Genomic DNA, 115,343 nt, shown 5'->3' with positions numbered 1-115,343 from the left:
GATAATCAAAGACATACTTAAAGGTGGTCGCGGCGTAGACCAGATAGCCGCCGGTGGTGTGCAGCACGCCTTTCGGCTTGCCGGTGGAGCCGGAGGTATAAAGGATAAACAGCGGATCTTCGGCATTCATCGCTTCAGGCTGGTGTTCAGGGCTGGCTTTTTCAATCAGATCGCGCCACCACAGGTCGCGGTCTTCTTGCCAGTCAATGTTGCCGCCGGTGCGCTTCAGGACGATCACATGCTCAACGCTAGTGACATTCGGGTTTTTCAGCGCGTCATCGACATTCTTTTTCAGCGGGATACTGCGTCCGGCGCGTACACCTTCGTCAGCGGTGATCACCAGTCGCGAGCTGGAGTCGATAATGCGTCCGGCGACGGCTTCTGGCGAGAACCCCCCGAAGATCACCGAATGCACCGCGCCGATGCGGGCGCAGGCCAACATTGCCACCGCCGCTTCCGGCACCATCGGCATATAAATCGCCACCACATCGCCTTTTTTAATGCCCAGATCCAGCAGCGTATTCGCGAAACGGCAGACATCGCGATGCAGTTCGCGATAAGAGATATGTTTACTCTGCGACGCGTCATCGCCTTCCCAGATAATGGCGGTGCGATCGCCATTTTCCTGCAAATGGCGGTCAAGACAGTTCGCCGCCAGATTCAGCGTGCCGTCCTCGTACCATTTAATCGACACATTGCCTGGCGCAAAGGAGGTGTTTTTCACTTTTTGGTACGGGGTGATCCAGTCGAGAATTTTTCCCTGTTCGCCCCAAAACGTATTGGGGTCGTTAATAGACTGTTTATATTTAGTCTCATACTGCTCTGGATTTATCAGGCAACGATCCGCAACATTGGCGGGAATGGCGTGTTTATGTGTTTGGCTCATGCTGTTGTTCTCCTTGTAAGATGTTAATAATATGTCGCATAAACGTTAAATGTAGGGTCTTAATAAGTTTTGTTTAGTATTTGGGCGACAGATCACGCAAAAAGGGAACTGTGCAAATAAGCAGCAATGTTTTTTTTGATTGTGTCCCGCAAAATTAGATAAATTTTCGGGATAACATGACGTTATATGAAATTTTTTTTAAAAAGTGATCCGTGTCCGGAAATCACAAAAGAGAGGGAGTTTTGTCCAGGCTACTAACTCTAAAGTGGTATTTTACATACACTTACAATTGATTAAAGACAACATTTTAAGTGTGGTTATTTGTTACACATAGAGGGGAGCAATGTAATAACAGTATTTGTGCGGTTGCTGTTATGGAAAACGATAAAAAATCGCCATTAAAGATAATGGCGCAATCTGGATGAGACCTCTATGGCAAGGAAAACACTACGCGCACGCCGTTTCTTCAGCCTTATATTTCCTTTTTTCTTCATTACCTCTGTTTACGCTGAGCAAACGCCTGTATCTGCAAAAACCGTTACTGTTGAAGCGAAAAATGAAACGTTCGCGCCTCAACACCCCGACCAATATCAGTCATGGAAAGCGACGTCAGAACAGTCTGCCCGTGAAGATGCGCTGGCGGAAGACCCTCGTCTGGTGATCTTGTGGGCGGGATATCCCTTCTCCCGTGATTACAACAAACCACGCGGCCACGCGTATGCGGTAACTGACGTGCGCGAAACGCTGCGTACCGGCGCGCCAAAAACGGCGGAAGACGGCCCGCTGCCAATGGCCTGCTGGAGCTGTAAAAGCCCTGATGTCGCGCGCCTTATCCAGCAAGAGGGCGAAGACGGCTACTTTCATGGCAAATGGGCGCGCGGTGGCCCGGAAATTGTCAACGATTTGGGCTGTGCCGACTGCCATAACACCGCTTCGGACGATTTCGCCCAGGGGAAACCCGCGTTAACGTTGTCACGTCCCTATGCCGAACGGGCGATGGAGGCTATCGGCAAACCGTTTGATAAAGCGGGACGGTTTGATCAGCAATCGATGGTCTGTGGACAGTGCCATGTTGAGTACTACTTTGAGGGTAAAAATAAAGCCGTTAAATTCCCGTGGGACGAAGGCATGAAGGTCGAAAATATGGAGAAATATTACGACGCCATCGCTTTCTCCGACTGGACAAACTCGTTGTCGAAAACGCCAATGCTCAAAGCGCAGCACCCGGAATATGAAACCTGGAGCGCGGGCATTCACGGTAAGAATAACGTGACCTGTATCGACTACCACATGCCGAAAGTACAGAACGCCGAAGGCAAGCTCTACACCGACCATAAAATCGGCAACCCGTTCGACAATTTCGCCCAAACCTGCGCCAACTGCCATACCCAGGATAAAGCCACGCTGCAAAACGTGGTGGCCGAACGCAAGCAGGCGATTCACGATCTGAAAATCAAAGTAGAAGATCAGCTGGTTCATGCCCACTTCGAAGCGAAAGCCGCATGGGATGCGGGGGCGACAGACGCGGAAATGAAACCGATTCTGAACGATATTCGCCACGCGCAGTGGCGTTGGGATCTGGCGATTGCGTCACACGGTATTCATATGCATGCTCCGGAAGAAGGTCTACGGATGTTAGGCAGCGCGATGGATAAAGCCGCGGATGCCCGCACTAAACTGGCGCGACTGCTGGCAACCAAAGGCATTACCCATGAAATCCCGCTGCCGGATATTTCGACGAAAGAGAAGGCGCAGAAAGCGATTGGTTTGAATATGCAACAAATCAACGCCGAGAAGCAGGACTTCCTGAAAACGGTTGTACCGCAGTGGGAAGATCAGGCGCGTAAAAACGGTCTGTTAAGCCAATAACCCCTCTCCGCCTCGCAAGGGGCGGATAACGTAATGGAGTGAATATGAGCGTATTACGTTCGTTATTAACTGCCGGGGTGCTGGCGTCAGGCCTGTTCTGGAGCCTGAATGGGATAACTGCCGCCCCCGCCACCGCCCAGCAACCTGAACAACGCTGGACGGTCACCCAGCAGCGTAATCCGGATGCTGCCTGTCTGGACTGTCACAAACCGGAGACCGAAGGTATGCACGGTAAACATACGGGCGTTATCAACCCGAACAACAAATTGCCGGTAACCTGTACCAACTGCCACGGTCAGCCGTCGCTTCACCACCGTGAAGGGGTGAAAGATGTAATGCGTTTTAACGACCCGATGTATACGGTGGAGCAACAGAACAGCGTCTGTATGTCCTGCCATCTGCCTGAACAACTGCAAAAAGCGTTCTGGCCGCACGATGTTCATGTCACTAAAGTGGCCTGCGCCAGTTGCCACTCCCTGCATCCGCAGCAAGATACGATGCAGACGCTAAGTGAGAAAGGGCGGATCAAAATATGCGTGGATTGCCACAGCGATCAGCGTACTAATCCGCACTTTAATCCGGCGTCCGTTCCGTTGCTTAAGGAGCAGCCATGAGTTGCACCCGACGTCAATTTATTACCCGCGTCGGCGCGCTGGCGGCGGTCAGCGGGATGGCAGGACGCGTTGTAGCGAACACGTTGAATATTAACGGCGTGCGTTATGGCATGGTGCATGACGAATCGCTATGCATCGGCTGTACCGCCTGTATGGATGCCTGTCGGGAAGTGAATCAAGTACCGGAGGGCGTATCGCGACTGACCATTATCCGCAGCGAGCCGCTGGGAACGTTTCCGGAGGTGAAGTACCGTTTCTTTCGTCACTCATGCCAGCACTGCGACCATGCGCCCTGCGTTGACGTCTGCCCGACCGGCGCATCATTCCGCGATGCCGCCAGCGGTATTGTCGATGTGAACCCGGACCTTTGCGTCGGCTGCCAGTATTGTATCGCCGCGTGTCCCTACCGCGTGCGCTTTATCCATCCGGTCAGTAAGACGGCGGATAAGTGCGATTTTTGCCGGAAAACCCGGCTAAAAGAGGGCCGGTTGCCTGCCTGCGTCGAATCCTGTCCAACTAAAGCCCTGACCTTCGGCAATCTGGACGATCCTGATAGTGAGATCTCCCGTCTGCTGCGCGAGAAACCGACTTATCGCTACAAGCTGGCGCTGGGGACGAAACCGAAGGTTTATCGCGTTCCCTTTAACTATGGGGAGGTGAGCCAATGACAAACGCGTCTGCATTTCATTTTGACTCGCTGGTCTGGGACTGGCCCATTGCCATCTATTTGTTTCTGATTGGTATTTCCGCCGGGCTGGTCACGCTGGCTATTCTACTGCGCCGCTTCCATCCACAAGCCGGCGGGGCAGACAGTACCTTATTGCGCACTACACTGGTCGTCGGACCCGGGGCGATTATTCTTGGCCTGCTGATTCTGGTCTTCCACCTGACGCGCCCGTGGACCTTCTGGAAACTGATGTTTCACTACAGCTTTACCTCGGTGATGTCGATGGGCGTGATGCTGTTCCAGCTCTATATGGTGGTACTGATACTGTGGTTGGCGAAAATCTTTGAAAAAGAGGTTATTGCCCTCCAACAGCGCTGGCTACCGCGGCTGGGCCTGGTGCAAAGCGTGTTAACCCTGCTGACGCCGCTCCATCGCGCCCTTGAGACCGTGATGCTGGTACTGGCGGTACTGCTCGGCGCGTATACCGGCTTTCTGCTGTCGGCGCTGAAATCCTATCCGTTCCTCAATAACCCGATCCTGCCGGCGTTGTTTCTGTTCTCCGGCATATCCTCCGGCGCGGCGGTAGCGCTGATCGCGATGGCGTTACGCCATAACAGCAATCCGCACAGCACCGAGGCGCGCTTTGTACACCGCATGGAAACCCCGGTGGTGTGGCTGGAAATCTTCCTGTTGGCGGCCTTTTTTATTGGGCTGGCGCTGGGTGATGACGGCAAAATGCGGGCGCTGGCAGCCGCGTTGGGCGGCGGATTCTGGAGCTGGTGGTTCTGGCTTGGCGTCGTAGGACTGGGATTGATTATCCCGATGCTGCTGAAACCGTGGGCAAACCGTAGCGTAACGTTTCACGGCGTGTTGGCCGTTTGCGGTGCCAGTTTGACCGGTGTGCTGCTGCTGCGCTTTTTCATTCTTTATGCGGGACAGCTAACGGTTGCATAATCTGGACATCTTCCTTCCTGAAGCCGGATTTCTGGCGCTGTTGTTGAGTCTCGGGGTCAACGTGTTGACCCCGCTGGCGACGTGGTATGGGATTGGTCAGCATTGGTGTGGCGTCATGCGCCTGACGACCTGCGGCGCGTGGACGGCATTCACGCTGCTGCTACTGGCGTTTGCGATTCTGGTTAGCTGTTTTCTGACCAGCGACTTTTCGGTCGTTTATGTTGCGCAGCATAGCCATAGTCAGTTGTCATGGGGACTTAAACTGGCGGCGGTATGGGGCGGCCATGAAGGCTCGCTCCTGCTGTGGGCGCTGCTTCTTTCGGGGTGGACGGCGCTATTCGCCTGGCGCACCCGGCATGAATTTGACGCGCTTTTTCCACTGACCCTGAGCATCTTGTCCCTCATTATGGCCTCGTTGCTGCTGTTTATCATGCTGTGGTCCGATCCGTTTCTGCGTATTTTTCCTCCCGCCATTGAAGGGCGAGACCTTAATCCCATGCTGCAACATCTGGGGCTGATCTTACATCCGCCGCTGCTCTATCTGGGTTATGGCGGACTGATGACCGCGGCGAGCGTAGCACTGGCCTCGCTACTGTATGGCGGCTTTAACGCGGCAACCGCCTGGGTTTGCTGGCGCTGGGCGTTACCCGGCTGGTGCGCTCTGACGCTGGGTATCATTCTCGGATCGTGGTGGGCGTATTGCGAACTGGTCTGGGGCGGCTGGTGGTTCTGGGACCCGGTGGAAAATGCCTCTTTGCTGCCGTGGCTTGCCGCCAGCGCGTTGCTGCACAGCCTGTATGTCAGCCGCCAGCGCGGGAGCTTCCGTCACTGGTCGTTGCTGCTGGCGATACTGACGTTGATCCTCTCGCTGCTGGGAACGCTGATTGTGCGTTCCGGCATTCTGATTTCCGTCCATGCTTTTGCGTTAGATAACGTGCGCGCGGTGCCGCTGTTTACCCTTTTTGCCGCGTTAAGTCTGGCATCGCTTGGTCTGTACGGCTGGCGGGCGCGGGAGCAGTATCCGGCGACACGTTTGGGCGGCGGATCGCGCGAAACGTTCATTCTGGCGACGCTGCTGCTCTTTAGCGCCGTCTTGTTGATCGTACTGGTCGGGACGCTCTACCCCATGATTTATGGTTTGATGGGCTGGGGAAGGCTTTCGGTGGGCGCGCCCTATTTTAATCGCGTCACGCTGCCGTTTGGCCTGCTGATGCTGGTGGTTATCGTGCTTGCGACGGTAAGCCGCCGGACACGTTCTCTGCATCGTCAGCTTCCGGCGTTGCTGGCGCATACGGGCGTATTTATCTTCGCCGCCGGGATTATGGTTTCCAGCGTCAGTCGACATGAGATCAGCCTTAACCTCAGCCCCGGTCAGCAGGTGGTACTGGCGGGCTATACCTTTCGTTTCGAGCGTCTGGATCTGGCTGCTCACGGAAATTACACCACCGAGAAAGCGCTGATTACCCTTTCGAAAGATGACCAGGTGATTGGTCGCCTTGTGCCGGAACGGCGCTTTTATGTCGCGCGGCGCCAGCAAATGATGGAGCCGGGGATTCACTGGAACCTGCTACATGACTGGTATGCGGTGATGGGCGAGAAAACGGGAGAGGAGCGGTATGCTATGCGTTTTTATGTGCAGACTGGCGTCCGTTGGGTCTGGGGCGGCGGGCTGATGATGATCGTCGGGGCATTGCTGAGCGGCTGGCGAGGGAGGAGACGTGATGTGTAAGTTAATCACAGCGTTGCCGGATGGCGTCGCGGATGCCTTATCCGGCAAAACGCGTTTACTTTTCATCTGTGTCTTGTTTTTCTTCGCTTTCACTGCCCATGCTCAGGTGGTGGACACCTGGCGCTTCGAAAACACGCAACAGCAGGAAAAAGCCCTGCGCGTTGCCAGCCAGCTACGCTGCCCGCAGTGTCAGAATCAAAATTTACTGGAATCCAATGCGCCGGTCGCGGTCAGTATGCGCCATCAGGTCTATACCATGGTGGCGGAAGGTAAAGATGAAGCGGAGATTACCGCCTGGATGACCCGGCGTTACGGCGATTTTGTTCGCTACGATCCGCCGCTGACCGCGCAAACGCTTCTGCTATGGGCGCTGCCGTGTCTACTGTTGTTGCTGTGGGTATTATTCTCTGGCGAGTCGGCATTTGTCAGCGTACAGAGAAGGAGGAAACATGAGTTTGCCAGCGAACGTCACGACGCCATTACGCCCGCTACCCGTAAAGCGTCTGGCGGCTGCGGCGGTGTTGATGGTGGCGGCCTGTATCGGCGGCTATATGTTGACGCCGAAATGGCAGGCTGTGCGTAGCGAGCAACAGCGTCTGGCCGATCCGCTACGTGACTTTACAAACCCGCAAACGCCAGAGGCGCAGCTTTCCAGGCTGCAAGAAAAAATCCGCGCCAATCCGCAGGATAGCGAGCAATGGGCGCGACTGGGCGAGTATTATCTCTATCGCAATGCGTATGACAATGCGCTGCTGGCATATCGTCAGGCGTTGCGTCTGCGAGGAGATAACGCGCAGCTTTTCGCCGCGCTGGCAACGGTGCTGTATTACCAGTCCGGGCAACATATGACGCCTGCGACTCGTGAAATGATTAACAAAGCGTTAGCGCTGGATGCGACAGAAGTGACCGCGCAGATGCTGCTGGCGGCGGATGCGTTTATGCAGGCGGATTATGCGCGAGCCGTGTCGCTGTGGCAGACCTTACTGGATGCAAACTCGCCGCGAGTGAACCGCGCGCAACTGGTAGAGGCCATTAATTTGGCAAAATTGTTACAAAACCGGCCGAAATAATTTTTTCTTTTTTGTGATTTGCGTCGTGTGCGCTGTTTAAAAAAACGGCGAATGAGTCACGGATAAAAATTAATTACCTCAGTGTATTATTCGTTTTTGTCGAAATAAAAAACTTTCCATAACAAATAGTTATTCATCATTAACGCCATAAACTCGCGTTATTATGCATAAAAGTAGCCAAAAGCCCTGTTATGAAAGGGTTGCGCAAGACGCTATGCAAATGATACTGATTATGCGCGTTAAAAAACTCTACAAACCAACGCAACACAAATCATACCCTTTCAGTATGTATTGCTCTCATGCTTTCGGCGGAGAGCAACGCTTCATCGAGGAAGTCTGTTGTTATGAAAAATTTGAAAGTCAGCCTGGCCTGGCAAATTTTGCTGGCTATGGTGCTGGGCATTCTGCTGGGCAGCTATCTGCATTATCACAGTGACAGCCGTGAATGGCTGATTGCCAATCTGTTGTCGCCTGCCGGTGATATCTTTATCCATCTGATTAAAATGATCGTCGTGCCGATCGTGATCTCGACTCTGATTGTCGGCATCGCTGGCGTTGGCGATGCGAAACAGCTAGGCCGTATCGGCGCAAAAACCATTCTCTATTTTGAACTGATCACCACGGTGGCGATTATCCTCGGCATTACGCTGGCGAATGTCTTTCAGCCAGGCTCAGGCATTGATATGTCGCAACTGGCGACCGTCGATATTTCGAAATACCAGAACACCACGGCGGAAGTACAAAGCCATGCGCATGGGCTGATGGGGACGATACTGTCGCTGGTGCCGACTAATATCATCGCATCGATGGCCAAAGGGGATATGCTGCCGATTATCTTTTTCTCGGTCCTGTTTGGGCTGGGGTTATCGTCCCTGCCGGCAACGCATCGCGAACCGCTGGTGACGGTATTTCGTTCCATCTCTGAGACCATGTTTAAAGTCACTCATATGGTGATGCGCTATGCGCCAGTGGGCGTTTTTGCGCTGATCGCCGTCACGGTAGCGAATTTTGGTTTCGCGTCGCTGTGGCCGCTGGCGAAACTGGTGCTGCTGGTACACTTTGCCATTATCTTCTTTGCGCTGGTGGTGCTGGGCATCGTGGCGCGCCTGTGTGGGTTAAGTATCTGGATTCTGATTCGCATTCTGAAAGATGAATTGATTCTGGCGTACTCGACCGCCAGCTCCGAGAGCGTGCTGCCGCGCATTATCGAGAAGATGGAGGCTTACGGCGCGCCAGCCTCTATCACCAGCTTCGTGGTGCCGACCGGTTACTCATTTAACCTCGACGGCTCCACGTTATACCAGAGCATCGCCGCCATTTTTATCGCGCAGCTATACGGTATCGACCTGTCGCTGTGGCAGGAAATTGTACTGGTGCTGACGCTGATGGTGACGTCGAAAGGGATTGCCGGCGTGCCGGGCGTTTCCTTCGTGGTGTTACTGGCGACGCTGGGCAGCGTGGGCATTCCGCTGGAAGGGCTGGCGTTTATCGCCGGTGTTGACCGTATCCTCGACATGGCGCGTACTGCGCTAAATGTGGTGGGCAATGCGCTGGCGGTGCTGGTGATTGCCAAGTGGGAACACAAGTTTGACCGCAAAAAAGCGCTGGCCTACGAGCGCGATGTGCTGGGGAAATTTGATAAGACCGCCCAGTAATGGGTGGTAGAGCGTCGGATGGCAGTCCGCCATCCGGCAGTAAACATCAACCATTCGTTAGCGTTTCGAACTCTTCGCAACCGGTATCAAACCCTTCCAGACAGCTTTGATTCAACCAGTGCAGCGCCTTCTGCTTGTTCTTTTCAATAAAGCCCGGTTCACCGTTTAAAAACATCATTCCCGCCCAGTATTCTGAATAGCCGGTACGGGAAATGGCGGAACTGCGTTTGAAATACCAGGCGGCTTTTTCATCATCGGCGGCAATGCCCACGCCGTTGGCGTAAATCAGGCCAAGCAACATTTGCGCATCCACCGCGGAGTCGTTATCCAGATCTTCAGAGGCGTTTTGCAGCAGCGAGATGGCTTTTGGGTAGTCCGGGCGTCCTGCCTGAGTGTTGACCAGGATCCGCGCCAGCGTAATTTCCCCCGTTTTACTGCCCGCATTTACCGCCTTTTCAGCCAGCTTTTTCGCGTCGGGATAATCCAGGCTTACCGGATTAGTGATTTTGATTTGCGCCAGTAATGCGCAGGCGTCAGCATCGCCATTGTCGGCGGCTTTTTGCGCCCAGTATTCGGCTTTGTTCAAATCGCCATAGCTCAACCAACTGTCGGCCAGAAAATATTGTGCGCGTCTGTCACCTGCCTCTGCTGCCTGCAAATACTGGCTACCTGGCTCAGGATCTGCGGCATGGGCAAAGAATGTCATAAACAACATCAATGCAAGAAGTGGTTTCATTTTGAATTTTATTTAGGGTACGGAAAAGACAGTATAAAGAGATCGTATGGATAAAAAAACAGCCTCTTGGAATGGACTGTCCAACTTTATGGGGTCAGTCCAGAACGAGGCTGTTTTCAATGTTAATGCCAGATGCCACCTATCCGACCTACAGTGAGATGTTCGTCGGTAAGCCTGATAAGGCGTAGCGCCATCAGGCAATTCTCATCACCCCATTGCGCTTTCGCGCAGGCGGGTTTTCAGCTTGTTGTACTCATCAATCACATACTGCTCGGCGGCTCGCTGATCGGCGATCGGCTCAACGCGTACGGCGCAGTATTTGTACTCCGGCGTTTTCGTAATCGGGCTTAGGTTTTCAGTCACCAGCTCGTTACAGGCGCCAATCCACCACTGGTAGGTCATGTAAATCGCCCCTTTGTTCGGGCGATCGCTGACCTGCGCGCGGGTGATGATTTTGCCTTTGCGCGAATGAACCCACACCAGCGCTTCATCTTCAATGCCCAGACGCGCGGCGTCGGCGGTATTGATTTGCGCATAGCCCGGTTCGTCCGCCAGCGCGGCCAGCGCTGCACAGTTACCGGTCATCGAACGGCAGGAGTAGTGGCCGACTTCGCGCACCGTCGACAGTACCATCGGGTACTCTTCGGTGAGTTTATCGATAGGTGCTACCCAGTCGCAGGTGAAGAACTGCGCCAGACCGTTGGGGGTATCGAACTTCTCTTTAAAGAGGTACGAGGTTCCCTGATCGGCATCCGAGGTGTCACGGCATGGCCACTGGATATAGCCCAGTTCACCCATTTTCTCGTAAGTGGCCCCGTAGAAATCCGGGCACAGATGACGCAACTCATCCCAGATCTCCTGGGTGTTGTTGTAGTGCATCGGATAGCCCATCCGGGTGGCGATCTCACTGATAATCTGCCAGTCGGTTTTCAGATCCCACTTAGGCTCAACGGCTTTAAAGAAGCGCTGGAAACCACGGTCAGCCGCCGAGAAGACGCCTTCATGCTCGCCCCACGAGGTAGACGGTAAAATCACATCCGCCGCCGACGCGGTTTTGGTCATGAAGATGTCCTGCACGATGACCAGTTCCAGATCTTCAAACGCTTTACGTACCGCAGAGAGCTCCGCATCGGTTTGCAGCGGATCTTCACCCATAATGTACGCCGCGCGTACTTCGCCATGCGCCGCACGGTGCGGCAGCTCGCTGATGCGATAGCCGGTATGCGCAGGCAGACTTTCTACGCCCCAGGCTTTAGCGAATTTCTCACGATTTTCCGGGAACTTAACGTACTGGTAGCCCGGATACGTATCCGGCAACGCGCCCATATCGCACGCGCCCTGAACGTTGTTCTGGCCGCGAACCGGGTTAACGCCCGCGCTTGGTTTGCCGAGGTTGCCGGTCAGCATCGCGAGGCTGGTCAGTGAACGCACGGTTTCCACACCCTGATAGAACTGGGTGACGCCCATACCCCACAAGATCGCCGCGCTTTTCGCGCTGGCATACATCCGCGCCGCCTGACGAATTTCCTGTGCGCTCACGCCAGTAATCTCTTCGACGGACTCCGGCGTATAGCCTTCGACAATCTTACGGTACTCTTCAAAACCTTCGGTACGGCTGGCGACAAACGCTTTGTCGTACAGGTTTTCTTCAATAATGACATGACCCATGGCGTTGAGCAGCGCGATATTCGAGCCGTTTTTCAACGCGATATGCATGTCAGCGATGCGCGCGGTTTCAATTTTTCGCGGATCGCAGACGATAATTTTCGCCCCGTTGCGTTTAGCGTTAATCACGTGATTCGCCACGATAGGGTGGGAATCCGCCGGGTTATACCCGAAGACGAACACTAAATCGGTGTTATCAATTTCGTTAATCGCATTACTCATTGCGCCGTTACCGACCGATTGGTGCAGACCTGCAACCGATGGGCCGTGTCAGACGCGAGCGCAGCAGTCAACGTTATTGGTACCAATAACGGCGCGCGCGAATTTTTGCATTACATAGTTGGTTTCATTTCCGGTACCGCGAGAGGAGCCGGTCGTCTGGATTGCATCCGGACCGTACTTCGCTTTGATGGCGCTCAAACGTTCAGCGACGTAATTGAGCGCTTCATCCCAGGAAACAGATTCCAGTTTGCCGCCACGCTGGCGACGGATCATTGGGGTTTTCAGGCGCGGGGTCAGGATCTGGGTATCATTAATAAAATCCCAGCCGTAGTAGCCCTTCAGACACAGGGTACCCTGGTTGGTTTTCCCCTGCGCCGCCTCAGCCCGGACGATTTTGCCGTTATCGACCACCAGGTTGATTTTGCAACCTGATGCGCAATACGGGCAAACCGTGACGACTTTTTTCATCGGTTTCGCTCCAGTTAATCAAATCGCGCATACGCGCTGTCGCCCTCAGTATGCATGTTTTATGCCACTTTTTTAGTGTGGACTTACCCTGATATTACGGGCGAATTTTGCTCAAAACCCTGACGAAAAACAGGCTGTCGTCAGTTTTGACGTGTCGAAAGAAAATGCCGCATGACATTTATCAGTCCTGCTCGGTTTTTGCGGCCTGATAGCCGCCGCCCAGTGATTTGATAAGCTGGATACTCTGAATAATGCGCTGGGTATCCAACATCAACAGCGAAACTTGTTCGCTCAACACGGGAAGTCTGGCTTCGGTGGCCTGTAATCGACTTCCCAGCCCCTGTTTTAACGCCGCCTCGGCGGAGGCCTGGGTATAACGCGTGGCGTCTACCCGCTGTGCCTGCATGTCGCGCTCCTCATTAAGCGTTTGCAGACGGGTGCCATTGATCGCCACATCACGCACGGCGTTGAGTACGGACTGGTTATACCGTTCAATCAATATATTGCTGGCGGCCCTGGTGCTTGCCAGGTTGGCATTAAGACGTCCGCCGTCAAAAAGCGGCAGGCGTAAGCCCGGAATAAAGTTGATCTGTTTACTGGTGTTTTTAAACAAATTATCCAGATGGATGGAATCGAGGCCAAAGAAGGCTTTGATATCAAAGCTGGGGTAGAACAAGGCGCGGGCGGCGTCCACCTGGTTCAGCGACGCCTGAACATACCAGCGCATTGCTTGCAGGTCCGGACGTCTGGCGAGCAGCTCATAAGAGAGCGTGGAAGGTATACCGGTGTTGACCTGCGGCAGCGAAGTGGGTTTGATGTCCGGCATCGCTTCCGTGCCCATCAGCGCGCGCAGCGACTCGCGCGTTTCTTTGATTTGCCCTTTTACTGCGGCGATCTGTTTATCGACCGCCAACATCTGCGCTCTTGCGCCGTGGTAGGGCACTTTCGCTTCCAGTCCGTGCGCCACTTTGCTCTGATGCGCTTGTATCGCGTAGTCAACGACATCACGAGTTTGCTGTAACAGATCGAGCATCTGATAGCTGGCCTGCATACTGTAGTAAAGCTGCGCAACGCCGGTGGTAAGCGACAACTCCACGGCGGCGGTTTCGGCAAGCGCGGCGTTTTGCGCGCCGAGAGCCGCCGCGACGGCGGAACGATGTACGCCCCAAAAATCGAGATCAATTCCGGCGAACAGACCAATAGTCGCTTCCGTATAATACGGGCCATCCATGCCCAGCCTCGGCGCGTTCAGCGCATAGGGGCCGAGAAAGCCATTCGCCGATGCCCGTTGGCGGTTAAGCATCCCCAGCGCGGCGACCTGTAGCTGTGAACCCGCCTCCAGCAGTTCCGCCTGCGACTGCGCTTTCTTTTCGCGCAGCTTTGCTTCAGCAAGCGTATGGGAGCCCGCCAACGTTTGTTGGATAATCGCATCCAATTGCGGGTCGTTGAATTGTCGCCACCACTGCGCCTGCGGCCAGCCGGAACTGGCCAGATGAATATCATCGGCCAGTTTGATCTGCTCCGGCTGAAGCTGCTGATGCGGCGCAGAATCGCTGCGAATTAACGCGCAGCCAGAAAGCGCCGTGGTGCCGCCAAGCAGGCAGCAAAGGAATAGGCGTGAAGAGGTTCGAATCATAATGGGGGAGTTCCTTGCTGCGGATTTTCGGCTGGCGTGTGTTCCGGGGTCGTCCAGTCTGGTAAGCAAGATATGAGGTGCACGATACCTTGTTCTTGTTCAGGTAATGTGGGCGACACCGTCAAAGCGAGCGCAGGCGAGCGGCTGGTACGGCTCGCAAGGCCGGCGGCATAATGTTCTAATACTTGCGCAATGCGCTCAGCGTACGTTTGCTGCACGTCGTGATCTGAAGGGGAGGCGCTATTCCAGGTTATATCCCAGCGATAGAGCATTTCACGCCCCAGATCGATGACGGCCTGGCTGTCGGCGAGCAGACGCGCGCGCTCTTTGGCGCTAAGTTGGTATTCCAGCGCGACGCGTTCGCGCATCTCTTCGCAGGCATTAAATGCCGCATGGCAACCGATACGTAGCTGAAGGTATGTCCGTTGCGACGTAGGGTCAGGCTGGCGCGGGATACGCAATAGTTTGCCCAGGATGCCTAACGCGCCAGCCAGTTTTTGCGGCAGAGCGTCCGCTTCGCTTTCCGGCCAGATAAACGTATAAATGACGGCGGAAACCGCAGTGCCGATTAAAATCCCCATCGCGCGATCGCGAATTTCTACCAGATCGTAAACCGGGCCAAAAACGTTTTCGAGCGTCGCCAGGGCAAAGGTGACAATCATTTGCGTGCCGATATAGGACGATCGTTCCGATCCTGTGGCTATCCAGGCGCCGAGCAGGAAGACAGGCGCTAACAGGCACAGCAGTTCGGCAATGTTATCCAGCCTGGGCATGGCGAAAATGGCGACCAGCAGCGCCAGTAGCGCGCCGCAAAGCGCGCCGCCAAAGCGTAGCGACATTTTCTGATATGACGAGCCGATACTTGGATTGGCCACGATAATACATGTCAGCATACAGGTGTGAATGCCTTCCCAGTCGACGCCGGAATAGAAGACGTAGCAAATCATGCAGGCCAGCAGCGTTTTCAGCGCGTAGCGTATGTAGACCGGGTTACTGAAGGCATCCGGCGCCATGGCGGGTGGTTTGGCGACAGGCGCAGGCGGCGTGTCGGGCGACATCTGTCCAAGCTGGCGCAGTTGGTCGCAGATAGTTTCCAGCCCGCACGCCCGAGCGGCGACGCGCTCTTGCGCGCTGAGCGACCATGTACTCTGCCAGGGTTCGCCCTGGGCGACCGCCTGTTGCAGCGACGCGATCTCATTTCGTATCTTTTGCACCAGCGCCGGATATTGCGACGCGGCGTCGGCAGAATAACGGTTGAGCGTAGTGTACAGATAAGTGACGGTGGAAACGCAGTTTTGCCACCACGCGCTACGCGCCTGCCAGTCGGCATCATCGGCCAGGCAGAATACATTCAGCTTTTGCAGCGCCAGCACGTCCCGCTCAACGTATTTTTCTGCCTGCGGCGCAATGTCGGTCAGCAAATGGCTAACGGCATCGTCGAGACGGGCGCACAAGGCGTGTCGCATTTGCGTTACCGCGCGGCTGGGGAACCACAATACGCCGATCAATACCATCAGCAGCGTTGGATAGAGCCCAACAACGATACACCACAGCGTGAGACGAACCACAACCTCCGGATAGTCGAGCATACCGGGGAAGGTTTGCCCGTATACGGCGATGATAGCCACCGCGAAAAAGAGCAACCCCAGTCGGTGGGTACGCATCATAAACATACAAAACAGCACTACCACGCTGGCGATAATCATGCGCATTAGCGGATAGCTATAGGACCATTTGTAGATCAGAAACAGGCTGCCGATTTCCAGCGCCGTCGCGACCACAAACAGGATCGCCACGAATTTGGTGTAAAACGCGTTCGACTGTACGCCATAAAACAGCACAGCCAGAGAGATAGCCAGAAACGGGATCTCAAAGGTCATAGAGATCAGCACGACCAGCAGACAACTAACCCACAATTGGGCTATCTGCGTGAGTCGGCCAGGGCGCTGTTCACTGAGCTCCTCATGAAAAAAAGCCAGCAGTTTAACGACCGGTAGCGGCAGGTAGTTAAGCGCGTTCATTATTGCGGCTCAAGGGTGGCGACCGCTGAAGCCCCAATGCGAAATAGCGCCGCATCGGGTTTTTCGACCATGATTTTCACCGGAAAGCGCTGGGCTACGCGTACCCAGTTGATGGAGCGCGATACGCGCGGCAGGCCGCTAATTACCATACCGCCATCGTCCGGCAGTACGCCAAAGCCGATGGAGTCTACTTTGCCCTGGAACGTTTTACCACTGTCGCTCATTAGGCGGATAGTGGCGGGCGTTCCGGCATGAATGGTTTTCAACTCGGTTTCGCGGAAGTTGGCGATAATGTACCAGTGGTCAGTATCAATAAGCGTGAAAATGGGTTTCATCGCGGAAGCAAACTGACCGACCGAGGTTTTTAAGGACACCACGCGGCCATCAAAGGGCGCACGTACCGTCGCCATGTCGAGATGCAGTTTAGTCAGAGCGATATCCGCCTGTACCGCGACGCGCTGCGCGACCAGCGCATCGACGCCGCTCACGGCGCTGGCGGCCTGTTGCGCCTGTAATAAAACCGCATTGAGATCGGCTTCGGCAGCACGCTGCGCGGTTCTGGCGCGATCGACATCTTCCGCCGAAACAAACCCTTCCGACAGTAGCGGCTCGGTACGGTGCAGCGTATCGTTGGCCTGTTTCGCCGCCGCACGCGCTTTGGCGACCGTCGCTTCAACGGAGCTGGCGGCATATTTTTGCGCGTCAACGCTACGTTGGGTCAGCATAATCTGTTTATCCAGCGCGGCGAGCGCGGCTTCCGCCTTAGCGAGACTGGCTTCGTAGGGACGGGGGTCGATACGGAACAAGAGATCGCCTTTTTTCACCTGCTGGTTATCCACCACCGCCAGCTCGACAATACGACCGCTCACCTCCGGAACCACATCAATGGTATCGGCGGAGGCATAGGCATCGCTCGTCGAGGGCGCGCTGTCTACCCGCCAGATGACAAACACCATGACGACCAGCGCGAGCAGAACCAGAACCAGGGCGGGAACTTTGTTACGAGGAGTTTTCTTCGGCGAGCTTTCCATGAGCGCATCTCAATATGAATTAGAAAAATACCAGCCAGAACAGCATGGAGTAGAGGGCAAAAAGGGCGGTATATATGACGCCCGCCAACGGCGGCGTTTGATATTTACGTAGCATGACTTGTCGGGTGACGAGCGTGAGAATGACGCCAGCAATAATGCAGAAAAGCCAGTCGGGATAATAGGCGCCAATAACAGGAATAGCTGGAGGCAACGAGCACCCCGTGAGTAATATCGCTGAAACGAGCAGGCTGCGTTTTTTTAGCTGCGTCACAATCCTGGATTTAACTATTTGCATAATAAAATACATCCTGTTTATTGCGAACAATATCCGGGGTGAATGTGAAAGAGAAGTGGGGATCACAGTATGGCTATTTTTCAGCAGGATAAAAATAGCTTTATTTCCTCACCGCATTCATAACTTATTTATAATTTATATTTTTCATTTAATTATATTTTAAATATCAATTGAAATGCGTCCGGAACGGGCTTGCCGTCCGGACGCGGGCATGATTAATTTGGCGTCACGATATTGACCCAAAAATCAAATTGATCCAGACAGCCGATAATTTCATCCAGCTTCGCCTTGTTGCCAATCACCTTCACCTTCTTCGCTTTCAGCAGATCGGCCATTTTCGCCTGACCAGTCAGGACGCTGTGCAGATCGGCGCGACTGATATAGTAAGACGCATCGGCTTTCGGCTGCAGCGTCTGGCGATAGTTCAGCACGCTATCATTCAGCGTCAGGTTGAGGTTTTCGCCACTGTCCAGGTTGAAGTTCAGGCTGATGTCTTTCCCGGCGGCTTTGGCGCTATCCAGACGAATCGCCATATAATCAAACAACATTTCTACCGACATCCCTTTAAGCGTGTCAGGAGAAGCCGATGCGCCGACCGGCAGTTTCGCCACGCCGGAACGCAGTTCTTTAGCGCCCGTCAGGTAGAAACCGCGCCAGGTCGCGGATTCCGCCTGATAACCGAGTTGTTCGAAGGTGTCGGCCTGCAAATTTTTGGCGATCTGATCGCCCGGATTGGCGGCGATAACCTGTTTAAGTAATTCGGCCGCCCAGCGGTAATCCCCCTGCTGGTATGCCTCGCGCGCCAGATTAATGGTACGCGCAGACCCTCCCAGGGCTTTGACGTAGCGTTTGCCCATATCAACCTGGCCGTAGGGGTTCAGATTAGCCGGATTACCGTCGAAGTAGCCAAGGTAGAAGTTGTAAACGGCGCGAGCATTATGGCTGACGGAGCCGTAATAGCCACGGCTGGCCCAGTTATTCGCCAGTGCGGGCGGCAACTGAATCATGTTGCCGATTTCGTTCATTGTGTAACCCTGGTTGGCCAGATGCAGAGTCTGGTCATGAATATATTTGATGGTGTCGCGATATTTACCGATATAGTCGTTGATGTGCTGATTTCCCCACACCGGCCAGGTGTGCGGCATAAACAGAACTTCGGCCTGGCTACCCCACATATCCAGCGTTTCGTTCAGGTAATCGGTCCATTTACTGGTATCGCGGGTTTTTGCGCCGCGCAGGGTATAGAAGTTATGTAACGTGTGAGTGGCGTTTTCGGCGGTACACAGCGCTTTCAGAGCCGGGATATAAAAATGCATTTCGGCAGGCGCTTCGCTGCCCGGCGCCATCAGGAAGTCAAATTCCAGTCCGTCGATAGTCAGTTTTTCGCCCGTTTTGGTAATAGAAATGGTCGGCGCGATAATAGTTGGCGCACCGCCGGTGAGCGTAACGCCCAGACCGTTGCCGATATTGCCTTTCACATTGCGCGGTAGCAGGGCGCTGTAAGAATAAGAACCGCGGCGGCTCATAATGTTGCCTGCCAGGACGTTTTCACTGACGGCCTCATCCATAAATCCGGCGGGGGCGATCACCTGCACTTTGCCGGATTTCACGTCATCTTCCGAGACGATGCCCTTAACGCCGCCATAGTGATCTACGTGGCTGTGGCTATAAATGACCGCCACGATGGGCTTCTGCGGACGATGCTGGAAGTAAAGATCGAGGCTGGCTTTTGCCGCTGCCGGAGACACCAGCGGGTCGATAACGATAATACCGGTATCGCCTTCGACAAAAGTAATGTTAGAGATATCCTGGCCGCGTACCTGATACATGCGGTCGGTGACTTTAAACAGGCCGGATATGCCATTTAGCTGTGCCTGACGCCACAGGCTGGGGTTGACCGTTTCCGGCGCTGGCGCGTTGATATCAAATTTGTAGTCTTCGGCACGATAGAATGGCTTCCCGCTGGCGGTTTTTAGAATACCCTGATCCAGCAGGGGGGCGATAAACCCACGCTGCGCATCGGCAAAGTCCTGTCGATCGCTGAACGGCAGGTTCTTTGTGTATTGTTGATTAACCTGTTGGGTATAGGCGGTCGCCTCTTTCGCAGGCTCAGCCGCGAAAGCGGTATGAATAAAAAAACCAGATGCGGCGGTAATAGCAATAAACGTCCTGCTTAAACGGAATAACGTCTCGTTATTCATATAAATCTCCATTTAACATCTGCGTAGTGAATTTATTTACTCGAAGGGAGTTCGGTCTGGTATTGCCTGCTATCATAAAACCGAATCTGTTATTTTTAGAATAAGAAGTGTGAGCGGGGTAACTATTTTTCTTAGGTATTTGTGCGCAACAGTAATTAACTGACGGTTAATTTATTTATAGAGTGAACATTTAAATTTTTTATTATTTTTATACTCAATGTATTTTGATGAATTAAAACCGATATAAAGAGTCTTTATTTTCTAAGATTAAAGCGTGAAAGCAAAAAAGCTGTTTTTCAGATCGCGGCGAAACAAGATGTACCCGGGGGCGACAAGCGGGCTTACTTCAGAATGATTTCCATCCCGTCATAGCCTGCTTCAATACCGTCTGGCAGCATGTTCGCCATCATCCACGTATCAAATTGATGGCTGATATGAGTAACAATGACCCGCGGGCAACGAATCACCTCCTTAATAGCAATAACTCTGTTTAAGTCGTTGTGGTTACGCGGCGGCGCGGGGAGTGGTTCATGGCTACAGTCGATCACGACTACCTGTAGGGTGTTGTTGAGGAGAAATTTTAGGGTGTTATCGGGTAAGCCAGCGGTATCAGATAACCATGCTACGCGACGGTGTGCCGATTCCAGCAGGTAGCCAAAGGTCAGTTTTGAGTGGTTGAGCGGTAGTGGCGTTACCTGCAATCCCTGTAAATCAAACGTTACAAAAGGCTCAACGGTGTAGCTGAAATCAAGGATGCCAGGGTGCTTAAACAGATCGTCGCACCCCTGCTCATCCGGCGGGCCATAAATCGGGATCGATGCCCCGACACCCCAGCGTAACGGAAACAATCCCTGCACATGATCCATATGATAATGGGTGAGCAAAAACTGCCGGAACGAGCCGGCGGGCCAGCGATCTGTCAGATCGTGGAGACCCGCATCGATCAAGGTGACGGCATCGTTGAATTTGACCACGCCGCTACAGGGGCGACGGCGAAACCGGGGCTGCATTTGCGCCCGACGGCAGGCAGGGCAGTCGCAGCCGTATGCCGGTACGCCCTGCGCGCCGCCGGTGCCTGTCAGCGTAATGATAAAACTCATCAATGCCTCACAGCATTTTGGTGAAGCGGAAGTGGCTCTGCGCATAACCTTCGCGTAGATAGAATCGATGAGCGTCGTGGCGCTTAATGCTGGTGGAAAGCTCCGTCATCTCCGCGCCCGCCCGACGCGCTTCCTCTTCCGCCCAGGCCAACAGTGTGCTCCCCACCTTCAACCCACGCGCCTGCGGCATCACCACCAGCTCCTGAATTTCGCCGATCCAGTTCGCATGATGAAGGTTAAACTGTATATGCAGGCCGATCATGCCAACCACCTCTCCATTGTAAAGCGCTAAATGATATCGAAAATGGGGGTCCTGCAAGTTAGCGGCGAATCCTTCTCTAAGGGCTTGATAATTAATTTCATCTTGCTTCAGCTCACAGATAAGCGCGTAAACGGAATCGATATCCTCTGCCGTTGCGCGACGTAATTCACAGACTGGCATAATGTTCCTCCTTACGTCCCATCAAAATGAGCAGTCTTTCGACAGACTGTAGCAAACTTCCGTCATTATTAACGGTAGGACAGTTAAACGGCGGATAATGCGCCGCTCGCTCCAGACGGGCGGCGATTTCGGCGTCATTTTCTCGCCCGCGCATCTGCAGTCGCTGGCGTAAAATATCGGGTGAAACCGTCAAGCAAACCGGTAATAGAGAAACGCCGTAGCGCGCCTGCGCCTGCGGCAGATGTGCGCGTGAACCGTTGACCACCACGTCAAAACCGGCGTGCAGCCAGAGATCGATTTCAATACCGAGACCGTAATAAAAACCGTTAGCATACCAGCTCAGCGCCAGCAGGTTTTGTCCCGCACGAATGAAAAACTCTTTTTCACTCAACGCGATATGGTTTTCATTACCCGCATTGGCCGCCCGAGTAATGTAGCGGTGAGCGATAAGCAACTGTTCATGTTCCTGCTGACGAAGTTCCGCCAGCAAACTGTCTTTACCGGAGCCGGATGGCCCCATTAACCAGATCAGTTTTCCCATCGTTAAAACACCCTTTTCCCCTGACGCCAGACATGATCGATATGGACGTGATCGCCTTTACGGTGCGCCAGCACCAGATCGGCGCGTTTCCCTTGCGCGACGACGCCGCGATCATCCAGCTTGAGCGCCCGCGCGGGATTGCGTGTTACCAGACAAATGGCCTGCGGCAGGGTAAACGTGTTACTGGCGTCATCCGCGACGCGAAACGCCGCATCCAGCAGGCTGGCGGGGTAATAGTCGGAAGAGAGAATATCCAGCAGCCCCAGTTCAGCCAGCTTATGGGCTGCCACGTTGCCGGAGTGCGAACCGCCGCGCACGATATTCGGCGCGCCCATCAGTACATTCATCCCATGCTGACGTGAGGCTTTTGCGGCTTCAAAGGTGGTAGGAAATTCGGCGATTACGCTGCCCATCAGATGCGATTCATGCACATGTGCGTAAGTGGCGTCATCGTGGCTTGCCAGGGCGATATGACGTGCCTGACACATCGCGGCGATGGACTGACGATTCGGGGTGGACCATCGTTCGGCCAGCGCGATCTGTTCCGCTTCAAAACGATCCATTTCGTCGTCGGTCAGATGATATTTTCCCTGGTAATACTCGCGATATTTCTCAAGACTGACGTACTGGCGCTGACCTGGCGAGTGATCCATCAGCGACACCAGGGTGACGGCGTCGCGATCGGCTAGCTTTTCAAACAGCGGCAGGGTGGTGTGATGCGGTAGCTCGCAGCGCAGATGTAAACGATGTTCGGCGCGGTTGAGTCCGCGTTTTTGCGTCTCTTCCACGGCATTGATCATCTTCTCCAGGTTTTCCAGACGGTCGCCGCCGTCGCGCACATCACCAATGGCGACAGCGTCCAGCACGGTAGTAATGCCGCTGGCGACCATCAGCGCATCATGGCTGCTCATCGCCGAATGAGCAGGCCAGTCGACCTTAGGACGCGGGGTGAAGAATTTGTCGAGGTTATCGGTATGCAGCTCTATTAACCCCGGCAGCAGCCAGCCGCCTTCGCCATCCAGCGCTGCAGGAAGGCGGCTACGGCTTTCAGCGAAGGCACGGATAACTCCGTCCTGCATTTCCAGCGAACCCTGTACCACATCATCTTCCAGTACCAGTTTTACATTATTGATAATCATGAGGTGATTCCCATCGCATGCAAACGATCCGCCACGCGGTCGCGCACGGCCTGGTCATGAAAAATACCGACGATGGCCGCGCCGCGCGCTTTGGCTTCGGTAATCAGCGTGACCACAGCGGCACTGTTGTTGGCGTCCAGCGAGGCGGTAGGTTCATCCAGCAACAAAATCGGATAATCGACGATAAATCCGCGCGCGATGTTCACGCGCTGCTGTTCGCCGCCGGAAAAGGTGGAAGGGGCTAGATGCCATAGCGGTTCCGGCACATTCAGACGGGTGAGCAGCCGGGCGGCTTTGGCGGCGCAAACGTCACGCGGGACGCCCAGTTCCAGCAGCGGCTGCATGACGACATCCAGCGCGGAGATGCGCGGAATGACGCGTAAAAACTGGCTTACCCAGCCGATGGTCGAGCGACGGACTTCCAGCACCTTACGCGTCGGCGCCTGCACCAGATCTACCCACTCATTGCCGTGACGAATCCGGATATGCCCCTCATCGGGCAGATAATTGGCGTACAGCGAGCGCAGTAGCGTCGATTTACCGCTGCCGGAGTGACCGTGGAGCACCACGCATTCGCCGCTTTTCACTGCCAGAGTGGCGTTTTTCAGTACCGGCAGACGCACGCCGTTTTGCTGGTGGAGCACGAAGGTTTTACTGACGTTTTCAACGTGAATCATGTTGGCCTCTTAATTTTGCAATACCGACGACACCAGCAACTGGGTATACGGGTGATGCGGATCGTCGAGTACCCGGTCGGTTAACCCACTTTCCACCACTTGTCCCTGTTTCATCACCAGCAGACGATCCGCCAGCAGGCGGGCGACCCCTAAATCATGGGTGACAATTACCACCGCCAGATCCAGCTCCACCACCAGACCGCGCAGCAGATCGAGCAGACGCGCCTGTACGGAGACGTCCAGCCCGCCGGTGGGCTCGTCCATAAATACCAGTCTGGGGTGGGTGACCAGGTTACGGGCAATCTGCAAACGTTGCTGCATCCCGCCGGAAAAGGTGGTGGGTAGGTCGTCGATGCGCGAGGCGGGAATTTCAACCTCCTCCAGCCAGCGCCGGGCGGTAGCGCGGATTTCTCCGTAGTGACGCGCACCTGTCGCCATCAGACGCTCGCCGATATTGCCGCCCGCTGAAACCTGACGGCGCAGACCGTCCAGCGGATGCTGATGCACCACGCCCCATTCGGTACGCAACAGACGGCGGCGATCGGCTTCACTCATGCCATACAGCGAACGGTTCTGATACTGAACCTCACCGGACTGCGGTATCAGACGTGAAGAGATCGATTTCAGCAGAGTGGTTTTGCCGGAGCCGGACTCCCCGACGATACCCAACACTTCGCCAGGCCACAGATCAAAAGAGACATTGTTGAAGCCTTTGCCCGGCGCGTAGAGATGCGTCAGGTTATTGACCGAAAGCAGCGGTTGCGTCATGGGTTGAGAGCCTCGCTCTGTTGGCGGCAGTAATCGGTGTCGGAGCAGACAAACATCCGTTTGCCGCTATCATCCAGCACCACTTCGTCGAGATAGCTGTGCGTCGAGCCGCAGATAGCGCAGGGTTCGTCCCAGCTCTGTACGCGGAACGGATGGTCGTCGAAATCGAGACTTTCCACCCGTGTATACGGCGGTACGGCATAGATGCGTTTTTCCCGTCCCGCGCCGAACAGTTGCAGCGCGGGCATCCTGTCCATCTTAGGGTTATCGAATTTCGGGATGGGCGATGGGTCCATGACGTAGCGCCCGTTCACCTTCACCGGATAGGCGTAGGTAGTGGCGATATGGCCGAAGCGGGCGATATCTTCATACAACTTCACCTGCATCACGCCGTACTCTTCCAGCGCGTGCATGGTGCGGGTCTCCGTTTCACGGGGTTCGATAAAGCGCAACGGTTCCGGGATTGGTACCTGATAGATAAGGATCTGATCTTCCACCAGCGGTGTTTCCGGGATTCGATGACGGGTCTGGATCAGCGTCGCGTCTTCGGTGCGCTCCGTCGTAGCTACGCCCGTGACGCGCTTGAAGAAGTTGCGGATAGACACCGCGTTGGTGGTGTCGTCCGCCCCCTGGTCGATCACTTTCAGCACGTCCGCTTCGCCAATCACACTGGCGGTTAGCTGAATACCCCCAGTACCCCAGCCGTAAGGCATCGGCATTTCGCGGCCGCCAAACGGCACCTGATAGCCAGGAATCGCCACCGCTTTTAAAATCGCGCGGCGGATCATGCGCTTAGTCTGCTCGTCCAGATAGGCAAAGTTGTAGCCAGAGAGATTAGTGGTCACGGACGGCCTCCTGTTGCAGGCGTTTGAGCAGTTCCAGCTCGGCCTGGAAATCGACGTAATGGGGGAGCTTGAGATGCGAAACAAAACCCGCCGCCTCGACGTTATCCGCATGCGCCAGTACGAACTCTTCGTCCTGCGCCGGGCCTGTGACCGCTTCATCGTAGTCGGGCGCCTGTAGGGCTCTGTCCATCAGCGCCATTGCCATTGCTTTACGTTCGCTCATGCCGAAGACCAGTCCGTAGCCGCGGGTAAAATGCGGCGTGTCGTTTTCCGGCGCGACGGCGGAACCGGCGGAAAGCGCGTTAAGCTGCTCGCCGCTGATGCGCGCGTCGGCGACGGCGAAGGTGGCCTGCTGCGGTTGTTCAACCAGCAGCGCGTTGGTGTGGAAGCGCAGGTTCTGGCGGGCGATATCGTTATTAACGGCAGGCGATAGCCAGACCGGGGTGTCGCCGTCAACCAGCGTCAGCAAGACGCTGGTCGTGGCAAGATTTAGCGGCTGCCAGCCATGGTTCAGTTGATGCAAGCCAACAATCACGCCCGGTTCGCTCATCGCTTTCAGCAGGCGGCGAAAGCTCTGTTGCGCGTCCTGGACGGGCAGGTTAAAGGCGGTCTGTAGTGCCGTAGATGGTGTCATGCGTTATCCCCGCGTACCAGCGTGAAGAAGTCGACCCGGCTGGTGTTGACTTCGGCAGCACGAGCGCGAATTTGCGCCTCACGCTCCGCCTCCAGCGGGGCAATTAAGGTTTCCATCAGCGTCTGAAAATGAGACGGCTCCTGAAGCAGGGCGTCGATGACGGCACACTGTTCGGCGTGCGGTTTGTTGCGACCCAGCAGATAGCTGTAGCCCAGCGTGCCGCTTTTCAGGCGCACGACTGCCCGCGTCAGAGTGGTGTCGCCAGCAAAGAAGCGGCTGCCGGTGCCGCCCATTCGCGCCTGAATCTGCATCAGTCCGGTTTCCGGGGCGCGAATCAGTTCATAGGTTGGGGTCAGTTTTAACGCCTGCATACGGGCGTTCAGCGCATCGGCATTGCTGTAAGCCAGCGCGCGCATCCAGCGCTGGCGGGTGGGGGTATCGAAGTGCATGGCAAGCAGTGCCTCGTTAATCAGATAAAATGTTTACGTAAACGCTGAGAGAGAAAGTCCAGCAGGCTGACGGTGACGATGATTAACACCATCAGGGCGCAGGTTTGCTGGAATTGAAAGCCGCGAATCGCTTCCCACAGGGTGACGCCGATGCCGCCTGCGCCGACCATTCCAACCACCGTCGCGGAGCGGACGTTAGATTCAAAACGGTATAACGAGTAGGAGATCAGTAGCGGCATTACCTGCGGCAGTACGCCAAAAAGAATTTCTTCGAGCTTATTAGCGCCGGTAGCGCGAATACCTTCAACCGGGCCGGGCTCAATGGCTTCGACTGCTTCGGAAAGCAGCTTGGAGAGCACGCCGGTGGTGTGGATAAACAGCGCCATCACCCCCGCGAACGGGCCGAGACCGACGGCGACGACAAACAGCATGGCGAAGACCATTTCATTAATGGCGCGACAGGCGTCCATCAAGCGGCGTACCGGCTGATAAATCCACCACGATACGATGTTATCGGCGCTCATCAGGCCAAAAGGAATCGACAGAATGACGGCCAGGGCAGTGCCCCAGACGGCGATTTGCAGAGTCACGGCCATCTCGCCGAGATAGTCCTGCCACTGGCTGAAGTCCGGCGGGAAGAAGTCGGCGGCGAAGGTCGCCATATTGCCGGAATCCTCGATTAGCGTGAATGGGGCCATTTCGGCGCCCTTCCACGACACGACCAGCACGGCAAGCAGGATGGCCCAGCTTAGCAGCGAGAACCAGCTACGCTTTGGCGGGGCGACGGTGATGGTGTGCATATTTGGCTCCGTAAGAAGGATTGTTTACCGGTAGGCCGGGTAAGGCGCTGCGCTTACCCGGCCTACGCATTACTGAACCACTTTATTTACGCTGGTCATCGCGCCGAGGGCGGCGGTCAGGCGGTCGAGATCGTCAAGTTGCGCTTTCAGCGCCGAGGTTTTGCTGACTTTCTCTTTCTCGCTCAGCCCTTTGTTGTCCTTTATGCTCTGCATTTCTTTAAACAGCGTTAGCTGGCGAATCGGTACCAGTTGCAGGTCGCTGGAGGGGCGGAACGGCGCCCAGCCCAGACGCTCAAGCACGGTTTTTTCTTCCGGCGTTTTGCCGTAGTTCATAAAGAAGTCGTACACCTTATCTTTGGTGGCGTCGGGGAGATTTTTACGCCAGACGATAGGATCGCCAGGGATCAACGGCGACTTCCAGATCACCTTCAACGCTTTCAGCTTGTCCGGCGCGGAGGTTTTTAACTTATCGAGGTTTTCGGTGTTGTTGGTGGCGACATCCACCTGCTTGTTGGCGACCGCCAGCGCGTTGGTTTCGTGTCCGGCATTAACGGTACGTTTGAAGTCGCTGGTAGAAATCCTGTTTTTGGCGAAGACGTAATAGCCGGGAACAAGGAAGCCTGAGGTGGAGTTAGGATCGCCGTTACCGAAGGTAAGATCTTTACGTTTGGCGATCAGATCGTTGAGATTGTTGATCGGACTGTCTTTGTTGACGATCAACACGCTCCAGTAGCCAGGCGATCCGTCCGCCGCAACGGTTTGAGCGAAAACCTGGCCGTTGGCGCGATCCACCGCTTCCATCGCGGAAAGATTGCCATACCAGGCGATATCGACTTTGTTAAAGCGCATCCCCTGAATAATGCCCGCGTAGTCCGGGGCGAAGAAGGCATTCACTTTCACACCCAGCGTCTTTTCCATGTCCTTCAGGAACGGGTCCCACTGTGGCTTCAGATTTTGCTGTGATTCAGTCGAGATAATGCCAAAATTCAGCGCCTTTTCCTGCTCTGCGGCGTGGGCAGAACTTAGCAATATGCTGGTGAAGGCCAGCGCGGCAACGGTTTTATAGCGCATTTCCATTCCTCACTAAGGGGACGTTAAGCAGCCTGCGCGTTCTGTTCGACGCGATTAATGCTGCGGTAAAGATGGTCAAATCGATCGTTATCAAAGTGCTGGCTGCCACCGTCGTAAAAGACGTTTCCCTGCCGCAGCGCGACAATCCGTTCGCAGTAGCGCAGGGCGTAGTCCACCTGATGTAGCGTGACGACCACAGTGATGCCATCTGTCTGGTTGATATCGCGCAGCGTGTCCATCACGATGCGCGCCGACTCCGGGTCCAGCGAAGCGATGGGTTCATCGGCGAGAATGACTTGCGCCTGTTGCATTAAGGCACGGGCGATGGCGACGCGCTGCTGTTGACCACCGGAGAGCGTAGAGACGCGCTGATACGCAAAGTGCGTCATACCGACGCGGGTCAGCGCCTGAAATGCTCGCTGTTTCTGTTGCCGGCTGAACCAGCGAAAACAGGTACGCCAGAGCGGCGTACTACCGAGCGCGCCAATCAGCACGTTTTCCAGTACCGTCAGGCGGTTGACCAGGTTGAATTGCTGAAAGATACAGCCGGTATGGGCGCGGCTCTTACGAATGTCGCGCGCCAGTCGGCCCTCGCGCTGAACGGTACGGCCCAGTAGCTCAATATGGCTACCCGGCGTTTTATCGCCGGTGATAAGCCCGCTCAAATGACGTAAAAGAGTGGATTTGCCGGAGCCGGACGGCCCAAGCAGCGCGACCATTTCACCGGCGGCGATATGCAGATCAACCGCATTAAGCGCCCGATTTTGCTGGAACGTTTTGGAGAGTTTCTCGACACGAATAATCGTTTGCATACTGCGGCCTCCCTGGAAAAGTGGCCCCATCGTGGCGGATTTATGTGACGTTTTAGTTAATGACTGGTTACTTCAAGATGAAGAATTAAGGGGGATTTGATGACACTGCGGGAGGCTGCGCCTCCCGGGGAGTTAGGTGGCAGGCTGCTGTTTAACAACGTTAATCATCCACGGTACACCGAACCGATCGCTGACCTTGCCGAAACCATGCGCCCAGAAGGTCTCCTGCCAGTCCATTTCGATTTGCCCTTGTGCGGCAAGGTTATCAAACCAGCGTTTCCCTTCTTCCACATCGTGGGTATCAAGCACCAGCGTAAAGCCGGAATAATGCGCCGTTCCCGACGCGATGGCATCGCTCATCATGATGTCGCTGCCCGCAATGCGCATGTTGGCGTGGGCGATAGCGGTATCGGGAAAGTGCATTCCTGACGGGCAGCCCTCTTCGTTATCCGCCGCCGATGGGGGCATTTCACCGAAGCTGAGTTTATGGAGCAGTTTTGCGCCTAACGTTTGTTGGTAATACGCGATGGCGTCGGCACAGTTGCCGGCAAAAGAGAGATAGGGACTTAACGGCATGATGGTTACCTCAGGTAAGAGACGCTCGTTAAGTGTAGTTCGAAATTTGTACAATATTGTCGGTGGAAGGGCGGCTCATGCCCGGTAAGCGAGGCGTTACCGGGCAATGACACGGTAAATCAGTTCTTTTTCACGAACTCGGATTTCAGTTTCATCGGGCCAAAACCATCGATTTTGCAGTCGATGTTATGGTCGCCTTCAACCAGACGAATGTTCTTCACTTTGGTGCCGATTTTCAGCATGGAAGAGCTGCCTTTTACTTTCAGATCTTTCACGATGGTGACGCTATCGCCGTCCGCCAGCAGGTTGCCGTTAGCGTCTTTGACAATCAGTTCATCGCTCTCCTGAGCAGGCTCCGCATCGTTCCATTCGTGGGCGCATTCCGGGCAGATGAACATGCCGTTATCTTCGTAGGTATATTCGGAGTTACATTGCGGGCAGTGGGGTAATGACATGTTGGTTTCCTCAAAAAGTCAGCGGGGGCAAACGCGCCCAAAAATGGCAGATCGCCGAAAAAGGCCGCAATTATACACAAAATCCTTAGCGTTGTCGGGACTATTGCCGCTTTTATAAAAGCGGCTGCGCAACGCCAGTCCGCAATGGTTTACAGCCGAATAACCGCTTTTTTCCTGTCACCACAGCGCATGAGGGCGTCCTTGTTTACACCTTTTGACCAGATTGACATATATGTGTGAAGTTGATCACATATTTAAACACTGTTAGGGTAAAGAGGTCATTAACTGCCCATTCAGGCGTCAACAGGTTCGGTTGTACAGTCCGTAACCGGACAGTGTAAGTAAACCTGCTACGCTTGTATGAGGGATAGCGTTCGCGCTCTCTCTCCGCTCGACGGCGACGCTGGCGCGGTATGCCGGTGCCCGCCGTATATAGCGCTACAGGGCTTAGCCTATGAGGACAGCTATGCTGAAAAGGAAAAAAATAAAACCGATTACACTGGGCGATGTGACCATCATTGATGACGGTAAACTTCGCAAAGCGATTACCGCCGCCTCGCTGGGCAACGCGATGGAGTGGTTTGATTTTGGTGTTTATGGATTTGTTGCCTATGCGTTGGGTAAAGTCTTTTTCCCCGGCGCCGATCCCAGCGTCCAGATGATTGCCGCGCTGGCCACGTTTTCCGTTCCCTTCCTGATTCGACCGCTCGGCGGGTTATTCTTTGGTATGCTCGGCGATAAATACGGGCGCCAGAAGATCCTGGCGATCACGATTGTGATTATGTCGATCAGTACCTTCTGTATCGGGTTAATTCCTTCTTACGCGACGATCGGTATCTGGGCGCCAATATTATTGCTACTGTGTAAAATGGCGCAGGGCTTCTCGGTTGGCGGGGAATATACCGGCGCATCGATCTTTGTCGCTGAATATTCGCCGGACCGTAAACGCGGGTTTATGGGAAGCTGGCTGGATTTTGGTTCCATCGCAGGGTTCGTGCTGGGCGCGGGCGTGGTGGTCTTAATCTCGACGATTGTCGGTGAGGAGAATTTCCTGGAGTGGGGCTGGCGTATTCCGTTCTTTATCGCCCTGCCGTTGGGGATTATCGGTCTCTACTTACGCCATGCGCTGGAAGAGACGCCAGCGTTCCAGCAGCACGTGGAGAAACTGGAGCAGGGCGACCGCGAAGGGCTGCAGGATGGGCCGAAAGTCTCTTTTAAAGAGATCGCCACCAAACACTGGCGTAGCCTGTTGTCGTGTATCGGTCTGGTGATTGCCACCAACGTGACCTACTACATGCTGCTCACCTACATGCCGAGCTATCTGTCGCATAACCTGCACTATTCTGAAGATCACGGCGTGTTGATTATCATCGCTATTATGATCGGGATGCTGTTTGTGCAACCGGTGATGGGGCTGTTGAGCGACCGTTTCGGTCGTCGTCCGTTTGTGATTATGGGCAGCATTGCGCTGTTTGCGCTGGCAATTCCGGCCTTTATTTTGATTAACAGTAACGTTATTGGCCTGATTTTTGCCGGTTTGTTGATGCTGGCGGTGATTTTGAACTGCTTTACCGGGGTGATGGCCTCGACGTTGCCGGCGATGTTTCCGACGCATATTCGCTACAGCGCGCTGGCGGCGGCCTTTAACATCTCTGTATTGATTGCCGGTCTGACGCCGACGCTGGCGGCCTGGCTGGTGGAAAGTTCGCAGGATCTGATGATGCCGGCGTATTATTTGATGGTCATCGCGGTGATAGGCTTGATTACCGGTATTTCCATGAAAGAGACGGCCAATCGCCCGCTAAAAGGCGCAACGCCAGCGGCGTCGGACATCCAGGAAGCGAAGGAAATTCTGGGCGAGCATTACGATAATATTGAGCAGAAAATCGACGACATCGATCAGGAAATTGCGGAGTTGCAGGTTAAACGTTCGCGTCTGGTACAGCAACATCCGCGCATCGATGAATAAATGTCGCGCTTAAGGTTCGCTTAATCTCTCGCTGGCACACTCTCCTCCATACCTTTGGAGGAGAGCGTCATGAAAAGCTATATTTATAAAAGTTTGACGACCCTGTGTAGTGTGCTGATTGTCAGCAGTTTTATCTATGTGTGGGTCACTACGTATTAAACGCCTGTTTATACCTTTTTCAACAGCACCCAGGCACGGGTGCCTGTTCTGTCCGTACGGTTTTGCAGGAAAAACTGTCCCTGATGCAGTTGGGTGATGCGGCTGACGATACTCAGCCCCAGTCCAATTCCGCCATAACGGCTGTCCATTCGCACGAACGCTTCGCTTAGCTTCCCGCATTTGCTTTCATCAATACCCGGCCCCTCGTCTTCGACCGCCATAATGGCGTCGGGGGCGGCGCTAATGTGGAGAGTGATATGGGTTCTTTCAGGGCTATAGCGATGCGCGTTTTCCACCAGATTTCGCAGCAGCATACGCAGTAACGTCGCGTCACCGCGTACCACCACGTCCGCCGCGCTTTCCGGTAGCAACAGAGTTTGCTGGCGCGTTTCCAGCATGGTGTTCAGCTCATCGTAGGAGGGGAGGATCACATCTTCCAGCAGTTTTACTTCCTGATAATTTCCGGAAGAGAATGACTGGCCCACGCGCGCCAGTTGCAGAAGCTGGGAGACGCTATCCATCATCTGGTCAAGACGGGCGATAAGCGGCGCAACATCAATATTGTGGGTTTTTGACAATAATTCCAGATGCAAACGCACCCCTGACAGCGGCGTGCGTAGCTCATGGGCCACATCGGCGGTAAAAAGGCGTTCATTGTCGAGCGTGGTGGTCAAACGCGTAACCAGTTGATTGATCGCCGAGACGACGGACTCAATCTCAAGCGTGGAGCTGTGAATGGCGATCGGCGCCAGATTATCCGCCGTCCGCGCTTCCAGCTCTTTTTGCAGTTCGGCGAGCGGACGGGTAATACGCCGTACCGCCTGGTAGCAAATCAGCAACGTCAGGCTAACCATAAATACGCCGGGGACGATCAGGCTGGCGACCGCCTCGCGAATTTCGTGCATGATATGGCGATCGTTGTTGCGATTATCCCGCAGCGCCTGCTCGAACAGTTGGATTTGCTCGGTGCTTTCATGCCATAGCCAGAAGGTACTGATTAACTGGAACACCAGCAGAATAAGACCGATTGTCAGCATTAAACGCTGGCGAAGGGTCATCGCTCTTTGCCGAAAACGCATCAGGCTCACTTAGCTTTCCTCAGTGTCAACCAGCATGTAGCCAAACCCGCGAACCGTGCGAATGCGCGACTTGCCGACTTTGTCGCGTAAATTATGTATATGCACTTCCAGAGTGTTGGTCGAGGGTTCGTTATCCCAGTTGTAGATATCGTTATAAAGAATTTCCCGGTGCACCGGACTGCCTGCCTTGAGCATCAACCGTGAGAGCAGCGCGTACTCCTTAGGCGTCAGGGTCAGTTCCTGTCCGTCCCTCCACGCCTGATGTCGACCCATATTGAGCGTCAGATTGCCAACCGTCAGTTCACTTTCACCCTGATTATTATGGCGGCGCAGCAGGGCGCGGATACGGGCGTGCAACTCCTCCAGGGCGAAGGGTTTAACCAGATAATCATCTGCGCCGACATCCAGCCCGGTAATACGGTCGTTGAGCGTATCGCGGGCGGTCAGAATGAGTACCGGCAGGGTATATTTTTTCTGCCGCACTCGCGTCAGGAAATGCAGGCCATCTTCATCGGGCAGCCCTAAATCCAGCACCATCAGACTGTAATGACCTGACTCCAGACTATGCTCGGCGGCACGTGCTGTCGAAACGCCATCACACGCATAGCCTTCGGTTTGCGCGGCGAGTATTAACCCCTGTAATAATAGCGTGTCGTCTTCAACAATCAGAATCTTCATTCGCTTAATCTCCTGCACGGTTGCAGAATATCATCTGCGGCCTGGTAATACTTCGTTTGTACGCCGGTTAATCCCAGCATGGTTGAGAAAAGATTGTCCTGTGAATAATCCAGCGTGCTCGCCCGTTTTTGTAGACAAGATTGATCTACCTGATAACGTTGTTGATAATCTTTGGAAAGCCAAATAAGCATCGGGACATGTTTTTGCGTGTCCGGCGCAATGGAATACGGCAGACCGTGTAAATAGACGCCATTTTCGCCCAATGATTCGCCGTGATCGGAAAGATAGACCAGACTGGTAGTAAATTTATCCTGTTTGGATTTCAGCAAGTTAATGGCTTTATCCACAATATAGTCCACGTACAGCACGGTATTATCATAGGTGTTGACCAACTGCTGTTGGGAACAGTTCTGAATTTCGTTAGTGTCACAGGTTGGGGTAAATTTTTTAAACTGCGGTGGATAACGGTTGTAATACGTCGGGCCGTGGCTGCCGATGGTATGCAGTACAATAACGCCATCGCCTTTCAAATGGTCGATATAGTCTTCCAGCCCGTGAAATAGCACCTCATCGTAGCACTCGCCGTCGATACACTGGCCGGGCAGGTTTAGCTCGGTGACATTTTGATGCGGAACGCGATCGCATGCGCCTTTACAGCCGCCGTCATTATCATTCCACAGTACGTTAATCCCCGCGCGCTGGATAATATCCAGTAGCCCTTCCTGGTGATGCGCCAACTCTTCGTCATAATGTTTGCGCGGCATATCAGAGAACATGCAGGGAACGGAGATCGCGGTCGCCGTACCGCAAGAGGTGGTATGCGGAAAGTAGATCACATCGTCTTTTGCCAGCCGCGGATTGGTGTCGCGCGGATAGCCGCCAAGAGAGAAATCATCGCCGCGTGAGGTTTCGCCAACGATGAGGATCGTCAGGTTTCTGCGATCGCCTTTCAGCATTAATGGATTGCGATGGGCATCCTCGCCAATGCGTACCAGCGGCAAATTCGCCAGCCGTTGATGCGAATACCATGACCAACTGGCGACAATACTGTTCGATGGGCTTAACGCTTTGATCAACTGTTTATTATTTCGAAATAGCGAGGCGTAATCTTTATAGAAAAAGGCGGCGACCAGAATAACTAATAAAATAGAGATCAGGACGCTGGCCAGGCGGTAAAGCCCGCTACGTAAGCGCGGCATCGCGGGGCGAATTTTAATCCAGCAGGCAACCATGGCTGCCAGAATGCCGCTTAATCCCAGTGTCAGCACCATTTGCGGCGTCATCAGCGCAAAGGTTTCCGCAGGCGTGGTATCCACCATATTGGCGATCATGGAGCGATCGATGATGATGCCGTAAGTCAAAATAAAATACTGCGCGGCAGCACCGACCAGAATAAAAATGCAGGCCAGCAGCCGGTTTAGCCAAATAAATGAGGCCAGCGTCAGCACACTATTGACCACGCTGAACGCGACGACCGGCATGGAAATAAACACCAGCACATTGCGCAGCGAGTTTAACGGTAGGTCTTGTAGTACCTGCTTATAGAACGCAATGTTCAGGCAGACGGCAATATAAAAGGAAAAAAGCAGAAGCCAGGCGATTTGCCCAAGAACAGGTCTTTTAAGAAAGCGTTTTAACATGTTGATGCGTCCATCGATTCAGTGACGCTAATCGTGACAAAATAAAATTAAGTGAACCTTAAGAACTTAATGTTAGTGGCGACCGGATAACCTGCGCTATCCGGCCTGTTACGATAACATTAACGACGTGGTTAATCCTGTTTAACCGGCGCATCCAGAGGATACGGGTTTTTGTGAATGCGATTGTAGTTCAACGCATACAGTGCGGTGATCACCATCAACGTGACGAACGACCACATCACCTCTTTGGCACCGGAACCGATGACCGCCCAGATGCAATACACAAACGCGACGAAGGTAATCAGTAGATACAGCGGGCGTGCTTTACCAAAGTGACCGTGGCCCAACAGCAACAGCGCGGCACAGGTGTAAAGATAAGGCACCAGGGTGAAGATAACCGACACGGAGGAGACCAGACCAAACTCTTTCGCGGCGTTCGGCGACATGCTGCTGAATTGGAAGATAGTCATCAGCACGCCGACGATAAGCAATCCAGCCACTGGCGTACCGGCTTTATTCACCCGGGCGAAGATCGGTGGGAAGAGACCATCGTCCGCCGCCGCTTTTGCGGTTTGACCGGCAAGCAGCGTCCAGCCGCCGAGAGAGCCCAGGCAGCCCGCTGCCGCACAGAAGGAAACGATAGCCCCTGCGGTATCGCCCAGCGCCATACGCGCCGCGTCACCAAAAGGCGATGCCGATACACGCAGCGCCGCGTTGGGGATCATCCCCATAATCGCCGTTGTGGAAAGCACGTAGCAGACGGCGGCGATCAGTACCCCGCCGATGGTGGCGATAGGCACGTTGCGTTTCGGATTTTTCACCACCCCGGCCGCAACGGAGGCGCTTTCTACCCCGATGAATGACCATAGCGTGACGTTCAACGTGCTTTGAATCGCGCCGAAGGTATTCATGCCGCTCACGTTCCAGGCCGCCATATAGGTTTCGCCTTTAAACCAGAACCAGCCGAAGACCGCAATCCCTACGATAGGCACCAGCGCCAGTATGGTGGCGACGGCCTGTACGCGGGTAATCATTTTCGGCCCGACGATGTTCAGCAGAACAAAAATCCACAGCACCGCGACGCAGGTAAGCGTTAATACCAGCGGATCTTTCAGAATCGGGAAGAAATAGCTCAGATAGCCGACGCCGATAACAACCATCGCGATATTACCGATCCAGCATGCCAGCCAGTACAGCACGTTCGTTTGATAGCCTAAAAACGGCCCGAAGCAGCGGCGTGCGTAGGCATAGGAACCGCCGGGACTGGGATCTAAGGACGACATTTTGGCATAAACCATCGACAGCGCCAGGGCGCCGATGATAGTGACCAGCCATCCGTAGATTGCAATCCCGCCAGTGGCCGCCAGGTTGGCAGGGAGTAAGAATACCCCTGAACCCATAATATTCCCCGAGACCATTAAGGTGACGGGGATTAGGCCCACTTTGTGAGCATCAGCATCCGAAGACATAATTTGGACTCCTGAAAAGGTGACTTCGTTACGATAAATTACGTCGTATCATACCCCCTTAGAATGCTGCTGAATTATATCGGAGACAGGTTATCGCCAATGCTGATATTATCGTGTCTTATCGTTGAGTGTGTAAAAATTAGGCGGCTGATCGTTCCCGATGTTGGCTAACATAATGCAGGGGGGTCATACCATAAAACTCTTTAAACACGGAAATAAAGTACGACGTGCTGTTATACCAACAAAGCTGTGAGACTTGCGAGATATTCTTTCCATCCATTAATAATTGGTTTACGGCATAACGCATTCGGCAGGTGGTGATTATTTGGCTATAACTGGTATTCTCATTTTTGAGTTTTTTCTTTAACAAACTTGGGCTCAGACATAGGCAACTGGCGACGGCGCTCAGATTCCAGTCTTTATGAATATCGCTCTGAATGATGTGATAAACGCTGTCGCTGATGCGGCTACGCAGCATATGCATTAACAAAGAGATGAATTTTTTGTGGTCAAGAAAGCGGGATAAAACGGTGAAAAGGAGAGAACGAGTACGTTCAATAGCAATTTCATCCTGTGTTTCCATCGCGCTGTAGCGGACGGCGACCCTGAAAATATCTGGCGTCAGACAGGTGGCGGTCAATAAGGGATCGGCGTTGCGTTGCCAGATGGGTAGGTGTGAGAGATCTTTATTCAGGAATTGTAAATAGTCTTTAATATTATTGCGACTCACTTGTATTACTAGCACGCTATTTAATGATGAAATATCGATAACGTTATTTTCACAAGCCAGAATGGCCATATGATTCGCTTTTAAACTGATTGGCTCCTTACCATTTACTCGTAACCATGTGTCTTTTTCGGTTAATACCACTATGCAAGGCTCGTTGCTGCAAATCCTCATACCCGAACTCCTGGAATATGAACATAAAAGACCGGATCTCGCCAAACGGGAGAGATAACGGGGGTTGAGTCAATTGTGTGATGAATTGAAACTGCATTAAAATAACTTTCCTGAATAATATTACAATATTTGTACGATGAATTAGGGTGTACAAAAATTTGTACGCGAGTGGCAACCTGTGATTTTTGTATAAAAAAAGCGCGGGATGGGGCCCGCGCAAAAAAGGTATGACAGTATTATTGTTTTGCAGCAATACTCAGGGAATACATGCCATCCTCAAAAAAAGACTCTCTGTGATTAGGCTTTCACGCACATAACGTGATATACGCCATCAATAATTTCCGTGCCTTCGGTTTCATGCTCAAAGCCAGGGAAGTGATGATCCCAGGATTGCAGCGAGCGTAAGTAACCCACCTGCGGACTGTTTTCATCGCCAAAGTTTTCGCCGGAGAGGAGCATCGGGATTCCTGGCGGGTAAGGAATAACGGAGTTCGCCGCAATGCGACCCGGCAGATTTTCAATCGCCACCATTTCAATATTGTCGTTCACGATCGCGTTGTAGGCGTCGCGCGGGGTGATTTCCGCGGCCGGCAGGGTGGAATAAGCGGCGTTGAGACGGGCGCCTGGGTTATTTTCACGTAGCCAGGCAAACATTTTATCGCCCAGATCATGAATACCCATGTTCGCGTAAGTGTCAGGATAATCCTGCACCAGTTCCGGCATCACCTGCGCCAGCGGCGTATTCGCGTCGTAATGGTGTTTGAAGGAACACAGTGTGTTGATCAACGTCCCCCATTTCCCGCGAGTGACCCCCATGGAGAACAGGAACATAATCTGGAAGTCGGTGGTGCGGGTCGGCACGATACCGTGGCGGCCAAGCCATGCCGTGACCAGCGCAGCAGGTACACCGGATGCTTCCAGTTCGCCATCGTCGCCCATACCCGGCGCCAGGATACTGACTTTGATCGGGTCCAGCATACTCCAGTTATCCGGCAGGTCTTTAAAGCCGTGCCAGGTTTCCCCGGGGCGCATGACCCAACAGTTCTGGTCGGTAGCCAATAGTTTTGCCGGCGCGTCAGCGAAGTCATACGTTTTACCGGTTTGTGGATCGGTGACGACATCTTTATTCCACGGTTTAAAGAACCAGTCGCCTTCGTCAGTAAACTCTTTATAAAGACGCGCCATCGCCTGACGGAAATCGACCGCTTCGTCAATCACCTCCTGAGTGAGCGACAGGCCGCTGTTGCCGTCCATCATCGATACCGCCACATCGTTGGATGCGCAGATGGCATATAACGGAGAGGTGGTGGCATGCATCATATACGCCTGGTTGAAGCGGGAGAAATTCACCGCGCCGCGGCCTTCACGAACGTGGATGTAGGAGGCTTGTGAAAGCGCGTTCAGCAGTTTGTGAGTAGAGTGGGTGGCAAAAACGGTCGGACCGTTATGGTCGCCTGGCTCGCCGCGCATCGCGTAGTGATCGCAATAAATCGGGTTGAAGCGCGCATAGCCGTACCATGCTTCGTCGAAGTGAATGCGATCGCTGGTTTTCGCCAGCAGATCCTGCGCCTCTTTGGCGTTATAGCATACGCCGTCATAGGTACAGTTGGTCACCACGCTGTAAGAAGGTTTCTGTCCGGCTTTGGTTTTGGTCAGCGGGCTGGCGCTGATTTTTTTCTGCAAGGTTTCAGGCTGCATTTCCTGCGGGTAGATTGGCCCGATAATGCCGTAACGGTTACGGCTTGGCACCATATATACCGGTTTGGCCCCGGTGAGGATCAGCCCCTGTTCGATGGATTTATGGCAGTTACGATCCAGTACGACGACATCATTATCCGTCATACAGGCCTGCATAATAGTGCGGTTAGAGCCGGAGGTCCCGACAACCACGGACCAGGAGCGGTCGGCGCCGAATACGCGGGCGGCGTTTTTCTCGCTTTCGCCAAACGCGCCGGTATGGTCGAGTAGTGAACCAAGCGTGGTACGCTCAATCCCCATGTCGCTGCGGAACAGGTTTTCGCCATAATAATCGTGATAAAAGCGACCGGCAGGCGTTTTAGTGAAGCCGACGCCGCCCTGGTGTCCAGGCGCCGCCCATGAGTATTCATGAATGTCGCTGTATTTCATCAACGCGTTAAACAGCGGCGGTAACAGTTGCTGGCGATACCGGGTCATGGCGGCAACGGCGCGTCCGGCGATAAAGTCAGCGGTGTCTTCCAGAATCCAGGCGAACTCATCGACAAGCTCCAGCAGGTCGCGGTCCAGCGATGCCGTCGCTTTTTCCCTGTCGCCTAACAGGAAAACGGGTACGTTTTGCTGACGCTCGTGAAGCTTACCGATCAATTGCCTGACACTCAGGTGCTCATCCGGTTGTTCCATTTGATAGCTGAACATCAGACAGTCAATGGCTTCGTTCGCGGACAAGATGGCATAACCGTCATCGAAGGATGTCGATTTAATGACGGTAACATTTTGTTGGCTCAAGGCATCCGCCAGACGCTCAACCGCGTTGCCAACCCAGGTGTCCTGATGCAGAAACTCACTTTCAACAATTAATACTTTCATCATCTTTTACCCGGTTGTGGAGGCCGTGCAATTTACGCCTTGCCGACCCGCCGTATGAATGTGACGTGGGCAAGTATTACCCCGTCAAATAGGGGGTGTAAAGTGGTTAAACAATAGCCGGTTATTGATATTATTTTTTAATAAACAATTAGTTAATTATTTATAGCGTGCCATTTCACCCACGGTTTATCGACAGGTGAATTATTTTTTTGGCTGATAGTGGTATCCGGTTTCAGCCGGGCATCGTCTGGCGCCGTTGCTGGCTTAGCTTGCGGTATTGTTGCGGCGACATGCCGACAAATTTGCTGAAAGTACTGTAAAAACGGCTGCTGGATCGGAATCCGGCAGTCAGAGCGACATCGAGGATCGTTTTGTCAGTATCGCTCAATAAGGCGCGTACGTGATTGATGCGCATCGCCGTGATGTACTGCTTCATCGTCAGTTGCATGACCCGCTGGAATATTCCCATCGCGTAATTAGCATTGAGTTTGACATGCTCCGCGACGTCGTTAATGGTTAGCGCCTGATCGTAGTTATCGGCAATAAATCCCAGCATCTGGCTTACGTAAAACTGCGCATGGCGTGAGACGCTATTCTTGTGGGTGCGTGATGTTTTATTGAGCAAAATGGGTTGCCAGCCGGAAAGGCTAAAGCGTTTAAGCATCAGGCCGATCTCATCGATCGCCAACTGACGAATTTGCTCATTCGGGCTGCTTGTTTCCTGTTGCCAGCGCAATACTTCAAAGGTACTAAGTTGCTGGGTTGCCAGCGATTTTACCACCATCCCGTGCGTGACGTGGTTGATAAGATCGCGAGCCAGCGGCCAGGAGAGAAACAGGTGCATCGGCAAACTGAAAATCGCCATCTGTCGGCAATTGCCGGGGCGGGTAAGCTGGTGTGGCGTACAGGCCCAAAACAGGGTGATATGTCCCTGCTTTATCTGCACGACTTCATTGTTGATTAAATACTCCACATCGCCGTCAAACGGAACATTCACTTCCACTTGCCCATGCCAGTGACTGCTGGCCATCCTGTGCGGCGGCCTCAGTTCAACGTCCAGCCGTTGATATTCAGAATAGAGCGACAACGGGCTACGGGTTTGCTTTTCATCACCGTTGCACATGTGCGGGTCGGGCGGGAGAAAGGTTATTGGCTGCGTACTCATCGTCACTCCATTTCCTGAATTATCAGAATTATGCGCGTTTAGCAGGGAGGAAACCGGGAATCCGGACACAGAATCCGTCGGTATTGTAGAGCGTAGTCTGACTATCAGGCCGAATACTCTGCTTTTTACGCTATTTTGTCCCAAAAACTCAGATCTTCCGCGCGTCAGCATACGATCTGAGTTTTCGGGAATGCTCATTGGGGAAGACGGAGGTTTTCACCGGGAACGCGTGCCACCATGAAGGTGTTCACTACTGTTCTGGAGAGTCATGATGGCGGCACCCAAAATTACCTTTATCGGCGCAGGTTCTACGATTTTCGTCAAAAATATCCTCGGCGATGTGTTTCATCGCGAGGCGCTAAAGTCAGCGCATATCGCCCTGATGGATATTGACGAAACCCGGCTTGAAGAGTCGCACATTGTTGTACGAAAACTGATGGACTCAGCGGGCGCTTCTGGCCGAATTACCTGCCATACCAAACAGAAAGCGGCGCTACAGGATGCGGATTTCGTGGTGGTCGCCTTTCAGATTGGCGGCTATGAACCCTGCACCGTGACCGATTTTGAGGTCTGTAAACGTCATGGCCTGGAACAGACGATCGCCGATACGCTGGGGCCGGGCGGCATTATGCGCGCATTGCGGACCATCCCGCATCTGTGGCGGATTTGCGAAGACATGACGGAAGTCTGTCCGAAGGCCACCATGCTCAATTACGTCAACCCGATGGCGATGAATACCTGGGCGATGTATGCCCGCTATCCGCATATCAAACAGGTCGGCCTGTGCCATTCTGTACAGGGAACGGCGGAAGAACTGGCGCGCGATCTGAATATCGATCCCGCCTCGCTGCGCTACCGTTGCGCCGGCATTAATCACATGGCGTTTTACCTGGAACTGGAACGCAAAACGGCTGACGGGACTTATGTCAATCTCTATCCTGAATTGCAGGCGGCCTATGACGCCGGACAGGCACCGAAGCCCAATATTCACGGCAATGAACGCTGCCAGAACATTGTGCGCTACGAGATGTTCAAAAAGCTGGGTTACTTCGTCACCGAGTCATCAGAGCATTTTGCCGAGTACACACCGTGGTTTATTAAACCGGGACGCGAGGATCTGATTGCGCGCTACAAGGTGCCGCTGGATGAATATCCGAAACGCTGCGTAGAACAACTGGCGAACTGGCATAAAGAGCTGGAGGAGTATAAAACCGCCGAGCGTATCGATATCAAACCGTCCCGCGAGTACGCCAGCACCATTATGAACGCACTGTGGACCGGCGAGCCGAGCGTGATTTACGGCAATGTGCGTAATGAGGGGCTGATTGATAACCTGCCGCAGGGAAGCTGCGTGGAAGTGGCTTGTCTGGTGGATGCCAACGGCATCCAGCCGACGAAGGTGGGGACGATCCCTTCTCATCTGGCGGCGATGATGCAGACCAACATCAACGTGCAAACGCTGTTGACCGAAGCCATCCTCACGGAAAACCGCGATCGCGTGTATCACGCGGCGATGATGGACCCTCATACCGCGGCGGTGCTGGGTATAGAAGAAATCTATGCGTTGGTTGACGATCTGATCGCCGCGCATGGCGACTGGCTTCCGGCCTGGTTACGCCGTTAATCTCCAGCCGCGCTGGACGGCAGATCCGGCGTTTAACCTCTACTAACAGAAGGCGGGCGCTGGTAACAGCGACCCGGTACCCTATGAGCATCTCTCTGACAACAAAGCTGAGTTACGGGTTCGGTGCGTTTGGTAAGGATTTCGCCATCGGCATCGTGTATATGTACCTGATGTATTACTACACCGATGTGGTGGGACTCTCGGTCGGCCTCGTCGGCACCCTCTTTCTGGTCGCGCGAATCTGGGATGCGATAAACGATCCCATCATGGGCTGGATTGTCAACGCCACGCGTTCGCGGTGGGGGAAATTTAAGCCGTGGATATTGATCGGCACCTTAACCAATTCGCTGGTACTTTTTCTGCTGTTCAGCGCCCATCTTTTTGAGGGAACCGCGCAGGTTGTATTTGTCTGCGTGACCTACATCCTGTGGGGCATGACGTATACCATTATGGATATCCCATTTTGGTCGCTGGTGCCGACCATTACGCTTGATAAGCGAGAACGCGAACAACTGGTGCCGTTCCCGCGTTTCTTCGCCAGTCTGGCTGGCTTCGTCACTGCCGGTATAACACTGCCGTTTGTGAATTACGTTGGTGGAGCGGATCGCGGATTCGGCTTTCAGATGTTCACGCTGGTACTGATTGCGTTCTTTATAGCCTCGACTATCGTGACATTACGCAACGTACATGAGGTGTACTCCTCCGACAACGGCGTAACGGCTGGCCGCCCACATCTGACGTTAAAAACAATCGTTGGATTGATATACAAAAACGATCAGCTCTCTTGCCTGTTGGGAATGGCGCTGGCATATAACATTGCCTCCAATATTATCAACGGCTTTGCGATCTACTACTTCACCTATGTGATTGGCGATGCCGATCTTTTTCCCTATTACCTTTCTTACGCCGGCGCGGCGAATCTGCTGACGTTGATTCTCTTCCCCCGGCTGGTGAAAATGTTATCGCGGCGGATATTGTGGGCGGGTGCCTCCGTGATGCCCGTTCTGAGTTGCGCAGGGCTCTTTGCGATGGCGTTGGCGGACGTCCATAATGCCGCTTTAATCGTGGCGGCGGGTATTTTCCTTAATATCGGGACCGCGCTCTTTTGGGTGCTTCAGGTGATCATGGTGGCGGATACGGTCGATTATGGGGAATTTAAGCTCAATATTCGCTGCGAGAGTATCGCCTATTCCGTACAGACGATGGTCGTGAAGGGCGGCTCGGCGTTTGCGGCGTTCTTTATCGCTCTGGTGCTGGGGCTGATTGGCTACACGCCGAATGTGGCGCAGTCTGCGCAAACCCTGCAGGGGATGCAGTTTATTATGATTGTCCTGCCGGTACTGTTTTTCATGATGACGTTAGTTCTCTACTTCCGCTACTACCGTTTGAACGGCGATATGCTGCGCAAGATTCAGATCCACCTGCTGGATAAATACCGGAAAACACCGCCATTCGTCGAACAGCCGGATAGCCCGGTGATTTCTGTGGTAGCGACCAGCGATGTAAAAGCGTGAGCATGGTCTCTCGTCCAGGCCGGATAAGCGTAGCGCCATCCGGCAATTAACCGATAACGCGGCCCGGGAGAATGCCGGGCCTGCCAGGTTATTTCGCGCAGTTAGCGCACTGTTTGCTGACAATCTGCTGGAAGAAATCGTTGCCTTTGTCATCCACTAGGATAAAGGCCGGGAAATCTTCTACTTTAATTTTCCAGATAGCTTCCATGCTGAGTTCCGGATACTCGACGCACTCCAGATGCTTAATGCTCTGCTGCGCCAGTACCGCCGCCGGGCCGCCGATACTGCCCAAATAAAAACCGCCGTGTTTTTTACAGGCATCCGTGACCTGCTGGCTACGGTTGCCTTTCGCCAGCATGATCATACTGCCGCCGTGGGATTGCAGCAGATCGACATAAGAGTCCATTCGGCCTGCGGTGGTGGGGCCTAATGAGCCAGATGGATAACCTGCCGGGGTTTTTGCCGGACCTGCGTAATAGATGGGATGGTCTTTAATGTACTGCGGCAGACCTTCGCCGGATTCGATACGCTCTTTTAGCTTCGCGTGGGCGATATCGCGACCCACGATAATGGTGCCCGTCAGCGACAGGCGAGTCGAGACCGGATACTGTGATAGCTGGGCGAGGATCTCTTTCATCGGGCGGTTGAGATCGACTTTCACCGCGTCGCCTTCGCCCGCCTGACGCAGCGCTGGCGGAATATACTGGCCCGGATTGTGTTCCAGTTTTTCGATCCAGATGCCTTCGCGGTTAATTTTCGCTTTAATGTTACGGTCTGCCGAGCAGGAGACGCCCATCCCCACCGGACAGGAGGCGCCGTGACGCGGCAGGCGAATCACGCGAATATCGTGGGCGAAATATTTCCCGCCGAACTGGGCGCCGAGGCCAAGTTTTTGCGCTTCTTCCAGCAGTTCCTGTTCCAGGTGGAGATCGCGGAATGCCTGGCCGTGCTCGTTACCTTCCGTCGGCAGCGCGTCGTAATAGTGAGTGCTGGCGAGTTTTACGGTTTTCAGCGTGCTTTCCGCCGAGGTGCCGCCAATGACAAATGCGATATGGTATGGCGGGCAGGCCGCGGTGCCCAGCGTGCGCATTTTCTCAACGAGGAAGTTTTTCAGCTTACCAGGGGTGAGCAGCGCTTTAGTCTCCTGATAGAGATACGTTTTGTTTGCTGAACCGCCGCCTTTCGCCACGCAGAGGAACTTGTACTCGTCGCCGTCGACGGCATAGAGATCGATTTGCGCTGGCAGGTTGCTGCCGGTATTAACCTCTTTGTACATATCCAGCGGCGCGTTCTGCGAGTAGCGCAGGTTATCTTCGATATAGGTATTGAATACGCCTTTGGAGAGTGCGGCTTCATCGCCGCCGCCCGTCCAGACACGTTGGCCTTTTTTACCCATGATAATCGCCGTGCCGGTATCCTGGCAGGTTGGCAGAACGCCTTTGGCGGCGATCTCGGAGTTTCTCAGGAATTGCAGCGCCACGTATTTGTCGTTTTCGCTGGCTTCGGGGTCGTGGAGAATGGCGGCGACTTGCTGCTGGTGTTCAGGGCGGAGCATGAAAGATGCGTCGTGGAAGGCTTGCTGAGCCAACAACGTTAACGCCTGCGGCTCAACGTTGAGGATAGATTCTCCGTTGAATTCACTGACGCTGACATAATCGGAGGTGAGCAGATAATACTCTGTTTTGTCCTCTCCCATCGGGAAAGGCGCCTGATAGATAAACTCTTTTTTCGACATGTGCTTCCAGCCTAATAGTAAGAAAATGTATTAAGAGCCTCATGGGCCAGACTCTAAGTCGCGCGCCGCGCATAACCGGGCGGCGCGCGCTGCCATTACAGGAATCCGTACATTGCGGCAAAGATCCAGCCAAAGACGCAGGAGACGCTTACGCCAATCAAACCCGGCAGAATGAAGCTGTGGTTAATGACGAAGCGGCCAATATGGGTCGTGCCGGAACGGTCAAACTGAATCGCCGCCAGATCGCTTGGGTAGGTCGGCAGGATGTAGTAGCCATAACATGCCGGCGCAGAGGCCACGATATACGCCGGATCGACGCCGATAGCCAGCGCGACGGGAACAATCGCCGCCAGCGCTGCCGCCTGGGAGTTAACAAACTTGGAGACCAGCAGCAGAACGATGGCGTAGGCCCACGGATACTCTTTGACCATTTCACCCAGCACGCCCTGAATTTCCGACATGTGCGCGCCGAACATGGTTTCCGCCATCCAGGCGATCCCGTATACCGCGACAATCGCAATCATACCGGAACGAAAGACTTCATTTTTTGAGATAGACGCAGGATTGGTTTTGGTCAGGATGATAATGAGCGCCCCGGTCAGCAGCATGAACATCTGAATGACCAGCACCATCGACAACGGTTTGCCGCCGAAGGTAGGGCGTAAGTCGGAGTCTGCCCCCAGGATAGCGACCACGGCGATAGCCGCCAGGAAGATCCACATCGCCAGCCAGTTGCTTTTCGGCAGTTTTTTATCCAGCAGCGTCGCGGTATCGCCGTACACGTACTGACGGTTTTCCGGCACGGAGATAAATTTCTGAAACGCTTCGTCTTTATCCAGATCTTTACCGCGGAACCAGCTAAAAATGCCGATCGCCAGGATGCCGAGCAGGGTAGAGGGGATGGTGATCGACAGCAGATCGAGGAATTCCAGATGCCTGCCATCAAAAGTTACGTTGCCCAGCATTGCCACCAGAGAAACAACAGCGACGGAAACCGGACTGGCGATGATGCCCATTTGCGCGCCGATAGAACTGGCCGCCATTGGACGTTCCGGACGGATATTATTCTTGATCGCTACGTCGTAGATAATCGGCAAAATGGTGTAGACCACGTGGCCTGTACCACACAGAATCGTCAGGGTACAGGTGACGAACGGCGCCACAATAGAGACATATTTGGGGTTGCGGCGCAGCAGCTTTTCGGCAATCTGCAACATCACATCCAGACCGCCTGACGCTTGTAATGTTGCCGACGCGGCGACTACCGCGATAATTACCAGCATTACGTCAACGGGCGGTTTACCTGGCTGGAGATGGAAAACAAACACCAGAATGACCAGACCGATACCGCCCAGCAACCCGAGCGCGATCCCTCCCTTTCGGGCGCCATAAAACAGACATATTAATATTATGAGAAGCTGTATACTAAATAACATTTTTATTTACCCTCGCGATAAACCCAGTCAATTTTGATAAATGGATCACAGCCATCTTCTGATTTGTATGAATGAACATCAGGAGGTGGCGAATATTCAATGCGCCAGTGGCGACGATTAACGGTTAAGCGTTTTACAGAGTTGCTTTAAGTAATTATTTTCTTACGATGGTGATGTTCAGTGGGAATCACCCTCTGGCGATGGGCAGGTGAAACGAATGAGAGCAGGAGGTTAAAATATATCTGTTTGAAAAACAGGTATATTTTATTTAGTTTTCGCGTCTCGTCAGCGTATAAATCATACAGAATGTGACTTGTGTGATCATTATCACGCCATTTTTCTAAATTATTCGTATGGCGTCTGGAGACGAGTTTCTGCTCACAAATATACGTATTGTCCATAGGCGTAGCACGAGCTCCATTGCTACAAACGTAATTTTATTTAAGTGTCAGGAAAATTTCGGACCAATCCCTTTTTTAATAAAAATACACACTCTCGGCAGGGGATAATACTTAATTAACTTTTGTTAGCGTTTTGAAATTAAAAACAGCGCATGGCGCTGTAATTATAGAAAATAACGTTAACTGGCCTACGTTGGGTATATTTGATCTGACACAATTTTCCTGATTTGTTATTAATGTGATAGCGTTTTTATTTATATTGTTATAATAATTGTTACCAATATATAACGCTTCGCGTCAGATTTATGCTGTATCCTTACTGACAATATTGTTTAAGTAAAGAGTAATGTTCCGGCTGAACGCGGTAGCGGTAAACCGGTCTGCCGGTCACGCCGTAATGAATGCTGGTAAACAAGATATGGCAATTCACCAGCCAGATAAGATATTTACGGCAGGAGACGCGAGAGATATTCACTTCGTTGGCCAGCTCGTCGGTAGAAAACTCCTGCTCCTGATGCGCATCAATCCACTGGCATAAGGTGCGTAGCGTTTGCTGCGTCAGCCCTTTTGGCAGCCGGCGAGGCTCCTGCTCGCTGGATGAATTGCCGTGAATGAGCAGATCAAGCTCAGACTGTTCGTAATACTGGCGTTTTTCCATTGCCGTTTTCTTACGTAGCCAGCCAGTTAGCGCTTCTTCAAAGCGCGTGGCCTGAAAAGGCTTGATCAGATAATCCACTACGCCGTAGTGAAGCGAATCTTTAATGGTGGCGGCGTCAGCGGCAGAAGAAATGACAATAACGTCGCTTTTGCAGCCTGCGCTGTGCAGGACAGGCAGCAGATCCAGTCCATTTTCCTGCTGCATGTAGATATCCAGTAGGATCAGGTCAATGTGATTTTCACTGTTGAAGATAAACTCTTTCGCTTTTTCCAGCGTCGAAGCGGTTCCACAGCAATGAAAACCGGAGATTTGCGCGACGTAGCGGCGATTTAGCTCCGCGACCATCGCATCGTCATCGACAATTAATACATTGATCATAGGCTGGTCCTTTCCCCATCCCAGGGTAACTGTACAAAAAATTGTGTGAAGATCCCAGGTTCAGATTCCACGGAAATTACGCCGCCAAGCGCTTCAACCTGCTGTTTAACCAGCGCTAAACCGACGCCGCGTTCGGCGCCTTTTGACGAGACGCCTTTTTCAAAAATCGCGTCGATGCGCTCAGGTTCGATACCGGGGCCATCATCGCTCACTTCGCAATGCAGCCAGCCATGACGGTAGTGTAACGAGATGCTAATTTCGCCGCCGGACTCCTGGCCCAACGCTTCCAGCGCGTTTTCAATCAAATTACCCAGCGCCGTAATCAGCACCGTGACCTGATCTTCATTGTTATTATCCGGTAATTGGCTGTCACTGCTTATCACCAGGCTGTGCCCGAAATCAGAGGTGCGATTAATCTTACTGAACAAAAATCCAGCGATAATCGGCGATTTTATTTTACCCAGCAGCAAACCGATCTCTTCCTGATAGTTATTGGCCGTCTTGATAATATACGCTTCAAGCTGCTTATAACTCTTCAGGTGCAATAATCCCAGAATCACATGTAATTTGTTCATGAATTCGTGGGATCGTTCACGGAGCGCATCCGCGTAGTTCACCATCCCGTCCAACCGTTGCATCAGTTGGCGAACTTCTGTTTTATCCCTGAAGGTGGATATCGCGCCGATAATTTCGCCGTTGCTGCGCACCGGAACGGTATTCACAAGCAGCAGACGGCCTTTGACGATGATCTCTTCATCGCGGCGCGGCGTACCGTCACGCAACACTTCGCTAATGTCTACCACCTGCGACCAGGCATGGCTCAGGGTGGATAATCTGGCGTCATCCTGCGTTTTTCGATAATCGAGCAGCGCCTGCGCCGCATGGTTAATCAACGTGACTTCGCCGCTATCATCGACGGCGATAACGCCTTCTTTGATCGACTGTAGCATAGCCTGACGCTGTTCAAAAAGAGTGGAAATTTCATACGGTTCGAGGCCAAACAAGATTCGTTTTAGCACCTTGACCAGCGCATACGTGCCTAATAACCCCACCAGAGCGCCGAACAGAATGGACCAGATAATACTGCCGCGGCTATTGTTGATCTGTTGCGTAACGTGACGGAGTTCCAGGCCAATCGCTACAACGCCGATCTGCCGGTGGCGTTCATCATAAACCGGCGTAAAAACGCGCAGCGCTTTGGCGAGAAAGCCGCGATTAATGGCGACGTTTTCCTTTCCCTGCAGCGCGAGCAGAATATCATCGCCTTTGAACGGTTGACCGATTCGCTGCGCTTCTGGGTGCGAATAACGGATGCCCTGCATATTCGTCACCACAATAAACAAAAAGCCGTTATGCTGGCTCACCGCTTCGGCGAGCGTCTGAATGCCGCTTTCCGCAGGCGGTTTTTTCAGCCCCTCGCGAATTGTCGGAGAGTCCGCCAGCGAGCGGGCCACCGCCAGCGCTTTATCTGCCAGAGCGTCGCGCGTCATGCTGCTGATTTGCGAGAAATAGATCAGATGGACCACAACGAGCACCGAGAACAAAACGGCGCTGACCATCAGAATGACGGTCGTGCCGAGTTTCATGGGGCGTTTGCGTAACGCCCGGCATGGCAGGGAGTGTTTCATAGCGGACCTGAACTGATGAATTGTAAGGTTATTATCCCTGATGAAGCGTCTAATTCAAAGGTAGTAGGCGACGTTGCACGGTTGCACCAATGTTGAAAAGCCTGTCTTGCCTTGCAGGGCACTCTACCTGCTCGTCTCGACTGGCAAACGTCATGTCGTTAATTAATATCGCTGTATACCGTGATAGGTAATTTATTTTCATCAAAATTGCATAAAATAATTCTTACCCCTGGCGCGAACTCGGACATAGTGAGCCGCTGTGCGCGTCATGGTCGCTACCGGATGATGATGCTCTTACATGGCAATTTTCCGTGTTGTTTGAAGGCCAGGGAGAGATGACCGTCTCGCCCTGGGGATTCCGCTATCTGGACCTGCTGCAATGTAATACCATTAGTGCGTTCTATGCCCGACTTGCCGTCGTGACGACATGCTATCTGCAGGACGTTCAACAGAAACAGGGGCTACAGCCTGAGACTAACCGATTGTTTTTCTGAGATATCTATCAGGTTTTGATGACGCACTGTAATGCTTATATCGCCATCGTGCCCGCTGTCGCGCCAGCGGGCACAGTCTGACATTACAGTTCCGGCGTCTTTTTAAAACCGGTCAGCATCAGCACCAGGCTCTGTTTTGAGTTCGCTGGCGTGAAATCGTAGTGATTTCCCTGACGGTCGCCGCCGATATACCAGGATACTTCCGTTTTCCCTTCTGCCAGCGCTTTGCGCACCGCTTTATCGACATCAACCATGCGGTATTCATGCGAGTAGTTTAGATATAACACGGCATCGGAACGGTAGTTGATCGCCGGTTTATTGTTCCATGACACGGTACTGGCGTGCCAGTCGTTGTTGGTTGGGTAAAAGAAGATCTGATCGGCGCCGTTCGTTTCCGTTTTGCCGCCAAAAAGGCGAATACGGTATTTGAATAGCGAAGCGTCCATATTGGCAGGTAGGGGCGGGATCTTAAATTTCACCAGCGTGAGCGTTTCCGGATGCTGCGTGCGTCCGCCATTTGTCCAGTCATCCTGTACATACAAGGTATCGACGTTGGCATGAGGCTTGTCGTCTTCGCTGCTTACCCAGGTATTTTCTTCCGCTTTACTGTAGGCGTAAGGAACCGTAGTGCCGCAATCCAGCCCCTGATTCATACACAGATCCGTCATAAACTGCGCGCCATCTTCCGTCCAGCCATTCATAAAATCGGCATGGGCGGTATAAAGACTTCCCCAGCGCTCTTCCCGGGTTTCGCCATGCATTACCGGGTCCATCGACAATTCCACCTTGGACGTATCCAGCGAGGAGATCTGCGGGAGTACCCAGGCGATGTTCATATTAACTGTCGGGATTTTGACCGGATATTCTGCGGAACATTTCCCGTGGTCAGCATAGGTCGCATTATTGTGACTATGGGTCGGCTTCAGGTTGACGCCATCCCAACAGTTGGGGAAAGCGATCCCGATATTAAACTGGACGGCATCGCCCGCTTTACGCAGACCGCATATTTCGCCTGTTGTTTTGGTGTAACCTTTACCATTGGAGCATAAGAAGGTAATGGCTGAACTGGGGCCGGTTCCGTGATGATCGCCTGCCAGTAGTTCCAGCCCAGCCGGGAACGGATGGAGCGGATATTGCGCTACATTTGTGGATTGATAATAGGTCTTTTGGTAGGCCGGTTTTACGATTTCGCCATTGGGTAATTTCATGGACGGCGCCCAGTAAGCGGAGCTGTCGGCTTTATTATCGCAGGTGGTATCTGGTTGCGCGCGCAACGTCTGGTAGGTAGAGACCGCGTCGGTGTGGGTGTTGCCAAAAAAATCATGCCACATCGCCTGATTCGCTTTACCAAACATCATAATCGCGTCATCGCCTAGTGTGTGGTGATAGCCGCACACGACGTGCGCCTGAGGGCCGGCATGAGCCGGGAGTGCGCCAGCGGCAACAAGCGTTGTCAGGCCGGCGGTAATAAGGTTGAGTTTCATTTTTTGCTGTCCGGTTGAATAGAAGTAAGAGCAGCAATAGCAGATCCGATCGCGGTGTTGCATATCATTAATTATCACTTTTTGTCATTCGCCCTGCATAGCGGCGTTAATTTACAGACTTAATATTTAAATAATTAGCCGGAACTACCTTCCTCTTGATTATGTCAATTTACAAAAAAGATACATTAGTGATTAAAACAGGTCTTTTTGTGATAACGCTGACCATTCCATTTTGTCTATGCTGGTGGCAATCGCCATAACCGGATATCGATTCTATCGGGCACGGCTTTATTTTTAAGAAATGCGTTACGGCATCAGTCGTGACGTGATCTGCTATGGATTTTTTATGAGATTACTAAAACGCTGTATTGTGGTTGTACTCTTTGGCGTGATTTTATTTATGGTCAGGGACGATATTCGCTATGTTTATCAGCTAATTCTGAAATATGGCGATAAACCTTCGGCGCTGACACTCAGTGGCTATAAAGCGGTTATTCAGGAAAAACCAGTCGCAGGAATTAAGAGTAACCTTTCAGGTCTGACCTACTCCGCCGAAGACAGGATGCTTTTCGCCGTTATTAATAATCCCCCTGAACTGGTCTGGCTAACGACAGAAGGGCAATTAGTGGGGCGGATGCCGCTCCAGGGAATCTACGACCCGGAGTCTATTGCGTGGAGTGGGGGCAACCAGTTCCAGATAGGCAGTGAGAAAGAGGGCGCGGTATATAAAACGCAGGTTGATATTCAGCGCGGCACTATGCAGATAATCTCCATGGTTAAGCTTGAAGGCTATAACAAAACAAAAAATAAAGGGCTGGAAGGTACGGCATGGGATGCGAAAAATGAGAGATTGTATGCCGCTAAAGAAAGAAAACCCATTGTGATCAAAGAAGTAGAGATGAGCAAAAATGGTATCACCAGTGTGTTGCCTTCTACCGTCACCGCGAGCATTAGCGATGTCTCCGGGCTGGAATATTATGCCCCAACGGATTCGCTGCTGGTATTGTCGGACGAGTCAAAAATGATTCTGGAGATCAGTTCCGAGTGGCGGGTGCGCGATCGACTATTCCTGACGGCGGAGTGGTCAGGGCTTAGAGACGATATCCCTCAGCCAGAAGGGATTGCCATGGATGATGAAAATAATTTGTATATTGTGAGCGAACCAAATCTGTTTTATAAGTTTTCCCGTGATATACAGAATGACCAAAATGTATTTTTACTGTCACATCATGCTAAAACAGTACAAGGCTATTAATGCCATGATTTGCAGATTACTTGATTCGTTGATTCATTGTTTGGGGAAGTTATGTTTTACTTACCTCAGTAACGGATTACTTTGTGGTGTAGCGTAACGGTAATTGTCCTCCTCATATTTGCGGCAGCGTAGTCTGCCGCTTTTTTTTATTCTTTTAATAAACTAACTGTCTTCTGTAATAATTAACAGACAATAAATATTATTATTCTGTTTTTATCAGGAGGCCTCCGAAGAGGCCTCGTCATGGTGTTGTTTAGTTATAAGGCATAATATTCTTCCTCAACGCTTACCGAATGCAAAGTCGCCTCACTAAGCGAAATCATTTCATCTGCGCCGGAACTCTTGTTAACTGGATTTTCCGTTGGTGATGTACCCGTAAATGTTCCACTGGCAACAGCACTATTACCGGCGGGATCGGTGGCCGTTATGGTGTACTGATTCTCCCCCGACAGAATAACGGATTGCGGAACAGAAACATGCCAGTCACCAGAATCATTATCGACGCTAGCGGGATATTCCGTACCGTTAACCGTGACCTTCACCTGAATATCCTGATTGGCTTCCACCGTTCCCTGGAGGGTGACGGTACTATCAACACCGTCAGCCGTCGATCCCAGTGTGGGTTCGGCGGGCGGTTGCGTATCGATGGTCAGCCGCTCGTTCAGCGTATTTTCGTTCCCGGCAGCATCTTTAGCGGTAAGGGTATATTCATAAGCGCCGTCATTGAGGGACTGGTCAAGGGTAATTGTCCACTTCCCGGCGCTGTCAGCGGTTGTGGTGAACACCTTACTGTCGATGTTCAGTGTGATCGTCGCATTGGCTTCTGAAGTACCGGTAAAGGTTGGCGTATTGATGCTGGTGATATTATCACCTGCCGTCCCGGTATCACTGTTATCTTCCAGAGAAAGCACTGGCGGCGTAGTGTCGATTGTTAGCCAACCGGCAGACAACGAAGAGGTGTTTCCTGCTATGTCTTTAGCCTGTACGGTATATTGATAAATACCATCATCTAACGCATTAGCAGCCGGTAAGGTAAAGTGCCATCTACCGTCATTCCCCGCCTGGAAGGTATGTGTTTTCTTATTGAGCGTCAGAATAACGGTCGCTCCGGGTTCCGTTGTGCCAGTGAATGTCGGCGTTTTATCACGGGTGACATTATCTCCTTTGTTGCCGGTATCTGAATCTTCGGTAAGCGTGCCAGCGGTAGGCGCGGGTGAGGTAGAATCAACGGTGAGCGAACCGTTGGTCGGCGTAGACGCATTTCCGGCGGCGTCTTTGGCCTGTACCGTATAAATGTACGTATCGTCAGGCAGCGCATTTTCCGTCGGCAACGTGAAGCGCCATACACCGCTGCTATCGGCCTGGAACTCATACGTTTTGCTATTGATAGTGAAAATAATGGTTGCGCCTGGATCTGTCGTACCGGTAAAGGTCGGGGTGCTCACACTGGTGATATTATCGCCAGTGATACCCGTATCCGTATCGGCAGTCAGTTCCCCGACAGCCGCATCGGGCGGCGTTGTATCGATAGTTATTGATCCCGTAAAGGCATCAGATGTCGTACCTGCCGTGTTCTGGCCTTGTAGCGTGAAGTTATAAGAGCCGTCATTCAGTTCATCTCCGGCAGGTAAGGTAAAACGCCACGTGCCATCATTATTGACCGGTACGTCGTAACGTTTACCGTTGAGGGTCAAAATAACGGTGATATTAGGTTCTGCCGTACCACTGAAGGTGGGGAGATCCGTACTGGTAATATTATCACCGGGCGTACCCGTATCAGACTCGGTAGCAAGCCCACCATTTGGAATGGCAGGAAGGGCGAGATCGATTGTGATATTACCGTTAGTGGTTGCGGAAACATTTCCGGCGGCGTCTGTGGCTAACACTGTATAGGCATAGTTACCGGTTGCCAGCGCATCGGCCGAAGGTAAAGTAAAGGCCCATGTACCGTCGGTCGCCGTAGGGCATTCATATATTTTGCCGTTAATAGAAAGCGTGATAGTCGTTCCTGGTTCCGCTTTTCCAGTGAATTTGGGGGTTGTAATGCGCGTGATATTATCGCCCGCCACTCCCGTGTCATAACCGGGCGCAAGCCCGGCAGTGGGAGCTGTTGGCGGCATAGTATCAATAATGACCGAACCTGATTGTTCTGCGGATGTATTTCCGATAGCGTTTTTGCTCTGTAAGGTATAGGCGTAAGTCCCATCGGTGAGGATATCGTCTGCCGGCAACGTGAATTTCCAGGCGCCATCATTCCCTACCTGGATCTCATACGCTTTACCATTGATACGTAGAATAACGATGCTGTTGGGGTCAGCCTTACCACTAAATGTCGGTGTCGTTACGTTGGTGATATTATCTGTGCCGGTAGTGGCGTCGAGACCTCCGCCAGGGATAGTTGGCGCAGTGGTATTAATCGCCACCGAGCCGGCGGTGGGCGCTGATATGTTCCCGGCGGTATCCTGAGCTAAAACAGTGTACTGATACGTTCCGTCTGGCAGCGAATGACCCACAGGTAATGTTATTGTCCAGGCACCGTCGCTCCCGGCTTTGGCCGTATAGTCTTTCCCGTTGATCGTCAAGATCACGGTAGCGTTCGCTTCCGCTGTTCCTGTAAAGGTCGGATTCTTTATATGCGTAATACCATCGCCTGTGACGCCACTGTCCGCACTTTCCGCCAGAGCGGCTACAGGAGCGTCCGGAGGGGAAGTATCAACAGTAAAATCGCCGTCATAGCGTGTTTCGTTTCCGGCATTATCCGTTGCCAAAACCTGATAAGAGTAGCCGCCATCCGTTAGTGTACCAGGGAGACGGAATGCCCAGTTTCCAGACGCATCGACTGCCACAGGATAAGTAGTGCCTGCAAAAATAACGACAATAGACGCGCCGGGCGCGGTTTTGCCCGACAGCGTGGGCTGGGTGTTGTTGGTTATCTGATCGCCCGTAACCCCGCTATCGCTTCCGGCGTGTAATCCAGCATTTGCTGAGGGCGGCGTATTTTGAACGGTAACATTACCGTTCACTTGTACGCCGCTTACGTTACCGCTGGCATCCGTCACTGTAATCGTGTATGGGTAGCTACCATCTGCTAATTTACCGGCCTCCGGCAGGGTTATGTTCCATTTACCATTATCGCCTGCAATAGCGGTATACGTTTTACCGTTAATCATTAACGTGACGGTCGCGCCGCTTTCTGTGGCTCCGCTAAAAGTTGGCGTAGTCTGATTCGTGAGATGGCTGCCGAGCGCCCCGGTTTCGCTGGCGATATCCAGCCCGCCGGTTAAATAATCGGGAGCAGTGGTGTCAATCGTGATGGTCGCCGTAGAGGATGTCGTATTGCCTGCGCTATCAGTGGCAGTGACCGTGTAATGATAATCCCCATCCGTTAAGGCATGAGTCAACGGTATCGTCCATGTTCCGTCTACGTTAGCTGTGGTGGTATACCGATTACCGTCAATCGTGAGCGTAATCGTGGCATTGGCCTCAGCGGTTCCCATGAGTGTGGGCGTGGTATTGTTAGTGACATTGTCCGCTTTGGCGCCGGAGTCCGTATCGTCACTCAGTCCATTTATCTGGAGGTGAGATACACTGTCGATTGTGATCTTCCCCATTATCGGAGGGGATTGATTACCTGCCACATCTTCGAGCGAGATAGAGTAATCATGATCGCCATCGCGTAATGGACTGGTAATGGCGAGTTTCCAGTTACCATGCTGATCGGCAACGGTTTTATAGGTTTTACCGCCAATCGTGACGATAACCGTGACGCCAGTGGGCGCCGTACCAGAAAAGTTAGGTTTTGTATTACTGGTGATGGTATCTCCGGTATCGCCAGTATTGCTATCAATATCCAGGCCGCCAGTCACTAAGCCCGCCATATTTCCACTCTGAATATTCAACTCGCCGTTGAGAGGCGTGCTGACGTTTTGCGCAAGGTCAGTAATGGAAACAGTATAGTTATGCGTACCAGTATTTAATGGCGTGTTGACAGTGACTTCCCAGTTCCCCTGGTTGTCCGCTACCACCGTATGCGTTTGCCCGCCAATCGTGAGCGTTATCGTGGCGCCAGGTTTTGTTTTGCCTGTAAAAACCGGCGTTTCATTGTTAGTGATAAAATCGCCTAATACCCCACTGTCCGTAGCAGCGCTGAGTCCTACCGTTGTGGTTGGCGGCGTGTTATCAATGACGAACTGCCCACTAATGGTCGATGATTTTCCTGCGGTGTTAGTCGCTGTCACGGTGTAGCTGTAACTATTGTTTGATAAGCCGGGGAGCGCCAGAGTCCAGTTGCCATCAGCGGTAACGATGGGGGTATAAGTCATGCCGTTGATTGTCACTATCACCGTTGCGCCTGGTGTGGTCGTGCCTTTTAACGTTTGATCGTTATGATTACTCCAGCCATTGGCGATATTCGGATCGGCAGTAGTATCCAGTCCGCCTGTTAGCGCTACGCTGGAGTTATCGACGGTAAGCGTTCCGGTAATCGTAGGGGAAAGATTACCCGCCTTATCGACAGTCGATATGCTGTAGTCATAATTACCGTCCCGCAACGTTTCCGGCACGGTAAAGCTCCATTTACCGGCGTTATTGGCGGTTACGGTGTAGTTTTGCCCATTAAGCGTAATCGTGACTTTCAGACCGGCTTCCGTGCTTCCGCTAAACGTAGGCGTGGAGTTGTGAGTAATGTTATCGCCCTCGATGCCGGTATCGCTGGCGTTGTCCAGCCCGCCGGTCAACGTCGGAGGAACGGAGTCGCGGGTGATTCTAACGGTGTAAGTGGTTTCCAAACCATAACTATTGGTTACGGTAAGACTCCAGGTGAAGTATCCGCCCTGGGGCGTATCTGCCGGGAATTCTGACGCAGGCAACTGGATTTTCCAGTTGCCATCCGCGTCAACGACGGTGGTTAAAGGGCCTGACCCGCCTGAGTTTTTTCTGATGGTAATCGTATCGCCTGGATTACCGCGTCCGACGATAACCGGCGAGGTGTCCGTATAGAAAATACTGTTAGTTGAGCCAGCAGTGCCAATGAGATAATCTTCATGACCGCCAAATTGTGCATTAGGCGCGGCGACGACATTGCTAATTGTGCCATGAAATACGCCGCTATTCCCCGCAGCATCGGTAGACGTTATGGTGTAATCATAACGTGTATTGGGAAGAAGATTTGCATCCTGTAACCAGATTTGCCAGTTACCATTACCGTCTGACGTGGTTGAGTAACGTTTTCCGTTGATCTCTACAATAACTTCCCGATTAGGTTCTGCTTTTCCATTAAACGTCGGCGTAGCCCACCGGGAGGCTGAAGGATCATTCGGTGTCGCATCGCCAGGACGAAGTCCCCCGGTAATTTCCGGCGGCGTATGGTCTATGGTGAAGGAACCGTTAAATGAGGTGACCGAATGTCCGACAATCTCTGTCAGTTTGTAGTGATATTCCCCTTCAACGAATGGCCCTCCCGGTAATGTAAACGTCCAGGTGCCATCGGCATTAACCGGAATAGTATATTCCTGCGCATTAAACTCAATACGTAATGTGGAACCGATACTCGCTTTGCCGCTTAATGATGGTGAGGCATTTTGTGTCTGGTTATCGCCGACTACGCCAGTATCATCTTCGGGGGAAAGAAATCCGATCAGAGTACTGATTGTCACCGAGGCGGAGTGGGTGGTTTCTGTACCAAATTTATCCTTGAAAGTCAGCGTATAATCATGTGTTCCTGAACTCAGCGGCGCGCTGCCAGGCACCGTAAACGACCACTTTGTTCCCCCGGCGGTAATCGTTAACGGATAGGTTTTACCGCCGATGGTAATGGTGCCGCGCAAGTTGTCGCTAGGCTGGCCTCCGGCGATGGTGCCTTCCAGCGTTGGTTTGGTTACTGATGTCAGGTTATCGCCTTTGGTATCGCTATCCGTCTCGTCAGAGAGCCCGCTAGTGATGGTCAGTTTACGCTTACAAATATAGATGGCGTCAGACGTAGTGGTGGTATTACCGGCCGCATCGGTCGCTGTGACAGAAAAACGAATGGTGTGATAATTGCCATTATCCTGAACCAGGCCCGCAGGAAGGGTGAATTTCCATGTTCCATTGCTGGCGATATCTGTGACGTTATAGGTTTTATCATTAATGCGAATGGTCACTTTTGAGCCTGCTTCGGCTCTACCTGTGAGAGTGGGGGTAAGGTCATTAGTCCAGTATCTGTCTTTGTCGCCCGTATCGCTGCTGCTGTGTAATTCAGAGCTCGTTAACGATGGCGCTGTATTATCAGTAGTAACACTCCCTTTAGTGGTGGTTTTATTTCCGGCTTTATCCGTGACGATAATTGTATAACCGGCCTTATAATTAGGCGGCAAACCCCAGGTTGGACCTTGCAGTGTCCAGTCCCCTTTATGGTCTGCCGTGGTGTGTCGTATCTGACCATCTATATGCAGGGTGATCGTAGCGCCTGGTTCGGTTTTGCCGGTAAAAACGGGCCGGGTCGTTTTAGTGATCATATCCCCTTTGATGCCGGTATCTGAATCGCTCGTTAATCCCACTGTCGATAGGGGGTTAAGGGTATCAATAAAAATATTATTCGTGGTGATGGCGGATAACCCGGTACCGGTATCCGTTGCAGTCACCGTATATTCGCTAAACCCTTCGTTCAGTGCGTGGGTTACATCAATGGACCAGGAGCCGTCAGCCGCCGCCGTTGTGGTATAACTTTGCCCGGCGATGGTCAGGACGATCACCGTATCCGGCGTGGCCTGTCCGACAATTTTCGGCGTATTGTCATTTGTAATATTATCGCCCTTGATGCCGCTGTCGCTATCAGCATCCAGCTGCGCTGTAACTTTAGGCGGTACTACGCCTGATGGGACATAATTAAAATTACCTGTAATTGTTGCCGTGTTTCCGGCGAGATCTTCTGAGGTTACGGTATATTCATTCAGGCCGGGCTCCGCATCTTTGGGCAAGGTCAGTTTCCACCTTCCGGTGTCATCTACGGAAGCCGTATAGATCATGCCTTTGATGGCGACGGTGACAAGGCTGCCAGGTTCCGCCATGCCGCTGAGCATCGGGCGGACAAGCTGGGTAGTATTATTCCCCGCCGTACCTTCCATTACGCTGGAAAGATCAAGCCCGCCGCTGAGTTGGGAAACGGTATCAACAGAAAACAGATGTTCGCTGCTTGAGGTGTTGCCCGCTTTATCAGTAGTGGTGACCGTATAAGTGTATGTTGCATCAGGAAGGTCGTCCGGTATTGCATAGTGCCAGGTACCATCAGCCCCAGCTTTCAATGTATGGCTCACGCCGTTAAACATAATTTCTATGTCAGCTTCGGGCTCCGTCGTACCGGTAAGAATGGGGCGGATAACATTCGTGATATTGTCCTGAGTATTCCGTCCGCTATCCGATGCTTCGTCTAAACTTGCTTCAGATGAAGGAGGGGTTGTGTCCACGGTAATGCTGCCTGATGCCGTCGCGCTGGTGCCCACCGCATTTTCAACTTTTACCGTATATTCATATGTCTCATCCGCAAGCACATCCGGGAGCGTTAAAGACCAGTTACCGTCTGTATCGGCAGCGACACGGTATTCCACATTATTGATGGTCAACACCACGGAGGTATTTGGCGTTGCTGTACCGTGGAAGGTTGGCTGATTAATGTGTGTGATACCGTCACTGTTACTCACGCCGCTATCATCGCTTTCACGCAGGCTTACGGTGATTTCCGGGATACTGGTATCAATAACCAGCGTCATATTCCCCGTGGTTTCGCTCATATTTCCCGCATTATCTTTTGCGGCCACGGTAACGTCATAGCGGCCATCTGCCAGCGGCGTATCCAAAGTGAGCTGCCAGTCGCCATTTTCATCAGCCTGAAGAGAATAAATATGGTCATCAATAGTGACGAACACTTCCGTATGAGGCTCTGATTTTCCGCTCAGAGTTGGGGTAGTAATATTGGTGATGTTGTCGCCGGAATCGCCGGAATCGCTATCGGCGTCAAGGTACACCGTGGGGGCAGACGGAGGGGTGGTATCAAGCGTAAATTTACCTTCTAATGGCGAGGAAGCACTATTACCTGCGGCATCCGTTACCGAAAGCGTATAAACATGCTCGCCATCATCTAATACCAGGTCTTCTGGCACTTTCCAGGTCCATAGCCCATTTTCATCAGCCTGGACAGAGAACGATTTACCGGCCAGCGTAACGGTAATGATCGCTAAAGGCTTGGTATTTCCGGTTAATAGGGGATGTGGGTTATTGGTAACGCCGTCAGTGTTGCTGCTACCTGTATCTGATTCTGTCGATAATGTTGCCGTTATTGTCGGAGGCTGGGTATCAATTGTCACTTTACCGGTTTGCGTAGCGCTATTCCCGGCAATATCGGTCGTTTCAACGGTAAATTCATAGCTACCGTCGTTGAGCGCCGGAGTGATTTCAAGTTTCCACTGCCCTTGTCGATCGGCAATGACTTCATAAACGTTGCCATCGAGGGTCAAAATAACATGGGCACCGGGTTCCGTTTTTCCTGTCAATACTGGCTGGGGAATATTCGTCAGAAAATCGCCCTGCTGTCCGGAATCCGTGGCGGCGGATAGCGCAAATGTAGCATCAGGCGCGGTCGTATCGATAGTTACGGTGTTATTCACCGTTGCGGTATTTCCTGCCTCATCGGTAGCAGTAACCTGATAATGATATACCCCATCTGGCAAATTCGTACCTGGAGATAAATACCACTGACCGTCTGCATTGGTAACGGTGGTTAACGTCATGCCGCCAATAATAACATTAATGATGGAACCCGGTTCGGAAGTGCCCTGAAGCACAGGTTTGGGATTATTGGTTATCGAATCACCGACAATGCCGGAGTCTGACGCAGGGGCAAGTGAGGCAGTGAGCCCGGAAACTTCACTATCGATTACGACGGTGGTAGTAGATTTCACCGTTTTGCCGCCGCTATCGGTGATAGTAAAGTTTATCTCATACTGACCATCTGGTAGAGGAGAAGAGAGTTGTAAGGTCCATTTACCATCTTTATCAACGGTTAACGGGTAGTGCGTCTTGTCTATTATAAGGCTTGCCGTCGCGCCTGGCGTAGCATTGCCGGTAAAGGTTGGTGTAGTAATATTGGTAATACCGTCTCCTGTTTTGCCGGAATCGGCCTTCGCATCCAGTTGACCGGTAATAAAAAGAGGAACCTCTGGCGTAGGTAATGGCTCCAGGGCCTTTTCTGCCTGCTCGCTTGATGAAGAACTTGATGACGCCGGTGGGACTGGCGGTGTAGCGGGTGGTGTGGGAGCGTTATTCACGACCTCTTCTTCGGCAGGTTTTAAATTTTTAGAAAGTTCTTGCTTTGCTTTTTTGTCAATAATTTCTTTCTTTTGTGATAATTGTTCGTTTTTTTCGAGCTGTATATTTTCTTTTAAATCTGTAGTCTGCTGTTTGAGGAGTTCCTCATACTCTTTAATTTTTTGCTGTAAAGATTCTTCCAGAGCTTTATTTATATCAGCAAAAGTATCTTTTACCTGTTGTTCTGACTCATCCTTTGTAGTTTCTGGTGTGGATTCATCGCTTACTAACTTGTCAGCCAGGTAGACTGTATCTAACCCAAGCTGATAAGTTTTTATAGAAGAGATAATATGATCCTGATTAATTGTTTTTCCCGTGGTATCACGTAACTCAACATTCCCCAAAACCAGGTTGGTTAAGCCATCTTTTAAAGTTGTGGTATTACCATTAGAGGTCGTAACTATCAAGTCAAAACCACTTACTTTGTATGATTTTATATCAGAAATAGTTTCTGGCTTAAGGTTGGTATTATCTGTTGAGGAGGTGTTTTCTTTCATTGTCATACTGCCTATTTCCTAATGATAGTTGAACGGGTAGCTGAAAAAATAATAATTTTAATAGTGTGCTAACTTGTTTTTAGCGAAGTTTAATTTTACATTTCTGCCAGTTCGAAATAAATCAAGCAATATGCCAATGGTCTAAAGTTATAATATGTCAGGCCTATGCTTATATGTCTGAATAGTACTTATTAAGTATAATTAAATCATGTCCAACAATATCAAGAAAAAGCTATGAGTGCAGAAGAAAATAATAGTGATGAAGAACTGGCGCCAATGGTTGATGGGCTAAGCGGAGCGCTTTGTATTCTGATACTTGTTTCTACAGTATTCATACTCTCAAGCACTGATTCAATTGTGACATCTGATGGTGGAGCATTAAAGTTCAGAGACTCATTTACTAATCTTAGTAAAAATACCATTTACTATAGTGGCGCTGTTTCACTTTCATCGTCTGATCTTTATCAAACCCGCAAGCACTTAGTTGACTCCGGGAAAAAGAAAATCACGCTCTATGGCGCAGTATCTAAATCTGTAGAAAACCATAAAGCAAAAAACACGTTTAATTTATTGAAGATTTATACAGACTTAAAATTACCTTCTGATATAGAAGTGGAGTTCAAAGAAGGGGATTCGTCTGCATGTGAAAAAAGTCTATCTTGTATTTACTGGAGTAATTAAATAAATGTATTTTCTGGGTCTGGTTTTTTATATATTAACAGCGGTATGCTACTTATTATTTCCTGCCATTAAAAATATGGTCAATCAGGCCGCTTTTCTGGCACCGCAAATTACGTATGCATGTGGAGTATTATTTATATTACCGCTGCTCCTTTTTTTAACGCATTGGGTATTCCGATTAAAGGCAAGGAAATACTACGCTTTACTGGCAACGCAAACTAAACTCGCGGCTTCAGTGGCCGTCTCCTTAGGCCTGATTGGTACCTTTATGGGATTAACCGACATGGTTTCGGCCATTTCCGGTTCTCTGGGGGGAGAAGGCGATCTTGCAGCAAAAATGGGGGCAATGATTTCATCCATTTCATCGGCACTGACAGCAATGTCATTTGCGTTCCTGACATCTATATTAGGTGTTACGGTATCAGTATTACTTTTGGTAAGCCTAAATTTTTGGGAATTTTATTACGAGACGGAGAATAATACTGGAAAAAACCCAGAGAAAGTACCTTCAGAAAATGAGCTCCACGCTTTACTCAACAGAATAACGCTACTGGAAGAAATTAATACTAATATCGCAAATAAACTAGTTTATATTCCAGAGAATACAAACCTTTCAGAGTTATTAGTGGTAAACAGCAATACTATGGCTGAGAATTTATTGCAAATAAATACCACTGTGAAAAATATTGAAAAAGTAACAAAAGCATTTGCTGAGGTAAGTGATAATGCGCTTGTTAGTATTAATGCATCGCTAATGGATGTTAATCAAAGCAATATGGTAGCGAGTGAAAAAATTATTGCTGGTAATGAGCATTTAATGGATTTAAATGTTGGTGTTAACGCATTGCTGGCATTAATGAAGAAAAACTCTGAGTTTAACGAGGAAATGGAAAATAAGAAGACTGAACAGCTTAAAGTCATTATTGACAGGCAGGAAAGTTATTTCCATGAACAGTATAAGTTTAAGAAAAAAATGAAGCAGATTGTAGAGGTGCTGACTAATGAAAACTAATTTTATCATCATGGGGTGCCTGTTTTTTAGCCCATTAGCTTTGGCTGGTCAGGACACTTTACACTATGCAGATTTTATTAATGAGATGTATAAAGAATCAGATATGATCAAGGCTAAGGCCCTGGAGCTTGAATCAGAATTGTTACGTGCGAAACAAACTGACCTCTATTTTATGCCTAAAGTTTCCGCAGAAAGCAAGTATAAATCAGATGCCTCTCGCGGTGACATAACTGATTCAAAAATAACTGCTAGCTCTTTGATTTTTAGTACAACTATTGTTGACCGTTTTAAAGAGAAGAATAGTCGAATTCATAGTGCTGAACTGTCGCTTCTGAAGGAAAAAGAAAGCTTGTATAAGTCACTGGTAGAGAATTTAATTGGTATAAAATATTATAATAATCTTGAGGTAAAGGCGACTAAATTAGAACAGACAGCCATTGATTTATACCGTCAAATTGAGGGGCGATATCTATCTGGTATCGCTAAAGCAAGCGATGTTGAGCAGGCTCGCCTTTTGATCCAGAAAATAAAGACTGAGTCAGAGAGTATTAATAAAGAGATTGAACTACTTAAGTCTAATATAGAATTAGCTACCGGCATTGCTTTTCCTGAGCGGGGTGTTAACTTACCCGATAGTATAATTAATAAAATTAACGGCTATAATATTAATGAGAAAGAAATTTATAATAATATTGATTATAAATTATTGAACGAACAGGCTAATGCTGCAAAATTTAACGCCTGGCAGCAAGATTCATTAGTTCAGGTTAGTCTGGTCGCAGAGGAGAGATATAATAATAGTCAAAGGATTGATAAAGATTCATGGGGGGGCATTCAGGTTTCGGTAAACCTATTTGATTATGATAAAAAGATTGCTAGTCAAACCGGTATAAAATCATATCAGGTATTAAAGACAAGGATGGATTTTAAATATAAAGAATTGTTGGCAAAAATGAAATCATTACAACTGACGATAAATTCTAATCAAAAGGAACTTAAAGGATTAGAAGAGCAAAGCAGAACTACAGAAGTGATTTTAGCTAATCAGAAAAGAGAATATAATATCTCACAATCATCTTATTATGAAATGTTAAACACGCAATACGACTATTTTGCATTAGAGCGGAAAATGGTTGAAATGAAAATTAGTGATGCTATCAACAAGATATCTTTGCTACAGGTATCTGGCGAACTGTTAAGTTTGTGATATGAACAATAACCTACTATCGCGAAAGATGTTAGCGGTCTTTATGACCGTTGCTGCTTTGATTGTTTATATTTGTGTGGCGAAAATTGATATTGTCTCTCCTGGTACTGGCGTGATAACCGGTGCTTCAGATAAACTAGTAATAGTCAGTCCTGATTCAGGCTTTATTAATAAATTTGATTTAAGAACTGGCTCAAACGTTAATATCGGAGATATACTTTTTTCGTATACGAACCTTGATGTCTTTCACCAGGAAAAAACACTTAATGAGTTAGTATTATTTGCAGACAGACGGATCGTTAGCCTGGAAGAGGATCAGCGATTGCTTAAAATACTCCTGGCTGGAGAAATATCCGAGGAAAGTGAGTTTAGTACGGAAAATAAAGATTTCTTCAGTCAGGAACTTAGTGCTTATAAGCTTTTGAATGAGTATTTTTCTTTAAGAAATGAAGAAAAGAATTTAAAGCTCAGAGAGGAGAAGATGATTGAAGAAAAAAACGATCTTCACGATCGATTGCTTCTTTTGAAAAGAAAAGGAAATTTACTTAAATCGGCCCGCGCGCCAGAAATAGAGATAATAAATAATAAAACTGAAATAAGTCAAATTATATCTCAAATAACTACAGGGGAGATCAGTTTACTCTCATTACAAAATGACATTAAGCTGGCAAACAATAGGTTTCGTAGTAGCGTCCTTGAGCAACTCAATAACAATGCTGAACAACTGGAACAGTTACGTAGAGAACGTCTTGAAAATCGGGGGCAATTGGAACTACTAAGAAATAAAATTAAGGCTAATAGTGTTTTATCACCGACGAATGGCATAATATTAAGTATTGAACGTAGCTTTGAGAAGGGTTCTTATGTCGAAAACTCACAGCCAGTAATGACAATAAAGAAAAGTAATGAAAGTAAAGTCATTGATGCTCGTATTTTAGCAAAATACAGGCCTTTTATCTTTATGGGCACAACGGCAAAAATTACTGTGAATTCACCTGGCTATAAAAAAACACTCTCAGGTGAAATTACGAGGATAAGTGCTGATTCGTTCTCAGATGATGAAAAAAATGGTGCTGAACGTTATTACAAAGTTGAAATAAAGCCAGATGATAAAATTATAGTCCCTCCTGAGTTAGAGGGTGTCCAGGTTAATGTATATGCGCTAAGTAAGAAAGTGACTCTGTTAAATTACATTACAGCGTTAGTCGGCGATAATATTGTATTTAATGTATGGTAACGTAAACTATGCTTGGATTTGTTTCTGCATTATCTTCCGCTGTGGCAGTAATGATATTATTACTGTCTGTATTATTAGCTAATTTGCTATCTGTAGCTATAACGAAAGACAATAAGCTTGATTCGGCAAATCTAACCTATGAAGCTGATAATAAAGATCAGACTGACGTTGTCATGGGTAAAGGATTTTCTTTGTCAGTCAAGGATCTCTTGCCGTTACGTTCATCTGATGCTGCAGTCAGACTATATTGTACATATGGTAATAATTTAAGTCTCGAGGTGGCCAAAAAATACACTACTTATAATTATATCGTTGCCAAATCAGCCTTAGGAGATAAAGAAATTATTGTAGAACAACCGATCTATGAAACTAAAAAAAATAATTGCATTGTAGAAGAAGTGAAAAAATGAATAGTAACTTTTTTGAAATTATTAGGAAATATTGTCTTGTTGAAGACATTGATTTTGTTTTTAAAAATAAAAGCAAAGATATGTGTGATGTATTACAGAACTTTAATGATTATGTAAATAATCACTTCTTTGACTATAAAATAACCACTGATAATTCTTACGATTATACTCATCTACCAAAAACATTTATAGTAGAGTGGACTGAATCTTATTTTTTAATTATACAAAAAGAAAAAAATAAGCTAATTAATTTAACATCTACAGATATCGTCACACAGGACGACTTACTTAGTAAACGAATATTTTACTTGTCAAAAGAATTAAAAAATATAAATGATGTGGATGTTTTCGATGCTATCAAAAAGATGACACCTGGGGCGAGTTATTTTGCTCTTGGTTTGATTTTCTTTGCCTTGATGACGCCACTTTATTCAAACTTGTTTAATACTCGTTTGATTTACAGTGATTCTTATCATTCTGTTTTCTTTGTTACCGGAATATTTATAATTTTTGTTATCTTTGAGCTTATTTTAAAAAGCATTATTTATGACAAAGCGTCTTCTCAGATTAAAAGTAACAATATAAAATGCAATGCTTTTTTTTTATATGCTTTAAAAATTTCAAACTGCAGAAATGCGGCAGTAAAGATACGTACTATTGAATCTTCTGTAGCATCATTTTGGGAATCTTATCCTTTAATCTCAGTAGATTTCTCATTAACATTTTTGTTTATTATATGTCTTTTTGTAATGATGGGGGGGTATGCTTTCCCCTTGTTTATCTATTATATAGCGTTAGCTTTTCTTTGTGTTCATATCCGTTTTTCTGCATATAAAAAAACGTTGCAAACAAATAGCGTCAGTTATGAAAAAATGTCTACATTAATATCATTAGAAGAAAAAAGAAAAGAGTTGAAGTTTCTACGCAGCACCTTTTTTGAAAAGCTATTGATGGATAAAACTAATCGTGACGAATATACCAAAATGGAAATGAATATTGAAAATCATCATTGGGCTGAAATGATAAAGGCTAACTCTTTTGTTTCTATGATTGTGATGTTTATTTCATCCTATTTTGCTGTCGTCAATGGTAGTTTGACGACAGCCTCTATTATTGCCATTATGATTATCAACTCTCGGCTCTCAGGGGCTTTAGTTGGGGGCGTTAATAAGTTATATTTATCACGATTACATTCGTTTCACATCATGAATAGTTTAAGCGAGCTATTAAAAGATAAAGATACATTTGTATCGCATAGCGGTATATATATATCACGGATTCAACAACTATCAGTTGAAAAATTATCTATTTCGTTTGCCGAACGAAAACTGATCGAACCGCTCTCATTTACGGCTGTTCCTGGAGATTTTATTGGCATTGTTGGTGCATCAGGAGCGGGTAAATCATCTTTAATTAAAGCACTGTCAAACTCTATTAATTGCTATACAGGGTCAGTTAAGCTAAATAATGTTGATATAACACACATTTCTGAAGAGTATATACAGAGCTGTATCGCTTATCACTCTACAAACAGCTCTTTTATAAAGGGCTCGCTTCGTGAAAATTTCATGATATATGGTGTTGTGGATGATAGTGATATCATAGAGATATTAACTTTATGCTGTAGAAATCTTATTCTTTCGAAAGAAAACGTAGACGAAAAATTTGTTGATGAGCTAAACCTTTCCAATGGGGAAAAACAGAAAATTTTATTATGTCTCGCATTATTTAAAAAACCGGAGATGGTGTTCTTGGATGAATCGACATCTTATCTTTCAACCGCTGACGCTTTAGATTTTCTGGAAAGAATAAAACATCTTTACTCAGATAGTATTGTCATTTTTGCGACCCATGATATATCACTACAAAGGTTATTTACTCGAAAGATTGAACTCTCACATGAACATTTAAGAACTGTAAGTTGTAATACAACGATAAGTATTCCGAAAATGAAACTGAATGGATGAAAAGGTTTAGGTTAGTATGTATGGGATTAAAACGGTAGTGTTTTTGGTAGTGGCGATTTAAGCCAGATTATATACAATATGTAAAGCGGTGATATGAATATTACCGCTTATAAAACAATTTGATCATTTTCTGGCTCAATGAATCTATTGACGTCACGAAAAAACCTATATTATAAATAACTATTGTAGTGAAATCATAATATCTGAAACTGTAAGATTACTGACATGACTGCACCTCCAATAGAACGTTACTATGTGACCAGTACTTTACTGTTAGTCTATTTTAATCATGGTATTTCTGAATTTTATGATCAAATCAAGTTATCTCTAATGAAATAGAAAACTCAGTTAACATTAAATGAATTAGTTCCACATCAGTAGTGATAGCCATTTTTCTATAAGCTGATCTTTTTTGGGTTGAAATGGTCTTGATGTTTCGATCTAATAAGTTTGAACAGCTTTTTACCGATAACCCTGCTGCGATATAATAAATAACCTTTTTTTCGCTCAACGTTAAATTAAACTTTTCAGCGAGTAAGAGGATGCCATTTTTTATGTTAATATGCTTTAACTTATTCTTATACTGCATTGCTATATATCTCAGTTGACAAATTGATATTGAGAGGAAGACAAAAAAGATAGGAATTCTGATGGCGTTGTTTTAAAATGTTTTTTAAAAACACATGTAAAATAAGAAGCACTATCATAGCCACACATATACGCCACACGAGTAACATTATACTCACTATTGCGTAGAAGCTTTGCCGCTTTATTCATTCGCGCATTAAGGTAAACCTCGCTGAATGAGGTGTTCTCTTGTTTTAGTTTCCTTTTTAATGTGGAGCAACTCATATAAAGTGAATCAGAAATATCCTTGAGTGTCCATTTTCGACTTATGTCACTTATAATAATATTATAAATATTTTCGGCTACTGAATTTTGCGATAGTTCTCTAAAGAGATAAAATGCTTCAGGTTCATAGATGAACTCTGAAAGTAGAAATCTTATTAAATATTCTCTTTTATCTTGTGGCAACTTCTGGTTTTTATTTGAAGAGTGTAAGAGGTTGAATACTCTTGCCACTCCTGTTTCTATTGGCGCTAATAAATGCTTTGTTGTCGGTTTTGTCGGGGGGGCCGAAAACTCTGCATGTTCATACAGAAAAAAGTTATAAGCATTTTTGATTGATGCTGAATCTAATTCAATTAAATTATAATTTAACTTTTCATTGGTCTCTTCCAGGGTGATATGAATAGTTTGCTCTTTAGCCAAAAATATTAACATTGGTCCTGTTGTTGTAATATACTCTCCGGACGATGACGTAATTGAAATTTTACCTGTGGTGAGCTTGATGAGCACGGACTGCAGTAAATTTAACCCCTGAAGAGATAAGGACTTCCGCTGCCAATTTTGTGCTGATTGTAAATATTCAATGTTCCCCACCGGGATAGGTGAGGAATTAAACTCTTTTAGCATGATAACTACCTTTTATTAAATGTGTGTAAATTAAAATTTATGCTAACAAATATAAAAGAGAACTGATGAATATAATTATGTGTGTTGGCTATCTTAAAGTTTCAGGCTTTGATCTTTTCATTTTCTATTGAAAATGGTATTTTATATTCTATTGTTATATATTATAATATCGTTAAAAAATTATGTCGCGTATAAAAAAAAGATGAAAATTTACAAGAATTGGCTCATATTATTATAAAGTCATCTCTTTAAAATTTGAATTAAGTAATAATCACACTTGATTTTTAGAGGTGATCTCTTTAATTTCATGGGAACGGTTAGCATGAGGTACGGGATCTGGTGTTAAGTTGAGATAAGTTTTCTCTGAGTTGTAAATATTAACGATCTCGATTGGGAAAGGGCATACAAAGCGGTAAAGATATATTGCGATGGGCAGAGGGCGTAGAGATATCCGGGAGTTTGCGGGGATGGGAAGGATTGTGTTGAATGGCTGGCTTCGTGAACAATCGTGTAGCGCGCTATTAGGTTTTTTTACTGTGCGTATCCGTTAGGTTTATGCTTTTACTGGATTGCATAATGTAGCGAGCTTTGGGGGCGGGGAGTATTGAATGCGCTTTTGCTACGCTGGCCCCGAAAGGCTGAGGAATCCCCAGAAAAAAAGACAGGCATAGAGTTTTGTGATCTACTGATTGCGCTAACAAATTCAATGAGATCACCTCTATGCCTGCCCGAACATTATGCCAGAAATTTTTCCGTGGCGCTCTGAGCCCGTTTCATCAATATCGTCAGAATGCTCTTCTTGATGCTACCGTGGCTTTGACCCGTGGTGCATCACTTACTCTGACAAGCATCGGTCGCTACCTTCCTGGTTCAGCACAAGTCAAAAACAGGATAAAACGCGTTGACCGCCTGTCAGGTAATACCTCTTTGCATGAGGATATCCCGTTGATATTCCGTAATATTACATCACTCCTTACTCGCCAGTTTTCCTGGTGTGTTATCGCTGTCGACTGGAGCGGTTACCCGTCCAGGAATATCACATCCTTCGTGCCAGTCTTATCTGTGATGGGCGTTCAATCCCTCTGCTTAGTCGGCTTGTACCTTCAGCAAAGCAAAATAATTCGCTGATACAAAAAGAATTTCTCGATGAACTTCACCGGTGCGTAAATCCCAAAGCAAAAGTCATACTTATTACAGATGCGGGGTTTCAGAGTGCATGGTTTCGGCACATAAAATCACTGGGGTGGGACTTTATTGGCCGCATAAGGGGAACGGTTCAATTCTGTCTGCTGCATGATGATGAAAGATGGCTGAAAATAACGGATGTTCGGGGTAAAGCAAGCCCGGAATATCCGGGAGCAGGATGGCTTGTCCGGGCGGAATATGCCCGGTGTTCAGGCCATTTTTATCTTCATAAAAGGGAAACCAGAGGACGTAAAAACCAGCGTTCCAGAGGGCGATTATCCAGCCCAACGACAGAAAAGGAAAAACAGGCCTCAGCGAAAGAGCCCTGGCTGATATTTACCAGCACAGAAGAGTTTAAGCCGCGAGAAATCATGAAGTTATATAGCAGAAGAATGCAAATAGAGCAGAATTCCCGTGATGAGAAAAGTGAACGCTTCGGATTCGGCCTGCGGGCCAGTTACAGTCGTTCTGCCGGGCGGCTGTCAGTCCTGAGCCTTCTGGCGACACTGAGCACAATCGTGCTGTGGCTTATAGGATATCATGCTGAAAACACAGGATTACATCTGAGATACCAGGCCAACAGCATTAAATCACGGCGTGTTATCTCATATCTGACATTAGCGGAGAATGTCCTGCGACACTCTCCGCTAATTTTGAAGCGAACAGCATTAGACGTCGTTCTTCATCATCTCGCCAGAACCTACCGAAGTATGGTGCTGGTTTATTAGCACTGGTTTTGTGGGGATCTCTCAGCCGATAAGGGTTGGATTTTAGTTCTCAAGGTTAAAGGGGAACCAAAGCAGGTTATTGGTATGGATGATGTTATCGATCTGCGAAAACCAGGTATTGAAAAACTTCACCTTATTCCTGCAGAAATCAATAATGGCGAGCTGCCAGTAAATTTTCCCCGGGATTTCGCCTTACTTGAGAAAGATACTGTCTACCTATGTCAGCAGAACTTTGAATGGGAAACTCGCGTTGTAGCTGCCCGCCGCTGGCTTATCATTCATGGCTACCCCCTTCCTGAGGGGGACAACCACGCGCAAATCGATTTGGCGGTCGAAATTCCTACAACTTATCCAGATGCTCAGTTAGACATGTTCTACGTATACCCTGCGCTTACACTAGCCAATGGGAAAAGTATTAGTCAGACTCAATGCCAGGCAAATATTCTCGGCAATAGCTATCAGCGCTGGCGCCGCCATCTGAATGGAACTACGAGATGGAATCCACTGACGGATAGTGTGACGACTCATTTGGCTGTAGTAGAAGAATCACTTCTGCGAGAGGTGGAATAATGAACACTGTAAATCACGACTCTTACTTCAGGCTGGCTCTAAGTGAAAATCATCACAACATGCTACATAAACATCTTTTTCCCGGCGTTGGCCTTGAAGCCGCTGCTATACTTCTATGTTCGCAAAGTTCGGCATCTCGCTATTTAGTCAAAGATATTTTATTGGTAGATTATTCTGAGTGCCGCACAAGAACAAACGACTTTATTAGTTGGCCAAGGACCTATATTGAAAATGCGATTGATGCTGCTGAAACAAACAATCTATCAATAGTATTAGTGCACTCGCATCCAGGAGGCACATTAGTATTTTCAGATATGGATGACGACAGTGACCGTGAATTTTTACCTGCATTATTTGAAGCCAATGAGTCGTTAGACACTCTTCATGGTTCTGCAATTATGACTCCTGACGGAGCAATTCGTGCACGATTTTATAATCGCCGACTGGATATTATTCCCGTTAACGCTGTACATTGTGCTGGTGATAACCTCATTCAATGGAAAATGACTGAATTCGATAGTTTACAACCGCATCCAATGGCTTTTTCAGCTCAAATGGGGAAAGACCTGAAGTCCTTCACTGCCTGTATTGTAGGTGTGTCAGGTACAGGATCAATCATCGTTGAGTAATTGGCACGTCTCGGCATTGGGTGACTCATCCTAATCGATTTTGATGAAATTGAATTTAAAAACCTCAATCGTATTGTCAATTCAACGATAGAAGATGCACGTAATAGAGTAACAAAGGTCGCCAGTATTGCTGATGCACTAACTACATATCGCGACGATATTGAAGTAATAGCGATTAAATGTCAGCGCCAGTGATATAAGACGGTAATTCACCATTTGGATTGTCCGCTCCACCCAACATGTTGTTTCCTTAAGGTTCTCACACCAGAAAGGACATCAACATGCTGAGCAGAGAGGACTTTTACATGATAAAGCAAATGCGCCAGCAGGGCGCGTACATTGTCGATATTGCGACTCAGATTGGTTGCTCTGAACGGACGGTCAGACGCTACCTCAAATACCCTGAACCGCCAGCCAGAAAGACCCGCCACAAAATGGTTAAGCTGAAACCGTTTATGGATTACATCGACATGCGCCTGGCAGAGAATGTCTGGAATAGTGAGGTTATCTTCGCGGAGATTAAGGCAATGGGTTATACGGGCGGACGTTCCATGCTGCGTTACTACATCCAGCCCAAACGTAAAATGCGTCCGTCAAAAAGAACAGTTCGCTTCGAAACTCAGCCTGGATACCAGCTCCAGCACGACTGGGGCGAAGTTGAGGTGGAGGTTGCCGGGCAACGGTGCAAAGTTAACTTTGCGGTTAATACGCTGGGGTTCTCCCGCCGCTTCCATGTCTTCGCAGCACCAAAACAGGATGCTGAGCATACCTACGAATCACTGGTTCGCGCCTTCCGCTACTTCGGTGGTTGTGTGAAAACGGTGCTGGTTGATAACCAGAAGGCTGCGGTGCTGAAGAATAACAACGGGAAAGTCGTGTTCAACTCCGGATTCCTGTTGCTGGCCGACCACTATAACTTCCTGCCACGGGCATGCCGTCCACGCAGGGCCAGAACAAAAGGTAAGGTTGAGCGAATGGTGAAATACCTCAAGGAGAACTTCTTCGTCCGGTACCGCAGGTTCGACAGCTTCACTCATGTTAATCAACAACTGGAGCAATGGATAGCCGATGTGGCTGACAAACGGGAACTTCGCCAGTTCAAAGAAACGCCGGAACAGCGCTTCGCGCTGGAGCAGGAACATCTGCAGCCGTTACCGGATACGGACTTCGATACCAGTTACTTCGATATCCGCCATGTGTCCTGGGACAGCTATATCGAGGTTGGTGGTAATCGTTACAGCGTTCCCGAAGCGCTGTGTGGTCAGCCGGTATCGATACGAATATCGCTGGATGACGAGTTGCGGATCTACAGTAATGAGAAACTGGTGGCCTCACATCGCCTCTGTTCGGCATCGTCTGGCTGGCAGACAGTGCCGGAGCATCACGCCCCGCTCTGGCAGCAGGTCAGTCAGGTGGAACATCGACCACTGAGTGCCTATGAGGAGCTGTTGTGATGCATGAGCTGGAAGTCCTGCTGAGTCGCCTGAAAATGGAGCATCTGAGTTATCACGTTGAAAGCCTGCTGGAACAGGCAGCTAAAAAAGAGCTGAACTACCGGGAGTTCCTGTGCATGGCGCTACAGCAGGAATGGAACGGCAGGCATCAGCGCGGTATGGAGTCCAGGCTGAAGCAGGCTCGTCTGCCGTGGGTCAAAACGCTGGAGCAGTTCGACTTTACCTTCCAGCCGGGCATCGACCGTAAGGTTGTCCGGGAACTGGCTGGTCTGGCGTTCGTGGAGCGCAGCGAAAACGTGATCCTGCTGGGACCTCCTGGTGTCGGAAAAACTCATCTGGCCATAGCTCTTGGCGTGAAAGCGGTGGATGCGGGACATCGGGTACTGTTTATGCCACTGGACAGACTGATCGCGACACTGATGAAAGCGAAACAGGAAAACCGTCTGGAGCGTCAGCTGCAGCAACTGAGTTATGCCCGGGTGTTGATCCTGGATGAAATAGGCTATCTGCCGATGAACAGAGAGGAAGCCAGCCTGTTCTTCCGGCTACTGAACCGTCGATATGAAAAAGCGAGCATCATACTGACGTCAAACAAAGGGTTCGCAGACTGGGGAGAAATGTTCGGAGATCACGTGCTGGCAACAGCGATACTGGATCGGTTGCTACATCACTCAACCACGCTGAATATCAAAGGAGAGAGTTACCGGTTAAAAGAGAAACGTAAAGCTGGAGTGCTGACCAAAAACACAACGCCAATCAGTGATGATGAAATGGTGAAAAGCGGACAGCATCAGTAACGAAAGTATCTTAGCGGGCATGAAAATGGCAAATAACGGTCAAACATCGTGGCGTTGACAGCAACGACCCGTCCAGATAGACCGTGCTCCAGTGCGCTTTATTAAGGTGCCGACTCGGTCGTACATCGCTGTGCTGCTGGCGTAACAACTCTGCCAGTTCCGGGCTGGTTTTAAGAGAGGCTGCCGGGCGCCCTTCAACTTCTTTCACCATCGCGAAAAGTACATCTTCCACTTTAATTTGCGTGGCTTTCCAGTCGCTGTGGACGCTCTGCTCTGCGCCAGGTTTTGCCATGCAGTATTGCAGTAATTCCGAAATGGTCATTATCATTCCCCTTGTAGTGTCGCGATGATTTTACGTGAACCGCCGTGAATACGGTGCTCTCCCAACCAGATACCTTGCCACGTTCCTAACTGTAAACGGCCCTGACGCACAGGCAGCAGCAACGATACGCCCAACACTGAGGACTTAATATGCGAAGGCATATCATCCGCCCCTTCGTAATCATGTTCATACGCAGCATTATCGGGAACGGTTTTCAGGAAATGGCGCTCCATATCAGCGCGCACGGTGGGATCGCAGTTTTCGTTTAACGTCAGCGAGGCCGAGGTGTGTAGCAACAACAGATGCAGCAAACCCGTTTCGACAGGCGGTAAGCCAGACAATTTATCGACAATTTCATCTGTTATCAGATGAAACCCGCGCGGCTTCTCGCTCAGTGTAATGGTGCGCTGATACCACATAGGCTGCTCCTTACTAAAAACAAACGTCTCCTGAATAGTGTGCAGCAAGTCCGGAAAAGGTAAAAGCTAGCGGGGCAAGTTTGTGCAAAAATCATGCAAAAAAGGAGAGCCTGTCGCTCTCCTGATTTTTAGTACTCCGAGTTGACAATGACTTCCTCGCCAAACGCTCCTGCCTGCGGCAGCGGTTTGTAGGTGGAGTTAGCAGCGCGCAGGATGCGAATACCGCGGATACCACAATCACGAGCCGCGGTAATATCGTTATCCGAATCGCCGTAGAAGATACGCATATTTTTCTCCTGTAGCCACTGGACTTTCGTATTTTGTCCCGGTTTATCGCCGGCGAAAATCACCGGATTCATATTCGCCGCCGGAATATGGAAGTTATCCGCCAGCGTTTTCGACACGGTTTCCGTTTTCGTCTGACTACGACCAGTGACAAAGTAAATACTGTCACCACGTCGAACATGCATATCAATGAGCTGCCGGGCCACTTCTTTTGGAATACTGAACTCATCCCAGCCGTTGTTCATTTTTTCCCAGAAGGCCGGATTTTTCAGATAATCTTCGCTGTCCGGGGAGTAAGTTTTCTTTCCACGCCAGAACCCGGGGCTGGAAAATAACACGGTATCGTCAATATCAAAGCCGACCGCCATCGGCGGGCGCCCGGTGAGACTGTTTTCAATCTGGGCAACAGAGACCCAATGAACGGGGACTTGTTCCGCGAGTTTTATAACGTTAGTGCCCGGATTGAGCGTCGAAGGAGAGGAAACCAATGCATTCGCGGAACTGTTTAGCGTAAATAATAAACAGACGGCACTCAGTGCCAGGGTCATCTTTTTCATATTTTTCCCTTAAAATTCAAAAAATTATAATTATTAAGCTGAGTCTTTGCTCAAAAAACTATCTGACCATAACGCCAGTAACGGTCGAAAGGAAGAATTATCTGCGGTTTTGTTAGGAAAAAAGAGAATGATCACAACAGCCATTGCCAGGCCGGAGAACGCTGTTAACGCCGTCCGGCCTGAAAATTACATGACAGCGGCAAACGCCTTCGCCACGCGTTGTACATTTGAAGAATTAAGCCCGGCGACGCACATGCGACCGCTGGCTATCAGGTAAACACCAAACTCATCGCGCAACCGATCGACCTGCTCCGCGCTTAACCCGGTATAGCTGAACATACCGCGCTGCTGTAACAAGTAATCGAAATTGCGGTCAGGCATCTCCGCCTTCAGTACATTCACCAGCATCTGGCGCATTGACACAATGCGGGTACGCATCGCTTCGACTTCCGCCAGCCAACACGCTTTTAACGCCTCATCACCCAGGACCGTAGCGACCACCTGTACGCCGAAATTCGGCGGACTGGAGTAAATTCGGCGCACAGTTGCTTTTAGCTGCCCCAGAACCCGCGCTGCGATTTCGGCATCTTCACACACCACGGACAGGCCACCAACGCGCTCGCCGTACAGCGAGAAAATCTTCGAAAAAGAGTTACTGACTAACGCAGGCAACCCGGCGCTGGCAATAGCGCGGATAGCGTAAGCATCCTCGTCCATGCCCAGGCCAAACCCCTGATAGGCAATATCAAGGAACGGAATCAGATCGCGCGCTTTCAATATCTCAATCACCGCATCCCATTGCGAAGGCGTTAAATCCGCCCCGGTCGGATTGTGACAACAGGGGTGCAGCAGCACGATACTGCGCGCTGGTAACGTATTCAGCGTGGCCAGCAAATCGTTAAAACGGATGCCGTTAGTCGCGTCGTCATACCAGGGGTAAGTACTTACTTTGAACCCGGCCCCGGCAAATATCGCAATGTGGTTTTCCCAGGTGGGGTCGCTCACCCATACGCCAGCGTCAGGGAAATAACGTTTCAGGAAATCCGCGCCCACTTTCAGCGCGCCGGAACCGCCTAATGTCTGGATAGTGGCCACGCGCTGTTGCTGAAGAACCGGGTGATCGGCGCCAAAGAGCAAAGGCGCGATAGTATGGCGATAAGTATTGAGTCCTTCCATCGGCAGGTACAGCGAGGCGCCATGCGGCTGCGCGTTAAGCCGGGCTTCAGCTTCGGCCACCGCCTTTAGCTGCGGGATAATCCCGCCTTCGTTATAATATAGGCCAATGCTCAGATTCACTTTGTCGTGACGGGAGTCGTCTTTAAAACGCTCCATCAGTGAAAGAATCGGATCGCCGGCATAGGCGTCAACTTTTTGAAACACGCGATGGTTCTCCAGGTTTACAGAGGGCAGGAAATAACACAATAAACCGGAAGGGCGAGAAGATCGAGAGGATGTTGCGGTGGATGCGAATATTGCCGGATGGTGGCGTGAACGTCTTAGCCGACCGACAGCCAATGCGCGATACAGGCCGGATAAACGCGAGCGCCATCCGGCACGCCGCGCATTTAATCAATATACTTCATGGCCACCCTTGAGGTCAGGCGCGTGATAAGTTCGTAAGCACTTACTTTTGTCATTTCAGCGATACGTTCAACCGGCAAGCCTTCCCCCCATAAAACCACCGGATCGCCTGCTTTATCCTGCGCGTTTGGCCCCAAATCCACGCAAATCATATCCATCGCCACCCGTCCGACAATCGGGACTTCACGGCCGTTGACCAACACAGGCGTACCGGAAGGCGCCGCACGTGGGTAGCCATCGCCATAGCCCATCGCCACCACGCCCAGGCGCGTATCGCGCTCACTCACCCATGTCCCGCCGTAGCCCACCGGTTCGCCCGCTTTGTGGTCACGCGCCGCGATCAAACTGGAGGTTAAGGACATCACCGGCTGAAAACCAAAATCCGGCCCCCAGGGTTTGTGCTCCAGCGGCGATACGCCATACAAAATGATTCCCGGACGCGCCCAGTCAAAGTGAGACTGCGGCCACAGCAGAATACCGCCAGACGCGGCAATAGAGCGCTGACCGGGTTTGTCCTGACAGAAGGCGTTAAAAATGTCGAGCTGATGTTCGGTAGCGCCGCATTCCGGCTCATCCGCACGGGCAAAATGGCTGACGATATTCACCGGCTGGCGTACATTTTTACAGTGCGTCAGACGCTGGTAGAACGCCTCCGCCTCTTCGGGACGCACGCCGAGACGATGCATACCGGTATCCAGTTTCATCCAGACCGTCACTGGCTCCGCCAGCTCCACCGCCTCCAGAGCGGCAAGCTGCTCCTGATTATGCACGGCGGTATGCAGACGTTGCGCGGAAATGGTCGGCAGATCGGCGGCGTCGAAAAAACCCTCCAGCAGCAGGATAGGCTGCGTGATCCCGCCCGCTCGCAGACGTAGAGCCTCTTCAAGACGCGCCACGCCAAAAGCGTCAGCATCAGGGAGCGTTCGCGCGGTCTCCAGAAGACCGTGTCCATAAGCGTTCGCTTTCACCACCGCAACCAGCTTACTGGCAGGCGCCAGTTCACGCAGACGTTGCAGGTTGTGTCGCAGAGCGCGGCGGTTAATGACGACTGTTGCCGCTTGCATTTGAATTCCTTGTTAAAAGAATGACGAAGAGTTACTCATCATCGTATTGCGGTCCCGCATAGTTATCGAAGCGCGACCACTGACCGTTGAATGTCAGACGAACCGTACCGATAGGACCGTTACGTTGCTTACCAATAATAATTTCAGCAATGCCTTTTAAATCGCTGTTCTCGTGATAAACCTCATCACGGTAGATAAACATAATTAAGTCGGCATCCTGTTCAATAGAGCCGGATTCACGCAGGTCGGAGTTCACCGGACGTTTATCCGCGCGTTGTTCCAGAGAGCGGTTAAGCTGCGATAGCGCCACAACCGGCACCTGAAGTTCCTTCGCCAGCGCTTTCAACGAGCGAGAAATTTCGGCGATTTCCAGAGTACGGTTATCAGAAAGCGACGGCACGCGCATCAATTGCAGGTAGTCGATCATAATCAGACTTAACCCGCCATGTTCGCGGAAAATACGCCGCGCGCGCGAACGGACTTCTGTCGGCGTAAGACCCGAGGAGTCGTCAATATACATATTGCGTTTCTCCAGCAGAATGCCCATCGTGCCGGAGATTCGCGCCCAATCTTCATCATCGAGTTGACCGGTACGAATACGTGTCTGATCGACGCGGGACAGCGAGGCCAGCATACGCATCATGATCTGTTCGCCGGGCATCTCCAGACTAAAGATCAGTACCGGTTTATCCTGCAACATCGCCGCATTTTCGCAAAGGTTCATCGCAAATGTGGTTTTACCCATTGAGGGACGCGCCGCGACGATGATCAAATCCGAACGCTGTAACCCTGCCGTCTTTTTATTGAGATCCTGATAGCCGGTATCCACGCCTGTAACGCCATCGTGCGGTTGCTGGAACAACTGCTCAATACGCGCCACGGTAGCGTCGAGAATTTGGTCGATGCTTTTCGGACCTTCGTCTTTGTTGGCGCGGTTTTCCGCGATCTGGAAGACGCGCGACTCCGCCAGATCCAGCAGTTCGTCGCTATTGCGCCCCTGTGGATCGTAACCGGCATCCGCAATTTCATGCGCCACCGCGATCATATCGCGGACCACGGCACGTTCGCGCACAATATCCGCATAAGCGCTGATATTCGCCGCGCTTGGCGTGTTTTTAGACAACTCCGCCAGATAGGCGAAGCCGCCGACGCTGTCCAGTTGGCCCTGCCGCTCCAGCGATTCCGCAAGCGTAATCAGGTCGATAGGACTGCCGCTTTCCTGCAAGCGCCCCATCTCCGTAAAGATATGACGATGCGGGCGGGTGTAAAAATCTTCCGCCACCACGCGCTCGGCCACATCGTCCCAGCGCTCGTTATCCAGCATTAAACCGCCCAACACCGACTGTTCCGCTTCAATCGAGTGCGGCGGCACTTTTATCCCGGCAACCTGCGGATCGCGGTCGCGGGCATTAGTCTGTGGTTTGTTGAAGGGTTTATTTCCTGCCATAGTGAATGGAGTTACCGAGATAGTGATTGGGTCGAAAGATTACCACATTTCTTTTGGAGGAAGCATGGCAACGCGTATTGAATTTCACAAGCATGGTGGTCCGGAAGTGCTTCAAGCCGTGGAGTTTACGCCAACGGAACCGGCGGAACACGAAATCCAGGTTGAGAACAAAGCTATTGGTATCAACTTCATCGACACCTATATCCGTAGCGGACTCTATCCGCCCCCGTCGTTGCCTGCGGGACTGGGAACCGAAGCCGCAGGCGTGGTCAGTAAAGTCGGCAACGGCGTGGAGCACATTCGCGTCGGCGATCGCGTCGTCTACGCGCAGTCAACGCTCGGCGCTTACAGTTCCGTCCATAACGTCCCCGCTGATAAAGCCGCGATTTTACCTGACGCAATTTCCTTCGAACAGGCGGCAGCCTCTTTTCTCAAGGGATTGACCGTTTTTTACCTGTTGCGCAAAACTTATGAAGTGAAACCCGACGAACCTTTCCTGTTTCATGCCGCTGCGGGCGGCGTCGGTCTGATCGCCTGCCAATGGGCAAAAGCGCTGGGCGCGAAGCTTATCGGTACCGTCGGTAGCGCGCAAAAAGCGCAGCGGGCGCTGGACGCTGGCGCCTGGCAGGTGATTAATTACCGTGAGGAGAGCATTGTAGAACGGGTAAAAGAGATCACCGGCGGCAAAAAAGTTCGCGTGGTCTATGACTCCGTGGGGAAAGATACCTGGGAAGCCTCGCTGGACTGCCTGCAACGTCGGGGACTGATGGTCAGTTTCGGCAATGCGTCCGGCCCCGTCACCGGCGTGAACTTAGGTATTCTGAATCAGAAAGGTTCCCTGTATGCCACACGTCCTTCACTACAGGGGTATATTACGACGCGTGAAGAACTGACCGAAGCCAGCAATGAATTGTTCTCATTGATTGCCAGCGGCGTGATTAAAGTCGATGTGGCTGAAAATCAACGTTATGCGTTAAAAGATGCCCGTCGCGCGCATGAAGTGCTGGAAAGTCGGGCCACACAGGGCTCAAGCCTGCTGATTCCGTAATAGCTCTGCAAAGAAATTGGGCTTCCACCTGGGAAGCCCTTTCTTTTTTTGCTCGGCCGTATGTAGGGTACAGCGCGATGAATTCGTTACCTGCGTAATCATGACAGATTTAATAATCGATTCCTATTTGCTTGTGAGGGCAAAGTTTCAGGTTGTGACGAACCGCTCAATACCTTAGTAAAACCGACGGTTATTGCGCTGATACTGTGGGATTTTTGGCCTTTTTACTGCTTTGATCACCCACACCACAGCTACCGCCAGCAGTAGCCACGGTAACAACTTGATCATCAAGGCGAACATCCCGCCCAGGAACATAACGGCAGTCGCCACGACCAGCGCGGCCAGAATGCCCAGCAAGGAGACGCCAGTCACCATTAGCATCAGAAAAAAGCCAAGCACAAAAAGTAGTTCCAGCATAGTCGCTCCCCATAAAGATGGAATTGCCCGGCGGCACGGCGCTTACCGGGTCTACTCAGGCAAATTAAAGCAAAAAACATGCCAATATGTATATTATTGATATATAAAGAAAACTCTCTGCAAATGGGTACAGATCGTGGTGAGATTGACTAATTTTTGGCGAACTTTTAACGCTTGTCTGCCACCAGTTTTAGCGCCTGTTCCAATACACCAACATCCGCGCCAGCTTTATGGGCGTTTTCGCTCAGGTAGCGACGCCATTGCCGCGCGCCTGGAATGCCCTGGAACAACCCCAGCATATGGCGAGTGATATGCCCCAGATACGTTCCCTGGCTCAATTCACGCTCAATATAGGGATACATAGCGCGAACCACCGCAACCGGGTCGGCATCAGTGGTATCGGCGCCAAAAATCTCCCGATCCACCGCGGTCAGTATACCCGGATTCTGGTAAGCTTCGCGGCCAACCATTACGCCATCCATATGGCGCAGGTGCTCCTTCGCCTCTTCCAGCGATTTGATGCCGCCGTTGATGGACATGGTCAAATGCGGAAAATCCCGCTTTAGCTGATATACGCGCGGGTAATCCAGCGGCGGGATCTCACGATTTTCTTTCGGGCTTAAGCCAGAAAGCCAGGCTTTGCGCGCATGGATAATAAACATCTCGCATTCGCCCTGACCAGAAACCGTATCGATGAAATCACACAGAAAAGCATAACTGTCCTGATCGTCAATACCAATGCGGGTTTTCACCGTCACCGGAATCGAGACGACATCACGCATGGCTTTAACACAGTCTGCGACCAGTTGCGCATTGCCCATCAAACAGGCGCCAAACATACCATTTTGCACGCGATCGGAGGGGCACCCCACGTTGAGGTTAATTTCATCGTAGCCACGCGCTTCCGCCAGCTTTGCACAATGCGCAAGCTGAGCCGGATCGCTTCCACCAAGCTGTAAGGCGACCGGATGCTCTTCTTCGCTGTAAGCCAGATAGTCACCCTTACCGTGAATAATCGCGCCTGTGGTCACCATTTCGGTGTAGAGCAGCGTCTGGCGAGACAGTAAACGCAGGAAATAGCGGCAATGTCTGTCCGTCCAGTCGAGCATAGGAGCCACACTAAACCTGCCACTCCAGTGATTGTCAGTATTTTCAGATAGTGCGCTGGTTTGGCTGGTTTTTAGCATTTCAAGATTACCGTGCATTTTTTGACATTTACGTTTATTTCTCGTATCCGGTTTCTGCCCAAACGGTCATACGCATGGGAAACGGAAAGAGTGAGATACTGGAATGGCATACTATAACATAGAGAAACGACTGAAATCCGATGATGAGCCATGCTACCCCAGCACAGCGTTGCTCAAGGAGAAAAGCGTCATCATAACTGCTCACGATTTACCGCAAAAATATGCTGTTCAGCCCGGAGAATAACAGGCGTTTCGGGGTGAAAAAATCGTCACAGATATCCTTTCGGGTTAACTAACTGGAACCTACGGCTTTCCCGTTCTGCATCGAAATATCTCGAAGCCTCGTCACGTACCCTCTACCCCTTCCATTGGTATCACGAAGATTCCAGTAATATTTTGTTTAGAACTCAATGATTACCTTTATCGCTTTTTCATTAGCTGCATGTTTAAAAACATCATAGGCTTTCTCAATAGCGTTAAATTTAAAATGATGCGTTACCAGTTTTTCTGTCTGGAGCCTTCCTGAACAACAATTACTCATCAGTAAACCTATCGTATTGGTATTGACTAAACCCGTTGTGATCGTCATGTTTTTACTCCACAGTTTTTCTATAGAAAATTTAACAGGTTTTCCGTGAACACCAACATTAGCTAAATTGCCGCCTTCCTTAATAATACTTTGGCAAATATTCCAGGTTGGCTCAATACCTACAGCTTCAATGGCGCAGTCAACGCCACGCTGTTGGGTCAATGCCATAATATTATTAATAGCATCCTCCTTCTCTGGATTTATCGTATAATGAGCCCCCATTTCTTTAGCCATTGTTAAACGGTTATCATCTATATCTATCATTATTATATTAGAAGGAGAGTAAAGTTGTGAGGTTAACAGACAACTCATCCCTACAGGGCCAGCCCCAACTATAGCTACCGTATCGCCTGGTTTTATCTCTCCATTTAAAACGCCGATTTCATGCCCTGTTGGTAAGGCATCAGATAACAAAACACCGGTATCTTCATTAAGGTTTTCGGGCAATAAATATAATGAGTTATCTGCATAAGGGACACGGACATACTCCGCCTGCGTTCCATCAATCATATAACCCATGATCCACCCCCCTTCATTTTGACAGTGAGAATAAAGTTGTTTCTGGCAATTTTCACAAGAACCACACCGACTGATACAGGAAATAATAACTTTGTCTCCTTTTTTAAATTTGGTTACAGATGATCCGATCTCTTCTATAACACCCACACCCTCATGCCCCAGAATTCGACCATTAAACGAGCCGAACTTGTTCAGTGCGATCTCCTGAATCTCAGGGTTTTTTCCTTTAAGTATTCCAAGATCTGTCCCACAGATTGTGGTCTTAACCATCCGGATAATAACATCACCCGAATTAAGGAGCTGCGGCTTTTGACGCTCTTCAAAACGAATATCATGCTCGCCATAATAGACCATCGCTTTCATGGAAATACTCCTTTTGGTTGTTGCAAAATTGTACTGTAATGGTTAATTTATAAGACTTTTGTGGAAGCCCCCTAACTTTGAAAAAAATCTGTCGAAACTTATTCTATTTTTATAATCTGTTGATACTATGGGGAGTGTGGTTAGCGGGCATTTTTAAACGACAAGACAATCATTCAAGTAATGATAGCGTATAACTCATTAAATTATAAAGAATCCACTTCACCAGATAGCGCAACCTGAATGACAAAGAGATAATATTAACTATTCATTTGCTCATACTATGCAAGATGTGTTTCTTATTTTATAAGATAGAATTGTGCTGCATATTCGTCATGTTGAAGACAATAGTCCTTAATAGATACAGTAGCCACACGGCGAATAAAGATTATGCGGTGAAAAAAGCTCTGCTATGGCATAACGCTAAACCGGAGGCATTACACCTCCGGTGAAAACGCCTCAGAATGTCATCGTAAGCTGCACGCCCGCCCCCCAGGTTTCATCTTCGCCGTACAGCCCCATTAAATCGAGATGTACGCGGTTAAAGGGCGCAAAGCCAAGACCGCCAGTAACCACATTGCTATCATTATTTTTCACATCCGCACGATACCCTGCGCGCACTGCCAGCCATGATAACGGACGGACTTCAGCGCCAACGCCAACGTACTGTGAATTGTCTTCGCTCTTAAAGCCTTTCGTTTCCGTCAGATCGCCATCGGCGCTTACGGTCAGCAAATCGTTATGCCATGCGACGCCCGCAGTGACCAGGGGGCGGATTTGGTATGTATCTTTATAGTTGGTAGTTTCTCCCGTCATACCATTGGTAATATAAATATCTTTCGTATCGATATCGCGAGATACCAGATTTTGCCCGCTCAGCCCCAACGTCCAGTTTTCACCGACATCGGCAGCAAGCCCCGCATCAACGTTAAAGCCAGTATCGTCATTACGATAACGGCTGCTATTCCAGTCGCTACTGTCGTAGTTATAAATTGACGTGGTGTAGTTATAGAGCCAGGTTTTTTGCAGTTTTGGCGTAACGCCAATGGAAACAGGCACGTCGCCCACCGCAAACTGCTTCGCCAGCGCAATACCGTAGTCAGACACAATCGCTACCCGCCCCGACGCGGTAGAGTTTAAATGCTTTGTAATTTCATCAGACCCCAGCAGGGCAGCGCGTCCTGCTTCACGAAGCGCGATACTTTCATCATGCTGGATATCGCGCAGATACTGAATATCGTTCTGATCAATGGACGAACTCACGCGCCCATGCGCATAACCTTTGGCGATAAACGCCACGGAAAGCGTTTGTCCTGGAATACTTACCGCCAACCCGGCGCCGGCATTGGCACGGGCGGTTTTTCCGTTGAGATATTCCAGCTCATCGGCCAAATCGCGCGCGGCCCCCTGAAATTGATTCAGCACGCCGCGCGGATTGAGCAGAATTTGCCCCAGCGTAAGGTTATCGATGACCTCATCGTAGTAATCCACTTTATCGCTGATATCATCAATTTCATCCTGGAGATTGTCTTTATCGGTAATCTGGACGCCGATTGCAGGAAGGACAACAGTGATATTGTCTTCCGGTTTGGCTTTTGCCAGTAATGCCGGGTTTAACAGTACTCCGCTGCCATAATTCGCGGACGCTACGCCCGTCCCGCCCATTGCGTCATTACGCGCTTCTGTCCAGGTATTGGCGGCGCTCGCCTGCTTTGCCATACAAAGCGAGACCGCGATAGCAATTAGTGAAAGTTTGACGTCTTTGTTCACAGTTAGCCCATCTTATTATCAGGTGAAGTAATCTCTCCGCCACGTCTTGCAGGGCAGAGGCGAACTATTGCTGTGAAATAGTGATATTAAAGCCTGTTGTTATAATATCGGCCCTCATTATGTATAGATGAGAATACTGATCCGGAAAAGCTTAGCAGGCGATATATTGTTGCGGGGTAATTTCAGAGTTTTAAGCAGCTCGTGGTAAAGTAGCAGATTAGACTTTCATGCCATTCGAGGTGCTACATGGAAAAGACCACAACGCAAGAGTTACTGGCGCAAGCTGAAAAACTCTGTGCGCAGCGCAACGTGCGCCTGACGCCTCAGCGCCTCGAAGTGCTGCGCCTGATGAGCCTGCAACAGGGCGCGATCAGCGCATACGATCTGCTCGATTTGCTGCGCGAAACGGAACCACAGGCCAAACCGCCCACCATCTACCGCGCGTTGGATTTTTTGCTTGAACAGGGTTTTGTCCATAAAGTGGAATCCACCAATAGTTACGTGGTTTGCCACCTGTTCGATCAGCCAACGCACAGCTCGGCCATGTTTATCTGCGATCGTTGCGGCGTGGTGAAGGAAGAGTGTGCAGAGGGCGTGGAAGACATCATGCATACGCTAGCGGCTAAAATGGGATTTGCGCTACGACATAACGTTATCGAGGCGCACGGCCTGTGCCCCGAGTGCGTAGAAGTGGAAGCGTGCCGCCATCCGGGTGAGTGCAGTCACGATCACTCGGTGCTGGTGAAGAAAAAACCGCGCTAGCCAAAACGGGAAACGGGCGACAATAGAGAGGGTGCCGCCCGCATTCATAAGCAAACAGTGGGAAGCACATCCATGTACTCCTGGTAGGGGAAAACGTATTACCAGCGATAGTTGTTACGGGTTTCCCAGTCAACAACCTCTTTTTCCGCCTGATCTTTCTGGTAACCGTAACGCTCCTGGATTTTACCTACCAGCTGATCGCGTTTACCTTCGATAACGGTCATATCGTCATCGGTCAGTTTGCCCCATTGTTCTTTCATTTTACCTTTAAACTGTTTCCAGTTACCGCCGGCTTCGTCTTTATTCATCATCTTGTCCTCATCATTCGGTTAGGAATAGCAAGTGTTATTCGCCCAAATGCACTGCAATTTCTGCTGGACGTGATAGTAATTGTAGGCAGGAATTCGGACTTCGGTTTTATATTCAGAATTTTTAACCGTCACGACTGGCAAACCATGTACCCTCGCGCCAGTGACGACGCCAGATAAGGGCCAACGACAGACCGCGAAGCGCCAGAAACACGGTTAATGCCAGCCATAAACCATGATTTCCTAATACCGGCAGGGCGAAGAGCGTTAGCGCAAATCCTCCCGCAGCGACCGCCATGCTATTGCGCATTTCGGCGGCGCGCGTCGCGCCAATAAACATGCCGTCAAGCAGATAGCACCATACGCCCACCAGCGGTAATACCACCTGCCAGAGAAGATACCGATCCGCCAGTAGCTGTATTTGCGGCAATGAGGTCAGTAACGCGACAATATGTTCGCCTGCCAGGGCATAGACTGTGGAAAACAACAAGGCCACAATTCCTGACTGGCGACACGCCGCTCGCCAGACATCCAGTAGCTTGCTACCGTCACGCGCGCCGTAAGCCTGACCGGAGTGCGCTTCTACCGCATAAGCAAAGCCGTCCAGCGCATAGGCCGTAAAGGTGAGTAATGTCATCAGTACTGCATTTACTGCGATAATATCGCTGCCCAGCCGCGCGCCTGACACCGTGATTGCGCCAAAACAAAGCTGAAGGAGCAATGAGCGCAGCATGATATCGCGATTGAGCGCCAAAAGACGGCGCACGTTGCCGCGCCAGGCCTGTTTTAGCATATCCAGCGACACGCCGCGGAGATGGAGAACTTTACGCACCATCATGAAGCCGATCAGTAACGTGGCATATTCTGCGATGACCGTCGCCAGGGCGGCACCCTGCACGTTCATATGAAGCCCCATCACCAGCCACAGGTCGAGCGTGATGTTGAGGATATTGCCCACGACCAACAAGATAACGGGTGCCCGCGCATACTGGACGCCTAACAGCCAACCGAGCAGCACCAGATTCGCCAGTGACGCGGGAGCGCTTAGCCAACGAATTTCAAGGAATTGTCTCGCCTGTACCAGGACAGCGTCGTTCCCGCCGACAATATGTAAAGCCAGCTCGATAAGCGGCGTGCGAAATAGCACAATCATCACGCCAGCGCCCAGCGCCAGTAACAACGGCTGAATGAGCGCCCGGGCTAACGCCAGTGGATTTTTGGCGCCAAATGCCTGCGCCGTTAGCCCGGTAGTACTCATACGTAGAAATAGCAGCAGCATGAAAAGAAAGCTGGTGGCAGTCGCGCCCACCGCCACACCGCCCAGGTAAACCGGGCTGTCCAGATGACCAATCACCGCCGTATCGACCAGTCCCAGTAAGGGAACGGTGATGTTAGAAAAAATCATCGGCAACGCAAGACGCCAGAGAGCTTTATCAGAAGAGGTAAAAAACGGCATGGAGAAAAGCCTGACAAGGAGTTAAACGAAACGTGCGCATTGCCGGATGGCAGCGTAACACCTTATCCGGCCTACAAATTAATCATTTCAGCAACTGCATTCCCGTAGGCCTGATAAGCACAGCGCCATCAGGCTACAAGATTGCCGGATGGCGGCGTACAAGGAGATTAAGAGATTACAACCATTCCCCGTTGCGAATAACACCTACCGCCAGCCCTTCAATCGTAAAGCTTTGCTCGCGCAGATCCACCACTATCGGTGTAAACTCGCTGTTTTCCGGCAGCAGCTCCACTTTATTGCCCTGCTTTTTCAGGCGTTTTACTGTCACTTCATCGTCAATGCGAGCGACAACCACCTGGCCATTGCGCACGTCCTGCGTTTTATGTACCGCCAGCAAATCCCCATCCATAATACCGATGTCTTTCATCGACATACCGCTCACGCGCAGCAGGAAATCGGCGCTGGGTTTGAATAAAGAAGGATCGACCTGATAATGGCCTTCAATATGCTGCTGCGCCAGAAGCGGCTCGCCCGCCGCGACACGCCCGACAAGCGGTAATCCGTCCTCTTCTTCCTGTAACAGACGGATGCCTCGCGATGCGCCGGAAACGATTTCAAGCACCCCTTTGCGCGCCAGCGCTTTAAGGTGTTCTTCCGCAGCGTTTGGGGAACGGAACCCCAAACGCTGCGCGATTTCCGCACGCGTCGGTGGCATACCTGTCTGGCTGATGTGATCCCGAATGAGATCAAACACCTCTTGTTGCCTGGCCGTTAACGCTTTCATTCCGCCCCCTGGGTGTATATACAGTCATGCTGTGAGTATATACAGTTAAAGGTGATTTTGGAACCACAAACGGCGCAAAAAACAAGAGATTTATAAAATTTGGAACCTTTATCGAAAATGTGACCATAACAGGATGCCCCAGGTCATCAGGGCAACGAAAATAGACAGCAGTACCGCAGCCGATCCCATATCTTTCGCGCGGCCGGAAAGCTCATGGTATTCAGAACCAATGCGATCAACGACCGCTTCAATAGCGCTGTTGAGGATTTCAACAATCATGATAAGTAAAACGGAACCTATCAATAACACACGGGTAATCGCATCCACATCCAGCCAGCAGGCGATGACGATGCCCAGCAATACCGCGAGGCTTTCCTGGCGAAACGCAGCTTCGTGAGTCCATGCGGCGCGAAATCCTTTCCAGGAATACCCTGCCGCTTTGATAATTCTGGTAAATCCAGTGGTATTATTGGCCATCAAAAGAACCTTTTTACATTATTAACGTCAATGACATTATACGGTTGCCCCGCACGATTCGGACTACCGTAACGCAGCGCGAAGTATGACGGGATACAACAGAAATTCGCTAAACTTTCTGATATCCTTGCAGCGCATTTGCATTATTAACCAGAGGCTTTACATCGTTTATGTCCGGCTGGCCACGAATTTACTACAAATTACTGAATTTACCATTAAGCATACTGGTAAAAAGCAAGTCTATTCCGGCGGAACCCGCTCAGGAATTGGGGCTCGATACTTCTCGTCCCATTATGTATGTCTTGCCATACAACTCAAAAGCGGACTTACTGACGCTGCGCGCTCAATGTCTGGCGCACGATCTCCCGGATCCGCTGGAGCCGCTGGAGATCGACGGCGCGCTGTTGCCGCGCTATGTATTTATTCACGGCGGCCCGCGCGTCTTTACGTATTACACGCCAAAAGAAGAGTCGGTGAAACTTTTTCACGATTATCTCGATCTGCATCGTAGTAATCCGGCTTTGGACGTGCAGATGGTGCCCGTTTCCGTGATGTTTGGCCGCGCTCCGGGTCGTGAAAAGGGAGAAGAGAACCCGCCTCTACGTATGCTGAACGGCGTACAGAAATTTTTTGCCATCTCCTGGCTGGGTCGCGATAGCTTTGTCCGATTCTCGCCGTCCGTCTCATTACGTCGCATGGCTGATGAACACGGCACCGATAAAATCATCGCACAGAAACTGGCGCGCGTGGCGCGTATGCACTTTGCTCGCCAGCGCCTGGCGGCTGTTGGCCCACGCCTGCCCGCCCGTCAGGATCTATTTAACAAACTGCTGGCCTCGAAAGCTATCGCCCGCGCGGTAGAAGACGAAGCGCGCAGTAAGAAAATCTCTCATGAAAAAGCGCAGCAAAACGCCATTGCGCTGATGGAAGAGATCGCGGCGAACTTCTCTTACGAGATGATTCGTTTGACCGACAGGATTTTGGGGTTTACCTGGAACCGGCTTTACCAGGGGATTAACGTGCATAACGCCGAGCGCGTACGCCAACTGGCGCACGACGGGCATGAAATCGTCTATGTGCCCTGTCACCGCAGCCATATGGACTATTTGCTCCTTTCTTATGTGCTGTACCATCAGGGACTGGTTCCGCCGCATATTGCCGCCGGTATCAACCTTAACTTCTGGCCCGCTGGCCCGATTTTCCGCCGTCTGGGCGCGTTCTTTATTCGTCGCACCTTTAAGGGGAATAAACTCTATTCCACCGTCTTTCGCGAATATCTGGGCGAGCTGTTCAGCCGCGGCTACTCCGTAGAATATTTTGTCGAAGGAGGACGTTCGCGTACCGGACGTTTGTTAGATCCGAAAACCGGCACACTGTCGATGACTATCCAGGCGATGCTGCGCGGCGGTACCCGTCCAATTACGTTAGTGCCTATTTACATCGGCTATGAGCACGTCATGGAAGTGGGAACCTATGCTAAAGAACTGCGCGGCGCGACAAAAGAGAAAGAGAGTCTGCCGCAGATGCTGCGCGGTCTGAGCAAGCTGCGCAATCTGGGTCAGGGCTACGTTAACTTTGGCGAACCGATGCCGCTTATGACGTACCTGAATCAGCATGTGCCGGAGTGGCGCGAATCTATCGACCCTATAGAGGCAATACGCCCGGCCTGGCTGACGCCGACGGTAAATAGTATCGCCGCCGATCTGATGGTGCGTATTAACAACGCTGGCGCGGCAAACGCGATGAACCTGTGTTGTACCGCGCTGTTGGCGTCGCGTCAGCGCTCGCTCACCCGCGAGCAGCTTACCGAGCAGCTCGATTGTTATCTCGATCTGATGCGCAATGTCCCTTATTCTACGGACTCAACCGTTCCTGCCGCCAGCGCTGACGAGCTCATCGCTCACGCGCTGCAGATGAATAAGTTTGAGGTCGAGAAAGACACCATTGGCGATATCATCATCCTGCCGCGCGAGCAGGCAGTGTTGATGACCTACTATCGCAACAACATCGCGCATATGTTGATTATGCCTTCGCTGATGGCGGCGATTATCACCCAGCATCGCCGCATTTCGCGTGATGCGTTGCAGCAGCATGTTGAAGCGCTCTATCCGATGTTAAAAGCGGAGCTGTTCCTGCGCTGGGAGCGCGAGGAGTTAGCTGCGGTGATTGACGCACTGGCCAGTGAAATGCAGCGTCAGGGGCTGATTACCGTGCAGGACGACGAACTGCATATCAACCCGGCGCATTCCCGTACGCTGCAACTGCTGGCGGCGGGCGCGCGCGAAACGCTACAGCGTTATGCCATTACGTTCTGGCTGTTGAGCGCCAATCCGTCCATCAACCGCAGTACGCTGGAGAAAGAAAGCCGTACCGTGGCGCAACGTCTGTCTGTCCTGCACGGTATTAACGCGCCGGAGTTTTTCGACAAGGCGGTGTTCAGTTCATTAGTGCTAACGCTACGGGATGAGGGCTATATCAGTGATACCGGCGATGCCGAACCAGCAGAAACGATGAAGATATATCAGATGCTTGCCGATCTGATTACCTCTGATGTCCGTCTGACGATTGAAAGCGCGACGCAGGGCGAGTAAGCCAGCGCCTGAAATGCCCGATGACGCAAGCTTATCGGGCGACTGATATGACGTATTGAAAATTTTGGGTTTGCAGGCCGGGTAAGGCGTAGCCGCCGCCCGGCATGACATCAGAAGTGCCAGTAACTCATCGCCAGCCCTAAAAATAGCACCAGGCCAACGTAGTTATTGTTCATAAAGGCTTTAAAGCAGGCTTCGCGCTCACGGTTCGCAATCAGTTTTTGCTGGTATACAAACAGCGCGCCCGCCACCAGTACAGACCAGTAATATCCCCATCCCAGACCATTCAACCAGCCGATCAGCGCCATTAACGCCATTACGCCAAGCTGCAGAATTCCGATAATCAATTTGTCATAACGACCAAACAGAATCGCGGTCGATTTAATGCCTATCTTGATATCGTCATCTCTGTCGACCATCGCATATTGCGTATCGTAAGCCACCGCCCAGAGAATATTGGCGAGGAACATCAGCCAGCAGCTCAACGGCAGGGATTCGCTCACCGCGGCGAACGCCATGGGAATTGACCAGCCGAAAGCGGCTCCCAGCACTACCTGCGGCAGGTGGGTGTAGCGTTTCATAAAGGGATAAACCCAGGCCAACGCCAGCGCCGCCACGGAAAGCAGAATCGTCATGGCGTTCAGCGTCAGCACCAGCAGAAACGCCAGCAACACCAGTACCACAAACAGGTTGCGCGCTTCTTTCTCTGTCACGGCGCCGCTGGGTAAAGGCCGGTTTACAGTACGTTTTACATGTCCGTCAAATTTACGATCGGCATAATCATTCACCACGCAGCCTGCCGCGCGCATTAACCACACGCCGGCGACAAAAACCGCCAAAATCCACAGCTGAGGCATACCCGGCGTCGCCACCCATAACGCCCAAAGCGTCGGCCAGAGCAGCAGCAACGCGCCAATAGGCTTATCTGTACGCATCAAGCGGTGAAACGCCAGCAGCTTACTCTGCGTCAGGCTCCACTCCATCTTTATCTTCCTCTCAGTACAGCGGCGATGCAGGTAAAAAAAGCTCGGTAAGCAACAGCGGTTTTCCGCTCAACCGCAGGCGAGAGCGGCGCCCCCACAGCGTTGCATCGCGTCCAATTTCAATAAAATCGCGGGTCAGTGTCGATGATGTAAATAGATAACGTCCAAGCGGGGTTTTACCCAGATGTTGTAAGACCTGTTCAGGTCCGCACAGCGTGGATTCCGGTACGACGGTACGTCCGGCAAGCCAGGGCTCGCCGTCAGCGCAAAGAAGTATCTCACGTAGCCAGTAGCGGGATTCGGATGGCAGTAAACCTGACGCTTCCTCGACCTCACTTTGGCCGACAAACGCTTCCCGAATCAGCGTCACGCTTACTCGCTTTCCCTGCTGCTCAAAACGTTTGGTCATAGAATCTTCCAGCAATAGCCAGTCCAGCAAATGGGGCTCAAGCGCAGGAATCGCATCAAAATAGCGCAGCGCACGCAGTTGCGTTAACGCAGGGTGTGACATGCCTTACTCTCCGATTCATAACCTAAAGTCATTGTATCTCAGAAAAGGCATTACGGGGGGCGTAATCACAATTAAGTGATCTGTTGCGCAACAAAAAAATAACAATTCGCATAAAATGATAAAAAAAGGTGCGCCAGGAGACGCACCAGTTGCTGCAAAATCAGCACTGTGGGGAAACGATTACCCCTTGCCTTTTACACTGCTGATAAAGGTGGAACGGGCAGATGTCGATCCCAGACGTTCGGCCTCATCAAGCAGTTTCAGCGCTTTATCGACGTCGCCTTTCGCTACGGCATCCTTAATCGCTTTATTAAAATAGCTTTCCGTATCGTTCAACATCGGTTCGCTTTTCTTCGGCGCGACTGGCGCTGGCGCAGCGACCGGCGCGGCGGTATTGCCTACCGTTACCGGCCCGGTACCGGACGAGCCAAACAACGGCCCGACCAATACGCTGGAGCTGCTGTTGGTTTTCACCTTCAGTTTCACTACGCCGTCAGTGGTATGGCGCGCAACCGGATCGGGAATATCCGGGATAGAGTTGCCGACGCCTTTGGCATAGGCTTTTGCCGGATCGAGCAGCGTGGTGGTTTGCTGAAGATCTTTTTCGGTCGTAAACACCAGAACATAGAGTTTCTGCTGCCCGAGCGCGGGGGTCAGGCGCATCACGCCTTCCAGCCGGTCTGCGCTCATGACACCCGGCTGCTGATAAGTAAAGTAACTGCTGGGGAAGAACGCCGAAGGCGTCATATTTTGGTCAAGAATCAACACGTTTGGTGCAAAAACGCTGGCTTGCTTATTGACCTCGCTGGTCAGAGTTAATGTCAGCTCGCCGATATTCGCCGGAACGCTATAAGCGGCGACCGGGCCGGTAATGCCGGCAACGTCAAGGCGCTGGCCACCAGTCGCCAGTTGGGTAGACTGCGTTTTTGACTGGTCTACAGGCGTCCAGGTTAATTGCTGTAGCGCAGCAGCAGGAATAGCGGGCGCGGCGCTGGTATTTTGCGGTACATAGTTCACTTCCGCCAGGCTGATACCCGGTACGCTGGCGAACAGCCCTGCGGTTAAACAGAGGGCGACGAGACTTTTCTTCATTTTCATTATTATCACCTCAATAAGGCGGGTTCAGCGGTAGCCAGGCAATAGCGCGCCAACCCAAACATATCGCCGAATGGCGGCTGGCGCCTTATCCGGCTTACAGGCATCATCAGACCTGATGTTTCAGAGGGGCTTACGCCCCTCGTTACGTCAGATGACCGTCGTATTACCACCAGATTTCCATCTGGGCGCCGAAGGTCCACTCATCGCTATCGCCACGGCTGTTGGTGGAAATGCCGGAGTTAGTCGCTGCGGCATAACGGGAAATGTTATCGCCGTCTTTGATGTAGCCCCACTTCTCATCCCATTTCGCGTAGGTGGCGAAAATACGGATAGCCGGACGCGACCAGATGCTATCGCCCGCCTGCCACTGTTGCGCCAGAGTGATTTTATATTGATTGTTACGATCGCCGGTCTGCTGAGATTTCACGTTGTCGTAGCCAACTTCCAGCAGGGTACTCATGATTGGCGTCCACTTGTACATTGGACGTACGCCCACGGTCCACCACTCGGTACCCAGGTTATTATCCCAATCGATATTCTGGTACATACCGACGTACATCAGATCCCATTTGTCACCAAGCGAGATGGCGCCATGATCCAAAATACGCCACATATCGCCATTATTATTGATGACCTTATTGGCGTAATTAATTTTGGTTCCATCAGGTAATACTTCGGTGAAAGATGAAGAACCGTCAGAACCACGCGCCTGGCCTTTACCCTGCGTGGTCATGGCATCGGTGGCATATTGCACGACAAACTTGTTATAGCCTTTCAACATGCTTTGCGTATGTTCGGCGGTGAACATCCAGCCGTCTTTCGATGCCCCATCCGCCAGCTTATAACCATCGGTCGTATTGGCGCGACCGTAATCAACGCCCAGCTCCAGTACGCCGTCCGGGTTCGTTTGCAGACCAGCCAGACGTACGTCAAATACGTCGTTAGCGGTATCTTTCACTTCATCATAAATATTCTGGCTGCTGAAGGTATAAGAACCACCCGCTTCAGTAGACCGGGTCGCCGCCAGTGAAAGCTTACCGAAGCCCAGATCGATATTTTCGATACCCGCGCCAGGACCCGAAATATCCCAGTAGTAGAAGTCGATCATGTGTACGTCATGACGCTGATAGAAGCGCTTACCGGCCCAGATAGTGGAACCCGGCAGCCATTCAATCAGGTTTTTACCCTGCACGTTCGCTTCGCGGAAGGCGGGATCGGTGCTTTCCCAGTCATTCTGCTGGTTAACCGAATAGGCGACGTTGGTGTCGAAATAGAAGCTCTTATCGCCCTCTTTCCACACTTCCTGACCCAGTTTCAGTTCCGCATAGGTTTCACATTCGTTACCGAGACGGTATTTACTTTGAGCGCCCGTTGCCTGAAAACATTGTTGTTCGCCGCCGCTTCCCGTCCAGCCGATACCGGAACGGGCGTAACCGTGGAAATCGACAGCCATTGCCTGAGCGGACATGACGCCCGCGGCGACAGCAACCGCCAGAGGAAGTTTGCGCAGAGTAATCATCATTCTATCTCCTGAGATCATTGCTTTTCTTTAAACGCGTCCCCCTTCGGTCTGCCTCTTTGTTGGCTGCGTTCCTTCACCCCGGTCACATACTATGTGTACGTTCCCGGGGATTCATTCACTTGCCGCCTCGATGCAGACTCGAATGACTTTGCGTTTCGTTTTTTATGGAGGCCTTAAACACCCGGCTCTTGATGCAGACGACGACATGCGCTGCCATCTTCACGGAACAGATGACAGCGCTCTGGCGGCAGGCCGATAGCGAATGTGGCGCCCTCTTCTACCAACACCACGTCATTCTGGCGATAAACCAGGTTTTGACGGATGGCGGGGATCTGGATATGAATTTGTGTTTCGTGCCCCAACTGCTCGACCACCTGGACTTCGCCTTCCAGGGTGACATCGGCGATATCGCTCGGCAGCAGGTGTTCCGGCCGAATGCCTAAAGACATATTGGCCCCGACCTGCACGCCGCGACTTTCGACCGGCAGCCAGATTTGCTGGCGATTCGGCAGTTCAACCTGGACTTGTTCAATCGCGGTGGCGGTCACTTTCACCGGCAGGAAGTTCATCTTCGGCGAACCGATAAAGCCCGCAACAAAGCGATCCGCCGGATAGTGGTATAACTCCAACGGCTTACCGACCTGCGCGACGCGACCGGCGTCCAGCACCACGATTTTGTCTGCCAGCGTCATCGCCTCGACCTGATCGTGGGTGACATAAATCATCGTGCGGCCCAGACGTTTATGCAGGCGAGAAATTTCAATGCGCATCTGCACGCGCAGCGCGGCGTCCAGGTTAGAGAGCGGTTCATCCAGCAAAAACACGCGCGGCTCCGCCACCAGCGTGCGGCCAATCGCCACGCGCTGACGCTGACCGCCGGAAAGCGCTTTTGGCTTACGTTCCAGCAGATGCGCCAGTTGCAACACTTCCGCCACCTGGTTGACGCGTTGATTCATCACCTCTTTTTTGGCGCCCGCCAGCTTGAGGCCGAAAGACATGTTTTCTGCAACGGAGAGATGGGGATAGAGCGCATAAGACTGGAACACCATGCCCACACCGCGCTCGGCAGGCGGAATATCATTCATACGGGTTTCCCCGATAAACAGATCTCCGCGAGTAATGGTTTCAAGGCCAGCGATCATACGCAGTAAGGTCGATTTACCACAGCCTGACGGTCCCACAAACACCACGAATTCCCCGTCATGGATATCGAGGTTAATATCTTTCGATACCACCACGTCACCCCAGGCTTTCGTTACATTTCGTAGCTGTACGCTCGCCATGCCCTTCTCCCTTCGTTACAACCTGTCATTGACAGCAACATTCATGATGGCCTGACTATGCGCGATCCCTGGCTGGGATAAATCCTCCACCCCCCGGCTTTTTTATGGGGGAGGAGGCGGGAGGATGAGGACACAGCGCCTGAGACCACGGACGTGGACAGAAAAGGAATTTCGTGATGCCGCCCGCAAAAATCGGCGTGTTTTTATGTGCGCCAGCACGCATTACTCACATTTATGTAACACAGATCACATAAAGCAGGGGTGGGGCGTAGGGGCGGGGAGGATGGAAAGAGGTTGTCGTATAAAGAAACTAGAGACCGTTAAACCACCTCTGTGTAAATCACCAAAAAGGATGGGAGATATGAAGATTAAAACTGGCGTAGGCATCCTCGCATTATCCGCACTCACAACGATGATGATTTCCGCCCCGGCTCTCGCCAAAATTGAAGAAGGTAAACTGGTTATCTGGATAAACGGCGACAAAGGCTATAACGGCCTGGCCGACGTAGGTAAGAAATTCGAGCAAGATACCGGCATTAAAGTGACCGTTGAGCACCCGGATAAGCTGGAAGAGAAGTTCCCGCAGGTGGCAGCGACCGGCGACGGCCCGGATATCATCTTCTGGGCGCACGATCGCTTTGGCGGCTATGCGCAATCGGGTCTGCTGGCGGAGATTACCCCGGATAAAGCGTTCCAGGACAAACTCTATCCGTTCACCTGGGATGCGGTACGTTACAACGGTAAGCTGATTGCCTACCCCATCGCCGTTGAAGCCCTCTCCCTGATTTACAACAAAGACCTCGTCCCGAACCCGCCGAAAACCTGGGAAGAGATCCCGGCGCTGGATAAGAAACTAAAAGCGAAAGGGAAATCGGCGATAATGTTTAATCTGCAAGAACCGTATTTCACCTGGCCTTTGATCGCCGCTGACGGCGGTTACGCATTCAAATTTGAAAACGGCAAGTATGACGTGAAAGACGTTGGCGTCGACAACGCCGGCGCGAAAGCGGGTCTGACTTTCCTGATCGATATGATCAAGAACAAAAATATGAGCGCCGATACCGATTACTCCATCGCTGAAGCGGCCTTCAATAAAGGCGAAACGGCAATGACCATCAACGGCCCGTGGGCATGGTCAAACATCGACAAGAGCAAAGTAAACTACGGCGTCACCCTGCTGCCGACCTTCAAAGGTAAACCCTCGAAACCGTTCGTGGGCGTGCTGAGCGCCGGGATTAACGCTGCCAGCCCGAATAAAGAACTGGCGAAAGAGTTCCTCGAAAACTACCTGCTGACCGATCAGGGTCTGGAGGCGGTGAACAAAGATAAACCGCTGGGCGCCGTGGCGCTGAAATCTTTCCAGGAGCAGTTAGCGAAAGACCCGCGTATCGCCGCCACCATGGATAACGCCCAGAAAGGCGAGATCATGCCGAATATTCCGCAGATGTCCGCCTTCTGGTATGCGGTACGTACGGCTGTGATCAACGCCGCCAGCGGCCGTCAAACCGTGGATGCCGCGCTGAAAGACGCACAAGGTCGTATCACCAAGTAATACGGTTTCCCTTATTTTTTAGGGAATCAGGTTTATTGAATACGTTGTTACGCGAAATCATTCACGCTACATCGAGGCGGCAAGGAGGCAAATCCCCAGGAGCTTACATAAGTAAGTGACTGGGGTGAGCTTCCGCAGCCAACAAAGAGGTAGTGCGAAGGATAAAGCGTAAAGAGGAAGATCCCCATGGATGTCATTAAAAAGAAACATTGGTGGCAAAGCGACCCGCTTAAATGGTCAGTAATTGGTCTGCTGGGCCTGCTGGTGGGTTACCTTGTAGTTTTAATGTACGTACAAGGGGAGTATCTGTTCGCCATCATGACGCTGATTTTAAGCTCTGCTGGCCTGTATATTTTCGCAAATCGTAAAACCTACGCCTGGCGCTACGTTTACCCTGGCCTCGCCGGAATGGGGCTGTTTGTGCTATTCCCGCTGGTTTGCACCATCGCCATCGCCTTTACTAACTACAGCAGCACCAACCAACTCACCTTTGAACGCGCCCAGCAAGTGCTGATGGACCGTTCTTATCAGGCGGGAAAAACCTATAACTTTGGTCTTTACCCGGCCGGCGACGAGTGGCAACTGGCCCTCACCGACGGGGAAACGGGCAAAAATTACCTGTCTGATGCGTTTTCCTTCGGCGACGAACAAAAACTACAGCTAAAAGAGACCGATGCCCTGCCGGGCGGCGAACGCGCTAATCTACGAATAATCACCCAGAACCGTCTGGCGCTGAACCAGATAACCGCCGTCCTGCCGGATGAAAGTAAAGTGATTATGAGTTCGCTACGTCAGTTTTCCGGTACCCGTCCGCTTTACACACTGGCTGATGACGGCCTGCTTACCAATAACCAGAGCGGCGTAAAATACCGGCCAAATAACAATAGCGGTTATTATCAGTCGATCAACGCCGACGGAAGCTGGGGTGATGAAAAACTCAGTCCCGGTTATACCGTTACTATCGGCGCGAAAAACTTTACGCGCGTCTTTACCGACGAAGGGATCCAGAAGCCTTTTTTCGCTATCTTCGTCTGGACCGTGGTCTTTTCGGTCCTCACTGTGGCGTTAACCGTGGCGGTTGGGATGGTATTGGCCTGCCTCGTACAGTGGGAGGCGCTGAAAGGTAAAGCTATCTACCGCGTCCTACTGATTCTGCCCTACGCCGTACCGTCGTTTATCTCAATTCTGATTTTCAAAGGGTTATTCAACCAAAGCTTTGGCGAAATCAATATGATGCTGAGCGCGCTGTTCGGCATTAAACCTGCCTGGTTCAGCGACCCCAATACCGCGCGAGCAATGGTGATTATCGTGAATACCTGGCTGGGCTATCCCTACATGATGATCCTGTGCATGGGGTTGCTAAAGGCGATTCCGGACGACCTGTACGAAGCCTCCGCAATGGACGGCGCCGGTCCGTTTCAGAATTTCTTTAAAATCACCTTACCGCTGCTGATTAAGCCGCTGACGCCGCTGATGATCGCCAGCTTCGCCTTTAACTTTAATAACTTTGTGCTGATTCAGCTATTGACCAACGGCGGGCCAGACCGTCTCGGCACCACTACGCCAGCCGGTTATACCGATCTGCTCGTCAGCTACACCTACCGTATCGCCTTTGAAGGCGGCGGCGGTCAGGACTTCGGACTGGCGGCGGCAATTGCCACGCTGATCTTCCTGTTGGTAGGCGCGTTGGCAATAGTGAACCTGAAAGCCACGCGTATGAAGTTTGATTAAGGGAGATAATAACAATGGCTATGGTCCAACCCAAATCTCAAAAATTACGTCTCTTCATCACGCACCTGGGACTGCTGATTTTTATCGCGGCGATCATGTTCCCGCTGCTGATGGTCATTGCTATCTCGCTACGTGAAGGGAACTTCGCCACCGGGAGCCTGATCCCGGATAAAATCTCCTGGGAACACTGGCGGCTGGCGCTGGGTTTCAGCGTGGAACATGCGGATGGCCGGGTAACGCCGCCTCCCTTCCCGGTATTGTTGTGGCTGTGGAACTCGGTGAAAATCGCCGGTATTACCGCCATCGGCATCGTGGCGCTCTCCACCACCTGCGCCTACGCTTTCGCACGTATGCGTTTTCCAGGTAAAGCAACACTGCTTAAAGGGATGCTGATTTTCCAGATGTTTCCGGCGGTATTGTCTCTGGTGGCGCTGTATGCATTATTTGACCGACTGGGACAATACATTCCATTTATCGGTCTGAATACGCATGGCGGCGTGATCTTCGCCTATCTTGGCGGCATCGCGCTGCATGTCTGGACGATTAAAGGCTACTTCGAAACTATCGATAGCTCGCTGGAAGAGGCCGCAGCACTGGATGGCGCAACCCCGTGGCAGGCATTCCGTCTGGTGCTACTGCCGCTTTCCGTACCGATTCTGGCGGTGGTGTTTATTCTGTCGTTCATCGCGGCGATTACCGAAGTCCCGGTCGCCTCGTTGTTACTACGCGATGTGGACAGCTATACGCTGGCCGTTGGTATGCAGCAATATCTTAACCCGCAAAACTACCTGTGGGGCGACTTTGCCGCTGCCGCCGTACTTTCCGCTATTCCTATCACCCTGGTGTTCCTGTTGGCGCAGCGCTGGCTGGTCAACGGCCTGACGGCAGGGGGTGTAAAAGGCTAATCTTTGTTATACCTGCCCGGCAACGGGCAATGCCACTGCCCTCAACTTATGTTATCCCCACTTATGGTCGTATTTTAGCGCTCTTCGGAGCGCTTTTTTTATGCGTTATGGATAGCGGCTGATTTTATGTTATTTGATAATGTCATTATGATTATTTTCTTTTGTGCTTCTTATCACGGAAAATATACCATCCAATTCTTTTTCGACACATTAAACAGAATTAAGATCACAGAAAAGATATAACGTAATGGTAATGTAAAAAATGATAATTGTCTTCCCTGCCCGTTAAAACCACCATCATCCACACTGACAAAATGGCTGCATCATCTAAGGCAGGTCTGGATGAATACCCAATATAATTCCCGCTATATTTTTTCGATTACCTTAGTCGCAACATTAGGAGGGTTATTATTCGGCTATGATACCGCTGTTATTTCCGGTACCGTCGAGTCATTAAACACTGTTTTTGTCGCGCCGCAGCAGTTAAGCGAATCCGCCGCCAACTCACTGCTAGGCTTTTGCGTTGCCAGCGCGCTGATTGGCTGTATCATCGGCGGCGCGATTGGCGGCTACTGTAGTAACCGTTTTGGTCGTCGAGATTCTTTAAAAATCGCCGCCCTGTTATTTTTTATTTCCGGCGTAGGTTCCGCCTGGCCGGAGTTAGGATTTACCACCATTAACCCTGATAACGCCGTACCAGTTTATTTGGCTGGATACGTCCCCGAATTTGTCATTTATCGCATTATAGGCGGGATTGGCGTCGGCTTAGCTTCAATGCTATCACCCATGTATATTGCCGAACTGGCCCCTGCCCATATTCGTGGAAAACTGGTCTCATTTAACCAGTTCGCCATTATTTTTGGACAACTGCTGGTTTACTGTGTGAACTATTTTATTGCCAAATCCGGCGACGCCATCTGGCTGAATTCGAACGGCTGGCGATATATGTTTGCCTCAGAATGTATTCCGGCGCTGCTCTTTTTACTGTTGCTGTATACCGTACCGGAAAGCCCGCGTTGGTTGATGGCGCGCGGCAGAAATGAACAAGCAGAAGGCATTTTGCGCAAAATTATGGGGGCTTCACTGGCAAGCCAGGCGATGCAGGAAATCACTCATTCGCTGGAGAATGGTCGCAAAACAGGCGGACGCCTGCTGATGTTTGGCGCAGGCGTGATTGCGATTGGCGTCATGCTGTCCGTCTTCCAGCAATTTGTTGGCATCAACGTGGTGCTGTATTACGCACCGGAGGTCTTTAAAACTCTGGGCGCCAGTACCGATGTCGCGCTGTTACAGACGATTATTGTCGGCGTCATTAACCTGAGCTTTACCGTTCTGGCCATCATGACGGTAGATAAATTTGGCCGCAAGCCGCTGCAAATTATCGGCGCGTTGGGTATGGCTTTAGGGATGTTTAGTCTCGGCACCGCCTTTTACACTCAGGCGCCGGGCATCGTGGCGCTATTGTCAATGCTGTTCTACGTCGCCGCATTCGCGATGTCCTGGGGACCGGTCTGCTGGGTATTGCTGGCGGAAATCTTCCCCAACGCCATTCGCGGCAAAGCGCTCGCCATTGCTGTCGCCGCGCAGTGGTTGGCGAACTACTTTGTCTCCTGGACCTTCCCAATGATGGATAAAAACTCATGGCTGGTCGCCCATTTCCACAACGGTTTCTCCTACTGGATCTACGGTGTGATGGGCGTTCTGGCGGCGCTATTCATGTGGAAGTTTGTACCGGAAACCAAAGGCAAAACGCTGGAAGAACTTGAGGAGTTATGGACGCCAGCAGAAGAGAAAACGCCGAAAACCGCCATACAATAAGCTGATTTATCGCCACGCCGTACGTCCGTTACGGTGTGGCGACGCCTATTCTCGCCGTAGTCGGTTCGAATTACATAACCACAACGTGATAACCAACAGTAGGATCGCCGCCGAATAGAGTAATACATCCATCGGCGTTTTATGATCGACAATGATCAGGCGCACAATTGCCGTGATCCCAATATACACGAAATAGCGCAAAGGAAAGTGAAAGCCAGACTTAAAGTACTTCACAATCAGCGCAATAAATTCGAAATAAAGAAAGTAGATCACCAGTCCTTCCACCAGTTCATATTTACTGGCTTGCTCAGGCACGAATAATGCGTCCGCCAGATGCACCGTCTCTTTACCGAGAAAAACGACCAGGATCAGGCCAAGGGTAAGCAGCCCCAAATTTAGTACGTTTTGTAAAATCGTGGCGATGAGCTCAAGATGTGAGCGAGATAATGACATCATAACAGCCCCTCTTTCTCTGTGGCGAGGTTTCTGTATAACGCACAAATGTGACGAACATCTATATTTTTTATTTATGTTTATATTTTGTTCAATAAGATGATTTGCCGGATAGCGCCGTGAACGCCTTATCCGGCTTGAGTATTAACGGAAATTTACGCTCCTGTCGCTGGTCATATCATACAGGCCAAACTTACGGCCAAGCTGTTGACCACCATCACGCGTCAGCGGTGTCCAGCCAATTGCCGCACGACTTCGGGTTGGGCCGGACGAGAAGAGATCCAGCGGCACGGAAACATATACGCCTTTGGTAAAATCCCCTTCCCCATATTCATCCGGCGACGCGTCGGTAATCGTCGCGTAACCGCCGACAACGACGCCGCTACCGAAGCGTTTGGCGATTTCCAGCGTACCGCCTTTATCGCCCGCCAGATACTGACCAACGCTGGCTTTCACCAGCACATCCTGGGCGAACGACGGCGTCCAGTATGCGGTCAAATGTCCGGTCTTCACGCTGTAATCGGTAAACTTCATCATATCCTGCGCGCTACGCCAGTCACGCTGTTTCACATAGTTGGCATCCAGACCAAACGCCCAATTGCTGTCCACCGGGCGATACAGTACTTCCGCCCCGGCACCGCCAAACATAGTCTCCAGATAACCGCCGTAGACCTGCCCATAGAAACCATTGCCAAAATACTGGAAGTAGTTGGCCTGTAGGTTATTCACATAGACATCATTCTGCACATACTCACGAACATGCGTACGCACCCGCGGCAGATGCGAATCCTTCGGCGGATTGGTGTAGTTAAATTTGTCGTAGTTGTTGGCGATATTGGCAAACACGCTGCCCGTGGTGAGCAGATGATCCGTGACCCACAGATCCGCAGTTCCCATTACGCCCAACTGATACATATAGAAGTTTTCCGGGCCGCCTACCGACTGGTTCAGCACGGGATCGAGATGAAAATCAACGCGCGACTTGTCGATATACCAACCCTGTTCAGTACTCTCTGGCACGATCGGCTCCACGCGTTTTTGCGCCAGCGAGGTTTCATGTCCCAGCGGTTCACCTTCCAGATGGCGTTTCAGGCTGGCGACATCGGTTTCAGTGGTGACCTGCGGCAGATTAAGGCGGTTTTCCGTCACGCGGATCGTGCGAATCCCCTCCGGCAGATCGTTCATGACGATCCGGTTAGCGCGCACGATCCCTTCACGGGAGTCGCGGTACTTCACCTGTTCACCGGTAACGTACAGCGTATCGCCTTTGACCTGAATTTTCGGGTCCGCCAGACCGGCATTATATTTCAATAACGTTAATTGATTAGCCACTACCGAATGTTGCAGGATGGCATCCTGCGGCTGTGGTCGGTATTGCGGGCGTGAATTGTCATGATACGCGGGACGTAAATCGTTGAAATTGGTGCGCAACGTGACGCCAAACATGAAGGTGTTGCCGCGCTCGTAGCTGAGGTTAACGTCGGCACAATCGGTGACGCGGTAAATGGCTCCGACGTTAAACTTGCTCTTCTGCGCCAGTTTACCCGCAAAATCCTGCTGATAGTTATTGCCTTCATACTCCAGCTTCAGGCGTAGCGGTTGCCACGGGGTCTGGTATTCCACGCCGCCAAACAGCGAAGCCGGGCCGTGAAACATATCGCTACCGTCGACGGAACCTGCCTCTTTGTAGCTGTTATCACGCGAACAGAATTTGTCACTATACGAACAGAAAGGATTAGACACATTGCCGCTGGTGCCAAGATAGCCCCAGCCAAGACCTAATGAAAAATCAAACGGCCCCCCAGGCCTTACTCGCGACAATATATTCCGCATCAAACAGCCCTGTCCCGCCGATATCGCGTGCGCCAACCGCCACCTGCGGCATCCAGTAACTCTCTTCCCACAACCGCAGTTTCACATCAAACGCTTTATCTTTGTATGTCTGGTCGCCGGAGAATGATTCCACGCTGCTGTACTTTTTCGTACGAACATCGGTATAGCGCAACGTGGTTTCCAGCCATGGGAAAAGCTGAACCGAAGCCGAGTAGTAGCGGTACTGATCGTTATCGCGATAGTTCAGGCTCATCTCCCCTTCACGCGCCATACGCGCTGTCGGCGTTTGCAGCAGGCCCACGCCGCCAAAGTCAGATTGTGAAGGGCCAACAGGGGCTGGATATGTTTCGGCATGGCAGGCCGCGCTAATACCCAGCGCCAGCACGCTGAGCAGATGTGTTTTTTTCATTATTCCGGTATCCGCTGCGTCAGGGTATGAAGAATGTTGGCATTCATCACCTCCGGTGTGCCGCGCCAAAGGGAATCAGCAAAACCGACAAAAATGATGCTGCCGGGCATCGGCTCGATATGACGCTTATTCCAGTAAGCCACCGGCGCTTTTTGGCTGCGTCCATCAGGGTAAACCACCCAGGCATAGCTACGATCCGCGCCGCTGAGTAAGCGTTGATCCTCGAGATAACTGGCGACGTCCCGCCCAGGGACGAACGGCTGGCTGCCCGGCTGGCTAATCAAGCCAAAGAGCGTCACCTGCGTGGGTTGCGGTCCGACCCAGAGCGTGTAGTTACCTTGCAGCGGCGGGTTACCACGTTCGCTCACGCGAACCACGTCAGGATCAAGATTCACTAATTGTCTGCCCGTTACCTTCACCGCCTGAATCTGCTGACGCAACGTGTTTATCGCAGCCGCAGCATCGCCGTCCTCCTCAGCGCTGAGCGCCGTCAGTCGCCCGAGGAGTTCCTGTTGCTGCTGACGCGCCGTCACGGTCGCCTGTTCTTCGCCTATCACCGCCGCAGGCCACCAGCTCGTTGCCAGGCGCGGCTGTCCGACTAAATCAAGCAGACGCTCAGCGTCTGTCAGCGTTTTAGGCTCACTATTACCTTTGGTAAAAACCGTAACAGTGCCGCTGGCAAAGGCGGATGACGCGACAAAGGCCAGCGCCAGCGCGCTTATCGTCCTTTTCATCATGATTTTGCCGCCTTAATCAGCGTGGTTTTCACCGGAAAGTAATTCGCGCCCAGATACTGTTCCGCCTGGCGAATTTGGCCTTCGCTATCAACCCAGTAGCGATTACGCCAGCGCGTTTGAGCGGTCGTCACTTCTTCATCCAACACCCGCACGGCGGTTTCCTCACTGCCGACGCTAACACTATCAGTCCCTTGCCATGTAAAAACGGAACGGGCGGTGGCGTAACGCACCTGGCGATGTTCGGTCCAGCCCAGGGTGCGAGTCCAGGTCGCGCCATCGATAATCTGTCCTGGTTTCGCCAACGGGTCAGCCGCCAGATTATTCACATCGATCAGGTTGTCGCCGCCGAGCAGAGTTTTGACCAGACGGCCATGCTGCGTCACGATCGTCGCGCCATCCTGTGTCACCCATTTCTGCTGCCCGTTTTCCGAGAAAGCGAGCACCACAAACAGTTGAGGACCGCCGTTAAGCTGCATGTACTGGCTGGCATAAGGCATGTTTTGAATATCGTCATCCGTTAACTGTACGCCTGGCGTACCGAACAAACTGTCCCACAGTGAATTGCCCAGGCCTTTAGTGGTGGCCGAACACGCCTGTAATAGCAGGCAAATCAGGATAAGTGCGGGTCGCTTCACGACGCTTCTCCAGAGGGGCAAAATAACCACACCGGAGTGTGGTTATGGTTAAACGTACCGATACTACTGGGTACTGGTGGTCGTGGTGGTCGTGGTCCCGGTATTGGAACCATCACCACCGCCGGTTGCCGCTAACGCGACGCCCACCGCCGAACTTACGGTGCTAACGCTGGTGGCGGAAGAACTTCCCGCCGATACCGACGTCGCTGCCGACCCTGCCGCTTCACCCACCTGAACGGGGGCCGCCGAGACAGATGTCACCGCAAGCGCGGTTATGGCAAAAATGCCATACAGTACTTTTTTCATCATAATTTCCCTTCATTGAATGAATGGAGATTTACCCAAAAGAATTTCGGGCGCTACCGAGTATACACAACCAAAGCAGGCGGATTATGTCCGGGAGAAATAAAGTCGATGTTTTAGGATAATTAAACTTTAAAGAAACAATACACACCTTATTTAATTAACAAACAAATAAAATCAATCAGTTAAAATTATATAAAAAGAAGGCGACATCCGTATAATCTGAAAATAACGCAGAGTGATTTTCTGGTTATTGGTTATTTTAGGATTAAGCTCAATATAAAATTATAGGGGAAAAGACGGACAAGCGGAATTATCTTATAAAAAAAGCCGATGTGAATATCGGCTTTTTTATTATCTTATTCTCTTTTTACCGGATGGCGGCGAAGCGCCATCAGGCACGCCAGGCTTTATAACGGTTAATCAGACCGTTGGTAGAGCTATCATGGGACGAAATAGCTTTATCATCGCCCAGCTCCGGCAGAATACGGTTAGCCAACTGTTTACCCAACTCAACGCCCCACTGGTCGAAAGTAAAGATGTTCAGGATGGCGCCCTGAGTAAAGATTTTATGCTCATACAGCGCAATCAGCGCGCCCAGGCTAAACGGCGTAATTTCGCGCAGCAGGATAGAGTTGGTCGGGCGGTTGCCTTCAAACACTTTGAATGGCACAACGTGTTCAAGCTGCGCCGGATCTTTACCCTGATCGCGATATTCCTGCTCAACCACCTCACGGGATTTACCAAACGCCAGCGCTTCGGTCTGCGCAAAGAAGTTAGACAGCAGCTTCTGATGATGATCGGATAGCGGGTTATGGGTGATAGCCGGGGCGATAAAATCACACGGCACCATTTTAGTACCCTGGTGAATCAGTTGATAAAACGCGTGCTGGCCGTTGGTGCCTGGTTCACCCCAGATAATTGGGCCTGTCTGGTAATCCACGGCGTTGCCGTTACGGTCAACGTATTTACCGTTGGATTCCATGTTGCCCTGCTGGAAGTAGGCGGCGAAACGGTGCATGTACTGGTCGTACGGCAGAATGGCTTCGGTTTCCGCGCCGAAGAAATTGTTGTACCAGATGCCAATCAACGCCAGCAGAACGGGCAGGTTTTTCTCCGCCGGAGTGGTGGAGAAATGCTTGTCCATTGCATGCGCGCCGGAAAGCAGCTCGACAAAGTTGTCGAAACCGACGGACAGAATAATGGACAGACCGATGGCAGACCACAGCGAGTAACGACCGCCGACCCAGTCCCAGAACTCGAACATATTGGCCGTGTCGATACCAAATTCGCCGACCGCTTTGGCGTTGGTGGAGAGCGCAGCAAAGTGTTTCGCCACGTGTTTTTCATCGCCTGCGGTTTTCAGGAACCAGTCGCGCGCGCTGTGGGCGTTGGTCATGGTTTCCTGCGTGGTGAAGGTTTTCGACGCCACCAGGAACAGAGTCGTTTCCGGGTTCACTTTTTTCAGCACTTCAGCGATGTGGGTACCATCAACGTTAGAGACGAAGTGCATATTCAGGTGATTTTTATACGGACGCAGCGCTTCGGTCACCATGAACGGGCCGAGGTCGGAACCGCCGATACCAATGTTCACCACGTCGGTGATGGCCTTACCAGTGTAGCCTTTCCACTGACCGGAGATAATCGCTTCCGAGAAGGTTTTCATCTTCTCAAGCACGGCGTTCACTTCCGGCATCACATCTTTGCCGTCCACGATGATCGGCGTATTGCTACGGTTACGCAGCGCCACGTGCAGCACGGCGCGGTCTTCGGTGCGGTTGATCTTCTCGCCGGAGAACATAGATTTAATCGCGCCAGCCAGATCGGTCTCTTTCGCCAGATCCTGTAATTTTGCCAGCGTCTCTTCGGTGATGCGGTTTTTGGAGAAATCCACCAGCATCAGATCGTCAAAAGTCGCGGAAAACTTAGCGAAACGGTCGCTATCTTTCGCGAAAAGCTCAGCGATCGTAACGTCTTTCATTTCGTCGTAGTGTTTCTGGAGCGCCTGCCAGGCAGAAGTCTGCGTTGGATTGATATTTTTCATTAGCAATACTCTTCTGATTTGAGAATTGTGACTGGAGTCGATTGTAACGCCAGTCACAGAAAAGTGTGATTGTTTTAGTGCCGTTGCCCCAGGCACTGTCGAATGAGGATAAAAAGTATATACCCTAAATAATTCGAGGTGCAGAAAGGCGGCAAGTGAGTGAGTCTCCGGGCGCACAGATAAGCCAACATACCTACAGACGGGTATCGTGGTTATAAGCGCTGTTACTGAGCCTAAACTCAGCATAAAAAATCCGCATAATCCCAACGTTGACAGTCCAGGCCACAACTTTTATTTATAAATACGTTACTTGCATTTGCGCCTGCACCGGTTTCTGTTCTGCCCTTGTGCCATGGTCGCGTTTTTTATTTCCTGACACGAGGTTGATATGACAGAGATCGTTGTTTCCAAATTTGGCGGTACCAGCGTCGCCGATTTTACCGCCATGAACCGTAGCGCGGATATCGTACTTTCCGACGCCAATGTTCGTTTAGTCGTGCTTTCCGCTTCTGCCGGCATCACTAACCTGCTGGTAGCGCTGGCCGAAGGGATGGAGCCCGGCGAACGTTTCGCCACGCTCGACGCCATCCGTAAAATCCAGTTCGATATCCTTGAGCGTCTGCGTCATCCAAATGTCATTCGCGAAGAGATTGAACGCCTGCTGGAAAATATCACTATTCTGGCGGAGGCGGCATCGCTGGCGACATCGGCGGCCCTGACCGATGAACTGGTCAGCCACGGCGAGCTGATGTCTACCCTGCTATTTGTTGAGATCCTGCGTGAACGCGATGTGCAGGCCCACTGGTTCGACGTGCGCAAAGTGATGCGTACCAGCGCTCGCTTTGGCCGTGCGGAACCGGACGTCACAGCGCTTGCGGAACTGGCCGCGCAGCAGTTGCTCCCGCGCCTGAGCGAAACGTTGGTCATTACTCAGGGCTTTATCGGCAGTGAAAGCAAAGGCCGCACCACGACGTTAGGACGCGGCGGCAGCGACTATACGGCAGCATTGCTGGCTGAAGCGCTCCATGCCGCGCGGGTTGATATCTGGACAGATGTGCCCGGTATTTACACCACCGACCCGCGCGTAGTGCCTGTCGCGCAGCGAATTGATGAAATCGACTTTGAAGAAGCGGCGGAGATGGCAACCTTCGGCGCAAAAGTGCTGCATCCAGCCACCTTGCTCCCGGCCGTGCGCAGCGATATCCCGGTCTTCGTTGGCTCCAGTAAAGATCCGCAAGCGGGCGGTACGCTGGTGTGCAATAAAACCCAAAACCCGCCGCTGTTCCGTGCGCTGGCGCTGCGCCGCAATCAAACGCTATTGACTCTGCACAGCCTGAATATGCTGCATTCGCGAGGTTTCCTGGCCGAAGTGTTCGGCATTCTGGCGCGGCATAATATTTCGGTGGATCTGATTACCACTTCGGAGGTGAGCATCGCGCTAACGCTGGATACTACCGGCTCCACCTCCACGGGCGATACGTTACTGACACAATCCTTATTGATGGAGCTTTCCGCACTGTGTCGGGTAGAAGTCGAAGAAGGACTGGCGCTGGTCGCGCTGATTGGCAACAACCTGTCAAAAGCTTGCGGCGTTGGTAAAGAGGTGTTCGGTGTCCTGGAACCGTTCAACATTCGCATGATTTGTTACGGCGCCTCCAGCCACAATCTGTGCTTCCTCGTGCCGGGAGACGATGCCGAGCAGGTGGTACAGAAGCTACATCATAACTTATTTGAATAATCGCCCTGACACGACAGCGGGTGAGCGCTATCAGACAATACGCTGCCGGATGGCGATGTAAGCGCCTTATCCGGCCTGTCGTGTGCCCATAGTGGATCATGAGCATAACTTATTTGAATAATCTTCCTTCACGCGATAAACCATAACATTGCGTATTACACACTATCCACCTTTACCCCTGTTGGTCCGTGGGTCGCGACACTATTGATGTTGTTATGTTCGGTATGGGCGTCCATCTTAACGTTGACGGCTTTAAACGCGTGCTCTCCCGCCCAGCCCCGGTCGCCGCAGGGATATTCCTGCACTATCTGGTGATGTTGCTCGCGGCATGGCTGCTGGCATTGCTGTTCAGGATGCCTGATTGTTGAAAAATCGGGCGAAACGGCAAAGGAAAAT

The 115,343-nt window shown here is 50.9% G+C and carries 90 protein-coding genes and 11 pseudogenes (1 of these 101 running past the window's edge); 35 read left to right on the top strand and 66 right to left on the bottom strand.

Annotation, left to right across the window (positions count from 1 at the left end):
• A protein-coding gene (gene acs / locus ACE15A_RS02690; protein WP_023249492.1) for an acetate--CoA ligase crosses the window boundary here: on the bottom strand, positions 1–886 show its 5' portion. 1,073 nt of this gene lie to the left of the window's left edge; only the first 886 of its 1,959 coding nucleotides appear in the window; the start codon lies at positions 884–886; the stop codon falls past the left edge of the window.
• Positions 887–1,318: 432 nt separating this feature from the next.
• Between acs and nrfA the strand changes: the two genes are divergently transcribed.
• The 8 genes from nrfA to gltP all read left to right on the top strand — a co-directional run bounded on the left by nrfA (position 1,319) and on the right by gltP (position 9,444).
• A complete protein-coding gene (gene nrfA / locus ACE15A_RS02685; RefSeq protein ID WP_129382349.1) occupies positions 1,319–2,755 on the top strand; it encodes an ammonia-forming nitrite reductase cytochrome c552 subunit in 1,437 nt (478 codons plus the stop codon).
• Positions 2,756–2,799: 44 nt separating this feature from the next.
• A complete protein-coding gene (gene nrfB, locus ACE15A_RS02680) occupies positions 2,800–3,369 on the top strand; it encodes a cytochrome c nitrite reductase pentaheme subunit (protein ID WP_023249494.1) in 570 nt (189 codons plus the stop codon).
• A complete protein-coding gene (gene nrfC / locus ACE15A_RS02675; RefSeq protein WP_023249495.1) occupies positions 3,366–4,037 on the top strand; it encodes a cytochrome c nitrite reductase Fe-S protein in 672 nt (223 codons plus the stop codon). The genes nrfB and nrfC overlap by 4 nt, the downstream gene beginning before the upstream one ends.
• Entirely contained in the window at positions 4,034–4,990 is a 957-nt protein-coding gene (gene nrfD, locus ACE15A_RS02670; RefSeq protein WP_023249496.1) for a cytochrome c nitrite reductase subunit NrfD, read from the top strand. Before nrfC ends, nrfD begins: the two co-directional genes overlap by 4 nt.
• Positions 4,983–6,719 carry a heme lyase CcmF/NrfE family subunit gene (locus ACE15A_RS02665; protein ID WP_053509197.1) on the top strand — a complete coding sequence of 579 codons (1,737 nt, stop codon included), beginning with the start codon at positions 4,983–4,985 and terminating at the stop codon, positions 6,717–6,719. The genes nrfD and ACE15A_RS02665 overlap by 8 nt, the downstream gene beginning before the upstream one ends.
• Positions 6,712–7,302, top strand: a complete 591-nt coding sequence (nrfF, locus tag ACE15A_RS02660; RefSeq protein WP_380912570.1) for a heme lyase NrfEFG subunit NrfF — start codon at positions 6,712–6,714, stop codon at positions 7,300–7,302. The genes ACE15A_RS02665 and nrfF overlap by 8 nt, the downstream gene beginning before the upstream one ends.
• Positions 7,223–7,789, top strand: coding sequence for a heme lyase NrfEFG subunit NrfG (gene nrfG, locus ACE15A_RS02655; RefSeq protein WP_380913806.1), 567 nt, complete (start codon positions 7,223–7,225; stop codon positions 7,787–7,789). The genes nrfF and nrfG overlap by 80 nt, the downstream gene beginning before the upstream one ends.
• A gap of 344 nt (positions 7,790–8,133) precedes the next feature.
• Positions 8,134–9,444, top strand: a complete 1,311-nt coding sequence (gene gltP / locus ACE15A_RS02650; RefSeq protein ID WP_000793278.1) for a glutamate/aspartate:proton symporter GltP — start codon at positions 8,134–8,136, stop codon at positions 9,442–9,444.
• Between the two features lie 46 nt (positions 9,445–9,490).
• Here gltP and yjcO read toward each other — a convergent pair whose 3' ends face one another.
• From yjcO to ACE15A_RS02540, 22 genes and pseudogenes are all read right to left on the bottom strand, one after another.
• Positions 9,491–10,180: a Sel1 family TPR-like repeat protein YjcO gene (yjcO, locus tag ACE15A_RS02645; RefSeq protein WP_023249500.1), complete on the bottom strand. Its 690-nt coding sequence runs from the start codon at positions 10,178–10,180 to the stop codon at positions 9,491–9,493.
• A gap of 207 nt (positions 10,181–10,387) precedes the next feature.
• Positions 10,388–12,535 carry a formate dehydrogenase subunit alpha gene (gene fdhF, locus ACE15A_RS02640; protein WP_077910253.1) on the bottom strand — a complete coding sequence of 716 codons (2,148 nt, stop codon included), beginning with the start codon at positions 12,533–12,535 and terminating at the stop codon, positions 10,388–10,390.
• Positions 12,536–12,716: 181 nt separating this feature from the next.
• Positions 12,717–14,171 (bottom strand): MdtP family multidrug efflux transporter outer membrane subunit, encoded by a 1,455-nt coding sequence (locus ACE15A_RS02635; RefSeq protein ID WP_380912567.1) that lies wholly within the window; start codon positions 14,169–14,171, stop codon positions 12,717–12,719.
• Positions 14,168–16,192, bottom strand: a complete 2,025-nt coding sequence (gene mdtO / locus ACE15A_RS02630; RefSeq protein ID WP_053509201.1) for a multidrug efflux transporter permease subunit MdtO — start codon at positions 16,190–16,192, stop codon at positions 14,168–14,170. The genes ACE15A_RS02635 and mdtO overlap by 4 nt, the downstream gene beginning before the upstream one ends.
• Positions 16,192–17,223, bottom strand: a complete 1,032-nt coding sequence (gene mdtN, locus ACE15A_RS02625) for a multidrug transporter subunit MdtN (RefSeq protein WP_053509203.1) — start codon at positions 17,221–17,223, stop codon at positions 16,192–16,194. The genes mdtO and mdtN overlap by 1 nt, the downstream gene beginning before the upstream one ends.
• Before the next feature lie 19 nt (positions 17,224–17,242).
• Entirely contained in the window at positions 17,243–17,518 is a 276-nt protein-coding gene (locus ACE15A_RS02620) for a YtcA family lipoprotein (RefSeq protein ID WP_053509205.1), read from the bottom strand.
• A gap of 215 nt (positions 17,519–17,733) precedes the next feature.
• Complete coding sequence (locus ACE15A_RS02615; protein ID WP_053509206.1) at positions 17,734–19,719, bottom strand: alkyl/aryl-sulfatase; 1,986 nt, start codon at positions 19,717–19,719, stop codon at positions 17,734–17,736.
• 341 nt (positions 19,720–20,060) lie between these two features.
• Complete coding sequence (phnP, locus tag ACE15A_RS02610; protein ID WP_380912561.1) at positions 20,061–20,819, bottom strand: phosphonate metabolism protein PhnP; 759 nt, start codon at positions 20,817–20,819, stop codon at positions 20,061–20,063.
• Between the two features lie 7 nt (positions 20,820–20,826).
• Positions 20,827–21,261, bottom strand: coding sequence for an aminoalkylphosphonate N-acetyltransferase (gene phnO / locus ACE15A_RS02605; RefSeq protein ID WP_053509210.1), 435 nt, complete (start codon positions 21,259–21,261; stop codon positions 20,827–20,829).
• Positions 21,248–21,802 carry a ribose 1,5-bisphosphokinase gene (phnN, locus tag ACE15A_RS02600; protein WP_053509212.1) on the bottom strand — a complete coding sequence of 185 codons (555 nt, stop codon included), beginning with the start codon at positions 21,800–21,802 and terminating at the stop codon, positions 21,248–21,250. Before phnN ends, phnO begins: the two co-directional genes overlap by 14 nt.
• A gap of 2 nt (positions 21,803–21,804) precedes the next feature.
• Complete coding sequence (phnM, locus tag ACE15A_RS02595) at positions 21,805–22,941, bottom strand: alpha-D-ribose 1-methylphosphonate 5-triphosphate diphosphatase (protein ID WP_023249506.1); 1,137 nt, start codon at positions 22,939–22,941, stop codon at positions 21,805–21,807.
• Positions 22,938–23,618 carry a phosphonate C-P lyase system protein PhnL gene (gene phnL / locus ACE15A_RS02590; RefSeq protein WP_023249507.1) on the bottom strand — a complete coding sequence of 227 codons (681 nt, stop codon included), beginning with the start codon at positions 23,616–23,618 and terminating at the stop codon, positions 22,938–22,940. Before phnL ends, phnM begins: the two co-directional genes overlap by 4 nt.
• 9 nt (positions 23,619–23,627) lie before the next feature.
• Entirely contained in the window at positions 23,628–24,386 is a 759-nt protein-coding gene (gene phnK / locus ACE15A_RS02585; protein WP_023249508.1) for a phosphonate C-P lyase system protein PhnK, read from the bottom strand.
• Positions 24,383–25,174, bottom strand: coding sequence for an alpha-D-ribose 1-methylphosphonate 5-phosphate C-P-lyase PhnJ (gene phnJ / locus ACE15A_RS02580; protein WP_053509252.1), 792 nt, complete (start codon positions 25,172–25,174; stop codon positions 24,383–24,385). Before phnJ ends, phnK begins: the two co-directional genes overlap by 4 nt.
• 46 nt (positions 25,175–25,220) lie before the next feature.
• Positions 25,221–25,496: pseudogene (locus ACE15A_RS02575) on the bottom strand (carbon-phosphorus lyase complex subunit PhnI); the annotation flags it as partial.
• A gap of 3 nt (positions 25,497–25,499) precedes the next feature.
• Positions 25,500–25,865: pseudogene (gene phnH, locus ACE15A_RS02570) on the bottom strand (phosphonate C-P lyase system protein PhnH); the annotation flags it as partial.
• A complete protein-coding gene (phnG, locus tag ACE15A_RS02565) occupies positions 25,862–26,314 on the bottom strand; it encodes a phosphonate C-P lyase system protein PhnG (RefSeq protein ID WP_053509217.1) in 453 nt (150 codons plus the stop codon). The gene phnG and the pseudogene phnH, both read right to left, overlap by 4 nt.
• Positions 26,315–26,334: 20 nt before the next feature.
• On the bottom strand, positions 26,335–27,114 hold the full coding sequence (phnE, locus tag ACE15A_RS02560; protein ID WP_053509219.1) for a phosphonate ABC transporter, permease protein PhnE: 780 nt from the start codon (positions 27,112–27,114) through the stop codon (positions 26,335–26,337).
• Positions 27,115–27,183: 69 nt separating this feature from the next.
• The gene (phnD, locus tag ACE15A_RS02555) at positions 27,184–28,185 is read right to left on the bottom strand and encodes a phosphonate ABC transporter substrate-binding protein (RefSeq protein WP_053509221.1); all 1,002 of its coding nucleotides are present in this window, start codon (positions 28,183–28,185) and stop codon (positions 27,184–27,186) included.
• Positions 28,186–28,208: 23 nt separating this feature from the next.
• A complete protein-coding gene (phnC, locus tag ACE15A_RS02550) occupies positions 28,209–28,997 on the bottom strand; it encodes a phosphonate ABC transporter ATP-binding protein (protein WP_023249515.1) in 789 nt (262 codons plus the stop codon).
• Between the two features lie 132 nt (positions 28,998–29,129).
• Complete coding sequence (yjdN, locus tag ACE15A_RS02545) at positions 29,130–29,573, bottom strand: VOC family metalloprotein YjdN (protein WP_023249516.1); 444 nt, start codon at positions 29,571–29,573, stop codon at positions 29,130–29,132.
• A 119-nt stretch (positions 29,574–29,692) separates the two neighbouring features.
• A complete protein-coding gene (locus tag ACE15A_RS02540) occupies positions 29,693–30,028 on the bottom strand; it encodes a zinc ribbon domain-containing protein YjdM (protein ID WP_000056482.1) in 336 nt (111 codons plus the stop codon).
• 466 nt (positions 30,029–30,494) lie between these two features.
• On the opposite strand from ACE15A_RS02540, the gene proP reads away from it, so the two are divergent.
• Together proP and pmrR are read left to right on the top strand one after the other, a co-directional pair.
• Positions 30,495–31,997: a glycine betaine/L-proline transporter ProP gene (gene proP / locus ACE15A_RS02535; RefSeq protein ID WP_053509223.1), complete on the top strand. Its 1,503-nt coding sequence runs from the start codon at positions 30,495–30,497 to the stop codon at positions 31,995–31,997.
• A gap of 69 nt (positions 31,998–32,066) precedes the next feature.
• The gene (pmrR, locus tag ACE15A_RS02530; RefSeq protein WP_000844399.1) at positions 32,067–32,156 is read left to right on the top strand and encodes an LpxT activity modulator PmrR; all 90 of its coding nucleotides are present in this window, start codon (positions 32,067–32,069) and stop codon (positions 32,154–32,156) included.
• Between the two features lie 8 nt (positions 32,157–32,164).
• Here pmrR and pmrB read toward each other — a convergent pair whose 3' ends face one another.
• From pmrB to melR, 7 genes are all read right to left on the bottom strand, one after another.
• Complete coding sequence (pmrB, locus tag ACE15A_RS02525; RefSeq protein WP_077918513.1) at positions 32,165–33,235, bottom strand: two-component system sensor histidine kinase PmrB; 1,071 nt, start codon at positions 33,233–33,235, stop codon at positions 32,165–32,167.
• Positions 33,236–33,244: 9 nt separating this feature from the next.
• Positions 33,245–33,913 carry a two-component system response regulator PmrA gene (gene pmrA / locus ACE15A_RS02520; protein ID WP_053509225.1) on the bottom strand — a complete coding sequence of 223 codons (669 nt, stop codon included), beginning with the start codon at positions 33,911–33,913 and terminating at the stop codon, positions 33,245–33,247.
• Positions 33,910–35,553: a phosphoethanolamine transferase EptA gene (gene eptA / locus ACE15A_RS02515; protein ID WP_023249520.1), complete on the bottom strand. Its 1,644-nt coding sequence runs from the start codon at positions 35,551–35,553 to the stop codon at positions 33,910–33,912. The genes pmrA and eptA overlap by 4 nt, the downstream gene beginning before the upstream one ends.
• Before the next feature lie 131 nt (positions 35,554–35,684).
• Entirely contained in the window at positions 35,685–37,022 is a 1,338-nt protein-coding gene (gene adiC, locus ACE15A_RS02510) for an arginine/agmatine antiporter (RefSeq protein ID WP_023249521.1), read from the bottom strand.
• Between the two features lie 139 nt (positions 37,023–37,161).
• Positions 37,162–37,923, bottom strand: a complete 762-nt coding sequence (locus ACE15A_RS02505; RefSeq protein WP_053509227.1) for an AraC family transcriptional regulator — start codon at positions 37,921–37,923, stop codon at positions 37,162–37,164.
• A 297-nt stretch (positions 37,924–38,220) separates the two neighbouring features.
• Positions 38,221–40,488, bottom strand: a complete 2,268-nt coding sequence (gene adiA, locus ACE15A_RS02500) for an arginine decarboxylase (protein WP_088734702.1) — start codon at positions 40,486–40,488, stop codon at positions 38,221–38,223.
• Between the two features lie 232 nt (positions 40,489–40,720).
• Complete coding sequence (gene melR / locus ACE15A_RS02495; RefSeq protein ID WP_023249523.1) at positions 40,721–41,653, bottom strand: transcriptional regulator MelR; 933 nt, start codon at positions 41,651–41,653, stop codon at positions 40,721–40,723.
• A gap of 268 nt (positions 41,654–41,921) precedes the next feature.
• Between melR and melA the strand changes: the two genes are divergently transcribed.
• Both melA and melB read left to right on the top strand, forming a co-directional pair.
• Positions 41,922–43,277, top strand: coding sequence for an alpha-galactosidase (gene melA, locus ACE15A_RS02490; RefSeq protein WP_077944567.1), 1,356 nt, complete (start codon positions 41,922–41,924; stop codon positions 43,275–43,277).
• An 83-nt stretch (positions 43,278–43,360) separates the two neighbouring features.
• Entirely contained in the window at positions 43,361–44,791 is a 1,431-nt protein-coding gene (melB, locus tag ACE15A_RS02485) for a melibiose:sodium transporter MelB (RefSeq protein WP_053509233.1), read from the top strand.
• Positions 44,792–44,879: 88 nt separating this feature from the next.
• On the opposite strand, the gene fumA is transcribed toward melB, so the two are convergent.
• The 4 genes from fumA to ACE15A_RS02465 form a co-directional block, all read right to left on the bottom strand.
• On the bottom strand, positions 44,880–46,526 hold the full coding sequence (gene fumA, locus ACE15A_RS02480) for a class I fumarate hydratase FumA (RefSeq protein WP_053509234.1): 1,647 nt from the start codon (positions 46,524–46,526) through the stop codon (positions 44,880–44,882).
• A gap of 95 nt (positions 46,527–46,621) precedes the next feature.
• Positions 46,622–47,962: an anaerobic C4-dicarboxylate transporter DcuB gene (dcuB, locus tag ACE15A_RS02475; protein ID WP_000899152.1), complete on the bottom strand. Its 1,341-nt coding sequence runs from the start codon at positions 47,960–47,962 to the stop codon at positions 46,622–46,624.
• Positions 47,963–48,679: 717 nt separating this feature from the next.
• Positions 48,680–49,399, bottom strand: coding sequence for a two-component system response regulator DcuR (gene dcuR, locus ACE15A_RS02470; RefSeq protein ID WP_000611307.1), 720 nt, complete (start codon positions 49,397–49,399; stop codon positions 48,680–48,682).
• Positions 49,396–51,027 carry a sensor histidine kinase gene (locus tag ACE15A_RS02465; protein WP_023249527.1) on the bottom strand — a complete coding sequence of 544 codons (1,632 nt, stop codon included), beginning with the start codon at positions 51,025–51,027 and terminating at the stop codon, positions 49,396–49,398. Before ACE15A_RS02465 ends, dcuR begins: the two co-directional genes overlap by 4 nt.
• A 224-nt stretch (positions 51,028–51,251) precedes the next feature.
• Between ACE15A_RS02465 and ACE15A_RS02460 the strand changes: the two are divergent.
• Positions 51,252–51,521 (top strand): annotated as a pseudogene (locus tag ACE15A_RS02460) (dehydrogenase); the annotation flags it as partial.
• An 83-nt stretch (positions 51,522–51,604) separates the two neighbouring features.
• Here the strand turns inward: ACE15A_RS02460 and ACE15A_RS02455 are convergent.
• On the bottom strand, positions 51,605–53,005 hold the full coding sequence (locus ACE15A_RS02455; protein WP_053509238.1) for a DUF1996 domain-containing protein: 1,401 nt from the start codon (positions 53,003–53,005) through the stop codon (positions 51,605–51,607).
• 301 nt (positions 53,006–53,306) lie between these two features.
• Here ACE15A_RS02455 and ACE15A_RS02450 point away from each other — a divergent pair, with 301 nt between their 5' ends.
• On the top strand, positions 53,307–54,260 hold the full coding sequence (locus tag ACE15A_RS02450) for an SdiA-regulated domain-containing protein (protein WP_023249530.1): 954 nt from the start codon (positions 53,307–53,309) through the stop codon (positions 54,258–54,260).
• A gap of 257 nt (positions 54,261–54,517) precedes the next feature.
• On the opposite strand, the pseudogene ACE15A_RS02445 reads toward ACE15A_RS02450, so the two are convergent.
• From ACE15A_RS02445 to ACE15A_RS02435, 3 pseudogenes are all read right to left on the bottom strand, one after another.
• Positions 54,518–54,655 (bottom strand): annotated as a pseudogene (locus ACE15A_RS02445) (hypothetical protein); the annotation flags it as partial.
• A gap of 60 nt (positions 54,656–54,715) precedes the next feature.
• Positions 54,716–54,907, bottom strand: a pseudogene (locus ACE15A_RS02440) (hypothetical protein); the annotation flags it as partial.
• A 51-nt stretch (positions 54,908–54,958) separates the two neighbouring features.
• Positions 54,959–64,096 (bottom strand): annotated as a pseudogene (locus ACE15A_RS02435) (Ig-like domain-containing protein); the annotation flags it as partial.
• A gap of 234 nt (positions 64,097–64,330) precedes the next feature.
• Here ACE15A_RS02435 and ACE15A_RS02430 point away from each other — a divergent pair.
• The 6 genes from ACE15A_RS02430 to ACE15A_RS02405 are packed head-to-tail and all read left to right on the top strand — an operon-like array spanning position 64,331 to position 70,610.
• The gene (locus ACE15A_RS02430; RefSeq protein ID WP_001271664.1) at positions 64,331–64,777 is read left to right on the top strand and encodes a hypothetical protein; all 447 of its coding nucleotides are present in this window, start codon (positions 64,331–64,333) and stop codon (positions 64,775–64,777) included.
• A 4-nt stretch (positions 64,778–64,781) separates the two neighbouring features.
• Positions 64,782–65,789, top strand: a complete 1,008-nt coding sequence (locus ACE15A_RS02425; RefSeq protein ID WP_129382347.1) for a hypothetical protein — start codon at positions 64,782–64,784, stop codon at positions 65,787–65,789.
• Entirely contained in the window at positions 65,779–66,996 is a 1,218-nt protein-coding gene (locus ACE15A_RS02420; RefSeq protein ID WP_023249533.1) for a TolC family protein, read from the top strand. Before ACE15A_RS02425 ends, ACE15A_RS02420 begins: the two co-directional genes overlap by 11 nt.
• A 43-nt stretch (positions 66,997–67,039) precedes the next feature.
• Positions 67,040–68,233, top strand: coding sequence for an HlyD family efflux transporter periplasmic adaptor subunit (locus ACE15A_RS02415; protein WP_226296254.1), 1,194 nt, complete (start codon positions 67,040–67,042; stop codon positions 68,231–68,233).
• Between the two features lie 8 nt (positions 68,234–68,241).
• On the top strand, positions 68,242–68,643 hold the full coding sequence (locus ACE15A_RS02410) for a hypothetical protein (RefSeq protein WP_023249535.1): 402 nt from the start codon (positions 68,242–68,244) through the stop codon (positions 68,641–68,643).
• Positions 68,640–70,610: an ATP-binding cassette domain-containing protein gene (locus ACE15A_RS02405; RefSeq protein ID WP_023249536.1), complete on the top strand. Its 1,971-nt coding sequence runs from the start codon at positions 68,640–68,642 to the stop codon at positions 70,608–70,610. Before ACE15A_RS02410 ends, ACE15A_RS02405 begins: the two co-directional genes overlap by 4 nt.
• A 316-nt stretch (positions 70,611–70,926) precedes the next feature.
• Here ACE15A_RS02405 and rtsB read toward each other — a convergent pair whose 3' ends face one another.
• Positions 70,927–71,214 (bottom strand): transcriptional regulator RtsB, encoded by a 288-nt coding sequence (gene rtsB / locus ACE15A_RS02400; RefSeq protein ID WP_072158706.1) that lies wholly within the window; start codon positions 71,212–71,214, stop codon positions 70,927–70,929.
• Positions 71,211–72,086, bottom strand: a complete 876-nt coding sequence (locus ACE15A_RS02395; RefSeq protein ID WP_053509246.1) for an AraC family transcriptional regulator — start codon at positions 72,084–72,086, stop codon at positions 71,211–71,213. The genes rtsB and ACE15A_RS02395 overlap by 4 nt, the downstream gene beginning before the upstream one ends.
• A gap of 720 nt (positions 72,087–72,806) precedes the next feature.
• On the opposite strand from ACE15A_RS02395, the pseudogene ACE15A_RS02390 reads away from it, so the two are divergent.
• The 5 genes and pseudogenes from ACE15A_RS02390 (at position 72,807) to istB (ending at position 77,449) form a co-directional block, all read left to right on the top strand.
• Positions 72,807–73,999: pseudogene (locus ACE15A_RS02390) on the top strand (IS4 family transposase).
• Between the two features lie 84 nt (positions 74,000–74,083).
• Positions 74,084–74,569: an E2/UBC family protein gene (locus tag ACE15A_RS02385; protein WP_053529135.1), complete on the top strand. Its 486-nt coding sequence runs from the start codon at positions 74,084–74,086 to the stop codon at positions 74,567–74,569.
• Positions 74,569–75,198, top strand: a complete 630-nt coding sequence (locus ACE15A_RS02380) for a Mov34/MPN/PAD-1 family protein (RefSeq protein WP_064055846.1) — start codon at positions 74,569–74,571, stop codon at positions 75,196–75,198. The genes ACE15A_RS02385 and ACE15A_RS02380 overlap by 1 nt, the downstream gene beginning before the upstream one ends.
• A 281-nt stretch (positions 75,199–75,479) precedes the next feature.
• Positions 75,480–76,652, top strand: a complete 1,173-nt coding sequence (gene istA / locus ACE15A_RS02375) for an IS21-like element IS21 family transposase (protein WP_000952373.1) — start codon at positions 75,480–75,482, stop codon at positions 76,650–76,652.
• Positions 76,652–77,449, top strand: coding sequence for an IS21-like element IS21 family helper ATPase IstB (istB, locus tag ACE15A_RS02370; protein ID WP_000544830.1), 798 nt, complete (start codon positions 76,652–76,654; stop codon positions 77,447–77,449). The genes istA and istB overlap by 1 nt, the downstream gene beginning before the upstream one ends.
• A 61-nt stretch (positions 77,450–77,510) precedes the next feature.
• Here istB and ACE15A_RS02365 read toward each other — a convergent pair.
• The 6 genes and pseudogenes from ACE15A_RS02365 to dnaB all read right to left on the bottom strand — a co-directional run.
• A pseudogene (locus ACE15A_RS02365) lies at positions 77,511–77,771 on the bottom strand (MmcQ/YjbR family DNA-binding protein); the annotation flags it as partial.
• A gap of 2 nt (positions 77,772–77,773) precedes the next feature.
• Positions 77,774–78,190 (bottom strand): secondary thiamine-phosphate synthase enzyme YjbQ, encoded by a 417-nt coding sequence (locus ACE15A_RS02360; protein ID WP_053508377.1) that lies wholly within the window; start codon positions 78,188–78,190, stop codon positions 77,774–77,776.
• Between the two features lie 128 nt (positions 78,191–78,318).
• On the bottom strand, positions 78,319–79,032 hold the full coding sequence (gene aphA, locus ACE15A_RS02355; protein ID WP_053508376.1) for an acid phosphatase AphA: 714 nt from the start codon (positions 79,030–79,032) through the stop codon (positions 78,319–78,321).
• Positions 79,033–79,218: 186 nt separating this feature from the next.
• Positions 79,219–80,412 carry an aromatic amino acid transaminase gene (gene tyrB, locus ACE15A_RS02350; protein WP_064055770.1) on the bottom strand — a complete coding sequence of 398 codons (1,194 nt, stop codon included), beginning with the start codon at positions 80,410–80,412 and terminating at the stop codon, positions 79,219–79,221.
• A gap of 185 nt (positions 80,413–80,597) precedes the next feature.
• The gene (alr, locus tag ACE15A_RS02345; RefSeq protein ID WP_001147305.1) at positions 80,598–81,677 is read right to left on the bottom strand and encodes an alanine racemase; all 1,080 of its coding nucleotides are present in this window, start codon (positions 81,675–81,677) and stop codon (positions 80,598–80,600) included.
• 31 nt (positions 81,678–81,708) lie between these two features.
• On the bottom strand, positions 81,709–83,124 hold the full coding sequence (gene dnaB, locus ACE15A_RS02340) for a replicative DNA helicase (RefSeq protein WP_064055771.1): 1,416 nt from the start codon (positions 83,122–83,124) through the stop codon (positions 81,709–81,711).
• Positions 83,125–83,188: 64 nt separating this feature from the next.
• Between dnaB and ACE15A_RS02335 the strand changes: the two genes are divergently transcribed.
• Complete coding sequence (locus tag ACE15A_RS02335; RefSeq protein WP_053508373.1) at positions 83,189–84,172, top strand: quinone oxidoreductase; 984 nt, start codon at positions 83,189–83,191, stop codon at positions 84,170–84,172.
• A gap of 174 nt (positions 84,173–84,346) precedes the next feature.
• Here ACE15A_RS02335 and pspG read toward each other — a convergent pair whose 3' ends face one another.
• A complete protein-coding gene (pspG, locus tag ACE15A_RS02330) occupies positions 84,347–84,589 on the bottom strand; it encodes an envelope stress response protein PspG (protein WP_023246287.1) in 243 nt (80 codons plus the stop codon).
• Between the two features lie 167 nt (positions 84,590–84,756).
• Positions 84,757–85,794, bottom strand: a complete 1,038-nt coding sequence (gene dusA, locus ACE15A_RS02325; protein WP_088760315.1) for a tRNA dihydrouridine(20/20a) synthase DusA — start codon at positions 85,792–85,794, stop codon at positions 84,757–84,759.
• Positions 85,795–85,879: 85 nt separating this feature from the next.
• On the opposite strand from dusA, the pseudogene ACE15A_RS02320 reads away from it, so the two are divergent.
• Positions 85,880–85,969, top strand: a pseudogene (locus ACE15A_RS02320) (integrase); the annotation flags it as partial.
• 207 nt (positions 85,970–86,176) lie between these two features.
• On the opposite strand, the gene ACE15A_RS02315 reads toward ACE15A_RS02320, so the two are convergent.
• Together ACE15A_RS02315 and ACE15A_RS02310 are read right to left on the bottom strand one after the other, a co-directional pair.
• Positions 86,177–87,247 (bottom strand): zinc-dependent alcohol dehydrogenase family protein, encoded by a 1,071-nt coding sequence (locus ACE15A_RS02315; RefSeq protein WP_053508371.1) that lies wholly within the window; start codon positions 87,245–87,247, stop codon positions 86,177–86,179.
• 456 nt (positions 87,248–87,703) lie between these two features.
• Complete coding sequence (locus ACE15A_RS02310) at positions 87,704–89,014, bottom strand: conjugal transfer protein TraF (RefSeq protein WP_053508369.1); 1,311 nt, start codon at positions 89,012–89,014, stop codon at positions 87,704–87,706.
• A 246-nt stretch (positions 89,015–89,260) separates the two neighbouring features.
• On the opposite strand from ACE15A_RS02310, the gene zur reads away from it, so the two are divergent.
• Entirely contained in the window at positions 89,261–89,776 is a 516-nt protein-coding gene (gene zur / locus ACE15A_RS02305) for a zinc uptake transcriptional repressor Zur (RefSeq protein ID WP_053508367.1), read from the top strand.
• A 98-nt stretch (positions 89,777–89,874) separates the two neighbouring features.
• Here zur and ACE15A_RS02300 read toward each other — a convergent pair whose 3' ends face one another.
• From ACE15A_RS02300 to ACE15A_RS02280, 5 genes are all read right to left on the bottom strand, one after another.
• Complete coding sequence (locus tag ACE15A_RS02300; protein ID WP_001030592.1) at positions 89,875–90,084, bottom strand: CsbD family protein; 210 nt, start codon at positions 90,082–90,084, stop codon at positions 89,875–89,877.
• 21 nt (positions 90,085–90,105) lie between these two features.
• Positions 90,106–90,219: a hypothetical protein gene (locus ACE15A_RS02295; RefSeq protein ID WP_077918392.1), complete on the bottom strand. Its 114-nt coding sequence runs from the start codon at positions 90,217–90,219 to the stop codon at positions 90,106–90,108.
• On the bottom strand, positions 90,209–91,540 hold the full coding sequence (gene dinF, locus ACE15A_RS02290) for an MATE family efflux transporter DinF (protein ID WP_053508365.1): 1,332 nt from the start codon (positions 91,538–91,540) through the stop codon (positions 90,209–90,211). Before dinF ends, ACE15A_RS02295 begins: the two co-directional genes overlap by 11 nt.
• A 175-nt stretch (positions 91,541–91,715) precedes the next feature.
• Positions 91,716–92,324 (bottom strand): transcriptional repressor LexA, encoded by a 609-nt coding sequence (lexA, locus tag ACE15A_RS02285; protein WP_000646079.1) that lies wholly within the window; start codon positions 92,322–92,324, stop codon positions 91,716–91,718.
• A gap of 108 nt (positions 92,325–92,432) precedes the next feature.
• Positions 92,433–92,801, bottom strand: a complete 369-nt coding sequence (locus ACE15A_RS02280) for a diacylglycerol kinase (protein WP_053508363.1) — start codon at positions 92,799–92,801, stop codon at positions 92,433–92,435.
• A gap of 170 nt (positions 92,802–92,971) precedes the next feature.
• Between ACE15A_RS02280 and plsB the strand changes: the two genes are divergently transcribed.
• On the top strand, positions 92,972–95,392 hold the full coding sequence (gene plsB / locus ACE15A_RS02275) for a glycerol-3-phosphate 1-O-acyltransferase PlsB (protein ID WP_023246280.1): 2,421 nt from the start codon (positions 92,972–92,974) through the stop codon (positions 95,390–95,392).
• A gap of 110 nt (positions 95,393–95,502) precedes the next feature.
• Here the strand turns inward: plsB and ubiA are convergent, their stop codons facing one another.
• The 5 genes from ubiA to malK all read right to left on the bottom strand — a co-directional run bounded on the left by ubiA (position 95,503) and on the right by malK (position 100,789).
• Positions 95,503–96,375, bottom strand: a complete 873-nt coding sequence (gene ubiA / locus ACE15A_RS02270) for a 4-hydroxybenzoate octaprenyltransferase (RefSeq protein ID WP_000455245.1) — start codon at positions 96,373–96,375, stop codon at positions 95,503–95,505.
• A 13-nt stretch (positions 96,376–96,388) separates the two neighbouring features.
• Positions 96,389–96,886 carry a chorismate lyase gene (gene ubiC, locus ACE15A_RS02265; RefSeq protein WP_000019219.1) on the bottom strand — a complete coding sequence of 166 codons (498 nt, stop codon included), beginning with the start codon at positions 96,884–96,886 and terminating at the stop codon, positions 96,389–96,391.
• Between the two features lie 180 nt (positions 96,887–97,066).
• Positions 97,067–97,984 carry a maltose operon protein MalM gene (gene malM / locus ACE15A_RS02260; protein ID WP_000782497.1) on the bottom strand — a complete coding sequence of 306 codons (918 nt, stop codon included), beginning with the start codon at positions 97,982–97,984 and terminating at the stop codon, positions 97,067–97,069.
• Positions 97,985–98,147: 163 nt separating this feature from the next.
• Positions 98,148–99,506 (bottom strand): maltoporin, encoded by a 1,359-nt coding sequence (locus ACE15A_RS02255; protein ID WP_023246278.1) that lies wholly within the window; start codon positions 99,504–99,506, stop codon positions 98,148–98,150.
• A 173-nt stretch (positions 99,507–99,679) separates the two neighbouring features.
• Positions 99,680–100,789: a maltose/maltodextrin ABC transporter ATP-binding protein MalK gene (gene malK, locus ACE15A_RS02250; protein WP_000179169.1), complete on the bottom strand. Its 1,110-nt coding sequence runs from the start codon at positions 100,787–100,789 to the stop codon at positions 99,680–99,682.
• A gap of 361 nt (positions 100,790–101,150) precedes the next feature.
• Here malK and malE point away from each other — a divergent pair, with 361 nt between their 5' ends.
• From malE to xylE, 4 genes are all read left to right on the top strand, one after another.
• Entirely contained in the window at positions 101,151–102,341 is a 1,191-nt protein-coding gene (malE, locus tag ACE15A_RS02245) for a maltose/maltodextrin ABC transporter substrate-binding protein MalE (RefSeq protein ID WP_053508361.1), read from the top strand.
• 186 nt (positions 102,342–102,527) lie between these two features.
• Entirely contained in the window at positions 102,528–104,072 is a 1,545-nt protein-coding gene (gene malF / locus ACE15A_RS02240; protein WP_023246276.1) for a maltose ABC transporter permease MalF, read from the top strand.
• A gap of 14 nt (positions 104,073–104,086) precedes the next feature.
• Positions 104,087–104,977 carry a maltose ABC transporter permease MalG gene (gene malG, locus ACE15A_RS02235; protein WP_001252081.1) on the top strand — a complete coding sequence of 297 codons (891 nt, stop codon included), beginning with the start codon at positions 104,087–104,089 and terminating at the stop codon, positions 104,975–104,977.
• A gap of 342 nt (positions 104,978–105,319) precedes the next feature.
• A complete protein-coding gene (xylE, locus tag ACE15A_RS02230) occupies positions 105,320–106,795 on the top strand; it encodes a D-xylose transporter XylE (protein ID WP_023246275.1) in 1,476 nt (491 codons plus the stop codon).
• 45 nt (positions 106,796–106,840) lie between these two features.
• Here xylE and psiE read toward each other — a convergent pair whose 3' ends face one another.
• The 6 genes and pseudogenes from psiE to pgi all read right to left on the bottom strand — a co-directional run bounded on the left by psiE (position 106,841) and on the right by pgi (position 113,209).
• Entirely contained in the window at positions 106,841–107,251 is a 411-nt protein-coding gene (gene psiE, locus ACE15A_RS02225; protein ID WP_023246274.1) for a phosphate-starvation-inducible protein PsiE, read from the bottom strand.
• 141 nt (positions 107,252–107,392) lie between these two features.
• Positions 107,393–109,490, bottom strand: a pseudogene (locus ACE15A_RS02220) (YjbH domain-containing protein).
• Complete coding sequence (locus ACE15A_RS02215; RefSeq protein ID WP_053508357.1) at positions 109,490–110,227, bottom strand: capsule biosynthesis GfcC family protein; 738 nt, start codon at positions 110,225–110,227, stop codon at positions 109,490–109,492. The pseudogene ACE15A_RS02220 and the gene ACE15A_RS02215 overlap by 1 nt, the downstream one beginning before the upstream one ends.
• Positions 110,224–110,862, bottom strand: a complete 639-nt coding sequence (locus ACE15A_RS02210; RefSeq protein ID WP_053508354.1) for a YjbF family lipoprotein — start codon at positions 110,860–110,862, stop codon at positions 110,224–110,226. Before ACE15A_RS02210 ends, ACE15A_RS02215 begins: the two co-directional genes overlap by 4 nt.
• A 63-nt stretch (positions 110,863–110,925) precedes the next feature.
• The gene (gene yjbE / locus ACE15A_RS02205; protein ID WP_024149520.1) at positions 110,926–111,168 is read right to left on the bottom strand and encodes an exopolysaccharide production protein YjbE; all 243 of its coding nucleotides are present in this window, start codon (positions 111,166–111,168) and stop codon (positions 110,926–110,928) included.
• 391 nt (positions 111,169–111,559) lie between these two features.
• A complete protein-coding gene (pgi, locus tag ACE15A_RS02200) occupies positions 111,560–113,209 on the bottom strand; it encodes a glucose-6-phosphate isomerase (RefSeq protein ID WP_053508352.1) in 1,650 nt (549 codons plus the stop codon).
• A gap of 388 nt (positions 113,210–113,597) precedes the next feature.
• Between pgi and lysC the strand changes: the two genes are divergently transcribed.
• Together lysC and ACE15A_RS02190 are read left to right on the top strand one after the other, a co-directional pair.
• Positions 113,598–114,947: a lysine-sensitive aspartokinase 3 gene (gene lysC / locus ACE15A_RS02195; RefSeq protein WP_053508350.1), complete on the top strand. Its 1,350-nt coding sequence runs from the start codon at positions 113,598–113,600 to the stop codon at positions 114,945–114,947.
• 117 nt (positions 114,948–115,064) lie between these two features.
• A pseudogene (locus ACE15A_RS02190) lies at positions 115,065–115,306 on the top strand (hypothetical protein); the annotation flags it as partial.
• Positions 115,307–115,343: the final 37 nt, after the last annotated feature.

The organism is Salmonella sp. HY31 (assembly GCF_042604575.1).
Taxonomy (GTDB): Bacteria; Pseudomonadota; Gammaproteobacteria; order Enterobacterales; family Enterobacteriaceae; genus Salmonella; species Salmonella diarizonae.
This window is presented reverse-complemented; position numbering and strand designations above follow the sequence as displayed.

Coding starts and splice junctions, on each gene's coding strand:
- pgi (WP_053508352.1), bottom strand. CDS start 113,209: ATGAAAAATATCAATCCAACGCAGACTTCTGCCTGGCAGGCGCTCCAG.
- phnN (WP_053509212.1), bottom strand. CDS start 21,802: ATGGGAAAACTGATCTGGTTAATGGGGCCATCCGGCTCCGGTAAAGAC.
- ACE15A_RS02280 (WP_053508363.1), bottom strand. CDS start 92,801: ATGGCCAATAATACCACTGGATTTACCAGAATTATCAAAGCGGCAGGG.
- dcuR (WP_000611307.1), bottom strand. CDS start 49,399: ATGATCAATGTATTAATTGTCGATGACGATGCGATGGTCGCGGAGCTA.
- aphA (WP_053508376.1), bottom strand. CDS start 79,032: ATGAAAAAGATGACCCTGGCACTGAGTGCCGTCTGTTTATTATTTACG.
- malF (WP_023246276.1), top strand. CDS start 102,528: ATGGATGTCATTAAAAAGAAACATTGGTGGCAAAGCGACCCGCTTAAA.
- ACE15A_RS02450 (WP_023249530.1), top strand. CDS start 53,307: ATGCGTTACGGCATCAGTCGTGACGTGATCTGCTATGGATTTTTTATG.
- ACE15A_RS02420 (WP_023249533.1), top strand. CDS start 65,779: ATGAAAACTAATTTTATCATCATGGGGTGCCTGTTTTTTAGCCCATTA.
- ACE15A_RS02385 (WP_053529135.1), top strand. CDS start 74,084: ATGGATGATGTTATCGATCTGCGAAAACCAGGTATTGAAAAACTTCAC.
- melB (WP_053509233.1), top strand. CDS start 43,361: ATGAGCATCTCTCTGACAACAAAGCTGAGTTACGGGTTCGGTGCGTTT.
- ACE15A_RS02360 (WP_053508377.1), bottom strand. CDS start 78,190: ATGTGGTATCAGCGCACCATTACACTGAGCGAGAAGCCGCGCGGGTTT.
- phnL (WP_023249507.1), bottom strand. CDS start 23,618: ATGATTCACGTTGAAAACGTCAGTAAAACCTTCGTGCTCCACCAGCAA.
- yjdN (WP_023249516.1), bottom strand. CDS start 29,573: ATGCCGTTAAGTCCCTATCTCTCTTTTGCCGGCAACTGTGCCGACGCC.
- pmrB (WP_077918513.1), bottom strand. CDS start 33,235: ATGCGTTTTCGGCAAAGAGCGATGACCCTTCGCCAGCGTTTAATGCTG.
- ACE15A_RS02465 (WP_023249527.1), bottom strand. CDS start 51,027: ATGAAACACTCCCTGCCATGCCGGGCGTTACGCAAACGCCCCATGAAA.
- adiC (WP_023249521.1), bottom strand. CDS start 37,022: ATGTCTTCGGATGCTGATGCTCACAAAGTGGGCCTAATCCCCGTCACC.
- dcuB (WP_000899152.1), bottom strand. CDS start 47,962: ATGTTATTTAGTATACAGCTTCTCATAATATTAATATGTCTGTTTTAT.
- ubiC (WP_000019219.1), bottom strand. CDS start 96,886: ATGTCACACCCTGCGTTAACGCAACTGCGTGCGCTGCGCTATTTTGAT.
- melR (WP_023249523.1), bottom strand. CDS start 41,653: ATGAGTACGCAGCCAATAACCTTTCTCCCGCCCGACCCGCACATGTGC.
- malM (WP_000782497.1), bottom strand. CDS start 97,984: ATGAAAATGAAGAAAAGTCTCGTCGCCCTCTGTTTAACCGCAGGGCTG.
- phnP (WP_380912561.1), bottom strand. CDS start 20,819: ATGAGTTTTATCATTACGCTGACAGGCACCGGCGGCGCGCAGGGCGTA.
- ACE15A_RS02300 (WP_001030592.1), bottom strand. CDS start 90,084: ATGAATAAAGACGAAGCCGGCGGTAACTGGAAACAGTTTAAAGGTAAA.
- ACE15A_RS02215 (WP_053508357.1), bottom strand. CDS start 110,227: ATGATGAAAAGGACGATAAGCGCGCTGGCGCTGGCCTTTGTCGCGTCA.
- psiE (WP_023246274.1), bottom strand. CDS start 107,251: ATGATGTCATTATCTCGCTCACATCTTGAGCTCATCGCCACGATTTTA.
- phnJ (WP_053509252.1), bottom strand. CDS start 25,174: ATGATCCGCCGCGCGATTTTAAAAGCGGTGGCGATTCCTGGCTATCAG.
- ACE15A_RS02255 (WP_023246278.1), bottom strand. CDS start 99,506: ATGATGATTACTCTGCGCAAACTTCCTCTGGCGGTTGCTGTCGCCGCG.
- ACE15A_RS02455 (WP_053509238.1), bottom strand. CDS start 53,005: ATGAAACTCAACCTTATTACCGCCGGCCTGACAACGCTTGTTGCCGCT.
- ACE15A_RS02410 (WP_023249535.1), top strand. CDS start 68,242: ATGCTTGGATTTGTTTCTGCATTATCTTCCGCTGTGGCAGTAATGATA.
- phnE (WP_053509219.1), bottom strand. CDS start 27,114: ATGCACACCATCACCGTCGCCCCGCCAAAGCGTAGCTGGTTCTCGCTG.
- yjcO (WP_023249500.1), bottom strand. CDS start 10,180: ATGAAACCACTTCTTGCATTGATGTTGTTTATGACATTCTTTGCCCAT.
- ACE15A_RS02430 (WP_001271664.1), top strand. CDS start 64,331: ATGAGTGCAGAAGAAAATAATAGTGATGAAGAACTGGCGCCAATGGTT.
- phnG (WP_053509217.1), bottom strand. CDS start 26,314: ATGCACTTCGATACCCCCACCCGCCAGCGCTGGATGCGCGCGCTGGCT.
- ACE15A_RS02395 (WP_053509246.1), bottom strand. CDS start 72,086: ATGCTAAAAGAGTTTAATTCCTCACCTATCCCGGTGGGGAACATTGAA.
- ACE15A_RS02415 (WP_226296254.1), top strand. CDS start 67,040: ATGACCGTTGCTGCTTTGATTGTTTATATTTGTGTGGCGAAAATTGAT.
- dnaB (WP_064055771.1), bottom strand. CDS start 83,124: ATGGCAGGAAATAAACCCTTCAACAAACCACAGACTAATGCCCGCGAC.
- phnO (WP_053509210.1), bottom strand. CDS start 21,261: ATGCCAGTCTGTGAATTACGTCGCGCAACGGCAGAGGATATCGATTCC.
- nrfD (WP_023249496.1), top strand. CDS start 4,034: ATGACAAACGCGTCTGCATTTCATTTTGACTCGCTGGTCTGGGACTGG.
- ACE15A_RS02405 (WP_023249536.1), top strand. CDS start 68,640: ATGAATAGTAACTTTTTTGAAATTATTAGGAAATATTGTCTTGTTGAA.
- yjbE (WP_024149520.1), bottom strand. CDS start 111,168: ATGAAAAAAGTACTGTATGGCATTTTTGCCATAACCGCGCTTGCGGTG.
- phnK (WP_023249508.1), bottom strand. CDS start 24,386: ATGACGCAACCGCTGCTTTCGGTCAATAACCTGACGCATCTCTACGCG.
- proP (WP_053509223.1), top strand. CDS start 30,495: ATGCTGAAAAGGAAAAAAATAAAACCGATTACACTGGGCGATGTGACC.
- ACE15A_RS02505 (WP_053509227.1), bottom strand. CDS start 37,923: ATGAGGATTTGCAGCAACGAGCCTTGCATAGTGGTATTAACCGAAAAA.
- istB (WP_000544830.1), top strand. CDS start 76,652: ATGCATGAGCTGGAAGTCCTGCTGAGTCGCCTGAAAATGGAGCATCTG.
- nrfA (WP_129382349.1), top strand. CDS start 1,319: ATGGCAAGGAAAACACTACGCGCACGCCGTTTCTTCAGCCTTATATTT.
- ACE15A_RS02380 (WP_064055846.1), top strand. CDS start 74,569: ATGAACACTGTAAATCACGACTCTTACTTCAGGCTGGCTCTAAGTGAA.
- istA (WP_000952373.1), top strand. CDS start 75,480: ATGCTGAGCAGAGAGGACTTTTACATGATAAAGCAAATGCGCCAGCAG.
- mdtN (WP_053509203.1), bottom strand. CDS start 17,223: ATGGAAAGCTCGCCGAAGAAAACTCCTCGTAACAAAGTTCCCGCCCTG.
- phnD (WP_053509221.1), bottom strand. CDS start 28,185: ATGCGCTATAAAACCGTTGCCGCGCTGGCCTTCACCAGCATATTGCTA.
- phnM (WP_023249506.1), bottom strand. CDS start 22,941: ATGATTATCAATAATGTAAAACTGGTACTGGAAGATGATGTGGTACAG.
- ubiA (WP_000455245.1), bottom strand. CDS start 96,375: ATGGAGTGGAGCCTGACGCAGAGTAAGCTGCTGGCGTTTCACCGCTTG.
- melA (WP_077944567.1), top strand. CDS start 41,922: ATGATGGCGGCACCCAAAATTACCTTTATCGGCGCAGGTTCTACGATT.
- alr (WP_001147305.1), bottom strand. CDS start 81,677: ATGCAAGCGGCAACAGTCGTCATTAACCGCCGCGCTCTGCGACACAAC.
- malE (WP_053508361.1), top strand. CDS start 101,151: ATGAAGATTAAAACTGGCGTAGGCATCCTCGCATTATCCGCACTCACA.
- ACE15A_RS02620 (WP_053509205.1), bottom strand. CDS start 17,518: ATGCAAATAGTTAAATCCAGGATTGTGACGCAGCTAAAAAAACGCAGC.
- nrfB (WP_023249494.1), top strand. CDS start 2,800: ATGAGCGTATTACGTTCGTTATTAACTGCCGGGGTGCTGGCGTCAGGC.
- ACE15A_RS02635 (WP_380912567.1), bottom strand. CDS start 14,171: ATGATTCGAACCTCTTCACGCCTATTCCTTTGCTGCCTGCTTGGCGGC.
- ACE15A_RS02540 (WP_000056482.1), bottom strand. CDS start 30,028: ATGTCATTACCCCACTGCCCGCAATGTAACTCCGAATATACCTACGAA.
- malG (WP_001252081.1), top strand. CDS start 104,087: ATGGCTATGGTCCAACCCAAATCTCAAAAATTACGTCTCTTCATCACG.
- fumA (WP_053509234.1), bottom strand. CDS start 46,526: ATGTCGAAAAAAGAGTTTATCTATCAGGCGCCTTTCCCGATGGGAGAG.
- eptA (WP_023249520.1), bottom strand. CDS start 35,553: ATGTTAAAACGCTTTCTTAAAAGACCTGTTCTTGGGCAAATCGCCTGG.
- ACE15A_RS02335 (WP_053508373.1), top strand. CDS start 83,189: ATGGCAACGCGTATTGAATTTCACAAGCATGGTGGTCCGGAAGTGCTT.
- ACE15A_RS02425 (WP_129382347.1), top strand. CDS start 64,782: ATGTATTTTCTGGGTCTGGTTTTTTATATATTAACAGCGGTATGCTAC.
- nrfF (WP_380912570.1), top strand. CDS start 6,712: ATGTGTAAGTTAATCACAGCGTTGCCGGATGGCGTCGCGGATGCCTTA.
- lexA (WP_000646079.1), bottom strand. CDS start 92,324: ATGAAAGCGTTAACGGCCAGGCAACAAGAGGTGTTTGATCTCATTCGG.
- plsB (WP_023246280.1), top strand. CDS start 92,972: ATGTCCGGCTGGCCACGAATTTACTACAAATTACTGAATTTACCATTA.
- dinF (WP_053508365.1), bottom strand. CDS start 91,540: ATGCCGTTTTTTACCTCTTCTGATAAAGCTCTCTGGCGTCTTGCGTTG.
- pspG (WP_023246287.1), bottom strand. CDS start 84,589: ATGCTGGAACTACTTTTTGTGCTTGGCTTTTTTCTGATGCTAATGGTG.
- adiA (WP_088734702.1), bottom strand. CDS start 40,488: ATGAAAGTATTAATTGTTGAAAGTGAGTTTCTGCATCAGGACACCTGG.
- phnC (WP_023249515.1), bottom strand. CDS start 28,997: ATGCAAACGATTATTCGTGTCGAGAAACTCTCCAAAACGTTCCAGCAA.
- pmrR (WP_000844399.1), top strand. CDS start 32,067: ATGAAAAGCTATATTTATAAAAGTTTGACGACCCTGTGTAGTGTGCTG.
- malK (WP_000179169.1), bottom strand. CDS start 100,789: ATGGCGAGCGTACAGCTACGAAATGTAACGAAAGCCTGGGGTGACGTG.
- zur (WP_053508367.1), top strand. CDS start 89,261: ATGGAAAAGACCACAACGCAAGAGTTACTGGCGCAAGCTGAAAAACTC.
- xylE (WP_023246275.1), top strand. CDS start 105,320: ATGAATACCCAATATAATTCCCGCTATATTTTTTCGATTACCTTAGTC.
- gltP (WP_000793278.1), top strand. CDS start 8,134: ATGAAAAATTTGAAAGTCAGCCTGGCCTGGCAAATTTTGCTGGCTATG.
- ACE15A_RS02315 (WP_053508371.1), bottom strand. CDS start 87,247: ATGAAAGCGATGGTCTATTATGGCGAGCATGATATTCGTTTTGAAGAG.
- pmrA (WP_053509225.1), bottom strand. CDS start 33,913: ATGAAGATTCTGATTGTTGAAGACGACACGCTATTATTACAGGGGTTA.
- dusA (WP_088760315.1), bottom strand. CDS start 85,794: ATGCACGGTAATCTTGAAATGCTAAAAACCAGCCAAACCAGCGCACTA.
- ACE15A_RS02615 (WP_053509206.1), bottom strand. CDS start 19,719: ATGAATAACGAGACGTTATTCCGTTTAAGCAGGACGTTTATTGCTATT.
- lysC (WP_053508350.1), top strand. CDS start 113,598: ATGACAGAGATCGTTGTTTCCAAATTTGGCGGTACCAGCGTCGCCGAT.
- mdtO (WP_053509201.1), bottom strand. CDS start 16,192: ATGAACGCGCTTAACTACCTGCCGCTACCGGTCGTTAAACTGCTGGCT.
- nrfC (WP_023249495.1), top strand. CDS start 3,366: ATGAGTTGCACCCGACGTCAATTTATTACCCGCGTCGGCGCGCTGGCG.